At 50.5% G+C, this 115,000-nt stretch carries 112 protein-coding genes, 9 tRNA genes, 1 rRNA gene, 1 riboswitch and 1 other annotated feature (2 of these 124 running past the window's edge); of the genes, 21 read left to right on the top strand and 101 right to left on the bottom strand.

Going from position 1 to position 115,000, the window contains the following annotated elements:
• The 26 genes from PJDR2_RS05670 to PJDR2_RS05555 form a co-directional block, all read right to left on the bottom strand.
• A protein-coding gene (locus tag PJDR2_RS05670) for a glycosyl hydrolase family 18 protein (protein ID WP_265525163.1) crosses the window boundary here: on the bottom strand, window positions 1-1,241 show its 5' portion. The gene continues 469 nt to the left of window position 1, outside the view; the window shows 1,241 of its 1,710 coding nt (coding positions 1-1,241); it begins with the start codon at window positions 1,239-1,241; its stop codon lies off the left edge, out of view.
• A 167-nt stretch (window positions 1,242-1,408) separates the two neighbouring features.
• A complete protein-coding gene (gene perR, locus PJDR2_RS05665; RefSeq protein WP_015842720.1) occupies window positions 1,409-1,843 on the bottom strand; it encodes a peroxide-responsive transcriptional repressor PerR in 435 nt (144 codons plus the stop codon).
• A 75-nt stretch (window positions 1,844-1,918) separates the two neighbouring features.
• A complete protein-coding gene (locus PJDR2_RS05660; RefSeq protein WP_015842719.1) occupies window positions 1,919-3,775 on the bottom strand; it encodes a DUF6677 family protein in 1,857 nt (618 codons plus the stop codon).
• Window positions 3,757-4,398, bottom strand: coding sequence for an MgtC/SapB family protein (locus PJDR2_RS05655; protein WP_049790118.1), 642 nt, complete (start codon window positions 4,396-4,398; stop codon window positions 3,757-3,759). Before PJDR2_RS05655 ends, PJDR2_RS05660 begins: the two co-directional genes overlap by 19 nt.
• Before the next feature lie 185 nt (window positions 4,399-4,583).
• The gene (gatB, locus tag PJDR2_RS05650) at window positions 4,584-6,026 is read right to left on the bottom strand and encodes an Asp-tRNA(Asn)/Glu-tRNA(Gln) amidotransferase subunit GatB (RefSeq protein ID WP_015842717.1); all 1,443 of its coding nucleotides are present in this window, start codon (window positions 6,024-6,026) and stop codon (window positions 4,584-4,586) included.
• Between the two features lie 14 nt (window positions 6,027-6,040).
• A complete protein-coding gene (gene gatA, locus PJDR2_RS05645) occupies window positions 6,041-7,501 on the bottom strand; it encodes an Asp-tRNA(Asn)/Glu-tRNA(Gln) amidotransferase subunit GatA (RefSeq protein WP_015842716.1) in 1,461 nt (486 codons plus the stop codon).
• Between the two features lie 32 nt (window positions 7,502-7,533).
• Window positions 7,534-7,821 (bottom strand): Asp-tRNA(Asn)/Glu-tRNA(Gln) amidotransferase subunit GatC, encoded by a 288-nt coding sequence (gatC, locus tag PJDR2_RS05640; protein WP_015842715.1) that lies wholly within the window; start codon window positions 7,819-7,821, stop codon window positions 7,534-7,536.
• A gap of 141 nt (window positions 7,822-7,962) precedes the next feature.
• Complete coding sequence (locus PJDR2_RS05635; protein WP_015842714.1) at window positions 7,963-8,343, bottom strand: hypothetical protein; 381 nt, start codon at window positions 8,341-8,343, stop codon at window positions 7,963-7,965.
• A 98-nt stretch (window positions 8,344-8,441) separates the two neighbouring features.
• Window positions 8,442-9,878 (bottom strand): PH domain-containing protein, encoded by a 1,437-nt coding sequence (locus PJDR2_RS05630; RefSeq protein ID WP_015842713.1) that lies wholly within the window; start codon window positions 9,876-9,878, stop codon window positions 8,442-8,444.
• Complete coding sequence (locus PJDR2_RS05625) at window positions 9,871-10,350, bottom strand: PH domain-containing protein (protein ID WP_015842712.1); 480 nt, start codon at window positions 10,348-10,350, stop codon at window positions 9,871-9,873. The genes PJDR2_RS05630 and PJDR2_RS05625 overlap by 8 nt, the downstream gene beginning before the upstream one ends.
• Window positions 10,351-10,378: 28 nt before the next feature.
• Entirely contained in the window at window positions 10,379-11,605 is a 1,227-nt protein-coding gene (locus PJDR2_RS05620) for a M24 family metallopeptidase (RefSeq protein ID WP_015842711.1), read from the bottom strand.
• A gap of 135 nt (window positions 11,606-11,740) precedes the next feature.
• Window positions 11,741-12,226, bottom strand: a complete 486-nt coding sequence (locus tag PJDR2_RS05615; protein WP_015842710.1) for a hypothetical protein — start codon at window positions 12,224-12,226, stop codon at window positions 11,741-11,743.
• A 20-nt stretch (window positions 12,227-12,246) separates the two neighbouring features.
• Complete coding sequence (locus tag PJDR2_RS05610; protein WP_015842709.1) at window positions 12,247-12,672, bottom strand: hypothetical protein; 426 nt, start codon at window positions 12,670-12,672, stop codon at window positions 12,247-12,249.
• The gene (locus tag PJDR2_RS33085; RefSeq protein ID WP_015842708.1) at window positions 12,669-12,815 is read right to left on the bottom strand and encodes a hypothetical protein; all 147 of its coding nucleotides are present in this window, start codon (window positions 12,813-12,815) and stop codon (window positions 12,669-12,671) included. Before PJDR2_RS33085 ends, PJDR2_RS05610 begins: the two co-directional genes overlap by 4 nt.
• A gap of 12 nt (window positions 12,816-12,827) precedes the next feature.
• Window positions 12,828-12,989, bottom strand: coding sequence for a hypothetical protein (locus tag PJDR2_RS33080; RefSeq protein WP_015842707.1), 162 nt, complete (start codon window positions 12,987-12,989; stop codon window positions 12,828-12,830).
• Between the two features lie 52 nt (window positions 12,990-13,041).
• Window positions 13,042-13,908, bottom strand: a complete 867-nt coding sequence (locus tag PJDR2_RS05605; protein WP_015842706.1) for a hypothetical protein — start codon at window positions 13,906-13,908, stop codon at window positions 13,042-13,044.
• A 19-nt stretch (window positions 13,909-13,927) separates the two neighbouring features.
• Window positions 13,928-14,863, bottom strand: a complete 936-nt coding sequence (locus PJDR2_RS05600) for a type II secretion system F family protein (RefSeq protein ID WP_015842705.1) — start codon at window positions 14,861-14,863, stop codon at window positions 13,928-13,930.
• A complete protein-coding gene (locus tag PJDR2_RS05595) occupies window positions 14,860-16,227 on the bottom strand; it encodes an ATPase, T2SS/T4P/T4SS family (RefSeq protein ID WP_015842704.1) in 1,368 nt (455 codons plus the stop codon). Before PJDR2_RS05595 ends, PJDR2_RS05600 begins: the two co-directional genes overlap by 4 nt.
• Window positions 16,224-17,072 carry a hypothetical protein gene (locus PJDR2_RS33415; protein ID WP_015842703.1) on the bottom strand — a complete coding sequence of 283 codons (849 nt, stop codon included), beginning with the start codon at window positions 17,070-17,072 and terminating at the stop codon, window positions 16,224-16,226. The genes PJDR2_RS05595 and PJDR2_RS33415 overlap by 4 nt, the downstream gene beginning before the upstream one ends.
• A complete protein-coding gene (locus PJDR2_RS05585) occupies window positions 17,069-17,782 on the bottom strand; it encodes an SAF domain-containing protein (RefSeq protein ID WP_015842702.1) in 714 nt (237 codons plus the stop codon). The genes PJDR2_RS33415 and PJDR2_RS05585 overlap by 4 nt, the downstream gene beginning before the upstream one ends.
• A 254-nt stretch (window positions 17,783-18,036) precedes the next feature.
• Window positions 18,037-18,387, bottom strand: a complete 351-nt coding sequence (locus tag PJDR2_RS05580; RefSeq protein ID WP_015842701.1) for a type II toxin-antitoxin system PemK/MazF family toxin — start codon at window positions 18,385-18,387, stop codon at window positions 18,037-18,039.
• Between the two features lie 3 nt (window positions 18,388-18,390).
• Entirely contained in the window at window positions 18,391-18,672 is a 282-nt protein-coding gene (locus tag PJDR2_RS05575) for a CopG family ribbon-helix-helix protein (RefSeq protein ID WP_041613299.1), read from the bottom strand.
• Window positions 18,673-18,889: 217 nt separating this feature from the next.
• Window positions 18,890-20,074, bottom strand: coding sequence for an alanine racemase (alr, locus tag PJDR2_RS05570; protein ID WP_015842699.1), 1,185 nt, complete (start codon window positions 20,072-20,074; stop codon window positions 18,890-18,892).
• Window positions 20,075-20,241: 167 nt separating this feature from the next.
• On the bottom strand, window positions 20,242-21,471 hold the full coding sequence (locus PJDR2_RS05565) for a LolA family protein (RefSeq protein WP_015842698.1): 1,230 nt from the start codon (window positions 21,469-21,471) through the stop codon (window positions 20,242-20,244).
• Between the two features lie 167 nt (window positions 21,472-21,638).
• Entirely contained in the window at window positions 21,639-24,089 is a 2,451-nt protein-coding gene (locus PJDR2_RS33720; RefSeq protein ID WP_015842697.1) for an asparaginase domain-containing protein, read from the bottom strand.
• 34 nt (window positions 24,090-24,123) lie between these two features.
• Complete coding sequence (locus PJDR2_RS05555; protein WP_015842696.1) at window positions 24,124-25,503, bottom strand: asparaginase; 1,380 nt, start codon at window positions 25,501-25,503, stop codon at window positions 24,124-24,126.
• A 366-nt stretch (window positions 25,504-25,869) separates the two neighbouring features.
• Between PJDR2_RS05555 and PJDR2_RS05550 the strand changes: the two genes are divergently transcribed.
• Window positions 25,870-26,610 carry a YqaA family protein gene (locus PJDR2_RS05550; RefSeq protein WP_015842695.1) on the top strand — a complete coding sequence of 247 codons (741 nt, stop codon included), beginning with the start codon at window positions 25,870-25,872 and terminating at the stop codon, window positions 26,608-26,610.
• Between the two features lie 120 nt (window positions 26,611-26,730).
• Here the strand turns inward: PJDR2_RS05550 and pyk are convergent, their stop codons facing one another.
• Window positions 26,731-28,152 (bottom strand): pyruvate kinase, encoded by a 1,422-nt coding sequence (gene pyk / locus PJDR2_RS05545; RefSeq protein WP_015842694.1) that lies wholly within the window; start codon window positions 28,150-28,152, stop codon window positions 26,731-26,733.
• 149 nt (window positions 28,153-28,301) lie between these two features.
• On the opposite strand from pyk, the gene PJDR2_RS05540 reads away from it, so the two are divergent.
• A complete protein-coding gene (locus PJDR2_RS05540) occupies window positions 28,302-29,081 on the top strand; it encodes an AraC family transcriptional regulator (RefSeq protein ID WP_015842693.1) in 780 nt (259 codons plus the stop codon).
• Between the two features lie 119 nt (window positions 29,082-29,200).
• The gene (locus tag PJDR2_RS05535) at window positions 29,201-29,881 is read left to right on the top strand and encodes a hypothetical protein (protein WP_015842692.1); all 681 of its coding nucleotides are present in this window, start codon (window positions 29,201-29,203) and stop codon (window positions 29,879-29,881) included.
• 56 nt (window positions 29,882-29,937) lie between these two features.
• On the opposite strand, the gene PJDR2_RS31770 is transcribed toward PJDR2_RS05535, so the two are convergent.
• The 5 genes from PJDR2_RS31770 to PJDR2_RS05515 all read right to left on the bottom strand — a co-directional run bounded on the left by PJDR2_RS31770 (window position 29,938) and on the right by PJDR2_RS05515 (window position 35,142).
• Window positions 29,938-32,364, bottom strand: a complete 2,427-nt coding sequence (locus tag PJDR2_RS31770; RefSeq protein WP_049790024.1) for an EAL domain-containing protein — start codon at window positions 32,362-32,364, stop codon at window positions 29,938-29,940.
• Between the two features lie 303 nt (window positions 32,365-32,667).
• Entirely contained in the window at window positions 32,668-33,147 is a 480-nt protein-coding gene (locus PJDR2_RS05525) for a hypothetical protein (RefSeq protein ID WP_015842690.1), read from the bottom strand.
• Between the two features lie 110 nt (window positions 33,148-33,257).
• Window positions 33,258-34,253: a CobW family GTP-binding protein gene (locus PJDR2_RS05520; protein WP_015842689.1), complete on the bottom strand. Its 996-nt coding sequence runs from the start codon at window positions 34,251-34,253 to the stop codon at window positions 33,258-33,260.
• 137 nt (window positions 34,254-34,390) lie between these two features.
• Window positions 34,391-34,513 (bottom strand): sporulation protein YjcZ, encoded by a 123-nt coding sequence (gene yjcZ / locus PJDR2_RS32335; protein ID WP_015842688.1) that lies wholly within the window; start codon window positions 34,511-34,513, stop codon window positions 34,391-34,393.
• Window positions 34,514-34,662: 149 nt separating this feature from the next.
• Window positions 34,663-35,142, bottom strand: a complete 480-nt coding sequence (locus PJDR2_RS05515; RefSeq protein ID WP_015842687.1) for a GAF domain-containing protein — start codon at window positions 35,140-35,142, stop codon at window positions 34,663-34,665.
• 108 nt (window positions 35,143-35,250) lie between these two features.
• On the opposite strand from PJDR2_RS05515, the gene PJDR2_RS05510 reads away from it, so the two are divergent.
• Window positions 35,251-35,745 carry a CAP domain-containing protein gene (locus tag PJDR2_RS05510; protein WP_015842686.1) on the top strand — a complete coding sequence of 165 codons (495 nt, stop codon included), beginning with the start codon at window positions 35,251-35,253 and terminating at the stop codon, window positions 35,743-35,745.
• 142 nt (window positions 35,746-35,887) lie between these two features.
• Window positions 35,888-37,150, top strand: a complete 1,263-nt coding sequence (locus PJDR2_RS05505) for an alkaline phosphatase (RefSeq protein WP_015842685.1) — start codon at window positions 35,888-35,890, stop codon at window positions 37,148-37,150.
• Window positions 37,151-37,241: 91 nt separating this feature from the next.
• Here PJDR2_RS05505 and PJDR2_RS05500 read toward each other — a convergent pair whose 3' ends face one another.
• The 3 genes from PJDR2_RS05500 to PJDR2_RS05490 form a co-directional block, all read right to left on the bottom strand.
• Entirely contained in the window at window positions 37,242-37,964 is a 723-nt protein-coding gene (locus PJDR2_RS05500; protein WP_015842684.1) for an amino acid ABC transporter ATP-binding protein, read from the bottom strand.
• Window positions 37,957-38,628 (bottom strand): amino acid ABC transporter permease, encoded by a 672-nt coding sequence (locus PJDR2_RS05495; protein WP_015842683.1) that lies wholly within the window; start codon window positions 38,626-38,628, stop codon window positions 37,957-37,959. The genes PJDR2_RS05500 and PJDR2_RS05495 overlap by 8 nt, the downstream gene beginning before the upstream one ends.
• Window positions 38,629-38,726: 98 nt before the next feature.
• Complete coding sequence (locus PJDR2_RS05490; RefSeq protein ID WP_015842682.1) at window positions 38,727-39,587, bottom strand: ABC transporter substrate-binding protein; 861 nt, start codon at window positions 39,585-39,587, stop codon at window positions 38,727-38,729.
• A 257-nt stretch (window positions 39,588-39,844) separates the two neighbouring features.
• On the opposite strand from PJDR2_RS05490, the gene PJDR2_RS05485 reads away from it, so the two are divergent.
• Entirely contained in the window at window positions 39,845-40,135 is a 291-nt protein-coding gene (locus PJDR2_RS05485; RefSeq protein ID WP_015842681.1) for a hypothetical protein, read from the top strand.
• A 72-nt stretch (window positions 40,136-40,207) separates the two neighbouring features.
• Here PJDR2_RS05485 and PJDR2_RS05480 read toward each other — a convergent pair whose 3' ends face one another.
• Window positions 40,208-41,482: a nucleobase:cation symporter-2 family protein gene (locus PJDR2_RS05480; protein WP_015842680.1), complete on the bottom strand. Its 1,275-nt coding sequence runs from the start codon at window positions 41,480-41,482 to the stop codon at window positions 40,208-40,210.
• Window positions 41,483-41,485: 3 nt separating this feature from the next.
• Complete coding sequence (locus PJDR2_RS05475) at window positions 41,486-42,088, bottom strand: xanthine phosphoribosyltransferase (protein WP_015842679.1); 603 nt, start codon at window positions 42,086-42,088, stop codon at window positions 41,486-41,488.
• Window positions 42,089-42,228: 140 nt separating this feature from the next.
• A riboswitch (purine riboswitch) is annotated at window positions 42,229-42,332 on the bottom strand.
• A gap of 94 nt (window positions 42,333-42,426) precedes the next feature.
• Between PJDR2_RS05475 and PJDR2_RS05470 the strand changes: the two genes are divergently transcribed.
• Window positions 42,427-42,954, top strand: coding sequence for a DinB family protein (locus PJDR2_RS05470; RefSeq protein ID WP_015842678.1), 528 nt, complete (start codon window positions 42,427-42,429; stop codon window positions 42,952-42,954).
• Window positions 42,955-43,108: 154 nt separating this feature from the next.
• Here PJDR2_RS05470 and groL read toward each other — a convergent pair whose 3' ends face one another.
• The 4 genes from groL to PJDR2_RS05450 form a co-directional block, all read right to left on the bottom strand.
• Entirely contained in the window at window positions 43,109-44,743 is a 1,635-nt protein-coding gene (gene groL, locus PJDR2_RS05465; RefSeq protein WP_015842677.1) for a chaperonin GroEL, read from the bottom strand.
• Window positions 44,744-44,810: 67 nt separating this feature from the next.
• Window positions 44,811-45,092 (bottom strand): co-chaperone GroES, encoded by a 282-nt coding sequence (groES, locus tag PJDR2_RS05460; protein ID WP_015842676.1) that lies wholly within the window; start codon window positions 45,090-45,092, stop codon window positions 44,811-44,813.
• A 220-nt stretch (window positions 45,093-45,312) separates the two neighbouring features.
• The gene (locus PJDR2_RS05455) at window positions 45,313-45,903 is read right to left on the bottom strand and encodes a TetR family transcriptional regulator (RefSeq protein WP_015842675.1); all 591 of its coding nucleotides are present in this window, start codon (window positions 45,901-45,903) and stop codon (window positions 45,313-45,315) included.
• A 33-nt stretch (window positions 45,904-45,936) separates the two neighbouring features.
• On the bottom strand, window positions 45,937-47,103 hold the full coding sequence (locus PJDR2_RS05450; protein ID WP_416202257.1) for a YhgE/Pip domain-containing protein: 1,167 nt from the start codon (window positions 47,101-47,103) through the stop codon (window positions 45,937-45,939).
• 507 nt (window positions 47,104-47,610) lie between these two features.
• Here PJDR2_RS05450 and PJDR2_RS05445 point away from each other — a divergent pair.
• A complete protein-coding gene (locus tag PJDR2_RS05445) occupies window positions 47,611-48,414 on the top strand; it encodes an SDR family oxidoreductase (RefSeq protein WP_015842672.1) in 804 nt (267 codons plus the stop codon).
• Between the two features lie 41 nt (window positions 48,415-48,455).
• The gene (locus tag PJDR2_RS05440) at window positions 48,456-50,204 is read left to right on the top strand and encodes an alpha-glycosidase (protein WP_015842671.1); all 1,749 of its coding nucleotides are present in this window, start codon (window positions 48,456-48,458) and stop codon (window positions 50,202-50,204) included.
• A 42-nt stretch (window positions 50,205-50,246) separates the two neighbouring features.
• On the opposite strand, the gene glgA is transcribed toward PJDR2_RS05440, so the two are convergent.
• On the bottom strand, window positions 50,247-51,680 hold the full coding sequence (glgA, locus tag PJDR2_RS05435) for a glycogen synthase GlgA (protein WP_015842670.1): 1,434 nt from the start codon (window positions 51,678-51,680) through the stop codon (window positions 50,247-50,249).
• A 27-nt stretch (window positions 51,681-51,707) separates the two neighbouring features.
• Window positions 51,708-53,735 carry a 1,4-alpha-glucan branching protein GlgB gene (gene glgB / locus PJDR2_RS05430; RefSeq protein ID WP_015842669.1) on the bottom strand — a complete coding sequence of 676 codons (2,028 nt, stop codon included), beginning with the start codon at window positions 53,733-53,735 and terminating at the stop codon, window positions 51,708-51,710.
• A 262-nt stretch (window positions 53,736-53,997) separates the two neighbouring features.
• Here glgB and PJDR2_RS05425 point away from each other — a divergent pair, with 262 nt between their 5' ends.
• On the top strand, window positions 53,998-55,233 hold the full coding sequence (locus PJDR2_RS05425; protein ID WP_015842668.1) for a sugar phosphate nucleotidyltransferase: 1,236 nt from the start codon (window positions 53,998-54,000) through the stop codon (window positions 55,231-55,233).
• A 70-nt stretch (window positions 55,234-55,303) separates the two neighbouring features.
• Here PJDR2_RS05425 and tatC read toward each other — a convergent pair whose 3' ends face one another.
• The 6 genes from tatC to PJDR2_RS05395 are packed head-to-tail and all read right to left on the bottom strand — an operon-like array spanning window position 55,304 to window position 59,042.
• Complete coding sequence (tatC, locus tag PJDR2_RS05420; protein ID WP_015842667.1) at window positions 55,304-56,116, bottom strand: twin-arginine translocase subunit TatC; 813 nt, start codon at window positions 56,114-56,116, stop codon at window positions 55,304-55,306.
• 36 nt (window positions 56,117-56,152) lie between these two features.
• Window positions 56,153-56,374: a twin-arginine translocase TatA/TatE family subunit gene (locus tag PJDR2_RS05415; protein ID WP_015842666.1), complete on the bottom strand. Its 222-nt coding sequence runs from the start codon at window positions 56,372-56,374 to the stop codon at window positions 56,153-56,155.
• 41 nt (window positions 56,375-56,415) lie between these two features.
• Window positions 56,416-57,435 carry a molybdopterin-binding protein gene (locus PJDR2_RS05410; protein ID WP_015842665.1) on the bottom strand — a complete coding sequence of 340 codons (1,020 nt, stop codon included), beginning with the start codon at window positions 57,433-57,435 and terminating at the stop codon, window positions 56,416-56,418.
• A complete protein-coding gene (locus PJDR2_RS05405) occupies window positions 57,432-57,923 on the bottom strand; it encodes a MogA/MoaB family molybdenum cofactor biosynthesis protein (protein WP_015842664.1) in 492 nt (163 codons plus the stop codon). The genes PJDR2_RS05410 and PJDR2_RS05405 overlap by 4 nt, the downstream gene beginning before the upstream one ends.
• 37 nt (window positions 57,924-57,960) lie before the next feature.
• Window positions 57,961-58,428, bottom strand: a complete 468-nt coding sequence (gene moaC, locus PJDR2_RS05400; RefSeq protein WP_015842663.1) for a cyclic pyranopterin monophosphate synthase MoaC — start codon at window positions 58,426-58,428, stop codon at window positions 57,961-57,963.
• Window positions 58,428-59,042: a 5-formyltetrahydrofolate cyclo-ligase gene (locus tag PJDR2_RS05395; RefSeq protein WP_041613982.1), complete on the bottom strand. Its 615-nt coding sequence runs from the start codon at window positions 59,040-59,042 to the stop codon at window positions 58,428-58,430. Before PJDR2_RS05395 ends, moaC begins: the two co-directional genes overlap by 1 nt.
• 137 nt (window positions 59,043-59,179) lie before the next feature.
• Between PJDR2_RS05395 and PJDR2_RS05390 the strand changes: the two genes are divergently transcribed.
• Window positions 59,180-61,108: an ABC-F family ATP-binding cassette domain-containing protein gene (locus PJDR2_RS05390; RefSeq protein ID WP_015842661.1), complete on the top strand. Its 1,929-nt coding sequence runs from the start codon at window positions 59,180-59,182 to the stop codon at window positions 61,106-61,108.
• Between the two features lie 48 nt (window positions 61,109-61,156).
• Here PJDR2_RS05390 and PJDR2_RS05385 read toward each other — a convergent pair whose 3' ends face one another.
• From PJDR2_RS05385 to yyaC, 23 genes are all read right to left on the bottom strand, one after another.
• Window positions 61,157-61,573 (bottom strand): hypothetical protein, encoded by a 417-nt coding sequence (locus PJDR2_RS05385; protein WP_015842660.1) that lies wholly within the window; start codon window positions 61,571-61,573, stop codon window positions 61,157-61,159.
• Window positions 61,574-61,821: 248 nt separating this feature from the next.
• Window positions 61,822-62,478: a response regulator gene (locus tag PJDR2_RS05380; protein ID WP_015842659.1), complete on the bottom strand. Its 657-nt coding sequence runs from the start codon at window positions 62,476-62,478 to the stop codon at window positions 61,822-61,824.
• Window positions 62,456-64,489: a sensor histidine kinase gene (locus tag PJDR2_RS05375; protein ID WP_015842658.1), complete on the bottom strand. Its 2,034-nt coding sequence runs from the start codon at window positions 64,487-64,489 to the stop codon at window positions 62,456-62,458. Before PJDR2_RS05375 ends, PJDR2_RS05380 begins: the two co-directional genes overlap by 23 nt.
• Window positions 64,453-64,848 carry a PDZ domain-containing protein gene (locus PJDR2_RS05370; protein WP_015842657.1) on the bottom strand — a complete coding sequence of 132 codons (396 nt, stop codon included), beginning with the start codon at window positions 64,846-64,848 and terminating at the stop codon, window positions 64,453-64,455. The genes PJDR2_RS05375 and PJDR2_RS05370 overlap by 37 nt, the downstream gene beginning before the upstream one ends.
• 46 nt (window positions 64,849-64,894) lie before the next feature.
• Window positions 64,895-65,068: a competence pheromone ComX gene (gene comX, locus PJDR2_RS33075; RefSeq protein ID WP_015842656.1), complete on the bottom strand. Its 174-nt coding sequence runs from the start codon at window positions 65,066-65,068 to the stop codon at window positions 64,895-64,897.
• A gap of 127 nt (window positions 65,069-65,195) precedes the next feature.
• Complete coding sequence (locus PJDR2_RS05365) at window positions 65,196-66,116, bottom strand: polyprenyl synthetase family protein (protein ID WP_015842655.1); 921 nt, start codon at window positions 66,114-66,116, stop codon at window positions 65,196-65,198.
• Window positions 66,117-66,146: 30 nt separating this feature from the next.
• Window positions 66,147-66,365: a hypothetical protein gene (locus PJDR2_RS05360; protein WP_015842654.1), complete on the bottom strand. Its 219-nt coding sequence runs from the start codon at window positions 66,363-66,365 to the stop codon at window positions 66,147-66,149.
• Between the two features lie 47 nt (window positions 66,366-66,412).
• Entirely contained in the window at window positions 66,413-67,141 is a 729-nt protein-coding gene (locus PJDR2_RS05355; protein WP_015842653.1) for an ABC transporter ATP-binding protein, read from the bottom strand.
• 470 nt (window positions 67,142-67,611) lie between these two features.
• The gene (locus PJDR2_RS05350) at window positions 67,612-69,153 is read right to left on the bottom strand and encodes a 2-isopropylmalate synthase (protein ID WP_015842652.1); all 1,542 of its coding nucleotides are present in this window, start codon (window positions 69,151-69,153) and stop codon (window positions 67,612-67,614) included.
• A 139-nt stretch (window positions 69,154-69,292) separates the two neighbouring features.
• Window positions 69,293-69,457 (bottom strand): hypothetical protein, encoded by a 165-nt coding sequence (locus PJDR2_RS33070; RefSeq protein WP_190276181.1) that lies wholly within the window; start codon window positions 69,455-69,457, stop codon window positions 69,293-69,295.
• A 202-nt stretch (window positions 69,458-69,659) separates the two neighbouring features.
• Window positions 69,660-69,956 (bottom strand) — a binding site (T-box leader).
• Between the two features lie 95 nt (window positions 69,957-70,051).
• Window positions 70,052-71,095, bottom strand: coding sequence for a tRNA (adenosine(37)-N6)-threonylcarbamoyltransferase complex transferase subunit TsaD (tsaD, locus tag PJDR2_RS05345; RefSeq protein WP_015842650.1), 1,044 nt, complete (start codon window positions 71,093-71,095; stop codon window positions 70,052-70,054).
• Window positions 71,089-71,574: a ribosomal protein S18-alanine N-acetyltransferase gene (rimI, locus tag PJDR2_RS05340; protein WP_015842649.1), complete on the bottom strand. Its 486-nt coding sequence runs from the start codon at window positions 71,572-71,574 to the stop codon at window positions 71,089-71,091. The genes tsaD and rimI overlap by 7 nt, the downstream gene beginning before the upstream one ends.
• Window positions 71,574-72,395 carry a tRNA (adenosine(37)-N6)-threonylcarbamoyltransferase complex dimerization subunit type 1 TsaB gene (tsaB, locus tag PJDR2_RS05335; RefSeq protein WP_015842648.1) on the bottom strand — a complete coding sequence of 274 codons (822 nt, stop codon included), beginning with the start codon at window positions 72,393-72,395 and terminating at the stop codon, window positions 71,574-71,576. Before tsaB ends, rimI begins: the two co-directional genes overlap by 1 nt.
• Window positions 72,388-72,885: a tRNA (adenosine(37)-N6)-threonylcarbamoyltransferase complex ATPase subunit type 1 TsaE gene (tsaE, locus tag PJDR2_RS05330; protein WP_015842647.1), complete on the bottom strand. Its 498-nt coding sequence runs from the start codon at window positions 72,883-72,885 to the stop codon at window positions 72,388-72,390. Before tsaE ends, tsaB begins: the two co-directional genes overlap by 8 nt.
• Before the next feature lie 15 nt (window positions 72,886-72,900).
• On the bottom strand, window positions 72,901-73,950 hold the full coding sequence (thiL, locus tag PJDR2_RS05325; RefSeq protein WP_015842646.1) for a thiamine-phosphate kinase: 1,050 nt from the start codon (window positions 73,948-73,950) through the stop codon (window positions 72,901-72,903).
• Window positions 73,951-73,974: 24 nt separating this feature from the next.
• Complete coding sequence (locus tag PJDR2_RS05320) at window positions 73,975-74,847, bottom strand: YitT family protein (protein ID WP_015842645.1); 873 nt, start codon at window positions 74,845-74,847, stop codon at window positions 73,975-73,977.
• A gap of 244 nt (window positions 74,848-75,091) precedes the next feature.
• Window positions 75,092-75,451 carry a hypothetical protein gene (locus PJDR2_RS05315; RefSeq protein WP_015842644.1) on the bottom strand — a complete coding sequence of 120 codons (360 nt, stop codon included), beginning with the start codon at window positions 75,449-75,451 and terminating at the stop codon, window positions 75,092-75,094.
• An 88-nt stretch (window positions 75,452-75,539) separates the two neighbouring features.
• The gene (locus tag PJDR2_RS05310; RefSeq protein WP_015842643.1) at window positions 75,540-76,625 is read right to left on the bottom strand and encodes an HD-GYP domain-containing protein; all 1,086 of its coding nucleotides are present in this window, start codon (window positions 76,623-76,625) and stop codon (window positions 75,540-75,542) included.
• A gap of 166 nt (window positions 76,626-76,791) precedes the next feature.
• Window positions 76,792-78,474 carry a diguanylate cyclase gene (locus PJDR2_RS05305; protein WP_265525161.1) on the bottom strand — a complete coding sequence of 561 codons (1,683 nt, stop codon included), beginning with the start codon at window positions 78,472-78,474 and terminating at the stop codon, window positions 76,792-76,794.
• Between the two features lie 101 nt (window positions 78,475-78,575).
• Complete coding sequence (locus tag PJDR2_RS05300; RefSeq protein ID WP_015842641.1) at window positions 78,576-79,763, bottom strand: class I SAM-dependent methyltransferase; 1,188 nt, start codon at window positions 79,761-79,763, stop codon at window positions 78,576-78,578.
• Window positions 79,764-79,794: 31 nt separating this feature from the next.
• Window positions 79,795-80,442, bottom strand: coding sequence for a DUF6483 family protein (locus PJDR2_RS05295; protein ID WP_015842640.1), 648 nt, complete (start codon window positions 80,440-80,442; stop codon window positions 79,795-79,797).
• Between the two features lie 21 nt (window positions 80,443-80,463).
• Window positions 80,464-81,291: an alpha/beta fold hydrolase gene (locus tag PJDR2_RS05290; RefSeq protein WP_015842639.1), complete on the bottom strand. Its 828-nt coding sequence runs from the start codon at window positions 81,289-81,291 to the stop codon at window positions 80,464-80,466.
• A 4-nt stretch (window positions 81,292-81,295) separates the two neighbouring features.
• Window positions 81,296-81,856 (bottom strand): spore protease YyaC, encoded by a 561-nt coding sequence (gene yyaC, locus PJDR2_RS05285; RefSeq protein WP_015842638.1) that lies wholly within the window; start codon window positions 81,854-81,856, stop codon window positions 81,296-81,298.
• Between the two features lie 151 nt (window positions 81,857-82,007).
• Here yyaC and PJDR2_RS05280 point away from each other — a divergent pair, with 151 nt between their 5' ends.
• Window positions 82,008-82,235: a DUF1128 domain-containing protein gene (locus PJDR2_RS05280; RefSeq protein ID WP_015842637.1), complete on the top strand. Its 228-nt coding sequence runs from the start codon at window positions 82,008-82,010 to the stop codon at window positions 82,233-82,235.
• Window positions 82,236-82,479: 244 nt separating this feature from the next.
• Here the strand turns inward: PJDR2_RS05280 and PJDR2_RS05275 are convergent, their stop codons facing one another.
• The 4 genes from PJDR2_RS05275 to PJDR2_RS05260 all read right to left on the bottom strand — a co-directional run bounded on the left by PJDR2_RS05275 (window position 82,480) and on the right by PJDR2_RS05260 (window position 87,020).
• Window positions 82,480-82,950 (bottom strand): hypothetical protein, encoded by a 471-nt coding sequence (locus PJDR2_RS05275; protein ID WP_015842636.1) that lies wholly within the window; start codon window positions 82,948-82,950, stop codon window positions 82,480-82,482.
• 253 nt (window positions 82,951-83,203) lie between these two features.
• Window positions 83,204-84,793 carry a UDP-glucose--hexose-1-phosphate uridylyltransferase gene (locus PJDR2_RS05270; protein ID WP_015842635.1) on the bottom strand — a complete coding sequence of 530 codons (1,590 nt, stop codon included), beginning with the start codon at window positions 84,791-84,793 and terminating at the stop codon, window positions 83,204-83,206.
• A 36-nt stretch (window positions 84,794-84,829) separates the two neighbouring features.
• Window positions 84,830-85,816 carry a UDP-glucose 4-epimerase GalE gene (gene galE / locus PJDR2_RS05265; protein WP_041613297.1) on the bottom strand — a complete coding sequence of 329 codons (987 nt, stop codon included), beginning with the start codon at window positions 85,814-85,816 and terminating at the stop codon, window positions 84,830-84,832.
• 31 nt (window positions 85,817-85,847) lie between these two features.
• Window positions 85,848-87,020, bottom strand: a complete 1,173-nt coding sequence (locus PJDR2_RS05260) for a galactokinase (protein ID WP_015842633.1) — start codon at window positions 87,018-87,020, stop codon at window positions 85,848-85,850.
• Between the two features lie 191 nt (window positions 87,021-87,211).
• On the opposite strand from PJDR2_RS05260, the gene PJDR2_RS05255 reads away from it, so the two are divergent.
• Together PJDR2_RS05255 and PJDR2_RS05250 are read left to right on the top strand one after the other, a co-directional pair.
• Complete coding sequence (locus PJDR2_RS05255) at window positions 87,212-88,075, top strand: AraC family transcriptional regulator (protein WP_015842632.1); 864 nt, start codon at window positions 87,212-87,214, stop codon at window positions 88,073-88,075.
• Between the two features lie 55 nt (window positions 88,076-88,130).
• Window positions 88,131-89,366 carry an NAD(P)/FAD-dependent oxidoreductase gene (locus tag PJDR2_RS05250; RefSeq protein WP_015842631.1) on the top strand — a complete coding sequence of 412 codons (1,236 nt, stop codon included), beginning with the start codon at window positions 88,131-88,133 and terminating at the stop codon, window positions 89,364-89,366.
• Between the two features lie 78 nt (window positions 89,367-89,444).
• Here PJDR2_RS05250 and PJDR2_RS05245 read toward each other — a convergent pair whose 3' ends face one another.
• Window positions 89,445-90,014, bottom strand: a complete 570-nt coding sequence (locus tag PJDR2_RS05245; protein WP_015842630.1) for a general stress protein — start codon at window positions 90,012-90,014, stop codon at window positions 89,445-89,447.
• A gap of 183 nt (window positions 90,015-90,197) precedes the next feature.
• Between PJDR2_RS05245 and PJDR2_RS31765 the strand changes: the two genes are divergently transcribed.
• Window positions 90,198-91,364, top strand: a complete 1,167-nt coding sequence (locus PJDR2_RS31765) for a magnesium transporter CorA family protein (RefSeq protein ID WP_015842629.1) — start codon at window positions 90,198-90,200, stop codon at window positions 91,362-91,364.
• 28 nt (window positions 91,365-91,392) lie between these two features.
• On the opposite strand, the gene thrS is transcribed toward PJDR2_RS31765, so the two are convergent.
• Window positions 91,393-93,306: a threonine--tRNA ligase gene (thrS, locus tag PJDR2_RS05235; protein ID WP_015842628.1), complete on the bottom strand. Its 1,914-nt coding sequence runs from the start codon at window positions 93,304-93,306 to the stop codon at window positions 91,393-91,395.
• 429 nt (window positions 93,307-93,735) lie between these two features.
• Between thrS and PJDR2_RS05230 the strand changes: the two genes are divergently transcribed.
• Window positions 93,736-94,587 (top strand): lipase family protein, encoded by an 852-nt coding sequence (locus tag PJDR2_RS05230; RefSeq protein ID WP_265525103.1) that lies wholly within the window; start codon window positions 93,736-93,738, stop codon window positions 94,585-94,587.
• 39 nt (window positions 94,588-94,626) lie between these two features.
• Here PJDR2_RS05230 and PJDR2_RS05225 read toward each other — a convergent pair whose 3' ends face one another.
• The 6 genes from PJDR2_RS05225 to efeO all read right to left on the bottom strand — a co-directional run bounded on the left by PJDR2_RS05225 (window position 94,627) and on the right by efeO (window position 101,234).
• Window positions 94,627-95,331 carry a hypothetical protein gene (locus PJDR2_RS05225; RefSeq protein ID WP_015842626.1) on the bottom strand — a complete coding sequence of 235 codons (705 nt, stop codon included), beginning with the start codon at window positions 95,329-95,331 and terminating at the stop codon, window positions 94,627-94,629.
• 69 nt (window positions 95,332-95,400) lie between these two features.
• The gene (locus tag PJDR2_RS05220; protein ID WP_015842625.1) at window positions 95,401-96,873 is read right to left on the bottom strand and encodes a glycoside hydrolase family 26 protein; all 1,473 of its coding nucleotides are present in this window, start codon (window positions 96,871-96,873) and stop codon (window positions 95,401-95,403) included.
• A 105-nt stretch (window positions 96,874-96,978) separates the two neighbouring features.
• On the bottom strand, window positions 96,979-97,191 hold the full coding sequence (locus tag PJDR2_RS05215) for a hypothetical protein (protein WP_015842624.1): 213 nt from the start codon (window positions 97,189-97,191) through the stop codon (window positions 96,979-96,981).
• A gap of 43 nt (window positions 97,192-97,234) precedes the next feature.
• Window positions 97,235-99,058 (bottom strand): FTR1 family iron permease, encoded by a 1,824-nt coding sequence (locus PJDR2_RS05210; protein ID WP_015842623.1) that lies wholly within the window; start codon window positions 99,056-99,058, stop codon window positions 97,235-97,237.
• Between the two features lie 18 nt (window positions 99,059-99,076).
• The gene (gene efeB / locus PJDR2_RS05205; RefSeq protein ID WP_015842622.1) at window positions 99,077-100,366 is read right to left on the bottom strand and encodes an iron uptake transporter deferrochelatase/peroxidase subunit; all 1,290 of its coding nucleotides are present in this window, start codon (window positions 100,364-100,366) and stop codon (window positions 99,077-99,079) included.
• A gap of 4 nt (window positions 100,367-100,370) precedes the next feature.
• Window positions 100,371-101,234: an iron uptake system protein EfeO gene (gene efeO / locus PJDR2_RS05200; RefSeq protein WP_015842621.1), complete on the bottom strand. Its 864-nt coding sequence runs from the start codon at window positions 101,232-101,234 to the stop codon at window positions 100,371-100,373.
• A gap of 241 nt (window positions 101,235-101,475) precedes the next feature.
• Here efeO and PJDR2_RS05195 point away from each other — a divergent pair, with 241 nt between their 5' ends.
• Window positions 101,476-102,348 carry an SDR family oxidoreductase gene (locus tag PJDR2_RS05195; RefSeq protein WP_015842620.1) on the top strand — a complete coding sequence of 291 codons (873 nt, stop codon included), beginning with the start codon at window positions 101,476-101,478 and terminating at the stop codon, window positions 102,346-102,348.
• Between the two features lie 25 nt (window positions 102,349-102,373).
• On the opposite strand, the gene PJDR2_RS05190 is transcribed toward PJDR2_RS05195, so the two are convergent.
• Window positions 102,374-102,940 (bottom strand): hypothetical protein, encoded by a 567-nt coding sequence (locus tag PJDR2_RS05190; RefSeq protein ID WP_015842619.1) that lies wholly within the window; start codon window positions 102,938-102,940, stop codon window positions 102,374-102,376.
• 330 nt (window positions 102,941-103,270) lie between these two features.
• On the opposite strand from PJDR2_RS05190, the gene PJDR2_RS05185 reads away from it, so the two are divergent.
• The 3 genes from PJDR2_RS05185 (at window position 103,271) to PJDR2_RS05175 (ending at window position 105,250) form a co-directional block, all read left to right on the top strand.
• Entirely contained in the window at window positions 103,271-103,981 is a 711-nt protein-coding gene (locus PJDR2_RS05185; protein WP_015842618.1) for a hypothetical protein, read from the top strand.
• 24 nt (window positions 103,982-104,005) lie between these two features.
• Window positions 104,006-104,938, top strand: a complete 933-nt coding sequence (locus PJDR2_RS05180; RefSeq protein ID WP_015842617.1) for a hypothetical protein — start codon at window positions 104,006-104,008, stop codon at window positions 104,936-104,938.
• Between the two features lie 75 nt (window positions 104,939-105,013).
• A complete protein-coding gene (locus PJDR2_RS05175) occupies window positions 105,014-105,250 on the top strand; it encodes an NHLP leader peptide family RiPP precursor (RefSeq protein ID WP_015842616.1) in 237 nt (78 codons plus the stop codon).
• Window positions 105,251-105,299: 49 nt separating this feature from the next.
• On the opposite strand, the gene PJDR2_RS05170 is transcribed toward PJDR2_RS05175, so the two are convergent.
• From PJDR2_RS05170 to PJDR2_RS05150, 5 genes are all read right to left on the bottom strand, one after another.
• Window positions 105,300-107,180, bottom strand: coding sequence for a sensor histidine kinase (locus tag PJDR2_RS05170; RefSeq protein ID WP_015842615.1), 1,881 nt, complete (start codon window positions 107,178-107,180; stop codon window positions 105,300-105,302).
• 140 nt (window positions 107,181-107,320) lie between these two features.
• Entirely contained in the window at window positions 107,321-108,055 is a 735-nt protein-coding gene (locus PJDR2_RS05165) for a metallophosphoesterase (protein ID WP_015842614.1), read from the bottom strand.
• 172 nt (window positions 108,056-108,227) lie between these two features.
• Window positions 108,228-108,818 carry a ribonuclease H-like YkuK family protein gene (locus tag PJDR2_RS05160; protein ID WP_041613967.1) on the bottom strand — a complete coding sequence of 197 codons (591 nt, stop codon included), beginning with the start codon at window positions 108,816-108,818 and terminating at the stop codon, window positions 108,228-108,230.
• A gap of 202 nt (window positions 108,819-109,020) precedes the next feature.
• Entirely contained in the window at window positions 109,021-109,296 is a 276-nt protein-coding gene (locus PJDR2_RS05155; protein ID WP_015842612.1) for a YqkE family protein, read from the bottom strand.
• Window positions 109,297-109,316: 20 nt separating this feature from the next.
• On the bottom strand, window positions 109,317-110,555 hold the full coding sequence (locus PJDR2_RS05150; protein ID WP_015842611.1) for an aminopeptidase: 1,239 nt from the start codon (window positions 110,553-110,555) through the stop codon (window positions 109,317-109,319).
• A gap of 187 nt (window positions 110,556-110,742) precedes the next feature.
• On the opposite strand from PJDR2_RS05150, the gene PJDR2_RS33400 reads away from it, so the two are divergent.
• Entirely contained in the window at window positions 110,743-111,240 is a 498-nt protein-coding gene (locus PJDR2_RS33400; protein ID WP_015842610.1) for an SEC-C metal-binding domain-containing protein, read from the top strand.
• A 61-nt stretch (window positions 111,241-111,301) separates the two neighbouring features.
• Here the strand turns inward: PJDR2_RS33400 and PJDR2_RS05140 are convergent, their stop codons facing one another.
• From PJDR2_RS05140 to PJDR2_RS05090, 11 genes are all read right to left on the bottom strand, one after another.
• Entirely contained in the window at window positions 111,302-112,291 is a 990-nt protein-coding gene (locus PJDR2_RS05140) for a Gfo/Idh/MocA family protein (protein ID WP_015842609.1), read from the bottom strand.
• A gap of 103 nt (window positions 112,292-112,394) precedes the next feature.
• Window positions 112,395-112,471: transfer RNA gene (locus PJDR2_RS05135), tRNA-Pro, on the bottom strand.
• Between the two features lie 17 nt (window positions 112,472-112,488).
• Window positions 112,489-112,565: transfer RNA gene (locus tag PJDR2_RS05130), tRNA-Arg, on the bottom strand.
• A gap of 10 nt (window positions 112,566-112,575) precedes the next feature.
• Window positions 112,576-112,650 (bottom strand) — tRNA-Gly (locus tag PJDR2_RS05125).
• A 3-nt stretch (window positions 112,651-112,653) separates the two neighbouring features.
• Window positions 112,654-112,740, bottom strand: a tRNA-Leu gene (locus tag PJDR2_RS05120).
• Window positions 112,741-112,761: 21 nt separating this feature from the next.
• A tRNA-Thr gene (locus tag PJDR2_RS05115) sits at window positions 112,762-112,837 on the bottom strand.
• A 17-nt stretch (window positions 112,838-112,854) separates the two neighbouring features.
• Window positions 112,855-112,931: transfer RNA gene (locus PJDR2_RS05110), tRNA-Asp, on the bottom strand.
• A gap of 33 nt (window positions 112,932-112,964) precedes the next feature.
• A tRNA-Met gene (locus PJDR2_RS05105) sits at window positions 112,965-113,041 on the bottom strand.
• 17 nt (window positions 113,042-113,058) lie between these two features.
• Window positions 113,059-113,134: transfer RNA gene (locus tag PJDR2_RS05100), tRNA-Val, on the bottom strand.
• A gap of 15 nt (window positions 113,135-113,149) precedes the next feature.
• Window positions 113,150-113,224: transfer RNA gene (locus PJDR2_RS05095), tRNA-Glu, on the bottom strand.
• 59 nt (window positions 113,225-113,283) lie between these two features.
• Window positions 113,284-115,000 (bottom strand): 23S ribosomal RNA (locus PJDR2_RS05090); it runs 1,215 nt beyond the window's last position.

The raw sequence follows: 115,000 nt of genomic DNA, 5'->3' as shown, positions 1-115,000 counted from the left end.
TGTCCAAGTGCCGAGCGGTCAAGGAATAAGGACCACAGCTCGCTGTTGGATTTCGGCGTTACGTCAATCGATACCACAAGCCCCTGTTCATGGAAAAGAGGAGTAAGCTCTCTTACGAATTGAACCAGATTGGCTTTATCGGACGTACGAACGTTCTCGAAATCGATATTAATGCCTTGCAGATGATACGTCTCTGCAAAAGCGAGCAGCTGACGGATCATTTTAAAGCGCGTATCGGCCTTAGCCAAAGCTTCCGTTGTTTGATCGGGCTCAAAGCCATTGCTGAATAACGCCCATACCTGCATCCCTTGATTATGCGCCCACCGCACATAAGCCGGATCAGCCTTGCCCTTAATCGTTCCCTTCCCATCCTGAAGCTCAAACCAGGTTGGACTTACAACATTAACTCCTTTTAGAGTACCTATCGAATCCGGAGCCGGATTTTTCTCATATACGGCTTCCCAGGTGAGATTAATTTTGCTTCCAAGCACTTTCCAAGGTATAAACGCCTCTTCCTTGGCTGCTTGAGGAACCTTTTCTATGCTGGCCAGCTCCACATTGGACTTCTGCATATATCCGAGCTGCCCCTGCGGACCCTGCACGAATAACCATCCATGTTCCTCGCCCCATATCCGGACCGTTTCGCCTTGAGGTACTTTTTCAGCGATTGGAGAATGGATGCTTGTCTTGGTCCGTATCGCGCTGCCTTTGGATTTTAACGCCTTTCCTTGCTGAATAGATTCCCCTGCCTGGAGTAAAATAACGATGCCGGAATCGGCCTTGTATTCTGTCTTGAGGCCGTAAAGTTCTTCAAGCGGCGTAATCGGTATATAAACGGCATCATCTTTGGTCTGTGCCGCGATATGCAATTCGTATGGCTTCTGATTGAGCTCTGCCGTCAAAGCATCCGTCTTCAGCCGCAATACTTTATTGGTCGTTGTCAAAATAATGGAGCCGGTCTCCGCTTCATAATATACAGGCTCGTCCGGCCCAAGCGCCTTTTGCAAAGCGGATATCGGAAGCATGACTTCATCATTTTGTATAAAGGCTCCTTGATCCATGATTTCGCCTTGATAGGTTATCGGATGTGCCATTCCGTAGTCAGGAACCGTAATATGCTGATTCGGGATAAACTTCATGTAAATAAACCAAACGCCCATCGCTGCTGCGATAAATAACAGGAACAGCATCGTATACCATGCTCCCCCGCCCTTTCGGCGGCGCGGCGCTCTGGTGTACATCGTCTCCAATTGCTCACTCTCCTAAAAAGAATTGTCACCCAAAATGGCCGAATTAGGGCCGTTTGTGATGATTCTTTCAGTCACCTTTAAAAAAAGGCGTGCAAATCAGCGAATTACCGCATCTATGCACGCCTTATTCCATCTTGACTTTATACAACTTAACCATTTTACGCTCTAGCCGTCTCACTGCAGCTGGAGCATACTCCGTAAATCTCCATACGATGCCCTTCAACCATAAAACCGGTCTTGTTGGATGCAACCCGCTCAACTTCAAGCAGCGGCGGGTATTCAAAATCTACGATCTGGCCGCAGCTTTTGCAAATCGCATGGTAATGGTCGGACAAATCCGCATCAAATCGGCTGGAATCGTCACCGTAGGTTAATTCGCGAACTAGACCCGCTTCGACAAATAACCTCAAGTTATTATATATCGTAGCCACGCTCATACTCGGAAAATTCGGAGACAGCGACTTATAGATTTCATCGGCTGTCGGATGTGACATTGAGCCCATCAAATAACTCAATATGGCGTGACGTTGCGGGGTCATACGGACGCCATTCATCTTCAATTGTTCAATTGCTTCGGTAACGCTGGCTCCCATTCCCCTCACGCCTTTCTTTTACTAGATAGAACTATTGTACGTTCATTCAAAATGGTTTGTCAATGAAAGCGCTCATCAACCCGCCTCATTCATCTGTATGTAAATACTGTTAGTCGCATTCACCTGAATTCGGTAAGTACCTGAACCTATGGTTCCACGAACGGTTTTCTTGTTCACCGTAAGCGGTAAATCGGTTGTAATGCTTCCAAACGTTACCGAACCAAATACGGAATAATCCCCTGCTGCCGGAACGCGGAGCTTAATCTCTCCAACCGTGCTGTCCAAATCCCAATCCCCGCCAACTGTCTCGCTAGCCAGCTCGATATTTCCGTTTAACGTAGAAGCTTTGACCTCTCCGGATACTTCCTTCATGGCAATCTTTCCGTTTTTCGTGTCCGCTCCCACGCTTCCGGTAATACCGCTTAGTGTCATGGCTCCATTCCAGGTTTCTGCAGTCAGATTGCCATTCAGCGCATCTGCAGTAATCGCACCATTCTTTGTCGACAATTCGGCATCGCCCGTTACGGTTTGGAGTTTAATCCCTCCATTCAGACCGTGGACCACCAGGGGCCCTTTAATCTGCTCGGCATCAATATCGCCATTATCGCTCTTTAGCTGGACTCCGCCGGGTGCATTCAATCCGCTCGCCGTAACAGGGCCGTTATTGACATCAACCGTTATGGCCATCTGGGGAACGGAGTTCCTTTCCGATTCGTTTAACGGAGTCTCCGTTGCGTTCAAATCCGACTCCGAGTTCGAGTTCTTATCCGAGCTTGGATCCGCAGAAGGTATGCCTGCGCTATCCTCAGGATCCTGAGCCGTAACGGTTGTCTGCGGAACCGTAACGACGATATTTATGCGCGGTTTACGGCTTCCGTTCGTACCGTACGGCTCGCCTTTCGCCGTTATCGTCATCGAATCGGCATCCGACACTCTTTCTACGGCCGACTTATCCGCAATTTGTTCGGCTGCCTGTTCATCTGTTACATCCACCCATATCTCGGTATCAATAACGAGCTGATCCGTGCCGCCGCCACGCACCGTAACTTTCCCGTTCGGATTGGAAATTTTGAGCTTGGATATGGCCGCAGCGTCAAAAGGCACCGTATCCGTCTCTTTTACAAATTTAAAGCCCTTCTCTTCGCCGTAGTCCGGTGTGCCGTTCAAATCAACATACTGGTCAAGCCAGCGAAACGGAAGCTCCGCGTATTGGGTCACCGTAAAAGCAACGACGGATATAACAATAGCGATAATGGCGCCTATAAAATCAAACCGCAGCTTTCTCGCCGCTTTCCGGTAAACGATGCTATAGATGATAATCTCGGCTCCAAGCAAAATAAATACGGCAGGCCACCACTTGCCTAATAAGGCAACATCATTCCGGCCCTTCACCTGATCCCATAAGAGCAGGCCGCCGACTGCAATAATAAAAACGGCGGCTGTGAACCGCCCCAATCGAAACATGGACCGATCTCCCTTCACTCGCGAAAACCATAAAACTAGCGCCACCGCCGTCAGAAACGGTCCTACCGCCATTTCCGCCAAATCATCCATCCACGGAATAAGCGCCGCGGGCGGGTCGGTCAGAATAAACAGCAGTGCACCGGCAGCCATAATTAACAGGCCGATTACCGGCGACAATTGATCCGTTGATCCATCTCTGGCATCAGCCCTGGTCTGCAAGGCATCAAACACGCTGACAAAATAATACACGGGCAGCGTAATCCCCAAATAAACAATAAAGAGCAGATGCCTTGCTGCATTCGCATCTGCCAGCCTGATAATAGCAGCTATATCAAGAACTAGACCGGCGGTCAGGAGCAGTCCCCTCTGATAACGCCCCGTATATAAATGCCCGGCTCCGGGGAGCACAAATGCGAGTAATAAGGTAAGAAGTCTGCTCTTTGGCCGATCTAATCCGAGCTCACGCAATGCACGCCCTCCATCTGCTTGATTTGTTCCAATAAAACTAATAACGATTCATTTTTCGGCAGCTGCACGGTCAAATGAAGCATAAACTGCTGCACGCCCTGCTCGTGCTTCGCGCTTTCCTCCAGCATGACCTTACGGATCATAATCTGCTTCTCGGTCAGCAAAGCGTTTAGCGTTAGGACAATGGTGGACTGTTCATCTGCCTGAACGATTAATTTGTGCTCCCGCTTCGTGCTGATGTATCTTTTCTCCAGCTTATTGAAAGCCCAAAGAATAAGAAGTACCAGCACGGTTGAGGTTACCGCGGCAAAATAAAATCCGGCGCCTACCGCAAGTCCGATTGCCGATACCACCCACAAGGAAGCCGCCGTTGTCAGCCCCGTAATGGACTTGCCCGTAAACATAATAGTACCCGCTCCGAGAAACCCGACACCCGTAATAACAGCTGCCGCCAGACGGGCGGGATCGACCCGGACATTCGTCTCATTAACAAAAGAAGAAAAACCATATATCGATAAGAGCATTAACAAACAAGAACCGATACATACCAAAATGTTCGTGCGCAACCCTGCCGCATGATTCGACTGTTCGCGCTCGAGGCCGATCAGTCCGCCGAGGAGCATGGCGAGAAGCAATCTTAGCCCGAGATGAAGCTCATTAATGTACCATGGATTCGCGAGATCATGACCCAAGTGGCAGCACAACCTTTCATCATGATAATTGTACCATATTAGTATGCATATGGACCTGCATTCCATGAAAAGACGCCGCCCATCACTTTGGATGAGCGGCGTCAAAAAATCGGCAATTAGGCTTTCAGACGTTCAAGCAGAAGCTTATTCACGAGAGCCGGATTCGCTTTGCCTTTTGTCTCTTTCATAATTTGGCCGACCAGGAATCCGATCGCTTTGTCTTTGCCTGCTTTAAAGTCTTCCACCGATTGCGGATTCGCTTGGATGATCTGATCCACTACGGCTACAAGCGCGCCTTCGTCGCTGATTTGGACGAGACCTTGCTCTTCAACGATCTGCTGCGGCAGCTTACCGGATTCCAGCATCGCCTTGAAGACCGTCTTCGCGATCTTGCTGCTGATGGTGCCCTTCTCGAGCAGTCCAATCATCTCTCCAAGACCTTGGCCGGTAATCTTCACTTCGGAAAGTTCCAGGCTGTTCGCGTTCAGATAACCAAGCAGATCACCCATAATCCAGTTGGACACCGCTTTAGCATCCTTTGTATAGTTCAGGCTTTCCTCAAAGAAATCTGCAAGCTTCTTCGAAGAAGTAATAACTTCCGCGTCATAGGAAGGCAAGCCGTAATCGCTTGTGTAACGGGCCTTGCGCGCATCCGGCAGCTCCGGAATCGAAGCGCGGACACGATCTTTCCATTCCTGGCTGATGTTGAGGCGAACCAGGTCAGGATCCGGGAAGTAACGGTAATCATGCGATTCTTCCTTGCCGCGCATCGAGAAGGTTTTGCCCAGCGTATCATCAAAGCGGCGTGTCTCCTGTACAACTAGGCCGCCTTCATTCAGAATCTCAGCCTGGCGGATTTGTTCATATTCAAGACCGCGCTGAACGCCGCGGAACGAGTTCATGTTCTTCAGCTCGGCGCGAGTGCCAAGCTTCTCCTGCCCGTAAGGACGAAGACTGATGTTAGCGTCGCAGCGGAGGCTGCCCTCCTCCATCTTCACGTCCGATACTTCGCAGTACAGCATAATCGCTTTCAGCTTCTCAAGGTAAGCCTTCGCTTCTTCCGGCGTACGGATGTCCGGCTCGGATACGATCTCGACAAGCGGCGTACCGACGCGGTTGAAGTCAACAAGCGAAGCATATCCCCCGTCAACGTGAGTCAACTTGCCGGCGTCTTCCTCCAAATGGAGGCGGGTAATCCCGATCCGTTTGGTCTCGCCGTTTACTTCGATATCGATCCAGCCGTTCTCGCCGATTGGCTGATCGAATTGCGAGATCTGATACGCTTTTGGCGAATCCGGGTAGAAATAGTTTTTACGGTCGAATTTGCTAATATCCGCAATTTCGCAGTTAAGCGCCATTGCCGCTTTCATCGCGTATTCGACAGCTTGCTTGTTCAAGACGGGCAGAACGCCCGGGTGCCCGAGACATACCGGGCATGTATGAGTATTGGCCGGAGCTCCAAAGGCTGTGGAGCAGCCACAGAAAATTTTACTGTTGGTATGCAGCTCCACGTGTACTTCTAGACCAACTACCGTTTCGTATTGAGTCGATTCAGACATCGTAATTTCTCCCTTCACCCTAGCTGCGGCCGTAATTTATGGAATTCGGTTTGCTGCTCAAACGCATGAGCCGCACGCAGCACGGTCGATTCATCAAAGGCCTTGCCGATGATTTGCAGGCCGATAGGCATGCCGTCCGCCGTTCCGCATGGAACGCTGATTGCCGGAATGCCCGCAAGGCTTACCGGAATCGTACAAATATCGTTTAGGTACATCGTCAGCGGATCGCCAACCTGCTCGCCAATCTTGAAGGCGGTTGTCGGAGCCGTAGGGCCGATGATGATATCGTATTGGTTGAAGACATTATCGAAGTCCTGCTTGATCAGCGTACGGACCTTCTGCGCTTTCAGGTAATAGGCATCGTAATAACCGGAGCTAAGCGCATACGTACCCAGCATGATCCGGCGTTTCACTTCCGGGCCAAAGCCTTGGCTGCGCGATTTGCGGTACAGGTCGATCAGGTTCTCCGGGTTGTCCGCGCGAACGCCGTAACGGACGCCGTCAAAACGCGCCAGGTTGGACGAAGCTTCCGAGGAAGCGAGCAGATAGTAAGTCGCAATCGCATATTCGGTATGCGGAAGCGATACTTCCTCCCAGGTTGCGCCCATGCTTTCGAAGGTTTTGAGAGCCTGCATAACGGCTTCCTTCACCTTAGGATCGATACCTTCGCCCAGATATTCTCTAGGCACGCCAATGCGAAGACCCTTCACATCGCCCGTAAGAGCACTGGTGTAGTCCGGAATATCAACGTTAGCGGATGTCGAATCCTTCTCGTCGTAACCCGCGATCGCTTGCAGCACGTAAGCGGAATCTTCAACATTTTTCGTGAGCGGACCGATCTGATCCAATGAAGAAGCAAACGCTACGAGACCAAAGCGGGATACCAGGCCGTATGTCGGCTTGAGGCCAACAATGCCGCAGTAGGCAGCCGGCTGACGAATTGAACCGCCTGTATCGGAGCCAAGGGAGAAGTAGACTTGTCCCGCAGCAACCGAAGCCGCAGAGCCGCCGCTCGAACCGCCCGGAACGTATTCCGGATTCCAAGGGTTGCGCGTCGGATAGTAGCTGGAGTTCTCGTTCGAGCCGCCCATCGCGAACTCGTCCATGTTCAGCTTGCCGATCGTAACCGACTGAGCGGATTTCAGCTTGGAAACCGTTGTTGCATCATAAATCGGATTATAGTTGCTCAGGAATTGGCTCGCGCATGTTGTAAGCAGCCCTTCCGTTACAATGTTATCCTTTACGCCGGACGGCAAGCCAAACAGAAGGCCGCGCTCGCCGCCCTCCAGAAGCTGCTTGTCCAGGCTATCCGCCTGGCGGCGGGCATTCTCTTCATTTAATGTAAGGAAAGCCTTAATCGTTTCGTCTGTCTCCGCAATCCGGCGGTAAGAAGCATCCACCAAATCGGAAACCGTCAATTCTTTGTTATTGAGCTTGCTATGTACATCCTGTAGGCGTAAATCAAACAGTGACAACAGCAGTTCCTCCCTTCAAATACCCGTAAGTTCTATTCCAGTACAGCCGGCACTTTGATCTGGCCGTCTTCTTCATCCGGTGCGTTAAGCAACACTTTCTCAATCGGAAGCGATTCGCGGGTAATATCTTCCCGCATCACGTTCGTGATCGGCAGCACATGGCTGGTCGGCTCTACATTGTCCGTATCCAGGCTGTCCAGCTTTTCCGCATATTTCAGGATCGCATTCAGCTGTCCCGTAAATTGTTCTTTTTCTTCATTCGAGAGCTCCAGCCGCGCCAAATTCGCAACATGCTCAACGTCTTTAATCGTAATGCTCATGGATGCTTCGTCCTCCCTTTCAAGCCTTCTACTCATTCCTCCTATTATAGCTTATAATCGCCATTTCACAAAGTGGTCAGGCAGGTAAAAAGAAACGGAGCCTCTCCCGGTAAGGGATAAGCTCCGCTTGGATGATTGCCGTTATATCCACGCCTTCAGATTAACCTGGCGAATAAAGTCTTCCGTTGTTTGGTTCTCGCCGCCGGTATTGTCCTTCTCCTCGGGCTTTTCTTCGCCCTTTACAATCCGGTTGAACAACTCTTCGTTAAATGTGGCCAGCGCGTAATCAATCAGCGCCTCCCGTTCGATCCGGTCAACTTCTTCCTGCAGCAGTACTTCCTCCAATTCAACATCCTCGTCCGGTACAAGGAAATTGCGGTTAGCCGCAGGCACTCTTACCACATAATCAAACACATTGTCCGGATTGCGGTCGTAAGCGATTATATAACCTGACTCCCCAAGAGGGAGATTTTGCTCGAATTGGTCAGCGATAATAACAACTTTTGCCCCTAAACTCAGCATTGTGTTCACTCCTGTCTATCAGCCGCTGTCTATCTCTATTATCCTACTAAAAAATAATAGCGGTGTCCAATTGCAAGGAGCAGACGACTGCCCCCTTCTTATTTTCCGGATGGATGCCGGCTGTACCAGCGCCATACCTTCTCAACATCCTCCCGCTCGAGACAATATACGCGGTAAGCCTGAAGGCTGCCCAGCACATGCGCCGAGACCGTCAGCAGCCGTCTTTTCTGCTGTCCTCTCGTCCGCCTTGTAGCCATAGATACAATTTGAGGCCTACGCATGTAATAAGTCATTCTCGTCAGGCTTCGCTTGCGGAGGGTTAACTGTCCGTCCTCCAAGTTCATGCCTGCCGCCGATAGGCAGCTCCAGCTCCACGCTGCGGCAAGGGGAAGCAGAATTAGAGACCATAGCCCAGGGATATGGAAAAAGTAGATGAAGACGGCACAGAGGAGAATCGTAACGAGCTGCCCTTTCCAAACGTAGTCGAAAAAAGCCCGTTTCGGCGCGGCTGTTCTAATCTCTGCAGCTGTAAACTGCGGCACAAAGCAGGCCAAAACGGATTGAAGCGATGCTACGGGAATAAACGGATGCAGCATCAACCGCTCCATTTTATCCGAGGAGATGACCTGCAGTTGAATTTGGGCAAATCCGATCCATTGATGGAGAAGCCCTTCCGCTACGATAACCGCCTGCACCTTGCGGGCATCAAAATGATGAACTTTTTTCTCCAGGAGGCCGTAAGAAATCGAGATTTGCTCATCCTGTTTATTTGCGGTAAACCCGGTAAACTTAATAACATACAAAACAAGAGACAAAAGCCAGGCGACGGCAAGCCCGCATACCGCGATAACCGCTATAACGGCATAGTTTGGATCTACGCTGGTTGATTCCTTATAGAGCGTGGAATAAAGATTCGGGGCCAGCTCGTTAATGAAATCATCCGCCAGGGAGATAATCCCCGCGATAAAAGCGACAACCAGACCAAAATTAAGGGAGGTCGCGGCAGCAAGCAGCAGCTGGCCCGGGGTTAACTGATAGTTAAGGAGAACCGGCTGCTCCTGTACGATTGCCTCCGCCGGTTGATCATGAGGAGCCAGCAGAAGCTTCTGCAGCTGTCTAGCATCCTTCTCGGTCAGAGCCGCGAGAATCCCGTCAGCCTTCTTGTTGCCTCCGGGAGTCTCGATCTTGACCTGCGTAACGCCAAACAGCCGCTGCAGAATAGGCTGCTCGAGGTTAACCGAATGAATCCGGCCAAAGTAGATTGTCTTCTCGTCTCTGAACAGGATTCCTTTGCGGATGACGATCCGGTCATCCTCCACGGTAAAGGAAAATTTCCGCCAGCCAAATAAGCCAAGAAACATAAGCAAGGTTACGGCAGCGAGAATTCCAAGATAGACATAGCCGTTTACTCCCGACCAATTCACGCCCTGCAGCAAGGTAATAATGATGAGCGGCAGCAGCCCTTTAACCGTGTTGAATAACGGGAACAGGATATAAATCGGATGCAGCCTGCGCGGCTTGTTTCTCTTAATCATCCTGATCATCTACTTTCGCAAGCTGGCCGATCCGCCTCTTCAGAAAATGCGCTTCGCTTTGCTTGAGGCCGCTGATTCTGTGCGTGGTTGCCGCGGTTACAACCGCAACGCTGGCAAGCTGGTATTTGCGCATGAGCGGTCCGCTCTCCAGCTCCACATGCTGGACGCGCACCATCGGAACAAGGACATTGCGAATCACGATAAGCCCGGATTTGATCTCCAGCTCCTCGTCAAACAGCTCATATTGAAAACGCCGGTATTTGACCTCGGGAAAAAACCATACAAACAACACAGCCGAGAGACTTACAACCGCCAGCCCGATTAAGCCCGGGATGTAAGTCCAATGCTTCCATGCCGCAAACGTCAGATAGGCGATAACAATCACGTAAAGCACAAGATGCGTAATAAGCGAGCTTAATCGATACACGGTGATGTAATCACGGTGAAGCCTCTTTGATAATAGACGGTCCATTCCCGCAAAGCCCCCTTGGCATACCTGTTTATGGCAGTTTGATTAGTCCTTCTCTGGTGAATGTCAAAGCCCGCGGGCGGCCGTCCGTAATCAAATAGCTGTTCTCAATACCGACTACACCTTCACCGGGAAACGTAAACTTCGGTTCAACGGCGATCACCATTCCCGCTTCCAGCGGAATATCAAACCCTTTGGCAAGAACCGGCCATTCATCGATCTCAAGCCCGATTCCATGCCCAAGGAATTTAGCCTGGTCAGCGCCATAGCCCATAAAATGCGGTGAAAGTCCCTCTTCATCCGCCTGCTCGAGAGCTCTAGCATACAGAGCCGAACAGATCGCCCCCTGCACCATTCCGTTCTCCGCTTTCCGGATAATGGCTTCGGATACGTTATACGCACGAGCCAGCTTCTCCGGCAATTCTCCGATAACAGCAGTACGGGTCTGATCAATCACATAACCATCGATACAGCAGCCGATATCCATCAAAATAGGCTCATTCCGTTCAATCGCTTTGCGGCTGACGCTTTGCGGCGATGTCGCTCCAAGGCCAAGCCCGCCGGCAGGACCATCGAAATACGTGGGAACAGCGGCTGCAGACCCCGCGATAAACATACCCGTCGCAATTTCCTGATTATACCCCCGCATCCTCATCAAGCCGATATGTCCTCTAATACGCAGCTCATATTCAACGCGTGCCATCCATTCCAATTCCGTTACGCCCGGCTTCAAGAAATTAAGCGCCTCGTTCAGCGCCTCGTCAACTACAGCGGCTGCCGATTCAAACCGGCTGATCTCAAGCGGTGATTTGATCATCCGTTGTCTTCTAATGATGGCCGAACCATCAACGACCGGGCCTGAACCGGCAGCCTGCAGCAATTCGGAAAGCTTCAGATAGGTTAGAGCCGGAAGCACGTCGAGATCTGCCGCAACAGCAGCCGGCTTCCCCGTACCGGCTTTAAAAACTTGAGAAAATTCCCGTGCCAACGTCTCGCCAAACAGACGGAATGCCCCAAGCTCCTTCACGGAAATACCGCTTTCCAGCTTAGCCCGCTCAAGGCTCCTTTTCACAAAGAAAACCGGTTCCCCATGCGACGGAATAAAGGCATATCCGTTCTGCATAGAGCCGGTATAATAATAAAGATCTATGTTTTGGGTCAGAAGAAACCCGTCCATCGCCGAGGCGCGCATCGCTTCCTGCAGCTTGGTAATCCTTTCTTGCACAACTTCCTCAGAAATATCTTTTTTAATCTCCATTCGAAGCCAACTCCTAACTTCCATATTCCCCCTTTATTAGATCAATTTTATGATGGATCGTCAACTGGAAGCGAAAGGAATCGCTTCGTTCTAGCCCCCTTAAAATAATTTTCACTCAAATTGGCTTTGTAATGGCTACCTCACCGTCAGCTCCGATACGCCTTTAATATCCCATTCGATTGGACCAAGCAGCGTAAACGCACGCGGGTAAACGACATGGATAATAAGGACGACACCCGGCCTTTCGAGAGTTGCCTCGTAATCATATTGATCGTTCCTGTATGCATAAGGAAAAAGGCGATCATTATTTATGACTTCGAATACAAGCACATTCACCCGTTCACGGACAGGGGAGTTCGGCAGCGGATTCCCCAACTCGTCAAGCTGCAGGTTTGCCTGCAGATAAGCAGCCGCTGCCGATTCGGCAGCTTCCGGATCGATCCGCAGATCACCCTCGGCCATTGCTGCGGGATCCAGCTGCTGCGATGCCGCATGGGCAGCGCGGTTAAGCGCATGCTTGCCCTGATAGAGCAGCTTCATCGCCATTTCCTCATCCGTTTGCAAAAAATGCGCCGATACCCATACCGTCATCATCAATACGATCAACAACAGCTTATACATGGCATCTCCTTGTCCACGCCTTACGGCATGTACTCGCTCATCTTCATTCCGAACGTCCGCATGCGGCTGCCCTCCGCGATAGGCTCCAGTCCAATCAACCGGTCGATTTCGAACAGATTCTCATACGGATAGCTCATCTTCAGCATTATTCCGGTGCCCCTCGGAAGCGGAGAGGCGGGATCTGTCGCCGCAAGGCCGTTATCTGCCGTCACTTCAAACTGGACAAGCTCAGGACTCATCCCGAATGCGGCGAGCCGCTCCCGCGACTGCTCCATCATGACGGCATCGATATAACCGTAGCTTCCGCTGGCGCCAACCTCCAGCAAATAATCGGTCTCCTGCTGCATGACCGCTTGCCTCGCAATCAGAACATGCTTATAGATAGGCGAGAACATCATCCAACATACCATAGCGGCAAATAAGACAAATACCAATATATTCCTCATGGGCTCATCTGCCGGATATAGGCGCCGATAGCCGCTCCGGACCGTTCCACCTGCCGCTTCGTGCCGCCTTCACCTCCGGTAATTCCCGTATACAGCAAAATGACGGTCACCAGAAGCAGCATCGCTATTAGCAGACCTCTCATCGCTGCTCCCCCTTAGTTCGAACCGGTTGATAACATAGAACCGATCTTAGTGTTAGCCGAGCTGCCTTGTGTCTGAATCTGCTTGCTTGTTCCGGTTGTATCGTTAGCAATGATGTTGTTGAACAGGATAATGACGACAACAAGCAACATGACGGTCATCAGAATATTTCGCATCTTGATTCACCTCCTTCACAGCATTTCCCCCCGAGTTCGAGCTGTTGAGCGCTCAGCCCAAGGAGTCAAACAGCTTGCGTCCCTCCTGCACCCAGGGGTAAATAAAGATCTGGAAGGTGTATAGAATCGGGATCCCCGCAATGATAAACAGAAAGTACGAGGTTGACTCCTTCCGGCTTTCCTTGGCAAGCTCCAGCTTCTCCTTGTAATCCTGAATGCGCTCGCGGAGAAGCCTGTAATATTCCGGACTCTCGTGAAGCCGCAAGGAGTCAATCGTTTCCACAAAGCTCATGCCGTCTTCCGTGCCAATCCGGTGTTTGAACCGGCGAAGCGCCTGTTCCGCATCGTGATACCATTCGGCAAGCAGCCGTTCCAGGTCCCCGCGCAGCGTCCGAGTAAACGGGATGCAGCGGGTCAGCTTGGTATGGATATGAAGAGCCGACTCGGACAGGTACAACAACTGATTGCTCATCAGATAAATTTCCTTCGTAATCCTTTGCGCGCGAATTCTTCTGAAGGAGCGCAACCAAGGCAGATCCCAATATAAGAGCACAAACCCAACAAGCACGACCGTGTAACACAGCCATACCCCCCGCGCGATAGACAAGCCGCCGAAAAGGGCGGCAATGACCGGGAGCAGAAAAAGCAAGATTCTTCTTGCCGCCGAGTACCAGGCCGGGTCCGCGGTAACCCCGCAGCCTGCGAGAAGGGTTGCCCTTTCGATAAAAGCATCCTCCTCACGCGATAAACGGAGCAGCTTCAACCACTTGCCTGGCACTTCTTCCGTCCGCCAATTCAAGGCGTCCAGATGGAACCATCTCGGCTTCCTTCGGGGCATGGATTGAAGAATCATATAAGCGCCCAGGAAACCAAACAGAAACTCCCCGGCAGCAATAAGCAGGCGGATAATAAAGTCCATAATGCCCCAATTCTCCCTTCTACATCTTTTTGCGCGACAGCCAAAGTCCCATGAGGAAAGAAGCAAAAATAAGAACAATGGCGTTAAGCAGCATGTCTCTGCCCTGCGGATCGATCAGGTAGTAGTAATAGGAGTTCTCCCGGTTATAACGGACATTGATGCCGATATAAAATGCCAGGAACAGAACCGGCGTGAAGTTGGCAATCCGAATCTCCAGCAATTTATTACGCTCCTGCTCGTTCGCCCGCCGCGCCTTGCGCATATCTCCCAGCAGCTCCTTTAGGCTTTCTGCAATTGGCGATCCCTCGGCTAAGGCCACCCGCATAATATTGACGAAATAGTCACCCCACACATGGCCAAGCGCAGCCGAGAAAATGCGCAGGCTTGCCTCGTCATCACCGCGAACCGACAGGTTCCGGTACAGCTGTTCGAACACCGACTGCATGGGGCCAAGCAATCTCCGCTCTTCAACCGTGCGCTGCAAAGCCGTTCGAACCTGGCGGCCTCCCGTTACCAAATAGCATTGGTAGAACAGCTCGATAGCCGGCAAAAAATCCATCTGCAGCTGCATCTGTCTCTGGACAAGCATTGCCCTCAGGATCGTATAGGGCAGACAACCGACAACAAGTCCAAATAACAATGTTCCTTTGATACTCTGAAAAAAGAAACCGCCAACGGCAACACCGGCCAGCAAGAGCAGTATGGATCCGATGATGAGACCGGATGGCTTCAGCTTAAGCTGAAGCGTCTCAAGCAGCTCGGACAAGTGGCGGTATATCCGCTCGAATCTTTTCAATTTTTCGGTCAAACGGTAGCCCAGACGGTTCCTCGCTTGATACGTCAGCCTTTCCCTTCGCTCCTGACGTTCCGTCCAGACCAGCAGCCAACTGGACAAGGATATAAACCACAAGCTGAAGAGCAGAAGAGCCGCCGCTGCGATAGACAGTCTGATCAAGTCTGCCAGCCCCTCTCGGAAAGACGCGTCCTCGCTTTAGGCGAAGGCTTCTCGGGATATATCCACTGTTCGCTTGTCTCATCAAATCGAGCCCAATCCCGGACATTCACTTCGTTGTTCGCCCAGCTCAGCTCACCGATTCGGGCTATGACCCGCCTGCCGCCCAAATAACGCATCTCAATGCCCACTTGGGTAACGTATTCCGCAATCCTCTTCGTCAAACGTTCCGGATTCATGCCGCGTCCGTCCAGCATGCACATATCGGTGATCGCTTCCGGCACATCCTCCAGCGTATTGGCATGCACAGTGGTCATGCTTCCGGAATGTCCCCTCGTACATGCGCGCACATAAATATTGGCATCCATATCGCGGATCTCGGCATGCACGATACGCTGAGGGGATTGGCGGAGCGCCAGCTTGAACGCCTGCTCGGCACGGTGCTGCGGATCATCCTCGTCCGCTTCGTATTCAACCGTATTTTTCATGGGAAAATCCCGCCCGAGCATCATCTCGAACCGCCCTTCGATCGTGACGATCCGTTCTTCATCCGGCAGCTCGGCGATTAAAGCCTTCATAAGATGCGTCTTGCCCGAGTTGGTCGGGCCGATAATGACCAGATTAAACCGCGCCTCAAGCACATCCAGCAGCATATTCCTCATCGCCAAACTCAACGTATGGTAAGGTGCGGAGCATAACGCTTCCAGACTAAAGCTGCGTACCGTAAAAAAACGAATCGTAAGGGTTGGCTTGGACGTAAAGCCAAAGCCGGTCATCGTAACGCGCGAGCCGTCCCTCAGCATAACTTCCGCCCACCGCTTCCGCGGATTGATCCGGTCATTGTTGTACAGCACCAGATTCTGCTGAATCCGCTCCACGTCCCGCTCATGATCGAAGCGATAGGAAGACAGCATCGTTTGACCGTCTCTTACTTCATAAATCTGCGAGCCGACAACCTGAATTTCCTCGAGACCGTCCTTCCTCGCCAGCACAAGCTCAAGCACGTTAAGTCCGATCACCTCCGCAAACAAGGCTTCGGCAAGCGTCGCGTAGGGATGCTTGTATCCGTCCAATTGGTGAATGCGGAGGCGGATCAGCCTATCGGCTATAATCGCGAGCACCTGCTCCCTCTCCGACGCAAAGCCAAGCACGGCCCTGTTCAAGGTCTCGCTGTACTGCCGGCGTTCTTCCTCCGTCAACCCTCTCGGGGCTGCCAGATAAGACCTGATCTCCTCGGCCAGCCTTCCAAAATCCGCTCCGCGTCCTGCCGCTTCTCCTCTATCCAAAGGATCCGTGACCGCAGATTGATCCAGCCTCAGCCGTGCAGAATAATCCGACGGTGAAAAATTGCTTGTCCCCGAGCTCAAGAGCCTACTCCGTTGCGGTGGGCAAGCAGCTTGCGATACCAAGGTTGTACGGCAAGTGTTGGCGCTACCCTGCGTATATGATGGCGGTCCATCAACTGATCCGCGCCCTCCTGCATCGCAAGCTTGCCTGAAGGGTCCTCCTTCAGCCACTGCCCGTAATGACCGCTGTCCAGCTGCGCGTAGAATTGATGCCCAAACCGTAATTCTCCGAGTTTCGATGTGCCCATTTCTTTGCAAATGTCCTTCATGCGATATCCTCCTGTGCTCCATGGCGAGTAAATGACAACCGTATCGTATTGTTCCGTTGATAATCCAAACAGCGGCGATACTTGCGAAATCCAGCGTTTTCCGTCTTCCTGGAAGTGGGACAAAGCATCGGTAGTGACGATAATACGCGTATCCGCCTCACGCAGAGCGCATATCGTAGCCGCGTTATCCCAGTAAGCTCCTACATCAATAATAACCATTGCGAAAGTCTGCCCGGCGATCTGCAGCAAATGCTTCATCTCCTCCGGCGAATAAAACTCTGCCTGATCCCTCAGCATATTGCCGAACAATACATGCAGATTCGGCATTCCTCTAACGGGCTGCACCGCACGCTGCAGCTTGCCTGGCGTCAATGAACCGGATTTCAACTCCGGCCTCAGCTTGTCCAGCGTCACTGCCGGTTCGGCAATGCCCAAATACCGGTGAAGCTTTGCGCTCTTTAGATGAAGACATAAATAACCAATCTGCCTGCCGCTTGCTTCCGCCATCCGAAATGCCGCGGCAAATGCGGCCGAGGTGGTGCCAATATTCGGGGTAGTCCCAACAAAGGTGATTAAAGGTGCCGCTATCACGTTCACGTAGGATCCTCCCCCAGCTGCATCGATTCCGGACTGTAGGCGATAACCAGCTTATGAAGACCGTCCTTGCAATAACCGTCGATCTGCAGCCACTCCGATTCTGTCAGATTCAAGTTAATGTATTCGATCATGCCATTTGCATCTCGCCGGGAAGCATACATTCGTTCCTTATCCCCTTCTGCCAGCGACAGCAGATTAGGATCCTTCATATTATCAATTTCCACGTTGCTTGAGGATTTCACCGACGCGACCGTCACAAGCGAATCAAATATCCGCCTGGAGGGCTCATTCTCGCCGGACAAATAGACAGTTACCTTATCGCCGGCGCGAATGCCGTTAGAGATGGAGCGGACATAGTCGCGCGGAATTTGAAAGGTCGACTCCAAGCCTGTCGGCAGCAGATGGTACTTATCGATTTTCCAGCCCAGAATCGGTTCGTTTGTCCCTAGCGGAATAACGGTCTCCATGCCTACTGCCTGCTTGGCGTCAACCAGCATCTCATGCTCGTAACCTTCTCGGGGAATACGTTTGTATGCGATATCCGCTTCCGTTAACCGCCTGCCTGCTTCAACAAACTGCTTGGCCACAATAACCTCCACCGTTTCCCCGCGGGTAACCTGCAGCTTCTGCAGCTGGAACAAGCCATACACCAGAACCCCCGACAGCAAAGCTGCGAGCAATCCAATGCCTGCATTTCTCCTTCTGTTCATCGACTCTCCCCTCTCTAGTCCGCCCGGCGACAAAAAAAAGAACGCAGCAGTAGCCTTAATAAGGCTGATCTGCTAGCGTTCTTCGCTAAGCCGTGCACGTATATGTAATTTAACAACCAATTGACCATATAATAGCAAAATTATTAAATAGTTGTCTATAGATTTTTTCAAATTATCCATAAATTCGCTATTATGCGACGATTCATGCAAAAAAACAAGGACAGCACATGGCTATCCTTGTTCAATCCCTGCTTTTAAAAATCGATTAATCCAACGCTGATCAGCAGAGCATCGTCCACTTTACGCATCGTTTCATCGTCCAGGTGGGTGATCTTGTCGGTTAAACGCTGCTTGTCAATCGTCCTAATCTGCTCAAGCAGCACGACGGAGTCTCTGTCGAAGCCGTGAGCCGCCGCTTCCATTTCAACGTGCGTAGGCAATTTGGCTTTCTGGATTTGCGCCGTAATGGCCGCGACGATAACCGTCGGACTGAAGCGGTTGCCGATATCATTCTGAATAACTAATACGGGTCTTACTCCGCCCTGTTCCGATCCGACGACTGGTGACAAATCCGCAAAAAACACATCTCCGCGTTTTACGATCAACCTCTACACCCCGCTTACGAGACGGCCTAACGTATGATCGGCTTCTTCCTCCGCTTGAAAAGCTTCGGAGGCCATGTTCAAGTTGATCTTCGCCATTTCCAGATACCCACGCTGCATGGACTCACGGATCTGCCGTTTTTTTCGTTCCACAAGATACAGCTTCATGGCCTGCCGAATAAACTCGCTGCGGTTGGAATTTTCCTTGGCGACGATGCCGTCGACCTCCTCCAGCAATTGATCCGGCAAGCTGATCATGATCCTCTTGGTGTTCTGCATATTGGCCACCGAACTAGCACCCCCAAAACTTTTCCAAAACCATTAATATTCATTATTACAATAATTCGCTGTCACTATACTTTAACATAGCTATGTTATGCGTATATCAAATATGCTGCATGATTTTACTGCATCTCCGAGCATATCCAAATTTGCTTTAACTAATTCGCGATCGACAACGGAAATCCTCTATTTTTCGCGAAAAGTTGCTATTAGCAAATAATTCCTAACCTAAAACGAGCGGATTCGATACCGCCGCCACCTGTCCGTCTCTTACATAGACGCGAGGTACGCGGGCTGCAAGCATGCAGGTTACTTCGTAGTTGATCGTTCCAAGCTGCAAAGCAAGCTCCTCCGCCGATATCTCTTCCCCGCCTTGCCTTCCGATCAGCACAACTTCTTCGCCCGGCTCTACAGCTGCATCCGCTGACGCGGGATCCAAAGCAATCATGCACTGATCCATGCAGATTGTTCCCCGCACAGGTACCTTAACTCCCCGTACAAGCACATGGGCTTTACCGCTCAGCATCCGGCTGAATCCGTCGGCATATCCGATAGGCAGCGTGCCAATGCATTCTTCCTGCTTGGTCACATACCGGGTACCGTAACTGATTCCCCAGCCTGGAGGCGTCTTCTTCACCATGACAACTTCCGACTTAAGCGAAAGCACCGGTTCAAGCTTGATTCTCTCGCGGCTTACTTCATCCGAAGGATAAAGACCGTACATGCTGATACCCAGGCGGACCATGTCGCCTCCATATTCCGGCGTATCAATGCCTGCCGCGCTGTTGGCTGCATGAAGGATGCGGATTGGCAGTTTATTGCTGCGCACATACTCCGCAACAGCATGAAAACGCTCATATTGCTGGCGGGTATAGCTTTTGTCCGTCTCGTCCGCTTTTGCGTAATGAGTGAACATGCCCTCGATCTCCAGCTGCGGAACATCAAGCGCTTTGCGGATAAAAGCGATCGCTTCATCTTTGCCGATAATCCCGAGACGTCCCATTCCGGAATCAATTTTAATATGAGCTTTAAGCTTCTTGCCATCGGCTTGAGCCGGAAGAGCTGCCGCCGCCTCCAAAATATCCTCGCGGAAAAGCGCGATGGTTATATCTTTGTCGCGTGCGATAGCGAGCGCATCCGCCGGAACAAATCCAAGCACGAGAATCGGGGTAGCAATCCCGGCATGACGAAGCTGGAGCGCTTCATCCAGAAAGGCTACGCCCAAATAATCAACGCCGAACCGCTCTGCTTCGCGGGCAATTTCCACTGCGCCATGCCCGTACGCGTTCGCTTTGACCGAAGCCATCAGCAATCGCCCTTCAGGCATAGCGCCGCGGAACGCATGCAGGTTACGGTTCAGCGCATCAAGCGAAATTTCTACCCTTGTCGGGCGGTAATACGATTCCAAGTCGGTTCACCTTCTCCTCATTCGGCAGCCCCGAGCAATCCCGAGCAACTGTAAACATCAATAGGATTAATGTTATACGTTGTCGCTTGGGCTGTCAATGAAATGGCGGCCTTAATCGGATAGCACGTCTTGGAAAAAATTTTCCTCGGCTTTGCTTTTGATGCGTTTTATTTAGTCGAATCCACTTGAACGGATTGGGCAATTCGGATCATTTCCGTCTCAGGAAGCGTACTGCTTGTCAAACGAAGCTCAGTGCCGTCCACGATCCATGTGAGCGTCTTCTGATCGTCTCCGCCGGTCAATTCGCCAATCGTAAATCCGAGATCAAGGAAGCTTCCGCCCGAATACGTAGCCGCCATGTCTTTAGGCTGAGTCTGGATCAGCGAGAAGTCGTAAGTACCCGTATAGCGGGATACAACGCCAGGCAAGCCGCCAAATACGATATCCATGCTATCCTTCATAACAACGCCTTCCGGAAGGTCTGTCGGCACCATAACTTGGAGATTGGTTGCCGCATCCGCCTGCGGATTGGCTGCCGTGTCGTCAGCATCCTCTTCATCTTCCGCCGCCGCGTTTTTGTCGTCATCTTTTGTTGCTTTATCATCCGTCTTGCCATCAGCCTTGCTGTCGTCTTTCGAGTCCGTGGATTTATCCGGCGTTACGGCATCCTTGCTGTCTTCGGAAGTGCCGTTTGCGCTGCCATTCATATCCGTTTGATCCGGATCCGCAAGTGTCGGCTGCTCGCTGGTGCCGCTGCTCGAAGGCGAAGACTTCATGTTTGCTTCGGTCTCAAACGTTGTTTTATCAAAGCTTGGACCAAATTCGAAGCTCGTAAAGTCTACTTGCACCATGACAGAAGCATTTGCATCGCTGACTTGAACCTGGACCGGCTTGTAATCCGATTTGTTCAGCCAAATTTTTTGTCTGGCGAGCGTGCCGTTATTATAGTTAGCCATGACATCAAAGACGTAGGATTTATCGTCAACCGCGAACTGGCGCGAGTTGTCTGTCAGAATGCTTTGAATAAGCGTCTGATAGAGATATACCTGCCCTTGATTTTGCGGCCAGTCGCTTTGGAAGCGGAACACTTTGTTCAGGCGCGGCGTAAGAACAAACACGCCGTCATCGTTGCGCAGAACAATTTGTGTAATATCCTTCTCTGCATTCGTTAATTTAATGCGGTAATAATGGGGCTTCTGGTAAGAAACTTCTACGTTGTAAGTCAGTTCCTGCTGGCCCGTATGAAGTTTCATTGTGCCTGTCCCTTGGTAGCTCTCCATGTTGTTCACAACCTTGTCGAGCTCCTTGACAACGGACTCGGCGTCCTTCTTCCCGCATGCGCTAAGTACGAGTGAAAACACTAACAAGATTGCCGCTGCCCATGTCATGCGACGCATTACAATCATCCCCTCTTCACAATGTTTTTCCCACTGGTAACATGTCTATGAGGGGACTTGGCCAATTATGCGGACTAGTTTGACAAGCTGGAGCTTGTATTAGTAATAATTTGAAAAAGCTGCTCCGCAAGGCCGTGTGAACCCTGCAGAGCAGCTTTTATCGCATCTTATTTGGTATCGAGCAGCTTCATGATAACCGTAATGGCTTCCGCTCTGGTTGCCGTTCCCGCAGGAACGAAACGATTGTTCAGACGGCCCTGGATAATGCCTTTGTCCGCCACCGCTTTCACCGCGCCTCTTGCCCATGCTGGGATATCAGCATTGTCGGAGAAGCTCGTCACGGCCTCTTCCGCTATTGTCAGCTTGAGAGCCTTCGCGATCATCACGACCATCTCGGCGCGGCTGATCTTATTTCCCGGCTTAAACGTTCCATCCGGATAACCGCCCGTAATTCCTGCGCTGACCGCTTGCGCAACGGCAGCCTTCGCCCATGCGCCGATTGAAGCATGATCCTTGAAGGTCAAGTCCGCTCCCGGCTCAGCAGGTTTAAGCGCGCGCATCAGCATCGCGATAAACTCTTCGCGGGTTACGGTAAGCTCCGGCTTGAAGGTACCGTCGTTGTAGCCGTTCACGATACCGGCTGATACCGCGCTCCGGATTGAAGCTGCCGCCCAGTGTCCGGCAATGTCGGAGAAGTCAGGTGCAGCAGGTCCGGCATCCACCGCAAATACGGCAAACTTCGTGAAATGGTCGGTTGCTACGGAGATCGTGCTGCCGTTAACCGTTCCGCCCATCTCAATCCATTGCTTCTTAGCCTCATCATAATAGAAGACTGACGGCTTTTTGCCTTCCTTGACCAGCGAGGCGTCAAATTTGAAGGTCAGCGTTACAGGGACAAGGAAGTTACCCGCTTTATTTTTGACTACTTCAAATATCGAAGACAGCAATACATCATCCGCATCGATAAGTCCGCCCGCCTGCGTCAGCTTTTGAATGGTGATGATAAGCTGTTCCTTGGCTGCCCCGCTTGGCACCTTCACCGTAAGGCTGTTGTCGAAGACACTCAGCTCGCCGGATCCGCCGGACGGAACAGTAAGTTCGTTGCTGCTTGGAGGAGTGACTGTCCCTCCACCGCCTGATCCGGAGCCAGTTGAGCCCGTCTTAAATGTAGCGGCCAGGCCAACGCTCTCATTTCCTTTATCGTCAAAGGCTTTGACCGTAAAGGAATAAGACGTATTGGAACCAAGACCCTTTGCGGTATACGTTCTTACGGAGGAAGCAACCTTGGCAAGAGGCGTCTCCTCTGTTCCTTTATAGATCGCATAACCCGCTACGCGGGTCAAATCCGTTGCTTGCGGCCAGCCTAAAGCAATGCTGTCCGTCGTCTGCGCATCCGAGGTAAGCGCCGCATTTGCCGGCCATACCGGCGGAGCCGCATCGTCCATCACGATATCCTGCGCCCCAACCGTCTCAAACCAATCTTTTATCGTATTAAAATCGTTTGAAAAGGCCAGCGACAGTAGAAGCATCATGCGAGCATGCTGCGGGTTCAGGTTATCCCCGGCAATAATTCCGTTGCTGCTGCCGCTCATCGTGCCCGAGCCTGTCCGGGTTGTCGTAACAAAGATAACGCCTTTCTGAATCGCCGCGCTGCGCGCCTGGCTCATCTTCGAGGAAATGCCTCCCGCTCCCGTTCCGGCAGTAACAATCCCTTTGGCGCCGTCTTCTACTAAGGCGCGAATCGCTCCGCCACCCGCTTCCTGATAGCTGTAGGCTATCTCGACAAGCGGCAGATCATCCTTCGAAATCGTCCGAAGATCAAACGGGGTAGACCATTCCGGCGTTCCCGCTTTCAAAGCCCGGGCATTCAGCCGGTACATCCGAACGGCAGGATCATCGACATATCCAAGCGCTCCAAACATCGGAGTATCAAAGGTATCGAGGCGATGGGCATTCGACTTGGTTACTTCGCGCGCTGCCTGAATGACATCGTTCAGCATAATAACCGTGCCGTACCATTTGGTCTTGTTGCTTGCCGCCACCTTAATTGCCTGATACAGGTTTGCCGGGCCGTCCGTTCCGATAACATCCCATGGCCGCATAGCTCCGGTCACTACAACCGGTTTCTCGCTGCGCACGGTCAAATCAAGGAAATAAGCGATCTCCTCCATCGTATCCGTACCCGTTGTAACCACAACGCCATCGTAAACTTCAAGAGCTTGGTCGACGGCCAGGGACAGATCGTAGAGATCCTTCATCGAATAGCCGCCCGAACCTTTATTGCCGAATTGGAAAGTCGAGACGTCGGCATTTTTATGCGTGGGAAGCTGAGCGACCATATCCGCCATTTTGTACGTGCCGGCCGCATAGTTCTGGAAGTTTGTTTTATCGCCGCGAGATGCCGCACCGGCAATTGTACCTCCGGTTGCAACGACCATAATATTGGGCAGCGATGAAGCTATCGACTCCGCCGATAAGGCGGGTATATCAAAAGTAGGAAGCTGTGGAGCTGCTTCTTCCGCCGCTCGCGCATACCCCATAAAGCCGGAAAGAAGCGCTAGGATCAGCAGGGGAGAGAGAAATCTCCGCAGCATTCGATTATTGCTGATGACAGTCATATCCGGTTACCCTCCCTTCGTGTACGGTTCCTGTTTATTTCACGCCAACAGGCTCTTCTACTGCAGGTACGGATTCTACCGGCTCCGTCTCTACCGGTTCGGCAGACGGTTCAGCCGAAGGTTCAACGGAAGGCTCTTCCGATGCCGGTACCTCTACAACCGGCTCTTCCACTAACGCTTCTTCTTCAATTGAAGTTTTCAAGACCGTATTCTCGTCTACCGAAATTTCAACATCTCCCGTACCAAACGATTGGAACCAGGAATGGATAGTCGGCAAGTCGCTTGTGAATGCCAACGAAAGCAGAAGCAGCATACGGGCATGCGCCGCATTCAGGTTATCCCCGCCAATCGTTGCGCTTGTTCCGCTGTCATACATCGTACCGGAGCCTGTCCGGGTTGTCGTAACAAATACTACGCCTTTTTGAATCGCTGCCGAACGCGCCTGACTCATCTTCGAAGAGATGCCGCCAGCGCCGGTTCCCGCCGTTACAATCCCTTTCGCGCCGTCTTCAACAAATCCGCGGATTGCGCCGCCGCCTGCCTCTTGATAGCTATAAGCAATTTCGACAACTGGAAGGCTGTCCTTGGAGATCGTTTTCAGATCAAACGGGGTTGCCCATCCGTCCGTGCCGGCTTTGATCGCTCTTGCAGGCGCACGGTAAATCCGCACAGCCGGATCATCTACATAGCCAAGTGCGCCAAACATCGGGGCATCAAACGTATCCAGACGATGCGCGTTTGTCTTCGTTACTTCACGCGCCGCATAGATCACGTCGTTAAGCATCAGTACCGTACCAAACCATTTTGTTTTATTGCTGCTTGCCACCTTGATGGCCTGGTACAGGTTAGCCGGAGCATCCGTTCCGATCACGTCCCAAGGTCTCATCGCTCCCGTAACGACTACGGGCTTTTCGCTGCGGACCGTCAGGTCAAGAAAATAAGCAATTTCCTCCATCGTATCGGTCCCCGTCGTTACAACTACGCTGTCGTAGTCCGCAAGCGCGGTATCCACCGCCAGGGAGAGATCATATAGATCTTTTATCGAATAACTGCCTGAGCCTTTATTGCCGAACTGGAAAGTAGATACGTCGGCGGTTTTATGTACCGGCAGCTGCGAGACCATGTCCGCCATCGTATAAGTACCTGCCGCATAGTTCTGGAAATTTGTTTTGTCGCCGTTTCTTGCCGCTCCCGCGATCGTACCCCCGGTAGCAATAACAAGAACATTCGGCTTTTCCGAAGCTTCGAATTCTGCCGAGACAGGCGGAATGTTGAACGTTGGAAGCTGCACAGGTTCGGCAGCGTTCGCCAAGTTTCTCGAAACAACGATCCCGACCGTCCCAGCCGCCATGGAAAGCAGCACAAGCAGTACAATAAACCTCTTACCCAACACACCTCTTACAACGTTTGTCATGATTTGTCTTCCTCCCTATTCTATCTATTTACTTCGAACATCTACAAGTCTATTTTATGTCACATATATTAACAAATATCATTTTGAGCCAGTTAAGCGTTAACATCAGTATTTATCTAAGTTTTTCTTCATTTTTCCTGTTTACTTGAGAAATTTTAGTAGATTATACTGTTATATAAACTAACATACAAGTAACATAATTGAACATGGAAGTATCGAGACAGAATAACGGGGTAGGAAAAGCCGTCGAAAAAAGGAACTTACTTATATTTCTTTCGTGACCAGAAAAAAAAGTGAAACCTAAGTCCTAAACTATCGTATAATTAACTACGGCTTTCCATGCGTAGAGAGGTGTGTGCCATTTTCATGCTCCAAGACATTGTAGACTTCCTAATGAAATTTGGCCCCTGGGGTTTGTTCGTTCATTCTATGATTGATGCAATCATCTTTCCAATACCGGCTTTATTCCTCCAGGTTCCATTAAGCCTAGTAAATCCGCATGACGCGTTTATGCTGGCTACCGTAGGATATATCGGTTGTTTGATAGGCACCCCTATCGGCTATTTCATCGGCAAATTATTAGGCAATTCCATCCTGTACAAAATCCTTAAGAAGGAATGGGTCGAATCTGCCACCAACATGTTCCAGAAAAATGGAGACACCGCTGTACTGATCGGTTCTTTCACTCCCATTCCATTCAAGGTTTTCACGATTTTATCAGGCGCTCTGAACTTTCCTTTATGGCGCCTTATTATGTACGCGGCTGTAGGCAGAGCGGCAAAGTTTTATCTAGTTGGCGGTCTTATTTACTTCTATGGCCAAGCGGCCGAAAAGATGGTTCATAACGCATCGTATTATTTGTTCGCTATTGCCGTCCCGTTGATTGTCTTGTTCCTGTTCTTCCGGAGAAGGCATCGCAAAAAGAAAGCTGCCCAAGCAGCGGCGGCTGCTGAAGCGGCTGCGGCTAGCGCCGGAGCAGAACCGGTTCAGGAGCATCCGGCAGTTGCATCAGCCTCAGCAGAGCAATCAGAAGAAATTTCAAGCGAGACCCGCGAGACTGCCAGCGAACCTCCCATTCCCTCCACAACTCCCGTAAGCAACACCTAAACGGACATACAATAAGCCCCTTCCCGGCTTGGGAAGGGGTTTATTTAGTCGCAAAAACGCCCCTCGGAATCATCTCGTTCAGATGATCCAAGGGGCGTTCTTCGCCATTTTTTATCGCTTTTATAGGCCGTATTGCGCGATCTTCACAAGATTGGTAGCGCCGGCTTTGCCTGTTGGCGTACCCGCTGTAATAACAACGTAGTCGCCTTTCTCCAGGAGACCCGTGCTGCCGCCGTTTGTTAATGCCGATTCAAAAATATCGTCCGTCGAGTTAGGTCGGCCACCTTTCACCGGGATAACTCCCCACATAACAGCCAGGCGAGGCAGAACCTTCTCATCCGAAGCAACCGCGATAATTGGCGATTTTGGACGGTATTTCGATACCATACGGGCTGTGAACCCACTCTCCGTTGGCGTTACGATAGCTTTTGCGTTCAGCTCCAAAGACGAGCTTACAACCGCTTGGCTAATTACTTCCGTAATCGTTGTTGGTTGAGCGCCTCTGCGCTGTTGGAACTCATCGAAGTAATCCATCATGGACTCCGCCTTCACCGCAATGGAAGCCATCATGCTGACCGATTCTACCGGATATTTGCCGGCAGCCGTCTCGCCCGAAAGCATAATCGCATCCGTGCCTTGAAGGACGGCGTTCGCAACGTCGCTTACTTCCGCGCGGGATGGGCGAGGGTTAACCTGCATCGAATCAAGCATTTGCGTCGCAACAATGACTACTTTACCCGCTGTGTTACATTTCGAGATCATTTCGCGCTGAATCATCGGTACGTCCCAAGCCGGTACTTCTACGCCAAGGTCGCCGCGGGCAACCATGATGCCGTCCGAAGCTTCGATGATCGAATCGAGGTTATTAACGCCTTCTTCATTCTCGATCTTCGAGATGATTTGGATATGCCCTGCGCCGCCGTCATGAAGAAGCTCGCGGATTTGCAAAATATCTTCCGCTCTTCTCACAAAGGAAGGAGCGATAATATCAATTTGCTGTTCGATGCCGAACTGGATATGGCGGATATCGCGTTCCGTTACGCCAGGAAGCGTTGTGCGGATACCCGGCAGGTTGACGCCTTTTCTCGCTTTAATTACGCCGCCATTCAGAATGACGCACTCGATTTCCGTTCCGTTAACCGATACAACTTCCATTTCGATAAGGCCATCGTCGAGCAAAATTTTATTGCCAGGGTTCACGACCAGAGGCAGCTCCGCATAGTTCACGTGAATGCGCTCGCCGTTACCGATAATCTCTTCCGTAGTCAGCGTCAGCTTCTCTCCAACCTTCAGCAGGTAAGAAGCTTCCTCCAGCTTGCCGATCCGCACTTCCGGACCTTTAATATCAAGCAAAATCGCAACAATACTGTTCGTAGCCGCAGCAGCTTCGCGAATACGCGCAATACGTGCCGCATGATCCTCCAGCTCTCCGTGTGCCATATTCAAACGGGCAACGTTCATCCCCGCATTAATCATGTCAATTAATACTTCCGTCGATTCGCATGCCGGTCCCATGGTGCAAACAATTTTTGTCTTGCGCATAATGTCGCTGATTCCTCCTGGTTGTACAAATCTGTATTTGTGGTAAACAAGAATAATCTTATTGTAGCTCGTTTCTTCCCAATCGACTATGAAATATAGTACTCTTATAGAAATATAGTACTCTCAAGAATTGGAGGGCATGGGTCAACATGCTTACGCTGCAGCAAGTCAGGCAAGACAGAGGTACCGACTGGTTCGACAACGGCAATCGCCCGGAGGGCGCATCCACGCTTGTATTGGCGAGTTACGGCAAGGCCCTGTATTGGGTCGGAAACGAGAAAATCATTTTAGAAAAGGGCGATCTATTATACATTCCGGCCTGCCAATCGTATTATGGCAAATGTGTGCCTACCGTGTTCCATGAGAAATATGTCATAGAATTTACCGCAGATACTCCGCCGCTCCCGCTCCTGCAGAATAATCATTGGGTGAAATCGAGAACCGGCGCGTATGAGCTGATCCTGGAGCGGATTAAAACCATGCATAACGAATGGACGGAGAAGCATTTGTATGCCGATGTGCTTGGCCTTGCCATCTTGTACGAATGCCTGGCCCTCTGGAATAGAGAGCTTGATGAAGGACCGGCTACATCCGCCGCCCACCAGCAGGTCGAAAGAATGAAGAGCTATATCATGAACTACTACCAACAGAAAGTTACGAAAGAAGAGCTTGGCGAGTATATCCGCAAAAGTCCGAATTACGCGGCGACGCTTTTCCGGCGGGTTACCGGACAAACTATCAGCGAATACGTCCATAAAGCGCGGGTGAAAAAAGCGATCTATCTGCTTGTGGATTCCACCCTTACGGTAGGGGAAATTTCGGAGTCCGTCGGCTACCGCGACCTGTCTTACTTCCAGCGAATCTTCAAGCGCGAGACCGGCAAAACGCCAACCGCGTACATGAAGGACCGCCCAAAGCCCATTTCCTAAAATATTGCCGTACAATAGCGGTTAACTAACATAGATGCAACATCCAGGTTGAATTCCCGTTTAATAGGTGAAGAAAACAGGTAAGATAAAATAAAATAAGCTGAAATGGAGTGAGGCTTATGTGGCGTCTATTATGCATTTTAGCCGTCATGCTAGTACTTGTAGGATGTTTTGGTCTTGGAGGGAACGATAATTCGCTATCTCCGGCGCCTTCAGCATCACCAACCGTCGAGCCTTCGGTCGAACCTACGCTTGCGCCTACATCTACACCCACGCCAACTCCATCTCCATCTTCGACGCCGGCAACAACTGCTGAAGAAGCGGCCAAAGCTATTATCAACGCCCTAAAGCAGCAGGATCTGGAAAACTTGTCCAGCTATATCCACCCCGGGAAAGGGCTATTGTTCTCTCCTTATGGTCATATCGAGAAAGATACCGCCTTAACCTTCACAGCCGGCGAGCTGCCTGATTGGGATGATCCAAAGCTGTATAAATGGGGACGTTACGACGGCTCGGGCGAACCGATCAGTCTTGCGTTCCGGGATTATTTCAAAAGGTTCGTATACGATCAAAACTTCGCGGAGGCCGAAAAGGTCGGCCATAACGAAATACTTAGCCAAGGCAATACGCTGGTCAATATCGGGGAGATTTACCCGGACAGCACCTACTTCGATTATTATTTCAGCGGGTTTGATCCGAAGCTTAGCGGCATGGATTGGGAAAGTCTGATCCTTGTCCTCGAGCAGCATAACGGCGCTTGGTACGTTTGCGCCATCGTACACTCTCAATGGACCATTTAATCATAAAGGGCGCTCCTCACGTCATCATGACGGGGGAGCGCCCTTTCCTTTGCACCTTATTCATCCGGGCATTTGTTAGACCGGAACAATTCAACGAAACGTTCCGGCGTTACCGGCGGGCTGAACAAATAACCCTGCATCAGATCGCAATTATGCTCTTTAATAATCTGCAGCTCTTCAGCCGTCTCCACGCCTTCCGTCACAACCTTCATATTGAGGTTATGAGCAATAACAATGATCGATCTAAAGATCATCTGTTTGCGGATATCCGTCACAATTCCCCGGATAAAGGATTTATCCAGCTTCAAATAATGAATCGGAATGTTCTGCAGGTAGCTTAAGGAGGAATATCCCGTACCGAAATCGTCAAGAGACAGCTTTAAGCCCAGCCCTTGCAGCTCATGCAAAATTCGCAGCGTATGCTCCGGATTTTCCATAAAGATCGATTCCGTCAGTTCCAGCTCGATCTGCTCCGGCCGAACGCCCGCCTCCGCAATAATCGATTTGATGCTAGATACAATGTCTTTCTGCTGGAACTGAAGCATGGACATATTTACGCTGACGAGTACCGAATCCAGCCCCATCTGCTCCCACTGCTTCACCTGCCGGCAAGCTGACCGGAGCACCCATTCCCCGAGTAAAATAATAAAACCCGTCTTCTCGGCAATCGGGATAAATTCGAGCGGAGACACCATGCCAAACTCTGGATGCTTCCAGCGCAGCAGCGCTTCAACCCCATAAATACGGCCCGTCCGAATTTCCAGCTTCGGCTGATAATGAAGCATGAATTGATTGGACTCCAGCGCTTCGAACATACTGTTCTCCAAAATAAGTTCTTTGCTCGGAACATCGTTCATCATCGGAGAATACAGCTTGTACGTGTTGCGCTGCTTCTTCGCTACATACAGGGCGATATCGGATTCCTTCACTAGACGGTCGCCAGACTCAGGCGTCCATTCCTGTTGGACGCTCATCCCGATGCTCGCCGTCAGATAGAAGAGCCTTCCCTTCATCTTGATGGGCTCTGCAATAACGCTCAAAATCCGTGCCGCAACTGCCGTTGCTTGTCCCAAGTAGCTGATCTCGTCCAAAAGCACGACAAACTCGTCACCGCCAAACCGGAATACCCGCCCGGACTGACCCGTTACTTCAACGATCCGGTTGCCCACCTGCTTCAGCAGCATATCTCCCATCGTATAATCCAGGGTCTCGTTAATAATCTTGAACCGGTCCAAATCGATGTACAGTAAGGCAAATTGCCCGCTACTGCCCGTTCTTGTCTCCACATGCCGCGAATAGCCGTAACGGTTAGGGAACCCGGTAACCAGATCATGGGTCGCCTGATGCTGGATCAGATGCTCGGCTTCCTTGCGGAAATCAACCATCCGGTTAAAATGATTAGCCATCGTCTCAAACTCGTCGTTCGACCGGATATCGAGCTTCAGCTTTTCGTTGCCGATCGCAACGGCCGAAGTAACTTGAATGACCTTTTTTATATTTTCCAGAACAATTTTCTTAAGCATCAGCAGTGCCAGCAGGGACATCAGCACAACCGTAGCGGCAGCTATCAGAATCGAGCTCCACAACGACGAATAATATTGCGTCAGCATATTGCCCTTGGGAATGACCATTTCGAAATGCCACGTAAAGTCCTGAATCCGAATCGGAATCAGCATCCGGAGCATTTGCCCGTTCGCATGCCGGTCCGGCGTGTACTGGATGGTGGAGAAGCTCTTCTTATAGTCGTTAATAGAGCCCCCGCCCTCCCACATCTCATATGGATTCATAACAAGGTCCGGATACGCGCCGTTAGCCAGATAGTAGTTATTGGACGTAATAATGCTTGCATGGCCGTCGAGCGGTCGGATGCTGCGGATCTTGTCCTGCACCGTCTGAAGCGAAATATCGCCGCCGACAATCCCAAGAAACTGACCATTCTCATCAAGAATCGGCAGAATAAACGAGGTGACGACAATATCCTTGCCGTTCAGATTGTAGGGATAAGGATCAAACAAAGTGAATTTCTTCGATTGCTTGACGACCTGATAAAAATCTCCGTCACCATTCAGCATGTTGTAATCAACGGTCGGAATCGCTTTAATACCGTCATTGGTACGCACGATATAAGGAACAAACCGCCCGGTCTCGTCATCATAGCCGCTCGCTAAACGGTTCTTCGAATCGTTCCGGTCAAAGGCATTCGGCTCCCACACCGTATAACAGCCAATCAGATCCGGATTGTTGCGAATAACGGTTTCGAGCATATGTACGGCATAAGAACGGTTCTGCACGCCATCCGAGCGCATTTGAAGCAAAGCATCTCTTATGGTGGTAAGAGATGCTAGACTTGTGTTAATAGATGTGGTGAATTGGTCGATATATTGTATAGATTGCTTTTGCGCGAGCAGCTCGCCCTTCTCCAGGCTGGTATGATAGAGCTTGGTGAGATAGAAAGAAACTAACAAAGAATAAGACGTCAGCATTAGAACTCCCAATGCAGTAATTAGTTTCTGTGCGATGCTGAGCCTTATTTTTCTCAAAATTCTACCCTCCGTATCTGTCCATAGACCTACTCATGCGTATTTTCCAGTTTATGATATGGTTCTAGTATACTTGACAAAATAAGATAAATTCAACGGAAAACTAGGAATTACTATGACAGAATAATCAATTTTTCGACAGAATACTGTCGAAAAATGTAACTTAAAGATATTACTGAGAAATGAAAGAGGCTGCTCGCTTGCGGAGCAGCCTCTTTACTTCTGATTCTATAGTCCCAGCTTCGTTCAGCCTTGTTTAACATCCCTCTGCGGCTCTTGCTTCGCATCGCTCTTGTGATGCATCCGGTGAAGCTTATGGAGCTCCTCGCGAAGCTGCTCGGCTGTCTTGCCTTCCGTTGCAATGCCGTTTTCCTTGGCCTTCTGACGCAGATGCTCCAACATTTTCGCTTTGTGCTCCGTCTTGAATGCTTCCCATTTCGCTTTATCCTTCTGCTTTGCCGCTTCCAGCTCCGTTCTAAGCTGCTCGGCTGTTTTGCCCTCCGTCTTAATACCGAAATAATCAGCCATATAGCGGAGTTTCTCCATCCGGTGTTCTTCCGAGTTTTTGCCGAATCTGCCATCATGATGATGATGACCATGCTTTGGGCCATCCTCCATCCGGTTATCCTGAGCTGCTGGAGCCTTCTCCTCCGGCTGCGCCGCATAGACTGGAGCCGATAGCAGCAGCATAGTCGCTGCGAATGCGCCGATGATTTTTCTTTTCATGCCTTGCCACACCTTCCTATCCAATTCGTGATGCCGGAGCGTTAATACCCCTCATGGATTATTTTTCCCAAGCATACGAGCAGATAGACATGGTCTTGTCGCATTGCCGATTATTCTGTCGAATCGCTGCCCTCGCGCTCGAGCTTATGCAGCTCCTCAAGCACGGCATCCTTCGAGAAATGCTCGCCGATAAAGACGGCCACGTCATTCACTTCGCCTTGCGGCGTGATCCGGATAAAATCCGTTTCCCGGTAGGCGTATTGGAACAAGAAGCGGCTGGCCGTATCCGATAACGATACAATGCCCTTGGCCCGGTATACATGATCCGGCAGCTGCTTCAGAAACGCCTCAAACGCTTCGCTGTCGACAGCCCCGTTCATATAATGCGTCATGACCATCACATGCTCATGGGTATGATGATGATGGGCGTCATGATGCCCATGTTTTCTTTCAGCCTCTTCTTGATGCCCGCCGGACAGCTGCGGGGCATCTTCCGCTTGCCGCTCAATGAAAGCCCAGTCTTCCATCTGGCAGCGGACCGTTGTCCTAACAGGAGCAACCGCATTTATCTCGCGGATGAGCTGCTGCGCCTCCACCAGCTCGTCCGGAGCCAGCTTATCCGTTTTGTTGAGGAGCAGCCTTGTCGCGCACCGAATCTGATCGCGCATCAGCCTATACGTCTTGCCTTTCCCGCTTCGGCTCCGCTGCAGCAGTTCCGGCCCGTCCACGACGGTAATGACGCTCTGCAGCTCAATCCGGCAATACATGGCCGCTTCCGTGATTCCGTCCATAATCTCCATCGGATTCGCCGCACCGGTCGATTCAATCACGATTACATCCGGCTGATGCGTGTCAATCAGGGTTTTTATCTCCAGGCTGAGATCGCTTCGGATCGTGCAGCAGATGCAGCCGCTCAGCATTTCCGACATCGGTACTTTATCCCCGATCATCTGGCCATCCAGATTAATATCGCCCAGCTCGTTCATAATTACGGCGGCTTTGAGCCCTTGCGCCTTCCATTGTTCCAGCAAACCGGTTAGAAGCGTAGTCTTGCCGCTGCCAAGAAACCCCGAAAGCAAATAAATCGGTATAATCTTTGTGTTCATCGCTGTTGTTCCCTTCCGTCAGTCATTTCCTTCATTATAACGCTACCTCAGCTGCCTGCAACCATGCCCCGCCGCAACAAAAAAAAGACTGCCCGCGCCATGGGATGGCGCGGGCAGCCCCTTTTATTTAATAGACATTAAAGCCATACGGATCTGATGATGATGACCAACAGAATAAAGAGGACAAGAATGAATCCAAAAGCACTGCCGCCACCATATCCGCAACCGGCACCTGCAACAGGACCAACTCCGTAGCTCATTTGTTCATCTCCTTTAACTAATGTACAGTATCCTATGTTTAAAAACCCAAACGGTATAGGCATTCACCAAAATTGTGCGTTTGCTGAATTTTAATGAATGATGCACATTGCCAAGAAAACTGAGCATGTACCCCCTTTTTAGCAGGATATTATAGATGTTCCCCTAACCGTTCGTTAAAAATGGTCAAATAACGAAGGTCCGTTTCGTCGAAACGGCTGAATGACGGACTATCGATATCCAGCACGCCAATGATCTGACCGCCGCTGTACAGCGGGATAACTAGCTCGGAATTGGAAGCACTGTCGCAGGCAATATGCCCGGGGAACTGATGTACGTCTTCAACCAGAACCGCTTCCTTGCGGGCTACGGCTGTTCCGCATACCCCTTTGCCAACCGTGATACGCGTGCAGGCCGGCTTCCCTTGGAACGGCCCAAGGACAAGCGTTTCCCCTTCCAGCAAGTAAAAGCCAACCCAATTAATATCATCCAGGAACTGCTGAAGAAGCGCCGAGGCATTCGCCAGATTGGCAATCCGGCTGCTCTCGTCCTCTACTAGTCCCGTTAATTGCTTGATAAGCAACGTGTAGTTCTCATCCCTTGTACCCGTGTATAAGCTTGCGTTAAACATTTTATATCACTCCTACTCTATCAACGTGACCAACCATCCAAACCAGACTTGATCGTATGAATAGAATATCATATTCCAGCAGCACGAGCGATTAGGGGGATAATTTGGGTGACGAAGAAGAAAACCGCAGCAAAGAAAAAATCTAGCGCTACGAAGAAAACGAATACGGAAAGCAAAAGCGCAAAAACGGATCTGCTCTATCCTTTGCAGGAAAACGTTGAAGATGAAGTGTTTGCCCTGGTAAACCAAGCGAGAGAAGCCGCCGGCCTGCAGCCCCTCAGCAGACTGGAAGTGCTTTTTGAGGCGGCAGAAGCTAAAGCGCAGGATATGAGAGACAATACTTATTTCGATCATCTCTCTCCCACATACGGCACTCCCGGGCAAATGCTGACGCAATTTGGCGTGGAATGGACGGCTTACGGGGAAAACATCGCTGCCGGACAACGCACACCGGCCGCCGTAATGGAAGCCTGGATGAACAGCCCAGGCCATCGGGCTAATATTTTGTCTCCTAAATTCACGCAAATGGGAGTCGGATATGCACCCGGGACAACTGACAGCCGTTATCGGACTTATTGGGTACAGGAGTTTGTAAGACTATAGATCTGATTTTTCGCAAACCTCCAACTTTAATCCTATTTTTGTAACTTATTTACAAAAGCTTTACTTCTTCTATACATTCTCCTAATAGAGGCTCTGTAAGATGCAGTTGAAATCGAGTTATCAAATAGGAGGAGATACAAGAATGAAAGGCAAAGTTTTGAAGACAGCACTGCTTGGAACTGCAGCAGCCGCACTTGTTGTTACCGGTTATACAGGCATTAAGAGCAGTAACCAGGTTAACGCTGCAACCCAAAAAGCAAAAAACGTTGTTCTCTTTGTTGGCGACGGCATGGGCACCGCGCAGCGTGATGCCATCCGGCTCGCTACAGTAGGCGAAAGCGGACAACTCGCCATGGACTCAATGCCTTACGTCGGCCTCATTCATACAAGCTCAACAACCGCAATTACGGATTCCGCCGCTTCCGCAACCGCTTATGCGAGTGGCGTAAAAACGTACAACGGCGCAATCGGCGTGGACGCAAATAAAAAAAGCGTAAAAACGATCATGGAATACGCGAAGGATAAAGGCATGTCTACCGGTCTTGTTACGACAAGCCAAATTACGGACGCAACGCCCGCGGCTTTTGCTTCCCATGTAGAGGACCGCTCCAAGCAAAGCGATATCGCTCTGCAATATTTGACGAAGTCGAAGGTTGACGTGCTGCTCGGCGGCGGCGAAGACTTCTGGTACCCAGCAGGCAACAAGGGTGCTTTCGATGATGAGACACCAGCCGATCCTTCCGAGAAAAGCAAAGGAACGCAAGGCGACCTGGTGAAAAAAGCGAAGTCGCTTGGTTATACGTACGTAACGAACAAAACGGACATGACAAAAGCAAAAGGCAAGCTGCTTGGCCTGTTCGCTAACGAAGAAATGTTCCAACAAAAGCCGGAGGGCCAAGGCGACGTCTACAACCCGATCGTCTCCCTGCCAGACATGACGAAAAAAGCGCTGGATACCCTCTCCGCAAACAAAAAAGGCTTCTTCCTTATGGTCGAAGAGGAAGCAACGGATGAAATGGCTCATAACAATAACGCGAAACTCACGATCAAAGCCGGTCAAGAGCTCGACAAATCCGTAAAAGTAGCGAAGGACTTCGCGAAGCAGCATCCGGATACGCTGGTGCTCGTTCTTGCCGACCATGAAACAGGCGGCTTCTCGGTTGAAGAGGTAGACGATTCCGACGAGTCTACGGATGGCAAGACAATCTCCGGCGAAGACGGTCCATTCGCGATCGCGGGCTCCAAAATGAATTTTGTCGTAGACTGGACAACTTCCGGCCATACGGGCGTTGACGTTCCGGTTACGGCAACAGGCGCAGGCTCGGAGCTGTTCACGGGCATTTTCGAGAATACCTCCATCTTCAACAAGCTGGCGCAAGCTTTGAATATTACGATCAAGAAATAAGCCCCCGCTTGAACAATCCCCGCTATGAAAAAAAGAGACTTCGTTTGGCATAACCGCCTTACGAAGTCTCTTTCTTTGTTTCCTATAATCCTTACAGTACTTTGCTAAGGAATTCTTTTGTTCTTGGATGCCGCGGATTCGCGAACACTTCCCGCGGCGGTCCTTGCTCGACAATCTGGCCGCCGTCAATAAATAACAACCGGTCTCCAACCTCGCGCGCAAAGCCCATCTCGTGGGTCACGATGACCATCGTCATGCCTTCCTTGGCCAGCGACTTCATCACATCAAGCACTTCTCCGACCATCTCGGGGTCGAGTGCCGATGTAGGCTCATCGAACAACATCACATGCGGGCGCATCGCAAGCGCTCGCGCAATCGCTACACGCTGCTTCTGGCCGCCGGACAAGCGGTTCGGGTACGTGTCCCGTTTTTCCTCCAGACCTACGCGGCGCAGGAGCTCAAGGCCGGTTTTGTCCGCTTCCGCTTTTGCCGCGTTCTGCACTTTCATTGGAGCAAGCGTAATGTTCTGCAGCACCGTCTTGTGCGGGAACAGGTTAAACTGCTGGAACACCATGCCCATGCTTTGACGAAGCTCGTTGATGTTTGTGTTGCGGTCCGTAAGACGTTTGCCTTCGTACTCGATCACGCCGTCCGTAGGCGTCTCGAGCAGGTTCAGGCATCTCAGGAAGGTACTCTTGCCGGAGCCGCTTGGTCCGATGACGACAACAACCTCGCCTTTTGCAATCTCCGCATCAATGCCGTTCAATATATTCGCTTTGCCGAATGATTTCTTAAGTCCGGTTACTTTAATCACTTGTTTTCAACCTCCGTTCGCCAATGCCAAGCAGCTTGGACAACGTAAAGATCAAGACGAAATAAATCAGCGCCGAAACAAGCATCGGCTCAATGGAAATAAAGGTTGCCCCTCTAATCGCATTTGCCTGGTAAGTCAATTCGGCGTATCCGACAACGGACAATACCGAAGATTCTTTCACTACAACGACAAACTCGTTGCCAAGCGCGGGCAACACGTTTTTGAATGCTTGAGGAAGAATAATTTGACGCATCGCCAAACCTTTCGACATCCCCAGAGAGCGGGCGGCTTCCATTTGCCCCTTATCCACCGCCTGGATACCCGCACGCATGATTTCGGCAATGTAAGCGCCGCTGTTCACGGTAAGAGTCAGATAAGCGGCCGTAAAGATTCCGATATCGAAGCCAAGGAAGATCGGAAGACCGTAATAGAACAAGAACAACTGAACGAGAAGCGGCGTACCGCGAACGATTTCAACGTATACCGTGCCGATGAAACGAAGCAGCCACAGTCCCGACAAACGGAGAAGGGACACGAGAGTACCCAGCACAAGACCGCTTAGAACGGCAAGCAGCGATACCTCTAACGTCTTTTTGATACCGGTCCAGTAATACGAACCATAGTCGTTTAGAAAAGAAAAATCCCAATGATACGCTAATTCCATGATGTCTACCCTGCCTTTTGTATTCGCGCAAGCGTAAACGGCTGCGGCTTCCCTCTAGGGGAAGCCGCATACGTTTCGCGGATGAAAAACCATTCGGTTTATTGTTCCGAGATTTGCGTCATTTCCGATACCCATTGATCAATCTTTTTGTCTGCAGTCAGATGATCAAGCGTTTTTTGAATTTCCGCCAGAAGGTCCTTTTCCCCTTTGTTAACCGCGACAGCGGAACCGCCGGACTCGTATTCAGGAGAAATGCTTGTCAATGCGAGGTCCGAGTTTACGTTGGCATAGCCTTGCGCAACCGGAAGCTCGACAATCAGAGCATCAACCTTTTTCGATTTCAGCTCAAGAACCAGATCCGTTGTTTTACCCAGGGATTTCAGCTTAGCGCCTTTAATGCCTTGAGCGATTTTCTCTTGCGTGGAACCCATTTGAACGCCAATGGCTTTACCTTCAAGATCAGCCATCGTTGTGAATTTATCTTTATCCTCTGCACGTACAAGAACGCCTTGCTTCGCTTCGTAATAGACCTTGGAGAAGTCTACCGCTTTGGCGCGTTCCTCATCCGGCGTCATGCCTGCGATAACGAAGTCGATCTTGCCAAGCTTCAGCTCGGCAAGCAGGTTGCCGAAGTCCATATCTTTAATCTCCAGATCAACACCCAGATCCTTGGCAACTTCCTTTGCGATCTCAATGTCGAAGCCTACGATTTGATCCTTACCGTCAACATTTTTGTGGAACTCGTACGGCGCGTATTCAGCGCTTGTGCCGAGGACGATTTTACCGGCTTTCTTAATATCGGCCAGCTTGCCCGTCGCTTCTGCGGCACCGTTATCCGCGGATGCAGCCGGGGTTTCGTTGGAGGAAGAATTATTCGCGTTGTTTTTACCGCCGCATGCTGCCAGCGTAACCACAACTACTAAAGTCAAAATAAAAACTAAGCTTTTTTTAAACGTCATGTCATTCAGCTCCTGATGTCTAATCATTAGAAAACCAGTTGATTATAATTCATTATCACGTATAAAGATACAGGTTTTTTCTCCCATAATTTTCAGTTTCACTACGTCGTTAGCCCTACTATGGAAGCATTCCCAAATCACCTCATCCTCACTCGAAGACGGCGAGTACATGAAGCCAATATACGCCATACTCCTTTTATAGTAGAATTTATAGCTGAATGAAACTTGCTTCCCAATTCGATTATGAGGTGCTTACCATGTCCATCAGTTTTACGTCATCGATCATTAGCCGGTTAAAACGAGATATAGCGGAATTAGAGCAGCAAATTGTTCATGATAAAAGTAAACTTGCCAAAATAAACGCTAAAATCAAGCAGCTGCAAAAAGACAAACTTGACGGCTCCTCGCCGGCAGACCAAAGTAAAATAACCCAAATCAAAAAGCTCAGCGCCCAAGCCGTTCAATTAACGGAATCGCAAACCGGTCTTGCCAAGCAATTGTCCGTGAAAAACGCGGAGCTTAGGCTGCAATCGGCTAAGGAAAAATGAATCTTAAGAATGAAGCAAAAAAAAGGATGTAACCCTTAGAGGTTACATCCCCATAAACAACCTGCTTGAAACTCAAGCTTCTTCCGGGCTGTTCTTGCCGGATAAAAGCAAATTCATCAAAATAGCCGTCACGGACCCGGTGACGATCCCGTTCTGCAGAAGCATCTTTGCGAAATCCGGCAGCTGGTCGAAGACCTGAGGTACCGCCGAGGACCCGAGACCAACGGCGATACTGCATGCAACGATAAGCAGATTCCGCTCCTCGCGCAGATTCACTTCGGACAAGATCGAGATACCGGATGCCGCAACGGAGCCGAACATCACAACCATCGCTCCGCCAAGCACCGCATTTGGGATTACCGTTGTTATCGCGGCAAGCTTCGGAATCAGTCCAAGCACAACCATAATGCCGCCTGCCGCAAAAATCACGTCGCGGGTCTTTACGCGAGTCAGCGTGATCAAACCGACATTTTGCGAGAAGGCCGTATAAGGAAACGCATTAAATAATCCTCCGAGCATAATGGCAGCGCCTTCCGAACGAAGACCGTTAATGATCTGCTTTTGCTCAACCTTCTGATCCGTCGCTCTTCCGACAGCCAGGTAAACCCCCGTAGATTCCACCATACTGACAATATTGACGATAATCATAGTGAACACGGCAGTCAGGCTGAATTGAGGCGTGCCGAAGTAGAACGGTTGAACCATGTTGAACCAAGAAGCATCGGATACAGGCGCGAAGCTGACGATTCCCATCGCGTATCCTGCAATGGTGCCAGCCGCAAGACCGATCAGAACGGAAATGGACCGCAAGAAGCCTTTAGCGAAACGGTTCACGAGCAAAATAACAGCAAGAGTGCCAAGTGCCAGCAATAAATTGCGCGGCAATCCGAAGTCAGCGCTGCCTTGCCCGCCGGCAACGTTATTCATGGCTACCGGGATCAGTGAAAGTCCAATGATTGTAACGACCGAGCCGGTAACGATTACCGGGAAGAACTTCAACAGCTTCCCGTATAGCGGTGCTGCCAATACAACGAATAAACCTGATAATATGATCGCTCCATAGGCCGTAGCCAGATTGGAGGCAGATGCAATCGCTATGATGGGACCAACTGCCGTGAACGTGCAGCCAAGGATAACCGGTAGTCTGCTTCCGAAATATTTGGTACCCAGCACCTGCAGAATCGTTGCAAGACCGCAAGTGAACAAATCCGCCGCGATCAGGTAGGCCATCTGCGTACCGTTCAAGTGGAGTGCGCCTCCGACGATTAACGGAACAACAACGGCGCCTGCGTACATCGCCAAGACATGCTGAAATCCTAATGTAAATGCTCTCTGTTTGCCCAGCATACCCTAAACCGTCTCCTTTACGAGCTCTCCGGCAGGTTCCTCGAAATCAATTTCCCCCGGCGCCATCCTGGAAATGGTTGCAAGCGACTCCACGCTGACATTCATTTGCTCCAGCAATCCCCGGCCTTCTTGAAACCCTTTTTCAATTACGCAGCTAACGCCGGCAAGTTCAGCGCCGGATTCTCTAACAATCTGAACCAAACCAACAAGGGCTGCGCCCGTCGCGAGAAAATCGTCTACGATAAGAACCTTGTCGCCCGGTCCCAAATAATGTTTAGAAACCGTCACCTGATACGTTTCTTGCTTGGTAAAAGAATGAACAGACGCCGAATAGACCTGCTCCGACTGCGTAACCGCCTTTTTCTTCTTGGCGTATACAAACGGAACCTTAAGAGCAATGCCCGCAGCCATCGCAAATTGAATGCCGCTTGCTTCGATCGTGAGCACCTTTGTAATGGTCTTGTCCGCAAACCGGGCCACCAATTCCTTGCCAATCTCCAAGGCAAGCTCCGTGTCTACCTGATGATTCAAGAAGGAATCCACCTTCAGCACCGTATCGGACAAAATTAATCCTTCTTCGCGTATTCGATCTTTCAGCCTTCTCATCTTTTTCGCTCCTCTAGTTGAGTAAAAAAAGGGACAAGCCATAATTGGCCTGTCCCCACGTTAAACTAATTCGTTCACGCTGAACTACATTCATTGACTTTCCTACTACTTCCAGTACAGCAAAGCACAGTAAAGAAAAAATGTAAAACGCGATCACTCATAGTCGGATAGTTGCAATGGTTATCCGGTAGAAACTTATGGGCCATATTCCCATGATTATATGAGTCATTTTAAAAAATGCATTTTTAATCATACTAGGAATGACGGCTAGATTACAAGTGGTATTTTTTTATGATAGGCTATTAGCGCAGAACTTTTTCTAGGAGAGGAGTAAGCAATTGAATTTTAATCTCACGGAAGCGATTGAAGTATTGGAACGCACACCGCAAACCTTACAGCTTTTTTTGTCCGGTTTGTCGGATGGCTGGCTGGCATGCAACGAAGGCGAAGGGACTTGGAATGTGCCGGAGGTCATTGAGCATCTGATTGAGGGGGAGAAAAACAATTGGATTCCGCGTCTGGAATTTATCCTCGCCGAAGGCGAACAAACGCCGTTCCCCTCCTTTGACCGTTACGCTCATTTGAAGCAAAGCTCTGCCCGGTCATTTGAACAGTCCTTAATTGAATTTATTGCGATCCGGACCCATAATATCGCGAGACTCGAGGAGCTCGTGAAGGATGAATCCAGTCTTGAGAAGACCGGTTCCCATCCTGCATTCGGCGTCGTAAAGGTACGGGAGTTAATCGCTACTTGGGCCGTACATGATCTGACGCACATTTCTCAAATCGTCAGGGTAATGGCAAACCGTTATGTCGCGGACGTGGGACCGTGGCATGAGTACTTGGGAATTCTTAATAAGAAATGATAAAGAGGCTGCAAACGAGCTGTATCAGCTCATTTGCAGCCTCTTTTGTTAGATGACTGGATTTCCGCATTGGACGTTCTCTGTCCAATCGGCGATTTAATTTACCGCTTAAGCGCGGTCGCTCATCATTGAATTGCTTCGATGAACAATTAAATCACATCATGCCGCCCATACCGCCCATGCCGCCCATATCTGGCATGCCAGCGCCTGCGCCCTTCGGCTCAGGTTTGTCGGCAACTACTGCTTCAGTTGTCAGGAACATAGCTGCTACGGAAGCTGCGTTTTGCAGAGCGGAACGAGTTACTTTAGCAGGGTCAACGATACCCGCCTCGAACATGTTCACCCATTCGCCAGTAGCGGCATTGTAACCAACGCCAACTTTTTCGTTTTTCAGACGCTCAACGATTACGGAGCCTTCTTGGCCAGCGTTCGCAGCGATTGTGCGAAGCGGCTCTTCGAGGGAGCGCAATACGATGTTAACGCCTGTTTGCTCGTCGCCCGTTGTTTGAACAGCTGCAACAGCTTTGTATACGTTGATCAGAGCTGTACCACCACCGGATACGATACCTTCTTCAACCGCTGCGCGAGTCGAGTTCAGGGCGTCTTCGATGCGAAGCTTACGCTCTTTCAGTTCGGTTTCAGTAGCCGCGCCGACTTTGATAACCGCTACGCCGCCAGCCAGTTTAGCCAGGCGCTCTTGCAGTTTCTCACGGTCGAACTCGGAAGTTGTTTCTTCCAGTTGCACGCGGATTTGGTTAACACGAGCTTGGATGTCGTCAGGGTTGCCGCTGCCGTCAACGATGATCGTGTTTTCTTTTGTAATGCGAATTTGGCGAGCGGAACCAAGTTGGTCCACGGATGCCGATTTCAGTTCAAGGCCGAGCTCTTCTGTTACTACTTGAGCGCCAGTCAGAGCAGCGATATCAGCCAGCATTGCTTTACGGCGGTCGCCGAAGCCTGGAGCTTTAACGCCTACGCAAGTGAATGTACCGCGCAGTTTGTTCAGTACGAGCGTAGCTTGAGCTTCGCCTTCGATATCTTCAGCGATGATCAGAAGCTGCTTGCCGGATTGAACAACTTTCTCGAGAACCGGAAGGATCTCTTGAATGTTGGAGATTTTTTTGTCAGTGATCAGAATGTATGGATTGTCGAGGACAGCTTCCATTTTATCTGTATCAGTGATCATGTATGGGGAAACGTAACCGCGGTCGAATTGCATGCCTTCAACCACTTCAAGCTCCGTTACGAAGCCTTTCGATTCTTCAACCGTGATAACGCCGTCGTTGCCCACTTTTTCCATCGCTTCAGCGATCAGTTGGCCAACTTCTTCGTCAGCAGAGGAGATCGATGCAACTTGCGCGATCGATTGCTTGCCTTCGATAGGCTTAGCGATTACTTTCAGCTCTTCAATAGCGGCTTTAACCGCTTTTTCGATACCTTTGCGGATAACCATAGGGTTAGCGCCTGCGGTAACGTTCTTCAGACCTTCGCGAATCATCGCTTGAGCCAGAACGGTTGCAGTAGTTGTACCGTCACCGGCAACGTCGTTAGTTTTTGTTGCTACTTCTTTAACCAGTTGAGCACCCATGTTCTCGAATGCGTCTTCCAGCTCGATTTCTTTCGCGATGGAAACACCGTCGTTAGTGATGAGCGGGCTGCCGAATTTCTTCTCCAGTACCACGTTGCGGCCTTTAGGACCAAGCGTTACTTTAACCGCATTTGCAAGTTGATCAACACCGCGCAGCATTGCGCGGCGAGCGTCTTCGCTAAATTTAATTTCCTTTGCCATTACCAGTTACCTCCCAAAAAAGTATAATAAGTATCCTGCTTCTTGCCCTCTATGTTAAGAAACGGGCTTATCCAAAGATCGCGTGAATGTCGCTTTCCTTCATAATCAAATACTCTTTGCCTTCGTATTTGATTTCTGTTCCCGCATATTTGGAGAAAAGGACGCGGTCGCCAACTTGAACTTCAAGCGCAACGCGAGCACCGTCTTTCAGCGTGCCGGCGCCAACTGCCACCACTTTGCCTTCTTGCGGTTTTTCTTTAGCTGTATCCGGCAAAACGATGCCGCTTGCAGTCGTTTCTTCTTTTGCGATCGGTTCGATCAATACGCGTTCACCCAAAGGTCTGATCATTGAAAATAGCCTCCTTAAAAAATTTGTCGCTTATTGTTTTAAATTAGCACTCGTAAGCTTGAAGTGCTAACAACCATTTTTATCATACTCATTTTCCAGTCCGATTTCAAGTGTCTTGGACCAATTTTGCAGTTAATTAACATCGGCTTACAAGGCACCTTCACCATTATAGCCCTAGCCAAAAGACGGCATACGCGAATACGCGCATGCCGTCTTTAAATTACAGCTTCACTTGCAAGCCGCCCAAAATAAAATGAGTCATCTCTTCAATCGTGTAATCCAGCGTATACGGCCCCTCGCTGCGAATAGCCTGCCAGTACTCGGAATTGCGGTTGAACAACAATACGCCCGCGATGGAGTAAACGGTAAGATCAACCGAGTTGAATTGGAACACGCCCTGCTCGCGCCCTGCCTCCAGCCACTTTCGCAGTGCCTGCCACAGCGGCATAACGTAATATCGGATCTTGTCGATACGGGAAGTGTTCAGCAGGATTTCATACTGGATAATTTGTACAAGCTCCGGATCGTTATACCGGAATTTGCTGACCTCCGAAATAACCAGCTTGACGCCGTCAAGCGGCGGAAGGTCTTTGTCCACGTTAGCAAACTGTTGACTAGGAAAATAAGCATCAAACAAAGCCGCGAACATATTCTCTTTCCCGCCAAAATGATACGAAATGAGAGCGACGTTAGCCCCGCCCGCTTCCTCGCATATTTGCCTTACCGTTGTTCCGTCAAAGCCCTGGCTGGCAAACAGCTTCCTTGCCGCAAGCAGGATGCGGGACTTCACATCGCTCTCATTCGTTGTCATTGTCTAATCCCCCAGCAAATCTATTTAATCGAATTATTTGGCTGCGACCGTTGCCCCATGCTTTTGGCCGGCGCTTCGTTTCAGCCCCGTTGCCGCGGCGCTCACCGCTACGGCCACCGCCGTAATCAGGAAGAGAACCGCTGCCTCATGGCCTACGCCGGGTCCGCCAAACAATAAGTTCATATTGCCTTCAACCGCGTACGTTGCGGGAAGAACGGAACCTAACCCGGTATAGAAGTCCGATAACAGCTCGCGCGGAACAATCGTACCCGAGGATACCAGTTGTGCCGACAAGAGCATAATATTGAACAGCATGCCTGCCATGCCAAACAGATAGAGAAACATTTGCGATACGAACATAAAGGTTAACAGGAACAGCATTTCAAACAACCATAGATGAATAAAGCCCTGCTCGATTTGCCCGCCAAGCGCATACAGCAACGTCGAGCCTACCAGGGATACAACAACCGCGGCAGCGATATTAATAATGCTTCTTGCCCCGAATCTTCTCCAGCGGCTCACCCCGGCAGAGACAGCCATGGCCGACTGCTCCAGGTTCATGCCCATAATCATGGCACCGACGTAAGAAGCAAGCACCATCATCATCGGCACCATCTGATTGTTCATGCCGTGAATGGCATTGGTCGACTGAATATCTGCCGTTACGCGTTCAGACAGACTTTGTGCTGCCGTAGCGGCTTGGTCTTCCGGCAGCTTGGCAGTCACTCCAAGCGTTGTCTTCACGCCGGCAGCTACCGCCTGCTTGTTCACTTCGGCCGTAACCTGCTGCGCTACCCCGTTCATCATACTTTTTATTAAAGCAGGATTCGACTCATTAATCCAATACTGAATGTTGGCCTGACCATCGGGAGACGCCGTCTTTTGCGTAAAATCCTCCGGCATGTAAATAATCATCTGAAGCTTCCGGTCATCGAGCTGCTGCTTGGCAGCGTCCAAATCATCCTGCCGGGACATCTGGAACGGCAGCTCCTTCAACAGATTAGCCGCTACCTGCTCTCCAAGCTGCTGGTCTTTATTAACAACCGCAATATGCAGCTGATTGGCACGATCGGTTACCCCGTCATAGCCCGTCATCCAAATCAAAGAGAATACAATTTGAAAGGTTAATGCCGTAATAATCCCGACCCACGTGGTCGGACGCTTCATAAATGCCCGCAATGCCTGTTTCAATCTCTCCACTCCCTATATCTATCTTTCTCTCGCCTTAAACAAATGATTAAAACAAGTGTTTAAAACAACTGTTTAATACATTATCAAGCATGCTTTCTCTTGTCAATAGCGAACAATTGACAGATTCAGTAGCAGCCCCCGGCGGCGGCGTAAAAAATAAATACGCAAAAAATAAAAATGGAGGACGGCTTTTTAAGGCCCCTCCATTTTTTGAACAAAAGTACTAGTCCTTTTTTCGAGTCAACTCAACGATCTTTAATAGAAGCGTGAGCAAGGCAAGAATCTCCAGGAAGCTCATGCTATCTCCTCCGATCCTGATAAGATGACTCTTCATCCGGACCTCCCTCTCCCATGAGGAGGATTCTGTTCCTTATAAAGTTATTCAAGCTTATCTAATATTAGAATAGCTCTTCCACCGTGATTGGCGCGGTAAGCATCTATATTGTGACCTTTACATGTTTAACGATGGCGGGATCCCGTGTACTAACTAGCAAAAGCCATAAAGGAGAGATGTACATGTCCCGTCATTCAACTGCCAGACGAATAGAAGGAAAAGTTGCCCTAATAACCGGTGCCGGTTCCGGTATCGGACGAGCTGCCGCGATCCGGTTCGCGGAGGAAGGAGCGAATCTTGTTCTGCTTGACCGCGACCGGCAGACACTCTCCGTCGTCTGCCGCGAGGCCGAAGCGTTTGGAGCCAAATCCATCGCCGTAGAAGCCGATATTTCGGACGAGCATTCTTTGGCGGAGGCCTACGACAAGGCCATCTCCGCTTTTGGGCAGCTGGATATTGTTTTTGCCAACGCAGGCATTAACGGTACCATATCCCCCATTGAGCATATGAGCAAGGAGGAATGGGAAGCTACGATCAACGTAAATCTGACCGGGACATTCTTGACCGTCAAGCATGCGATCCCGCTCCTGAAGGAAAAAGGCGGCAGCATTATCATAACGAGCTCCATTAACGGCAACCGCGTATTCTCGAATTTCGGCTTCAGCGCCTACAGCAGCTCGAAGGCCGGCGAGACTGCTTTTACCCGCATGGCAGCCCTCGAACTTGCGGAATACGGCATTCGCGTCAATGCGATTTGCCCCGGTGCCATCTCGACAAACATTGATCAATCCACAAAGCCCAAGCCTGAGCTCGAAGAGATTCGGATCCCCGTTGAGTTCCCGGAAGGCGGCCATCCGCTTGAGGATGGACCCGGACAGCCCGCGCAGGTTGCGAATCTCGTGCTGTTTCTCGCTTCGGACGAAGCAAGCCATATTACCGGGACCTCGGTCTATATCGACGGGGCGGAATCACTGCTTCGCGGTTAAATAGATTTGACTGGAGTTTAGAGAAAAGGAGATGACCCGTTTTGCAAAGAGAAAGCATCTATCATTCCCCCAGCCATAGATGGTCGTATGCCTATGATCCGGGAACGTTCCATCTTCGTCTTAAAACCAAACGCAGCGATGTCGAGCGGGTTGTTGCTATCGCAGGAGATAAATATGATTGGGATCATCATTACCAGGAAGTCGAAATGGAGCTCATCGCGGCCGATGGCATGCATGATTATTGGGAAGCCGTTATCCGGCCGGAATTCAAACGGTTTAGCTACGGCTTCCGGCTTCATAGCGGAGAGGAAACGGCTTGGCTGACGGAGGACGGCTTCTCGGAGGAGCAGCCAACGCCGGCAGGCGGTTATTTCGAAGCGCATTACATCCATCCCATTGATTTGTTCGAAGCTCCGGAATGGGCCAAGGAAGCGATATTTTATCAGATCTATCCGGAGCGATTCGAGAATGGGGACACCACTAACGATCCCGAAGGTACAAGCCCGTGGGGAGAACAGCCGGAGGGCGAATCCTTTTTCGGAGGGGATCTGCAAGGGATTATTAACCGCATCGGGCACTTGAACGAGCTTGGCGTCAACGCCGTTTATTTGACACCGGTCTTCCGCTCGCCTTCCAATCATAAATACGACACCACCGATTACCGGGAGGTAGATCCCCACTTTGGAGACAAGGACCTCCTGAAGATGCTGGTCGAGGTCTGCCATAAGCATGGTATTCGCGTTGTGCTTGACGCTGTGTTTAACCATGCTAGCGAACAATTCCCGCCTTTTCAGGATGTACTGGAGAAGGGAGATCAGTCGGAATTTAAAGACTGGTTTCATCTCAACGGCTTCCCCGTAGAGGTTCAGGACGGCATAGCGAATTACGATACCTTCGGCTTCTATGGCAACATGCCAAAGCTGAATACGGCGAATCCGGATGTGAAGAATTATTTAATCGAAACAGCGGTGAACTGGATGAAAGAAACGGGAATCGACGGCTGGCGGCTGGATGTGGCGAATGAAATCGACCATCACTTCTGGCGCGATTTCCGTGCGGCCATTAAGGATGCTAATAAGGAAGCCTTTATTATCGGGGAAGTATGGAGCGATTCGCTGCGCTGGCTTCTAGGCGATCAGTTTGATTCTGTCATGAACTATCCGTTTACGGAGCTGGTGCTTAGCTTCTTCGCCGACCGTGCCATCCCGCCAGCCCGATTCGCGGAAAAAATGAACCGGCTGCTCATGCGGTATCCGCAGCAGACGAACGAGACCTTGTTCAACCTGCTGTCGAGCCACGATATCCCTCGCGTTATGACCCGTTGCGGCGGCGATACCAAGCGGCTGAAGCAAGCCGTCGTTTACATGATGACCTCAATGGGCCTGCCCTGCGTCTATTACGGCGATGAATTTGGCATGGAAGGCGGAGAAGATCCGGATTGCCGCAGATGTATGGTGTGGAATGAGGAGGATCAGAACCGGGAGCTGTTTGATTTCTACAAGCTGCTCATCTCGCTTAGGAAGGAGCGTGCCGCCCTTCGCAGCGGCCGTTTCCGCGTCCTGTTGGCGGAAGAGGACAACGGCTCGCTTATTTACGAGCGGCTGGACGGCAAGGAGCATTTTACGATTTGGATGAACCGATCGGACGAGCCAGCCGAGCTGTCGCATCCGATGAACGAAGGGGGATGGAGTGATGCTTTAACCGGTGAGCGGATCGACAACCCTGACGGCAAGCTTGTTATCGGGCTCGAGCCTAACGGCTACCGGATTGTCTGGCGTAAAATCGAATAAATACAAATGAAGGGGTGCCGGATTCTTCCGGCACCCCATTTATTATGGCAGTAACTCCTCATATAACTCCTTGTATTGCTGCGCCGAACGGTTCCAGCTGTAATCTCCCTGCAAAGCGCGGGTTAACAGCATTTGGCGAACCTCCTGGTTCCTCCACAAGGCTAAAGCCCTGCGAACCGTATACAGCATGTCCCAACTGTTATAGGGAGCAAAGGAAAAGCCATTGCCCTCCCCCGTAAATTCATTGTAGCTATGCACCGTATCGCGCAAGCCTCCCGTCTCCCGGACAATCGGCAGACTTCCGTAGCGCAAAGCCAGCAGCTGACTGATTCCGCAAGGCTCGAATTGCGAAGGCATTAGAAACAAATCCGAACCGGCGTAAATCCGGCGGGCGAGTCCGTCGTCAAAGCCGATATAAGAGACGACTCTTCCTTTGTGACGATGCTCTGCTTCGCGGAACAAATGCTCCAGATGCGGATCGCCTGTTCCAAGCAAGGCAAGCTGGACATTTTCGGTATGCATTAACTCGTCCAGCTGCTCCAGCACAAGCGGAAGCCCCTTTTGATCCGTCAGCCGGCCAACCATGCCGATTAGCGGAACTTCAATATCCTCGCGCAGGCCAAGCTCCCACTGGAGAGCGGTTTTGCAAACAAGCTTGGCCTCCGGGGAATCACCGGAATACCGAGCCTGCAGCTGCGAATCGGATGCCGGATTGTATAAAACATCGTCAATTCCATTAACAATGCCAACCAGACTGTCCCCTCTGCCGCGCAGCGTGCCTTCCATTCCGCAGCCGTATTCCGGCGTCGCAATCTCCCGCGCGTATGACGGGCTTACGGTTGTGACCCGGTCAGACAGCTGAATGCCGGCCTTCATAAAGCTGACCGATCCGTAAAATTCCACATGATCAAATGTTAGATAATGCGGAGGCAGGCCCAACAAATCTCCCAATACATGCGGCGGGTAATTACCCTGATATTGCAGGTTGTGAATGGTGAATACGGTCTTAATGCCCGCATATTCCTGCCGCCAGCTGTAATGATGGCGCAGCAGCGCCGGAATCATGCCGGTATGCCAGTCATGGCCGTGAATAAGATCCGGCCAGTAGCCGATTGCGGAGAGAGCCTCCAGCGCGGCACGGCACAGGAAGGCAAATCGCTCCCCATCGTCGTCATGCCCGTAAGCGGAGCCTCTTTTGAAATAATGCTCGTTATCGAGAAAATAATAAATAATACCGTCCTGCTCCAGTTCTCTGATTCCGCAATACGCATAACGCCAGCCGACCGATACCCGAATCTCCGCAATGGTCTTCATACGCGAGCGGTAACGCTCCGGTATGGAGGTATAGAGCGGCAGCATGACGCGCGCTTCAACCCCTAACGGCTTAAGTGCCGCCGGCAGCGCGCCAAGCACATCCCCTAGCCCGCCAGTCTTCAGAAACGGGGCGCATTCCGCCCCCACGAACAATACCTTCAAGCTCCCTCTCCCCTTTGCCTTTGGCTCTTATACCTTTGCAATCCGTTCCCTCTGCCGGCTTCTGCGTTTGCTGCCCGGTACCGGGAGGGCCAACTCCTTATGCAGGGTTTGCGGCTCCTCCATGCGGACAGCAGCCCGCGATTCCTTCTCGCGCTTTAATATAACGACCGAGAGCGGCGGAAGCGGAAGCTCAATGCTATGCTTGCGGCCATGCCAGACAACCGGCTCCGACCGGACGACCGCCCCTTCCGAGGCAGCAAATTCCATAAATCCGGAACCTCCGTAAACAGGGCTGTCGCTGTTAAGCAATATTTTATAGCCGCCTTGGCTCGGAACTCCTACCCTGTACCGCGCATGGGCATGAGAATGAAAGTTGCAGAGGATGATTAGGGATTCCCCGTTTGCCCTGCCTTTTCGTCTGTATACGATGACGCTTTGCCCCTCATCCTGGAAGTCAATCCACTCAAAGCCCTTCGGCGAGGAATCCAGCTGCCACAATGAACGCTGCTCTATATACAAACGGTTCAGCGTGCGGACAAATTCCTGCAGCTTACGGTGCTGCTCATAGTCGAGGAGCAGCCAATCCAGCTCAGCTTCATCGCGCCATTCGATAAACTGGCCGAATTCGCCGCCCATAAACAGCAGCTTTTTGCCCGGGTGAGTCATCATATAACCAAGCAGCAGCCTCAGACCCGAGAACTTCTCCTCGTAGCTGCCCGGCATTTTATCCAGCAGGGACTTCTTCCCGTGAACCACCTCATCATGGGACAGAGGCAGCGTATATCTCTCGTCGAAGGCATACCAGATCGGGAACGTCAGCAAGCCATGATGGCTGCCTCTCTCCTCGGGCTGATGGGCAAAATACTTCAGCGTATCGTTCATCCAGCCCATATTCCATTTATGGGTGAAGCCCAGTCCTCCTTGCTCAGGCGAAACCGTAACGCCCGGAAAAGCATGCGATTCCTCTGCCATCATAAGAGCATGAGGGAAATGCGCCCTCACCACCGTATTCAGCTTACGCAAAAAGGCTGTTGCCTCCAAATCCTCCTTGCCGCCATGCCGATTCGGCCGCCATCGCCCATCCGGCCGGTCGAAGTTACGGAGCAGCATGCTTGTAATCGCGTCTACCCGAAAACCGTCAATATGGTACACGTCCAGCCAGAACAAAGCATTCGAGATCAGAAACCCGCATACCTCCGGCTTCTCGTAATCAAAGGCAAGGGTCCCCCACTGCTCTTTCTCGGCAATCAGCGGATCGGCATTCTCATACAGCGGACTTCCGTCAAAAAGGCGCAGGCCATGCGCATCCTTCGCAAAATGTCCGGGAACCCAATCCAAAATGACGCCTAAGCCTAGACTGTGGCAGCGGTCTACAAATGCCATCAGCTGATGCGGATCTCCATACCGGCTTGTCGCTGCGAAATAGCCTGTCCCCTGATAACCCCAGGAGCGGTCGTACGGATGCTCCGCTAAGGGCATCAGCTCGATATGGGTGTATCCCATTTCCGCCGCATAGGCAGGCAGTTCTTCCGCCAACTCTTCATACGTATACAGCCGTCCATCCTGATGTTGCCTCCATGTACCGGCATGCACCTCATAAATATTTAAAGGCTGGCCAAACAGCGGCTTGCGTCCGCGAAGCCAGCTCTTGTCCTGCCATTCGTAGCCATCTAATGAGCAGATGGCCGACGCCGTGCGAGGCCGCACTTCAGCCTTGAACGCATACGGATCCGCCTTCAGCTGTCTGTCTCCCGCCTTTGTCTCTATATCGTATTTATACAAGTCTCCATCGCCAAAGCCCTCGATAAATCCGCTCCATATACCGGACTCTCCGATCTTCTCTAGCTCGTAGCCGGCTTCCTTGAACCCGTTCCAGCTATTACGGTCCGAGGCTACAGCAAGACGTCTCGCGTTTGGTGCCCACACCGTGAAACGAACGCCGCCGCGTCCTTTTTCCACCGCTAGGTGAGCGCCCATCTTCCGATAGCTGTTCAGCCATGTTCCTTCGTGGAATTGATAAATATCGTCTGCGCTAAGCTTGATGCTTCGTTTCAATATTTCCAACCTCCTAAAAAGAATTGCTACATGCTCTTGGTAGCAATTCTTTACTTCGTAAGCATGTGCTTAGAATTGCTACATGCTCTTGGTAGCAATTCTTTACTTCGCAAGCCAAAAAACACATTCCAGAATGTTTAATACCCGCTAATAGCTTTATAGAAACAGCTGTTTCAAAGGCGAAAGATCCGGTGTAAGCAGATGTTACAAGGACACTATCGATTATACCATCCTAATACGAGAAAGCTTGGAGGAATATAGAATGACACAGATGAATTGTATGGCGATGCTACTGGCAGGCGGCGAAGGCAAACGGCTTGCACCACTTACAACGGCGCTGGCCAAGCCGGTTGTCCCTTTCGGAGAACAGTATCGGATGATTGATTTTCCGCTTAGCAACTGCATGAATTCGGGGATTCGCCGGATTGGCGTGCTGACCCAGTTTTGCGCGGACACCGTTCACCGTCATATCGGCGGCGGAGAAGCGTGGCTGAACGCCGTGCAGCCTAAGCATCTGGGCGAGATTGCGCTATTGCCCGCTTCCGTTGCTTCTCCAAACGGATGTTATACAGGGACAGCTGATGCCATCTATCGCAATCTAAGCTATATCGAGCAGCATAATCCGGAGCATGTTCTCATTCTCTCCGGCGACCATATCTATCAAATGGATTACCGGCCGATGCTGGAGGCCCATATCAAAAGCGGAGCAGCCGCTACGATTGCGGTAAAACGCGTCCCTTGGCATGAAGCGAGCCGCTTTGGCATTTTGAATACCAACGAGGATTACAGCGTGGTTGAATTCGAGGAGAAGCCCTCCCGCCCAAGAAGCAACCTGGCTTCCATGGGCATTTATATGTTCCGTACCGACATGCTGAGGGAGGTGCTGCTGAAGGACGCGGGCAACCCCGTTTCCAGCCATGACTTCGGCAAGGATATCATTCCGATGCTGCTGCAGGATGGAGCAAGCCTTACCGCTTATCCTTATGAAGGCTACTGGCGCGATGTCGGTACGGTTGACAGCTTGTGGGAAGCGCATATGGAGCTGATTGACGGTACGCTGAATCTGTCTGAGCCGCAGTGGCCCCTATATTGCAGCAGCCAAAAGCGCAAAAGCTCCTTGCGTCCTAATCTCCGAAACCTGTCTGCGGAACGGGACAGCATTGTTCATGACAATTGCCGGATGGAAGGTATTGCGCAGCGATCCGTTATCAGCGATGGTGCAGACGTTGGCAAAGGTAGTCTAATTCACGAGAGCATCATTATGCCTGGCGCACGGATCGGCCGGAATGTTCGTATTCATAAGGCGATTATCGGGGAAAACGCGGTTATCGAAGACGGCGCGATTATCGGCGCCCCTCAGAGCGAGCAAATCGCCGTTGTTGGCCCGGGCCAGAGAGTCGCTTCCGGACGCAAGACAGCCGTTTCCGCAAGCCGCGAGACTCTAGCCGCCCTGCTCGGCGGACGCGAGCTGTACAAAGATAATGCCATGAGTTATTAATCCGGCGGGCATCGATGCAGCAAAAAAAAAGACCTTGGGAGTCCCAAGGTCTTTTTGGCTTAACGCAGGCTTATTGCCCCGCTGCCCACTCTGCTTCGCGTTTCTCGGCAGCGGCAAGCTGTTTTTTGTATACCGTTCCGGACAGCAGCACGCTTATCTCATACAGAATGATAAGAGGAATCGCAACCAAGCTGTCGGATACGAAATCCGGCGGCGTCACAACGACACCAATAAAGATCATAAGGAAATAAGCAATCCGTCTCATCTTGCGGAGCCTTACCGGATTAAGAATCCGGATTGCCGTCAGGAACATAATGACTAGCGGCAGCTCGAACAAGAGTGAAATCGGTATCAAAATATTAAACATAAAGGAAAAGTACTGCGTAATCCCAATCGTTTCTTCCAGATTAAGATTCGCCGAAACTTTTCGCGTGAAATGAAAAGCCAGCGGGAAAACGACAAAATACGAAAAAGCCAGTCCAATCAGAAACATAATCAGAGCAAACGGTATGTATTTGATTGTTGCCCGTTGTTCATTCGGCTTAAGCGCAGGCTTCACAAAAGCCCAAAGCTGATAGGCCGTAAACGGAATAGCGAGCAAAAGAGCGATAACAAAGGCAAATTTCATATATATGCCAATGCCGTCCCATAAAGAGAAGGCATGCAGCTGCAAGCCTTTTGCCGGCTCCTGCTCCATCAGGAAGTTATAGGCCGGTTCAGCAATAACGAGTCCGATAATAAGGCCTGCAACGATGACAATCAGCATATAAATAATCCGCTTCCGCAGCTCGCCAAGATGCTCAAATAGCGGCATCAAGCCTTCTTCGCGAATTCGGGCCCGGTCGAAACTCTGTCCGGAAGCCTTGTCTTGTGATGTACTCATCTTTTTAGCCCCCTTTCAGCAAAAAAGCGGGCCCGGTTAGTCCGGAAGCCGCTTATTATCCACTTCGATATTTTCCGTACGGTTCACTTCAACCCGTTTGTTGTCCTTCTCATCATCCATCATATCTCTTGCGCCTGCTTTAAACTCCTTCAGCGTGCGCCCGAATGCGCGTCCCAGCTCAGGCAGCTTGTTTGGTCCAAACAGCAGCAAAGCGACAATTGCTAGCAAAATAAATCCTGTTGCGCCAATTCCCGACATACTCGATCTTCCTCCTCATCGTTATACGCTTATGTACTACACTAACCGTTGTTCAAACCGCCATATCCCATACGGACAATGTCTTCTCTCACGATAGTCTGACCAGCTAATATACGAGGCAGCAGTACATCGAAGGAAGTATACGGATCATGCATGACGCAGCCCGGCAATCCCATAATCGGCACGCCGTTCAAATAACCCATAAGCAGCATCGAGCCAGGCAGCATTGGCGTGCCGTAGCTGACAATATCCGCTCCGGACGCTTTAATCGCGCCTGGTGTCCGGTCATCAGGATCAACCGACATACCGCCGGTCACTAGTATCATATCATAACGTTGCTCTAGCAAATAGTGTATTTCCTTGACAATTATTTGTCGGTCATCCGGCGCGAAACGCTGCTCGGCTACTTCCGAGCCAAACGCTTCCAGCTTGGAACGGACAGCCGGACCAAACCTATCCTGAATACGTCCGGAAAACACTTCGCCCCCGGTTGTCAGAAGTCCCGCCCGCAGCTTGCGGAAAGGTACAACCCGAAGAGGGGCCTCCCCTTGATTGGCGGCTCTATATTCCGCTGCTAGTCTTTCGACCTCTTCAACCTTTGCTTTAGGCACGGTAAGAGGAATCGCTCTGGTAGCAGCGAGTGCACGGCCTTCCTGTACAACGCTATTCGTCTTCACCGTCGCCAAGGCAATCTCTCCAAGCTCATTAATCGCTTCCACAAGAGTCTGGTCTACCTCCGCAAGACCTTGTATTGAAGCTTTCAAGCTGACCTTGCCCTCATGCGGATCGGACAGCGCGATTCCTTCTCCGGCAAGCGCCTTAGCCATCCGGTTGGCTGCATCATCCTCATGAAGCTCGCTCTCGCCCAGCTCCATAATATAGATATGCTCCTTGCCGATATCCAGCAGGCTTGGAATATCAGCTTCCGTGATAACATGGCCTTTTTTGAACAAACGTCCTTTAAACTTTCCGGGTATGATCTGCGTAAGATCATGGGCAAGCCGTAGACCAACGGCTTCCTGAACCGGAACTTCCTTCAGTATCGTATCCGCTCCGCTCATTCGTGATCTCCATGCGTGCCGGTTACAATCTCCAAGGCATGAGGCAGCTGATCCATAATCGCCATCAGACTTTCATGAACACCCTTCGGGCTGCCCGGCAGATTAATGATCAGCGCTTGTCCGCGAATGCCGCATACTCCTCGGGAAAGCATCGCACGGCGGGTTTTCTGCAAAGCTCCCATCCGCATCGCTTCCGAAATTCCGGGTACAAGGCGGTCAACCACCTTAAGGGTTGCTTCCGGTGTTACATCCCTTTGCGCCAGACCGGTCCCGCCCGTCGTTAAGACCAGATCTGCCTGATAATATTCGGTCATCTCGATGATGGCCGCCATGATCTCGTCCTGTTCGTCAGGTACGATCCGGTAATCGACAATTTCTCCGCCTAGTTCTTCCTCTACCAGCTCGCGAATAACCTGTGCGCTAGTATCTTCACGTTCCCCGCGCGAGCCTTTGTCACTTGCCGTCAATATCGCTACTTTCCACCGCATCTATTATTCCTCCCATCCCTTATCCGTTCATGGGTTGTCAAATCCGATAGTCTCCGTTTTTGCCCCCGGTCTTCTCAATCAGGTACGTGGGACCGATGACCATATCCTTCTGCAGCGCCTTGCACATATCATACACGGTAAGCGCCGCGGCAGAGACAGCTGTCAAAGCTTCCATCTCAACGCCTGTCTTACCGGTTGTCTTGACCGTTGCTTCAATATACAGCTCATCTTGTCCGTTATCCCCGAAGGTAACATTAACGCCTGTAAGCGGAAGCGGATGGCACATCGGAATCCAATCCGATGTTTTCTTCGCGGCCATTATCGCAGCTACCTGCGACACGGCCAGCACATCCCCTTTACCTATGCTGCCTTCCTTAATTCGGGCTAGCGTACCCGGGTTCATCTTCACCTGCGTACGCGCGGTTGCCGTTCTCGCCGTTACTTCCTTATCGCTGACGTCAACCATCCGTGCCCGACCTTGTTCGTTAAAATGAGTCAGTTCCATTAGCCGTCACTCCAAACTCTTGCTGAAAGCTCAGTTACAATACCGTCCATTCGCCTGTCATGGGTCTGCATTGGAATATCGTCTACAAGCTGATCTTCGAACGCGATGCCAAGCCATGTCACATCCGCCCGCTCACGGCCCAGCCGCTCGGCAAAACGGTCATAATATCCGCCGCCGTAGCCGAGACGACCGCCTTTTTTGTCAAAAGCGATCCCTGGCGCAACGACGAGACCAGGAACATAAGAATCCGGCAGCGCCGGGCATCTATCCGGGTCAGGCTCCAGAATGCCGTAGGCTCCTGCCTTAAGACCGCTCCAGTTGTCCAGTTTATGCAAAGTCATTGACCGGTCCGCCGGATAACATTTCGGAACAACAACCTCCGCTCCCGTCTTCCAGCCCCACTCAATCAACGAACGGGTATTCAGTTCGGAACGAAATGGCACATAACACATAAAGCTTGCCACTCCATGTTCCATCATCCAATTCGTTAAATACCGGCATGCCGCCTCCGAACGGATGATACGCTCTTCAAGAGGGATCCCGTCACGCAGCTGCGTGATGGCTTTTCGCAGCGCTGCCTTATCCAGCGGCATCCCGTTTGATTGTTCATTCATCGCTTCCCGGATCAGCCTTCCCATACATGCTTTTTGTTTAAATGTAGTTTACCATTGTTATGCAACTTTCGCCAATGGCGACTGGTAATATATAATGGAACGGAAAAGCCTGTCATTATTTGTTGGAGGTATTATTCATGCTGCTTCAGTTATCCAATATCAGTAAAAATTATGGCATAGACGTCATCTTATCCGATATATCGATGCAAGTCCTGGAACGCGAACGGGTAGGACTTGTAGGCGTAAACGGCGCCGGCAAATCGACATTGCTCAAAATTATTGCGGGCGAGCTTTCTTATGACTCCGGTGCCATTCATAAAGCCAAGGAAACACGGATCGGCTATCTGGCCCAGAACAGCGGTCTCCAATCGAACCGCACGATCATAGAGGAGATGCGTGCCGTATTCTCCCATTTGATCGAAGCTGAACAAGAGCTTCGCGAGCTGGAGCGGCAAATCGCTGACCCGGCTCTTCATGACAATCCCAAACGATACGAGGATGTTCTCGACCGGTATTCCCGCAAGTCCGACTGGTTCCGCGAGCAAGGCGGCTTCGAGATTAATACCCGCATTAACAGCGTCCTTCACGGAATGGGCTTTGGCAGCTTCGCGGCTGACACGCTAATCAGCACGTTAAGCGGCGGTCAGAAGACCCGCCTTGCGCTTGCCCGCATTCTGCTGCAGGCACCGGATCTGCTCATGCTCGACGAGCCTACCAACTATCTGGACATTCCAACGCTGACTTGGCTCGAGGGTTATCTCCGCAGCTATTCCGGAGCCATTCTGGTTGTCTCCCATGACCGTTACTTCCTTGATGCGCTCGCTACAACCATTATAGAGATCGAACGCCATGCCGCCAGACGTTACACGGGCAACTATAGCCGGTACATAGAGCTCAAGGCTGCCGAATACGAGGCTGACATGAAGCAATTTGAGAAGCAGCAGGATGAAATCGCAAAGATGGAACAGTTCATTCAACGCAATATCGTCCGTGCTTCCACAACCAAGCGGGCTCAAAGCCGACGTAAAGCGCTCGAGAAAATGGATGTGCTCGACAGGCCGCTTGGCGACTTGAAGAAAGCCCGTTTCACCTTCGAGATCGAGCGCCAGACGGGCAAGGACGTGCTGGATGTTGCCGACCTGTCCGTCAAGTTTCCGAAGAAGGACCGCCAGCTCTTCCAGCACGTATCCTTCAAGCTGTCCCGCAGTGAAACGGTTGCCCTCATCGGACCAAACGGGATCGGCAAGTCAACTCTGTTAAAGGTATTGGTTGGGCAAAGACAACCGCAGACAGGCACCGTCCGTTGGGGTTCAAACGTCAAGCTTGGATACTATGACCAGGAGCAGACCGGGTTAACTCCTTCCAATACCGTACTCGAAGAAGTATGGGGGACTTACCCGCATATGGAGGAAGCCCGCATACGTACCGTGCTTGGCAACTTCCTGTTCAGCGGCGAGGATGTCCTAAAGCGTATTTCCTCCCTCAGCGGCGGGGAAAAAGCGCGCGTCTCGCTGGCCAAGCTGATGCTTGAGCAGGCAAACGTCCTCATTCTGGACGAACCTACCAACCATCTGGACCTGTTCAGCAAAGAGGTGCTTGAATCCGCTCTACTCGATTACGACGGAACCTTGCTTTTTATCTCCCATGACCGTTATTTCCTTAACAAAATGGCGGAACGTATTGTCGAACTAACTCCGGCAGGAACCGAGCATTTCCTAGGAAATTATGATGATATGATCGAGAAGAAAGCCGAGCTGGAGGAAGCCCGCCTTGAAGCAGCCGCAAAACTGGCTAGCAAATCCAACCAGCCTGTTGTAGAAGCTCCTACTTCCTACGAAATGGATAAGCAAGCCAAACGTGAAGAACGGAGCCGCCTTCGCAAGCTGGAACAGCTTGAGCAGGAGATCGCCACGCTGGAAGAACAGATTGCCGAGTTCGAGGTACAACTAACCGACCCGGCTATCTTTAACGACTATATGGCCATTCAAGAGATTCAAACCAAGATTGAAGAGAAACGCGCTTCGCTTAACGCCGCTTATGAGCAGTGGGAACAACTAAGCGAATAAGCGCCAACAGCCTCCCCTCGCATCCGTCGTGATTGCGCCGGGGAGGTTTTATTTCTTTTTATTTTCTAAAAACTTGTCCATGATTGAATAGAAGAAGCCTGCCAGCCCAAACAGAATTAAGGCGCTATTTACGTTAAGATTATATCCCTTCACGTAATAGTCATCGCCCAAATCATAAAATTGATCAAAAACCCATATTCCAATTATCCCTCCCGCAATGGAATATAAGACGATTCTTGCGGGTAATAGCTTTACGAACCTCGTAAGAAGCAATGTTAACGGGAAGAAAGTAACCACGTATATAACAATGCTGCAGAGCAAGCAAAACATAACGAAGATACTGCCCATGTTACGCAGCCCGTAATATTCCGTAGTCGTAATCTTGTTTCCTTCCAGTATTTCCAGACCAAGAGCAGCCATAGTAAAGAGAATAATAAAGACCACCCATAACCATATATATTTCATTGCTTTGCCTCCACCCCACACTCGTATGTATACTGCGAACATTATAGATACAATTATACTTTGTTTATTAAAAAAAAGATGCTTACGCCATATAGACGTAAGCATTGAGAGGGAAACCAAAAGTTAGGGTGGTCTTACATAGACAAAACACGGGGATACGATTCTGCGGCTTCCGCGGCAGCTATCCCATATAAGAAGACTTTCACGTTCACCGGTGGCGAATCGCGAGAAGTCGGGGTAAGCAACAATTAGGTTAAAAATTGCTCCATGCGAATAAGTCCAAGCCGTTTGGCCTCTACAATCGCTTCGGATCTTGAGCGCACGCTCAGCTTCTCGAAAATGCGGGTTAAATTGTACTCTACCGTCCGTTGGCTCATATGAAGCTTGGCAGCGATATCCTTATTGCTGCTGCCGCTCGCCACTTCCTGCAAAATATCCTGGTCCCGTTCATTAATCGAGACCTCTTCGATAGCTTTCTCCGCACGGGTAATCTTCACTTCATTACGCCGCAGCTGCTTCAGCAGGGTAATCGGAATAACCGCTTCCCCTCGCATCGCGCAGCGGATGTTGTTATGAAGCTGCTCCCGTGACACCGTCTTGGAAATAAATCCCGAAACTCCGCATTCAATCAGCAGGTTGTAATGGGTGCTGATCTCATAGCCGGTATAGATAAGCACCCGGCGGTCGGGATCTTGCTGAATAAGTCGTTTCGTGAGCTCAAGACCGCTTATTCCGGGCATATTCAGGTCACACAATATAATATCAAAGGGGTCATGATTGACGGCATCGAGCGCTTCCATTGCGGACAGCACCACCGTTACCTTCATTTCAGGATCCTGTTCGATCATGGTTTTGGTTCCTTCGCCAACGGAAGGATGATCATCAACTAATAAGATACGAATCACGCAATAATCCCCTTTCCGAACGACCGGTCGTCATTGTCTCCGGCAAGTTGATTACAACCTCCAGCCCGCTTCCGCGCCTCGACCGGAACGTAATTTCTCCTTCAAGACTCGCTACCCGCTCTTTAATGCCGGACAGCCCCATATGCTCAAAGGATGCTTTCATATAATCAACATCCATCCCGATACCGTCGTCCTTGTAGCGGAAGTAGATTCTTCCTTTACGCTGTTCAAGCTCCAGAGTGACCCGGTTCGCCTGCGCATGCTTGGCAGCGTTCCTGAGCAATTCCTGTACGATACGGTAAATGGCTGTAATCTGCTCTTCGTTAAGCGGATGGGCGAATGGCTTCGGTCTGAAATCAACGGCGAAATTATCGCGCATCTGCGAGTGCTCGACTATAGATTCAACGGCTTCGATTACGCCCATCTCTTTCAATAGAGGCGGCCGCAGCTCATTGCAGGTCTCCCGGATCTGGTGAATAACATCCAGCAGGCCCTCCTTGATCTCGTTCAGCTCATCGCTAAGATTGTCCGAGATAGGATAATCGTTCATTAATCCCTCCAGCTTGCGGTACCAGATTAACTGGTCCTGCAGCGCGGAGTCATGAAGATCGGCAGCCAGCTTTCTTCGTTCGTTCTCCGACAGACAGAACAACAACCGCAGAACCCAGGGAGCGGTAGTCTGCTCCTTGCGAACTTCCGATTCCAGGTCCTCAATCAGACCTTCGATCAGGTAGAGATTCTCAAAGACAATACTGGAATAATTCGCGAGCGTCTTCAACCAGCGAAGCTCGTCCGAGTTGAACCGGGTATGGTTCGTCTTCGAACCAATCCACACGACATGGTATTTGGAACGCTGGCGGCCGATTACAAGACCGATGCCATGCGGCAGTTCCACCATTTCGCCAACCTGCAGCGATTCCGCAACCTGAAGCAGGAACAAGGACGTTCCTTTCTCCTCGTCGGATTCACCCAGCTTGTGCACGGAGCCGTCTGCTTGATCCACTAGGACAAAATCAATCCGGTTAACCGGAAGCAGATCGCTGATCTCTTGCTTCAGCACAGCCTCCAAATCCGCTCTCTTCATCACGGTTGCAACCTTGCGCGAGAAACGGTCCAGACTGTCCTGATAGCTGTACATGGCTTTGAATAGCTTCGGACGGAACTTATGATCGATCTGCTCCTTCACATACAAGAAAAGAGTCATCACAACATAAGACGTCAGGAATATTTGAATGTAACCAATCCAGGATACGTCAGTCTTTCCTTTCTGCACTCCGATGATCGCAAGCGTCAGCAAGAGAGCCGGCAGGGCGGACAGAAGCGTATAATATTTAAACCTTGTCAGGATGAAGTCAATGTCAAAGAGCTGATTGGATGTTAGCAGATAGAAATAAACGATCGGCAGCACAAACAAAAACAAAGAAGTAAAGGCAGCCGGTAAAATCTGTCCTCCGCCGATAAAGAGCGGCAGCAGGTTCATTGCCGTAAATGGTGTAAACGCAACGATATGCGACACCAGCGTAATTTTGAAAAGCGAATTAAACTTCGTCTTGCGGTACTGCAAATACTTTCTGACGAGCTGATAGATGCAGATGAAATTTCCGATAATCAAGGTACCGTAATACAACATCCGTATGTATACAAACGCACCGTTCGACACAAGATCCGTCCAGACATACAGCAGCATGCCAAGCTCGACCGCGCCAAACGTGCTCAGCATTCCGATTAATCCGGCTTTGCTGATGAAGACGACATTATACCGCTTCATGTACTGATTCATAAACTGCAGGAAAATGATCGGTACAGACGGGAGTACGAAATATATAATCGAAAATCCGACGGGATCGCTCCGATAGGATGCCGCCGAGGAGTAATAGCATAGCCCGATCGTGGCAAAAAACAGCATAAGCATTAATGCTGCGCTGTCATTTTTCCTTTTCGAATACAGAAAAGAAGAAAACCCTGCGAACAGGATCAGCGAAATAAGCGGTATGTACAGCTGAATGAACAATTCCCAACTGGAATGATCCCATACCAGCCCCGGTTAAACTCTATTAACTGCTGATCCTTATTACTATGCTCGACCAGCACGGAATCTGATTTTTCAATGGAAAAGAACTTCTTCACATTACTATATTGACCTGCCGGCGCGTCGTTCACGGAAAGGATTTTATCGCCGACCAAGATGCCTTTGCTAATTGCTTGTCCGGCAGGCTCGAGAGCTTTCACGAAATAATCTCCCTTTGAACCTTCCACTAATTCGACGCCTATAAAAGGCTCCTTGATGATCGTAAGGGTCAAATAGAGCAAAATGACGAGAAACGTAATCAGGAAGAGAGGTGCTGAAATTCTAAGAGTTGGTCTAAACATCGTCTAATCTCCTCCTGCACTCGCATGAAGTCGTTTTATGACTATATTAGCCCCAAACAGCCAGCGTGTAATTGCCTTTTTTCTCGTCTTGATTCTTCAGCGCATCTTGGAGTGCTTTATGCTCAGCTGCGGATACGCCAGCCAATTGCAGCTGTCCACCCATCACCATAGACATTTTCTCTTTGCTTGCAGCCAGCGAACGAATAGCATCTTTCAACATTTAAAATTCCTCCTCTGCTATAGTAGAATCAAATTCTGATTCTACTATAGCAGGAAATCTTTCGACAGCAAACGCCAACATGTCCCGTATTTTCCGCAATCGTCATTGCGGTTTATGAAGAAAGGCTCTAGCTGGAGAAAATCTCTAGGAGCTTGTCCTTAGCCGAAGAGGTCTCCGGTACCTCGTCAAGCAGTTCCCGGAACCGGTTAAAATGCATCCTCATGCGCACAGAGCCATATAATGCCGCCCCCGTCCGCTCACATGCTTCTTCCAGCATTTGCTGCTTGTCTGCGACATCTTCCGACTGCAGCCTGCCTTCGAAATAGTCCAAAATCCATTGATCCTCTTCAGCCGATTCCTCCAAAAGGAACAAGGTAAGAAGGGTCTTTTTGCGCAAAATAAAATCGTTCTTGTCGTCCCAGCGAAGCAGGTCCTTAATATCATTTTTTATTTGGGCCGCCATTCCTACTTCTTCGGCATATTCCGCAACGACGGGATGCCATTCCCGGCCTGCAAGCATGACCCCTGTCATACAGGCGAATACGATGAGCGCCGCCGATTTATGCTGAACCATGGCGAGATAGGAATCCTCGTCCGTCACGGCGTTCATCAAATCCAGCATCTGCCCGTTTGCCGCCTTCAGCAATTGTCCGTTCATCATCCGGGCAACCCGAAGCAGCAAGACTTGATCGAACTCCAGCTCCAGCACAGCCTGCTGCGAAAGCACCATGAAGGAGGCCGCCGCCTGCATCGCAGCCGCCGGCGGTACCTGGGACCAAGCTTGATGCGGCGCGTCCCCGTCCTGCAAATCATCCAGAATATCCGATGCGAGAATAAACAGTTCCACAGCAGCAGCCGCTCGATAGATCTGCCCCGAATCTCCTCCGAACATCCGGTAATGAAGCACGGTCAAAAGACCGAATCTCATCGATTCGGCCTGCTTTTCCCGTATAAAAGCGCGGGCATGTCCGCGAAGCGGCTCCGTAATGAAATACTTATCGGAAATCCGCAGCATCTCCTGCCCGATTATAGGCACTAGTTCTTCCATCCTCTGACCTCCGTCACGGTAGTGTCATCCTTATCTTATACGATGGAAGAATATGCCGCCAACTATTTGCATCAGCTTGTCGTTATTTCGCCCCTTCCGCTTTTGAGGTTTCTGCTTGGTTTTGGATTGTTGGACGATCTCCTCCCCATTTAATTTATCGAGCAGCACGGCAATCATCTCCATGCGCTTCTCTATCACCTGGCTTCGATGAACGGACGGACTTTCGTTGGTGTCGTTTCTGGGCTCCATATGCGCAAAAGTCCTCCTTCAAACTAGGCCGGATCATCTAGGCAAGGCTACATTCCCGCGTAAGCGAAATGAACGTATACGCCTTCCATCGAAAAACAGCCTTCTGGAATTTGGGAGATGAGCTGCTGCGGAGAATCGCATCTGACGATATCCCCTTTGCGCAGCACCGCAATGCGATCGCAATTCCGCTGCATTTCTCCCATGTCATGGGATGCCATAACGATCGTTTTGCCTTGACTCTTCAACTTCATAAGCAGAGCCCAGTAATCCGCCCTCGCCTGCTTATCAAGCCCGGTTGTCGGCTCATCGAGGAATATGATTTCAGGATCGTTCACCAGCGCGAAAGCAAGCGCGATGCGCTGCTGCCAGCCGCCGGACAGCCGTTTCACCGGCTTGTTTACGTACGGCTCCAGCTCCAGATCCGCAATAATCCGATCGATGTCATTTTGTTTGATGTAAAACGATTGGAACAATTCCAGCGCTTCACGAACCGTTAGATTGTCTACGAGCGAGTTGCTGTACATATGCATTCCGATATATTCCTTCAGCTGCTTGGCTTCCATAATGGCATCCATGCCGAGTACTTCAATCGTTCCCTGATCAGGTCGGCGAAGTCCCATGAGCATCTCCAGCAGGGTTGTTTTGCCTGCCCCGCTTGTCCCGATAATGCCAAACAGCTCGCCTCTGTTCACTTCAAAGGAGACTTCATTTAAAGCGTTGTACGGACCATAACATTTGCGAATCGAGCTTACTTGAATGACCGTCTCTAAGTTCACTGCAGTTCTCCTCCATTCAGGCCGGAATACCTACTCGCCGGAACGTGATCTAGTAATTTAACCTTACCTGAATCTGAAAGTGTTTTCACCGAAAACCATGTTGCAGCTTCACGCAATTTTATTGCGGCATGGATTGCGGGGGCGCAACAGCAAAAAAAAGCCCCGATTGCACAAAAGTCGTGCTTTCGGGGAAATGTCCACCTTTTCCACAGGTTTATCCACAATAAAACGTGAATTGTTAGTTAATTCTGTCGATAACAAAGCGTGATTTGTAAAGGTTAATGTCACTAATTACTTACAAAAGCTTCCTTCTACGTAATACTATCCACGTTATACACATTATCCACAGGCAGGCTGTGTAAAAACTATCCACTACTTGCACGCAATTTTATACACAGGGAAAAGGTTGTATTTATCCGTTTTTTTCCTCTTATGCACAGCATCCTTGTTTTTGTGGATAACTATTCCAATTAACCGACATTTTCTTCAATGACCTGTTTTCTTCTAGTCATAACAGCCTGATTGCAGGCTGCGACATAAGCCTGGGCAGCCGCATAAATGATGTCCTTGTGAATGGACGTGCCGCGGAAGCGTTCGCCTTCGATAACAATGCTCACAACCGCTTCGCCATGGGCATCCTCTCCCGTCGATAACGAATGCAGCTCCAAGTCCTCGAATTGGGCGGCAACGGGAATCGCTTGCTGGATACAGTGGATAACCGCCTCTAACGGTCCTTCGCCCATTCCGGAATAGGAACGCTCCCCTCCGTCTTCTCCGTCTCGGATAGTAACCGAAGCGATACGGGACTTCTGGCTGCCGGCCAATACCTGCAGATCCATCAGCTTGTATGGATCCGGCTGCGTCTCGGTCGCCTCACCGGCGATGCGGATCAGCTCGTCATCGGTTACGATCTTTTTCTCGTCGGCAACTTGTTTGAATTTGTCATACACATCGTTCAATTCGTTGTCCGCTACCGCAATACCGTATTCCGACAAGCGATGCTTAATCGCATGACGGCCGGAATGGCGGCCCAGAATAATCATGCTGCGGGAAATCCCCATCGCTTCCGGATCCATAATCTCATAGGTGCTGCGGTCCTTCAGCAAGCCGTCCTGGTGAATGCCGGATTCATGCTGGAATGCGTTGCGGCCAACAATCGGTTTATTATAGGCGATCGGATAATGCATTGCGCGGCTGACCATGTGAGAAGTCGTATAAATCTCGCTTTGCTCGATATTCGTCTCGATTTCCAGAGCCGATTTGCGCGTCTCGATCAACATCGCCAGCTCCTCCAGCGAGCAGTTGCCAGCCCGTTCGCCAACGCCGTTTACGGTAACCTCAACCTGCGTTGCCCCCGCCTGCACGGCTGCCAGACTGTTCGCGACCGCCATGCCCAGATCGTTATGGTTATGCGTGCTGTAGCGAACCTTGTCTCCGCCTCGCGCTTGTTGGCGTACCGACGTGAACAGATCAACCATTTCATTTGGCAGCGCATAGCCCAAAGTGTCAGGCAGATTGATAATCGTAGCTCCCGATTCAATTGCCGCTTCTACCAGCTCAATGACGAAATCACGGTCCGAACGGGTGGAGTCCATTGCGGCAAATTGAATCTCGTCAACAAACTGCTTCGCATAAGAAATCATATCCCGCGCAATCTGAACGACTTCCGACCGTGTCTTGCGAATCTGATGGCTCAGATGAATATCCGAGGAAGAGATGAACAGGTGCAGACGCCGCTTGGCCGCATCCTGCGTCGCCTTAACGGCAGCATCGATATCGACCTTCACCGCGCGGGCAAAGCCGCAGATCTCAACGTTTTGCAGTTCACGGGAAATTTGCTGAATAGCCGCAAACTCGCCTGGGCTGGAGATCGCAAAGCCCGGCTCGATAATATCAACGCCCAGCTTCGCCAGCTGGCGGGCAATAATGATTTTGCGTTCAGGCTCAATCGATGCTCCTGGCGATTGCTCGCCGTCGCGTAAAGTTGTATCAAAGATTTGAATTTTTTTCATGGGAATACCCTCCGTTACATGTTTTTTGGGAACAAAAAAGGCCTGTCGTCTCTGTGTAAGAGACGACAGGCCCGTAAATGAGCTGCCGTGGTACCACTCTCATTGGCCGGAACCTTCGAGAAGCAGCTAGCCGTGCTGGCTAAGCCTTAAGCTTCATGCGGGTTCCGACCCGCTTGAACACCCGATGACGGAGGTTTACCGTAACGATGTACTCGCCATATGCTTTACTGCCGTTAAGCAGCCAGCCGGCCTCCATCATTCCGCTCCCAGGCGAGTTCAAGCTTAAGCTTCGACTGCGTCGCACCACCCCGCAGCTCTCTGCAGCAGCAATTGTTTTCTTTCAGGCTCTGCCTGTTCGTTCAATTGCGCTGTATACCCGCTCTATTGCTTTACTGATCCTGTTCCCAGCGTTTTGTATATGAAATAGCGTATGTTTATTCGTCTGCGTGAAACGAAACTTCCCAAACCTAGTTCAAAGACACCAAAAAGCCTGTCGCCTCTTGAAATCAAGAGACGACAGGCTATCATTAACCTGCGCGGTACCACCCTTGTTGACATTAACCGCTGTAGTTAAACAGCTTCGAATGTCCACCTTAGGCACATTGCCAACTCCGGATGTTGACGAATGCGCACCCCGTTACGGGGGTTAACCGTAGCAACGTACTTGCGGGCTTTCCATGGCCAGCCGCGCTTATCCGCTACTCCGCTCCCAGGCGAGTTTCAGGTATCCTTCGACTGCGTTGCACCTTCCCGCAGCTCTCTAAACCCGGATTAGCCTTACTACTCCTGTTCTTAGCGTTTGCACAGTATGAAGTTTGAACTATTGGTACCCATTATATTCTCCAACAAATATTCTGTCAATTCCAAGAATTAAAAATACAAACAAAATTATTTGTTATTAGACCGACGGCTTGGCCCAGCCCTCCAGCGAGAAATTAGGCTCCGCCTTCATATCCAGCGAAGTGAATTCGCCCTTCTGCCATTTCAAAAAGGCCGCGGCGCCAATCATGGCCGCATTGTCCGTGCACAGCTTGTGCGGCGGAACCAAGAGCGGCACTCCATCCTTGTCGCAGCGCGAAGCAAGTGCTGCGCGCAGGCCTTTATTCGCCGCTACGCCGCCGCATAAGAGCAGCTGCTTGGCGCCAAAAGCGCGGACGGCGCGAAGCGCTTTTTCGACGAGCACTTCGGTCACCGACTCCTGGAATCCGCGGGCAAGAGCACCGGCATCCAGCGTCTCGCCTTTCATGTTCGTCTGATTGATAACGGCAAGGACGGCAGACTTCAAGCCGCTGAAGCTGAAATCATAGGAATCCGGCTCCAGCCATGCGCGAGGCAGCTCAATGACAGCCTCCGCTTCCGAAGCAAGCCTATCGATATGAGGCCCGCCGGGATAAGGAAATTTCAAAGCTCTGGCTACTTTGTCGTATGCCTCGCCAACCGCATCGTCACGCGTGCGGCCAATCATGCGGAAGCTGCCTTCGCTCTCCAGCAGAACAAGCTCCGTATGACCGCCGGAAACAACAAGCGCCATACACGGGTATTCCAGCTCATGGACAAGCTGATTGGCATAAATATGCCCGGCAATATGATGCGTCCCGATAAAAGGCACGTCCAGCGCCATCGCGAGGCTTTTAGCCGCAACGATCCCAACCAGCAAAGCACCAACAAGCCCCGGGCCCTGCGTGACGGCTACCGCTGAGATATCCCGCAGCGTAAGACCGGACTCCTCTATAGCCTGCTCAATCATAAGAGTAATGACTTCGACATGCTTGCGCGATGCGATCTCGGGGACAACACCGCCGAATTGTTTATGAACCTCGATCTGGCTCGAGATGACATTGGATAATATATGTTTACCGCCGCGTACGACAGCGACCGAAGTTTCGTCACAGCTTGTTTCGATCGCCAGTATTACGGCATCCTGATTTGTTGTACTCACCATTCTTGCTCCTCTGTTGCAGGCTGATAGGAATAGAGATCCGCCCACATAATTAACGCGTCCTCGTTATTATCGGAATAATAAGCCGGACGGATGCCGGAAGGTTTAAAGCCCAGCTTCCGGTACAAGCTCTGCGCAATCTCGTTGGACACGCGTACTTCCAGCGTCATTTTGTTCGCGCCAAAAAAAGCAGCCGTCCGCTGCAGCTCGGTTAAAAGCCGTTCTCCAAGCCCTTGACCTCTATGATCGGCACGTACGGCAATGTTAGTGACATGCGCTTCATCCACTATTACCCACATCCCGCCGTAGCCGATAATTTGGCCGTTATGCTCCATCACCATATAACGCGCAAACATATTGCTCGTCAGCTCGTTTTTGAACGCTTCCGGTGTCCACGGAGTGGCAAACGCCTCATGCTCAATATCAACGATAAACGGGATATCCGCCATCGTCATGGAACGAAAAACAAGATCGGACAGCATCAGGACTTCGCCTCCCCCTGCTGCTTGGCGCGAAGATTTACTTCCGCCTCTGCCAGCTGGGTATAGTTAGGCGTCAATCCATGCGTGTCCGCAATCTCGCCTTTAAGCAGTCGCCCACGTCCAAGCCAAGCTAGCGCGCGGCCTTCCAGTTCATAGGACAGCAGCTGCACATCCGCTCCGGACTTATTTTCCCCGCATAAAGCCTGAAGCCGTTCCGCTTCTTCCCGGTGCAGGGCCAGATCGCCAATAACCCAAATACGTTTTACTTGTCCCTGCCGCAGTGCCGCTTCCCCCGCAATACGATCCACCCAGTCATGCATAAGTCTTACGCCGTCGGCCGCAAAGCCGCTCCACTCGCCGCCTGCGGACATCGCATAGCCGCCCGTATAGACTTGTCCGCGCCGGGCATCCATAATCGGAAGAATCCAGTCTTCGCCTGTGCCGGCTCCAGAAGCCGAAGCCGCTCCAAGCTGAACGCCAGCCGCATGATGCCAGCCTCCATAGGCAATCGCCTCAAGGCTGGATACGCTGACCAAAGGCTTGTCCCATACCCAAGCGAGCGTTTTTGCTGCCGCAACCGCGATCCTCATCCCCGTATAAGACCCCGGCCCGCTGCCAACCGCAATAGCGCCTACATCCTTTGACGCTACGCCGCATTGCTCCATCAACTGCTTAATATGGGTAATGACGTGCACGGAATGATTTCTTTCCGCCAGCGACTGCATGTCCCCCAGAATACGGCCTTTATCCAAGATCGCTGCGGCAAAAGCAGCGGTTGAAGTATCAAACGCTAATACCGGTCCAACATTACGTTCAGTCATCGTTATTCCCTGCTCCCATCTCTTTCGAAAAAGCCTCGCTCCAAGAGGCATACGGCTCGCCGATTCCGGAGATCCGGAACTGGCGCTCCTCGCCGCCTTCGTGCGCAATATACATTTCCAGACGCTCCGGCGGCAGCAGCTCTTCAATCAGGCTTGCCCATTCCACAATCGTAACCCCGTCGCCGAAGAAATAATCGTCCAGCCCCAGCTCGTCGGCCTCTTCCAGAGACAGACGGTACACATCCATATGATAAAAGGGCATGGAGGCCCCCTCGTATTCTTTAATAATCGTAAACGTCGGACTGTTTACAATATCCGTTACCCCAATCGCTTTTGCGAATTTTTGCGAAAAGGTTGTCTTTCCGGCCCCAAGGTCTCCGTCCAATGCAAGCACCGTGCCCGGTTTCACAAGGCCGGCAATCCGCTGTGCAAGCAAGGCCGTTTCCTGCTCGCTCCGAACGGTAAACACAACTTGTCCTTTGATCGTCATCTTCTCACCTGCTTATTACTCAAAATGATTGTATCCCCGTTTAGCCAGCGGCTGCCTAAGCTCGCCTCTGTCTGTCACGCGGATTATTTCGGCCGCCGGCGCTCCGGCCGAGGCCTCCCCAATGATATAAAAGGGCAGCCCTTCCGCATGGAAAGCCGCCTGTGCCGCTGCCGCATCACCCTGCTCCATAGTCCCGAGCAGCACGTAATCCTCGCCGCCGTACAGCATCCACTCCAAAGGATCGATGCCAGCTACACCTGCATAAGCGGCCATACTGCCGCTTCGAGGCAGGTGCTTCTCGAATAACGATACGACAAGGCCCGATGCTTCAGCGATCTCCCAGGCCTCGCTAGCAAGCCCGTCGCTTACGTCATTAAGCGAATGACAGGTTCCCCGCGCAAGCAGCAGGCGTCCCGCACGCACCGAAGGCGACGGGCGGCGGTGCGCCTGCACAAGCTGCGCCGCCGCCCTTTCCCCTGCGAGAGCATCCGCGCCGCGTTCCCGCTGCGCGAGCAGGAAATGCAGCCCGGCCGCCGATTTGCCGACCGGGCCGGTCAATACAACCGCGTCGCCGGGCTTCGCCCCCGACCGGCGCAGCGCCTTGCCCGCTTCGACGGCACCTGTCACCGTCACCGCGACAACAAGATGCTGCGGCGACGAAGTGGTGTCGCCGCCAATCACCGCTACGCCATATTGCTCGGCGCAAGCATACAACCCATCATAGAGCCGGTGCATCGGCTCCGGCCCAAGCTGCTTCGGCACGCTAACCGAAACAAGCGCCTGCAGCGGTACACCGCCCATGGCAGCTATGTCGCTCACATTGGAAGCGAGCGCTTTATAGCCGATATCCTCGTAGGACATCGTCACCTCGTTGAAGTGTACCGTCTCTACCATCGTATCCATCGCCATGATGTATTCATACGGCGAATCTACGCCATTTATCGGAGCGGCAGGGTCAACAAGCGCCGCATCGTCTCCAATGCCAAGCCGGACTCCGCGTTCCCGCTGCCAGCTTTCGCTTTGCCGCCCCGAAGTCCAATGGCGGATGCTTGCAAATTCGTCCACTGCCCTTTTCTCCTAACTATCCTTTTAGTGAATATCCCGCTTCTTGAATCTGCCGCCCTTCACATCGTGGATGTTGCCAACGGCGAGAAAAGCTGACGGATCAATATCATTGACGATCGACTTCATCTTCGCTTCCTCCAGACGGGTAATAACGCAGAAAATAATCCGTTTCTGCCCGCCGGAAAAACCGCCTTCGCCATGCATATACGTCACGCCGCGCCCAAGCCGGTCCATAATGGCCGAGCCAATCTCTTTAGCCTCGTCGCTGATGATCCAGACCGCTTTGGATTCTTCGAAGCCTTCCATCGTAATATCAATCATCTTGTAGGCAATGTAGTATGCGACGAGCGAATACATCGCCCGGTCCCAGCCAAACACAAAGCCTGCGCTTCCGAGAATAAACAAATTAAAAAACATCACAATCTCGCCAACCGAAAAAGGCAGACGCTTGTTAAACAAAATAGCGATAATCTCCGTGCCATCCAAAGATCCGCCAAACCTGATCACGATACCGACACCAATCCCCAGAATCACGCCGCCAAATATCGAGGCTAGAAAATATTCCTCTGTCAATGGAGGAACCGGATGAAGCAGGAAAGTGCCAAGCGACATTACGCTTACCCCGTACAGGGTCGACATCGCGAACGTTTTGCCGATCTGCTTGTAGCCAAGCACCAGAAACGGCAGGTTAAGAAGGAATAGGAAAATACCGAGAGGCAGTCCTGTCAGATGGGATACGATAATCGATATCCCGACGATCCCGCCGTCAATAATGTGATTGGGGACCAAAAAAATCTCCAATCCTACTGAAACCAGAGCGGCTCCCAGCGTGATAAACAAAATCCTGCGAAGCAGCTCCAGCTTAGGCAGCTTTAAGTGCTGTGCATGTCCCGTCATATGTAGCTTGTTCCTCCCCCCGAACTCGCTAATTACGATTATTTTACCTTAATAAACAAGATATTCAAAGACCGGCCTGCGCAGAATATAGCAATCAGACACGAAACTTGTCCCATAGGATGTCAGGTTAATGAGCAAACTACGCATTTGAATGTTCTTCCGACCGTCATTAACCTAGTAAGAATAAAAAAAGTGGCTGTGCGCGTTTTAACTAGCACAGCCACTTTGAATCTAGTTTGTTGAATTAACCAATAACAGCAAATGTCTCTACGCCGGATGGAATCGTTCTTGTACGGAATAAGGCACCGTCTGCGCTTCGGAAGATCCTAAGCGTAAACGTTGCTGTCGTAAGAGTTGTAATATTATTGAAGCGAACTACGCCAAATCGGTCAAAATTCGCGGTGGAAACAACCGTGTTCCCTCTGGATAATCTAGCAAAAAAGCCGGTTGTGTTAAACGGGATACCTTCCTCGTTTACCCAAACGATTGTCAATCTGCTAAAAATCGGGCCTGATTGCTGAGGTGCTAATTGAGCCGTTCTTTTAATCACTTTCCCCTTGCCTTTGGAAGGACTTTTTAAAGTCGGTCTTATTCTGGCAGCCATTCTGTCACCCTCCCTCCTAATTCTTTATTAGGATATTCAGAGAGTGATAGCTTGGTATGGATGGAATCCTATGCCCGTTCGTCCAAAATTACAATTCTTTGATGATGGTCAGATGCAGCTCATCCTTCAGCTCCAAATCATACGGAGAAGCCGGTTCCTTGCCGTCCGCTTCCCGGATAATCCGAACTCTTGGCCGATGCAGAGCAAGCTCACTGTTAAGAGATACTACCCCGACCTGGCCGGAGCTGAGCAATACGGTCGTTGAAACCGGATATATCGAAATATGCTTGCAGAACAGCTTAATCAGGTCAAAATCAAAATAGGTATTGCCTGCGGCAAACAGAAACTCGATTGCCTCGGATGGCGAATACCGTTTGCGGTGCGGCCGTGGAGAGGTAAGGGCATCATAGACATCCGCAATCCCTACGATCTGGGCATACATATGAATCTCGTCCCGTTTCAGGCGGCGAGGATAACCAGAGCCGTCATAACGTTCATGATGCTGGAGCGCGCAATGCGCCGACACGATTGAGATATCATGATATTTGCGCAAAATATCAAAGCCTTCCTTGGTATGGCTCTCCATAACTACCCGTTCTTCGGCTGTCAGAGGTCCTACCTTCTCAATCAGCTTTTGCGGGATCTTGGTCATTCCGATATCAAACAAAAGCGCGCCGATGCCAAGCTCCTCCAGCTGGTTGCGGTTATAACCCTTCGCAATTCCCATTACCCCTGCAAGCATCGCGACATTCACCGAATGATGGAACAAGTAAGCGTCTGCAACATGAATATTCGTCAGATTGACCATCATATTTGGCCTGGTCGTCAAATCCGTCATAATCTGGCCAAACACATTACGAAAGGTCCGCCCCAGATCCGGAGCAATCGCCCGGCCCTTCATAACCACCGACTGGTCCTTAAAGGAATTCATCGTCTTGTAGATCGCTTCTACCGCCTGCCGGCGAGTCTCGTCTCTAAGCGTATCCTCGGGAATAAGGTCCTCTGTCATGCCGTCCTCGATATAAACAATATCAACGCCTAAATTTTGAAGCCGATTTATATAACGATCATTCAGCTCTACGCCTTCGCCAAGCAGAACCCGTCCATTATCTTGAAATATCGGTTTTGCAAGCTTGTCCCCAGGTTTGACCGATCCAATTTGCACTTTTCTCATCGCTCATACCTCTTTCGATCCATACTCAATCAACAGTACGAAGCTATTTTATCAAATATATGAGGGGCTGACTATCAAGGAAGGATATCTATCATTTATTCATAAAATCTTAACAAAAAAACTCGGCATACCAGGTCTGTTATCCCTTAGTTTGCCGAGTCTGTCATCAAGCCAGCTTACGCTTGACGATACGGTTGCGACCGTTGTATTTCGCTTCGTATAATGCCGCGTCAGCCTGGGCGAGCAATTCTCTCAGAAAAGCCTTCGGATCGTCCAGAGCCCGCTCGTCGAACTGCTCTACCGAAACAACTCCCATGCTGATCGTTACTCTAACCGACTGACTGCCAATGCCGGTTCTGACGACATTCTGCTCTACCGATTCCTTGACCATATCGGCAATAATATCCGCTTGGTCCCGGGTTGTATGAGGCAGATAGACCGTAAATTCTTCACCGCCGTACCTAGCGAGTATATCTGCCGAACGCAGCGTGTTTTTTACGGCCTCGACCGTCGAACAGATCACTTCGTCTCCTACAAGATGACCATATTGATCGTTAATTGCCTTGAATAAATCGATATCAAAGAGGAAGATCGAAAAAGGAATGCCGAATTGCACGTTTACCGCTATCTCATGCTCCAGCTGCTGCAGCAAATACCTCCGGTTATAGCAGCCGGTTAATCCATCCGTAATCGCCATATGCTCCAGCTTCTTGTTGGCTTGGAACAGCTCGTCCTGCATGACCAACAGCTCGCGGTTCCTGTCCTGAAGCAGCTCGTTTTGCGTATTTGTCTCATCCACCAGCAGACGCAGCTCCGTTACATCGTGGAAGGTCAAAAGCCGTCCGAGCAGCTCCTTCTTCTTCTGGCTCAGAATAGGGGCGGACTGCACAACGATGTGACGGTAATGGCCGTTGTTGTTATGCAGCGAAATCTCAAGCTCCTGACGATCCATCGGCCGCAGTTTCTGTTCGTCCAGGAACTGATTAAATTCCTTCCGGATCGGCTTAGGAAGATGAACCTCTAGCGCTTCCGGAGAAAACCGCTCGCCAATCTTCAGCTTCAGGATCGGCTTCATCGCCTTGTTGAATTCAAGAACAACCCCGCTTTCATCCAGCACGATAATACCAGTCGAGATCGTGTTCATCACATCGCGCTGTACGATTTGAATGATGTCGAATACCCGGTGTCTGGTGATCGCGTGCACTAGATACACGGCGGATAAAGTAATCCCTACCGAGAAGATAGAGAAGTAGGAGGAAATATATTTGATAAAGATAATATTGACGAGAAAATCGCCTAATCCAAACAGGACTAGCACAAATACTCCGTTCATGGCTGTCCGGACAAGCATTTGCTGCCGGACGGACACGCCGCGGCGGATCGTATACCCCATAACCACGAGCGAAACGAGAATATACGAGAACAGCTGAACGATCATATACCAGTATAAGGGTCCGCTTTGAAGCTGCTTGGTTGCCAACTGTTCGTTAATAGAGAGAAACAGCTCATTCGGATTTACGATGACACACGCGACGGAGATCAGCGCCGGGATCGACAGCAGAATAAGCCGCCTTGTACGTATCAATTGGGCTTGTCCCGTCATAAAGACAACAAAGATAAACCACCCTACGCCAACCAATGACAATCCGACGTAGGAACCCGAAAGATAAAAAAGCCTGTATGGAGAACCAGGCATCGATTGAGCTATAAATTGAGTAAGCGGCCAAACCATCAACACAAGATGCAGCGCGAAATAAATTTTGTGCAGCACGGTAATGGTACCAACAGCAAACACGTAGAAAAACAAACCGAGCAGTACGAGGAACATGCTAAAATCCAGCCACATCATCGATTCCAATACGGTTCACCCATCCATTTATCTATCCATCTATTTCCATTGTAACAAATGTTATTTCAGTCGACAATTCCTCCCATAGGACTTCCTGCGTATTATTTTTCGGAAGAGGTAGGCCAAAGGTCCGACAGCATATGTTCCAATGACGGAGAAATATTCAGGAAGCTGCGGAATTGCTCGTACTGCCCCCACTTCTCCATCGACCCTTTTTGCCCGCTGCGGACAGCGCGAATCAACAGGTTTTTAGGGGTATGCTCCGGATCGACAAACTCCAGCATCTGTACTTTGTAACCAAGCACCTCGAGCAAAGTGCCCCTGGCTGCGTCCGTTGCAAGAGCGGAGAAGCGCTCCTTCAGAAGTCCCTGCGACAGAATCGGCGATAATACGTCGCTCTCAACCTGCCGGAACAATTCATGCTGGCAGCAAGGCACGGACATAATGACCGAAGCTCCCCATTTGACTGCTTTGGCAAGCGCCGCATCCGTCGCCGTATCGCAGGCATGCAGGGTAACGACCATATCGGCTTCGTTTAGCTCTTCGTAATCAGCGATGTCCCCCACCAGGAACTTCAGCTTGTCATAATGAAGCCGGTCCGCAAGCTCTTGGCAAAAAGCGATGACATCCGCCTTCAAGTCCAGGCCGATAATCGAAATCTCCCGCTTCTGCTCAATAGCAAGCAGGTGGTACAAGGCAAAGGTCAAATACGATTTGCCGCAGCCAAAATCAACGATCGTAAGCGGCTTGTCCGCAGGCAGGCTGGGCAGCACATCCGTCACCATCTCTAGGAAACGGTTAATCTGTCTATACTTGTCCTGTTTCTTTGCGTGTACGGCTCCATCCTTCGACATAATGCCCAGCTCCACCAGAAAAGGCGCAGCGGTCCCTTCGGCCAATATCCGGTTTTTCTGACGGTTATGCTGAAGCTCTGCCGAAGCCTTCACCGCTGCGGTCGGCGGCTTGCTGAGAATCGTTGCCTTTCCCTTCTTGCTGAACAGCAACTGAAGATCCTCCGTTGCCGTCTTGAACAGCGCCTGCTTGTAATCGCCTTCGAGCAGCTCGACGATTCTGGCACCGGCCAGCTCGGGCTTTACGTTATCGTGGGTTACTTTATTGCTGTAATGGTATTCGAACTGCAGATGAAGCCCGTTCTTCAGTTGAACCGGCCGCACCACTGTTTTGGGGGCAGCCGCCCCATCCTTGCGGCGCAGCTGGCTTAACGTTCCCTGCAGCAGTTCTCCTGCATCTACGATTTTTTGTATGGACTGCTGCCATTCTTGTGTCATATTGAAAAGTCACTCCCATAGATCTTTGCTTTTATTTATTTGTTGCTAAAGAATCCAGCCCGTATTGGACTTCCTCACGCGGCAATCCGCCGGCTTCCAGCTTCTCGTCGTCATAATATAACAAGCGGCGGTAGAAGGCTTCGACCTCTTCGCCAGTTACCGCTTCATCTTCCATAAGCTCATATAGGACATCCTCCGCTCCTGCGAACTGTCCTTCCCCCTCCAGCCATTCGGCTTGCAGCTGCTTGGTATGGTTAGGCAGCTCATAAGCTTTTAACTGCTCCAGCAGCTGACCGGCTTCCTTCGAAGGGTTCACAAGCGTAGGCTCGGCGTCAACTAACGACAGCCTCATAAAGAGCTGCAGCGCCTTTAAACCGGAAGCAAAGCTGGCGTCTTCGTTGCCAAGCTCGGCATGCAGATCCGACTCTTGCTTCAGGGTTACGGCTATAGCCTGTATTTTGTCCGTCTCCATAACGCCGTTTGTAGTCAGCACCGCCATCAGATCCTTATCGGACAAGGAACGGATCAGCTTACCGCTAAGTCCAAACCTTTTATCCAGCAGCTCATCGATTACGAGCAGGGCATCCTGATGTTTAAGCTCCCGCTTTAACTGCAATATTTGCCCGACGGCTTCCGTCATCTGTTCGATCATGTTCATTAAGTAGTCTCGACGAAACAACCTGTTCCCCTCCCCTATTGGCTAATTAAGCTTATTTATGAAACGCAGGACTGCTTCCGCAAAAGCTTCAGGACGCTCCACCATGCCCATATGGCCGGCTTCCGCAAGCTTCTCGCGGGTAACGTTTGCTCCGTCGATAACAAAGGTGCGTTCCACGGGAATAATTTGATCCTGCTCGCCCGCCAGGAGCAGTACCGGCAGCGAGGTCTGCTTCAGCACCTCCGTACGGTCGGGACGCTCCTTCATCCCTTTGGCTGCGCCAATCGCACCAGACGCGCTTGTCCCTCTGCCAATGGCAATGGAACGTTCTACCTGATCCGGCATCGCTGATTTATTGTCCGGGGAATAAAGCTTCGGAACAAGGCCCTCTACAAACGCGCCTACGCCGTCCTTCTTGATCGCGGCTACGGCATTGTCCCTGTTTTCCTTCGCCGCATCGCTGTCGGGCAATGGCGTTGAATGAACTAGCCCAAACGCAGACAGCTTCTCTTCAAAGCGCTCGGCAAACGCAAGCGTAATATATCCTCCAAGCGAATGGCCGAGAACGCAGGCCTTGTTTATTTTCAATTGATCCAGCATGGCAGACAGATCGTCTGCATACAATTCCATAGCATTCGTCTCTTCCGGTCCAGTCTCCCCGGAAGAGCGGCCATGTCCGCGCAGATCGAGCGCAATAATGCGGGCATGTCGGGCAAGAGGCTCTACAACCTGCTCCCAATAGGCGGAGCTCCCGCAATAGCCGTGAAGAAGCACTACAACCGGCTGTTGAACCGTCTTGGAATCATAATAAGCTAACGAGATACCGCTTGGCAGCGTGATCGTGTGATTGGCGATTGTAAGTTGCGTCATTGTTTTACCCCTTTGAAAAAGTTATTTGTCCAGCCAAGCCGGAAGCTTGCTTCCATGCCTGATCCACCAGCTCTGCAACCGTCTCAGCCATCTGCATGACGGTGTACAGCGAGGTCGTCTGAAGCGTCATGTAAGGCTTATGACTGCTGGCATTAACGACACCGGCAATGCTGTAATCTCCAACAGCGGGCAGCCGAGCCCCCGTTGCCTGACCTGGCGTAAGCGGCCCTTCCGCAGTAATATACTTTCCAACGGACAGCGGTTTGCCGAGACAGGCATCAACCGCGATAATTACGGCATGCTCCCGCTCCGCCGATTGTTCCAGCGCTTCTGCGAACCGCTTTGCGTCACAGGGCTGCTTTAATGTTCCGAAGACATAAGGCCAACCCCGTTCTTCCAGCTTGGTGCCCACCAAAGGGCCAAAGCTGTCTCCCGTAGAGCGGTCCGTACCGATACATAGGAATACGACCCTGCTCCGGTCAGGATGTCTCCCGGCAACATGAGCCAAAAATGCCTGAAGGCCCTCCACTCCGTTATCCGCTTGATCGATTGCCTTTCCTGACATGAATACACCTGCTTTATGTTCGTACAAATGGTAGTTTCTTTCATTGTACCCGAATTACACAGTATGGTTCAATTTACGGGCATGGGATGCGTGAAATATGTTACAATGGCGAGAATAATGACAAGTAGTAAGTATGGAGAGGGGACTAATCATGGTGAATCTGGAAGAACAAACCCAGCAAAACGTGGAGTATATGATCGAGACCATCAAAACAAAGCTAAGAATGGCGACAGCGGCAGCGATGCAGGCTTCCCACTTCAACATTGATCAATACGAGGATATCCGCGATTTGTACGAAGTTGTAGCTTCAAAGGATAAATTCAGCATCAGCGAGGTTGAAGCCCTTGTATCGGAGCTTGGCAGGCTGCGCGGTAAATAGAGTCAAACAAGAAAGCACCGGCAGGCGTCAAACCTGCCGGTGCTTTCTTGTACGCCCATCGGACTTCAGCACGAAGCCTTCAGTCCTAGCTTTATGTTAGCCGTACTCTGAAAGTAACAATAATTATTACAATCTTTACCACTAACAGGCATTAACTAGCATTTTTTAGACATATGTTCAATAACCGAGCATGAAGAAAAAAAAGAGGAGCTCCTATCCCAATCAGAGCTCCTCTTTTGCTGCCTTATTCGTTTGTTTCCTCGGCTTCCATAGAAGCCCCGGCTTCAGCCGATTCGATGGTCAAGCTGATTTGCACCGGCTTCTGCTCCCCCTTCAGGAAGAACGCCAGACGCTCAAGCTTTTCCGCCAGTTCCGAGCCTGTAAGCGTTGTATTCAACTGATAGTTGAAATGGTCTGCCGGCTGTTCATCCTGCTGGGTATAAGTGCTGCGGCCTCTCCAGGTGCGTTCCTTGGCTCCGCCCTGTTGAACCAGCAGCTGGTCCTGCATCGGGTAAAACTTATCTGATTTATTCACCACGCGCTCGTAAATCCGCAGCTTCTTGAGCAGCATATAATATTGCGCCGAATGCTTGAAATTCCAAGCTTCCCGAATATCCTTAAGCGTATAGTCCATCTTCCAGCGCTTTAGCTTTTCGATCTGCTCCTCGGCATTCAGCTGCAAGAAATCATCTAAAGGCATAATTGCTTCCGGCATCTTGACCCCTCCGTTAACCTGAAATAAATGCTCCAGATAAGCGTTGACTTTCCCCTTTATCAAAAAAAGAACACGTATCTTTCATTAAAAATATAACAATGCGAATAGTTTATATTTTCATATAAAAAATACCATAATTTTTTTCGATTTACAAATTAATTTCTTTACAGATTTGTATTATTGCACATTCCTCATATAAAAAAAGCCGTCGTACATGTCCCTAGGGCAATACGACGGCTTTAGACCTACAATATTAGGCTTGCTTCAGGCCAAATGCAGCCAGGAAACGCTGGAATGCGGCATAGCCTTCTTCGGTTTGCTTGAACACGCCTGCGTCCTTCAATACCTCGGAGAACTTGGCGCCGGTCTCGCCTTCCACGATAGCTTGTGCCTGTTCATCCGTATTGGAAGCGCCATAGCGGGCTACCAGCGATTCAATCCATTCCGCATGGAGATAAAGCGGATGATCCGTGCCGTGCAGCTCGTTATGGAGCGCTTCGGTCTTGCCGGTCAGATAACCGGCAATCTGCTCAAGCTCCGCCTTCAAGCGGCCAGGGAGCACGGCCAGCCCCATAACCTCAATCAGGCCGATATTTTCTTTCTTGATATGATGCAAGTGCTGATGGGGGTGGAAAATCCCCATCGGATGCTCTTCGCTGGTCCGGTTGTTGCGGAGCACGAGATCAATCTCGTAAGCACCGTCATCAAGCAGTCTTGCAATCGGGGTGATTGTATTATGCGGTGTCAGCGAACCGTCGCCATTGGCCGTAAAAGCAAGCACGTCAACCGCTTCGTCGCTGTAGCCGCGCCATGTATCGAGCATCCGGCATGCTGCCTGCAGGACATCGTCCTTGGAAGCGCCGTTTACGCGAACAACCGACATCGGCCAGTTGACGATGCTGAAGCGTACGCCCGGCAAGGAAGGATCCGTAAACGAAGCTACCGGTTTTGCCTTCTCCATCGGGAAGGTATGGCGTCCAGCCTGGAAGTGGTCATGGCTCAGAATCGAGCCGCCAACGATCGGCAAATCGGCATTGGAGCCGATGAAATAATGAGAGAACTGCTCCACGAAGTCCAGCAGGCGCTTGAAGGTGCCATGAGAGATCACCATAGGTTCATGGGCGCCTTTGAACACGATGCTGTGCTCGTTATAGTAAACATACGGCGAATATTGGAAGTACCATTGCTGATTATCCAGCGTCAGCGGCAATACGCGAAGATTCTGACGAGCCGGGTGATCCGCGCGGCCGGCGTAGCCGACGTTCTGCTCGCAGAGCAGACATTTCGGGTAATGCGCCTGCGGCAAGGTTTTGAGCAGCGCAATTTCCTTTGGATCCTTCTCTGGCTTCGACAGATTGATCGTAATTTCCAGCTCGCCGTACTCGGTTTCGTGCAGCCAGTATTTATTTTTCTGAATGCGGTCCATCCGGATGTAGTTGGAATCGATGCTCAGCTTGTAAAAAGCGTCCGTTGCCGCTTTGATCCCGGCTTCGGCCGTTGTCTTGCGGAACGCAGCCGCAGCTTCGGAGGGACGCGGCATAAGCAGCCCCATGATGCGGGCATCCAGCAAATCGCGGTAAGTCAGAATGTTGTCTTCGATTAGACCAATCGAATATCCGTAATCGAGCAATGGTTCAAGCAGCGATACGGGGCTGTCCAGCTCTTCATCCGGAATCTCGCCTTCATGCGGCTCCGTGAACTTGAACAGATCCAGCAGCGCATTACGCGAATAGTTCGCGTCAAGCGGTTCAATCATCCCTTGACGAAGGGCAAATTGGACAAGCCTGTCGATTAGGACAAGCGCATCCGCTGCGGTAACGGCCGTATTTTCTTTGACTGTCATGATGTAAAAAGCTCCTTTCCGTTCCTAAGCGGCTGCTTAGTTGCTGTAACCGTTAGGGTGATTGACGTGCCAGTTCCAGGCGCTGCGGATAATATCCTCAAGGTTCGCGCGGGACGGGTTCCAGCCGAGCTCCTTGCGGGCACGTGCCGAAGATGCAACAAGCGTAGCCGGGTCGCCTGCGCGGCGAGGCTCGATAACCGCTTTGATCTCGCGCTCCGTTACCTTGCGGGCAATCTCAATCACTTCTTTAACGGAGAAGCCTTGGCCGTTGCCGAGGTTATAAATCGCGCTCTCCGAGCCTTGACGAAGCTTATCTACGGCAAGGACATGGGCGTCGGCGAGGTCGCTGACATGGATATAATCGCGGATGCAAGTGCCGTCCGGCGTTGCGTAATCATCGCCGAATACCGAGATATGCGGACGTTGGCCAAGCGCTGCCTGGAGCACGATCGGAATCAGATGGGTTTCAGGGCTATGGTCTTCACCGATTTTGCCGCTGGCGTGAGCGCCTGCCGCATTGAAGTAACGAAGCGATACGTATTTGAGGCCATGAGCGACATCGAACCACTTCATCATTTTTTCCATTGCCAGCTTTGTTTCGCCGTAAGTGTTTGTCGGAAGCGTGCGGTCGAATTCGTCGATCGGCACGTTCTCGGGCTCGCCGTAAGTTGCCGCCGTCGATGAGAAGACGATCTTCTTTACGTCATGCTCAATCATTTTTTCCAGCAGGCAGAGCGTACCGTACACATTGTTATGATAATATTTCGCAGGGTTTGTCATGCTCTCGCCAACCAGCGAGTTTGCAGCGAAGTGAATAACTGCGTCAATCTTGTTTTCTTTAAACACCGTATCCATAAATTCTGCGTCGCGAAGGTCGCCTACGTACAGCTTGCCTCCAACAACCGCCTCGCGGTGACCTTGCTGCAGATTATCGACTACTACGATTTCTTCTCCGCGTTCTGCAAGAGCAGCCACGGCGTGCGAACCGATATAGCCCGCTCCTCCGGTTACTAATACTGCCATACTCCTCATCCCACTTTCTCTATGTTTTATATTATTGAAGCTGTTCTACACCATTGCCGATGCTGCAAACGTAGAAGTCGGGAGTAAGTCCCGTTGCTTCCGTATATTTGCGTCCTACTTCTTCCTTGAAGCGTTCGATGCTGTCTTCGTGAACAAGCGATACGGTACAGCCGCCGAAGCCTGCGCCAGTCATACGGGAGCCAAGCACACCCGGAACCTGGCGTGCGGCAGCAACCATCGCATCAAGCTCAGAACCCGTTACTTCGTACAAATCGCGGAGCGAGTCGTGCGAGCCGTTCATGTATTGGCCAAACGCTTCGAGATCGTTTGCTTTCAGGGCATCCATTGAACGAAGAACGCGGTCGATCTCTTCGACTACGTGCTGTGCACGGTTGCGGACAACTTCATCCTTGATCAGATGTTTGTTGGCGTTGAACTGCTCCAGATTGATTTGGCCCAGAAGCTTAAGTTCAGGGAATGCCGCCTGCAGGTCAACAACGGCCTGCTCGCATTGAGAGCGGCGCTCGTTGTACGCGGAGTCTACCAGACCGCGGCGTTTGTTCGTGTTGCCGATGACCAGCTTGTAAGCGCCGGATTGGAACGGAACGAGCTCGTATTCAAGCGTATCGCACATCAGCAGAATCGCGTGGTCCTTCTTGCCGTTAGCCACCGCGAACTGGTCCATGATGCCGCATTGCACGCCGTTGAATTCGTTCTCCGATTTCTGGGACAGAAGCGCAATTTGAACCGTGTCCGTAGGCTTTCCTTCCATCGTAAGCAAAGCGTAAGCTGTTACTACTTCAATCGATGCTGAAGAGGACAAGCCCGCGCCGTTCGGAATTTCGCCGTGGAAGAGCAGATCGTAACCGCTGCTGAATTGGATACCCTTTTGCCCCAGTTCGTAAACGATTCCCTTTGGATAGTTCATCCAGTCATCCGCTTCGTCGAATGCGATTTTGTCGATATCAAGCGATTTGGAGGAAGGGAAATTTGTTGTCGCGAGGCCAAGCTGGCGGTCATCGCGCTTGCGGATAAGCAAAGTCGTGCCGAACGTAAGTGCTGCCGGGAATACGTAACCGCCGTTATAGTCGGTATGCTCGCCGATCAGATTGACGCGTCCTGGTGCGTGAAAAGCTTTGATCTCAGCGGCTTCTCCGCCGAATTGCTGTATAAATTGTTGTGTAAGCTGCTCGATAGAGGCCATATGCTTGCAACAGTCCTTTTTTTGTATAATTTTTGAAGCCTTTGTTCTATTTCAGTATAACGCAAGCCATAACGCGAGCAAAATGGCGCAAAGTGCTTTTCACATGGATTTATGTGACTTTCAGCAACCCTCTTGGCATGATAATATGGGATTATTGTAAACCCCACACCAGAAGGCAGGTGCCGTCAAATATGAGGCAAGATACTTATAAGGTAGCTTCCAATCCCGTCATTACGTACAACGAGCATATGAATGTATTGTTTGCAGGCGAGAGCCAAACCAAACCGTCCCATCAGCGGGGACCTAAAGTATATGATTTTTACCTCATGCATACGGTGCTTGAAGGGAAGGGGGAATTCACCTGCGGGGGAAAAAGCTATCCTCTTCAGGCAGGGGATACCTTCCTAATCGAACCGGAAGCGCTAGTCAGCTATATCTCCAACGCGGACGAGCCCTGGCTGTACCGCTGGGTCGCCTTTAACGGCCCGCAGGCGGCCGAGCTTGCGCAGGCGGCTGGCTTCTCCGTGGCCAATCCCGTAGCCGAGACGGCTGCGATAAGGCGCGTAGGCGTCCTGTACAACCACATTTTCAGCATTTTTCGCAAAAACGATCCTGCAGCCCATCTGAAGGCCGCCGGTTATTTGCAGCTGCTGCTGGCTGAATTTTGCACGGTCCATAAGCTTTCGGAAGATAATGCCGCTATGACCAATATGGATGACACCGATAAGCTGATCCAGCAAATGATTCATTACTTATCAACCCAATACGCCCAGCCTGTTTCTATCGAGCAGATGGCCGAATCCTTCGGCTACAATCGTGCTTATCTTTCTCGCGTATTCAAACGTTATACAGGCGAATCGCCCATTACGTTCTTGCTCAAGCTCCGGATCGATAAGGCCCGGCAAATGATCAGGGAACGAGAAGGGCTGACTATCGAACAGATAGCGGCGTCTGTCGGGCTCCAGGACTCCTTGTATTTCTCCAAGCAATTCCGCCGTTTCTACGGCTTATCCCCTTCCGCCTACCGCGAATCCATGCGTCAAATGAAGACATAACGGGTAATCAAAAGTTAGTCCGAATTGGGGCATATTAACGGATGAGGTGATCTTCATGAAGGAGCTGCACAGCGGTCATTTATTCTGGCCGACTACTTGGAAGCAGCATAAATCTTACCCTGTAATCTCCGGAAATCTGCAAGTGCGGGTTGCCATAATCGGAGGCGGAATGTCCGGATCCATGTGCGCTTATATACTGGCGAAGAGCGGAATAGCTAACGCCGTCTTCGAAAGAGGCACTATCGCGGGCGGCAGCACTTCCGCCAACACGGGCTTATTGCAATTCTCTAATGATGTTATGCTATGCGATCTGATTGATCAGATCGGCCAGCAGGCGGCTGTGCAATTCTATGCGGCCTGCAAGGAAGCGGTCAAACAAATCGGCCTGATCGCGGGCGGGCTCGCCATCGATCCTCATTTTGTCCCTCGGAGCAGCCTTTATTATGCCAGCTCGGAGCAAGAGCTGCCTAAGCTTCGGAAAGAGTACCAGGCGCTTAAGCAAAACGGCTTCGACATCGACTTTTGGGAAGCGGATGCGATCTCCCGTCACTTTCCGTTCCGGCGCTCCGGAGCGATAATAACGAAAGGAGATGCCGAGGTGAATCCGTTCCGGTTCGTGCACGGGATTGCCGATGCCGCCGCCGTTAGCGGAGCAAGGCTCTACGAGCATACGGACATCGTATCCCATGAACGTTCGAAGAATGGAAAGCATCGGTTATCAACGGCTGAAGGTCATATTATCGAAGCGGACCGTGTCATCTATGCCATTGGGTACGAACCGGAAGAGCTTCGCGGCAAGCTGGTCAAGCCGATTCTTAACCGGTCTTTTGCGGCGGTAACAGCCGTTCAGGATCAATCGAAGCTTGAACAGAGCTGGCATAAGCGAATGATGGTCTGGGAAACGGCAAGGCCATATTTGTATATGCGAACAACCGTTGATAACCGGATCGTAATTGGCGGTCTCGATGAGCCAACCGAGCACCCCATTGACGGCGAGCAGGAGCGCAGCAAACGTATAGATAAGCTTTATGACAAGCTTACCGCACACTTCCCGATGCTGGATGTCCCATTCGAATACGAATGGAGCGCGACCTTCGGAGAATCCGTCGATAATCTGCCTTTTATAGGAGAAGATCCCGCTTTGCCCGGCGTTTATTACTGTCTGGGATACGGCGGCAACGGCACGGTTTACAGCATGCTGGCCTCCCTTCTCCTGCGTGATCTGATAAATGGCGATCAGCATCCATTGACGGATATCGTTGGGTTGAAGCGGCCATCCCTTCAAGCATGAGTTTGGTTGCGTTACAGCAGCATACAAAAAGGGATTCAGCCGAGAGCCGAATCCCTTCTTCTAATTATTAAACAAAAATCAGGAGCCGTGGAAGATCCGCTTCGCTCCGTGCTGCCTGAAGATACCCTCTGCGATGCCAAGACGCGACAGGTCCGGACCGCCATCCTTATCCAGCAAGGATTTGCTCTCTTCAGACTCGATAATCACTAAGGTTGCGCCTTCCCGGATGGAATCACGACAGGAGGCCGCTTCCTGCTCCTCAAGTCCAAGCGCCATCATAGCTCCTTCAATATGATCTTCATCGCCGAAAATATAATCTCCAGTCAACGTGTTTCCCATTGCCGTCAGCCCTGCAGCCGCAAATCCCGGGTTCCATGAGCCGCCTCCCGTCAGACCGATGGCCGGAATAAAAGCTGCCCCGGTCCAAGCCCTTCCGCGGCTTTCGTCTCTCTCCGCTTCGTTTGCTGTCTGCGCCAGCTCCGTCAATTCGTCGACGTGGACGTCGCTTTCGGCTTCAATACGCCGGGAATGCTCGCTATCCTTCGCGAGGATCTTCATTTCCCCTTGGACGAAACCGGCTTGCTCAAGGGAATGAATGGTATCGATAACCTGCTGCTGTGTAGCAAATGATCCAATTATTTTAGCCATTGTCTCATCATCCTCCTCTTCTTCCTTCAAGGTAGTTATACCCTGTTTCGCCCGCAATCAATCTCGGTTAATCTGGGTTATAGGAAGTTATAGGAAGGTTGTGCAAGAAAGCCGTTCAGGTTATGATGAAGAGTAAGCGACATGGAATTCGGAATTTAGACAGGAACGAACAGGAGGTAAACAATGATTCACCGGATGCTTCGCTATCCCGCGGACTGGGAATGGCATGTTCTTCAGCTGGAACGGCCTCCAATGGAGACAACCGAGGAATTGCCAAAGCGCAAAGACAATCGAAAAAAAGCTGACCCGTCTAAGGCATCTATGACATTTACCTCACCTCCTGTAACAGACGATGAATTTGAAGAACAAATGACCTGCAAGCGCATCCTTCCCGAATGCTCCAGCTGGCTGGACGAGTGCTGGGGCAGACAGGTCAATAAGGTTACCGTGATGCATTTCGCCAATCAGGGTACAATCGTATCCGGTACCTTGATGCTTCAGGCCTCAGAGGAAATGACCGATGTACAGCCTTTTCACTTCTGGCTTACCGTTGATAAACTTGTTACCCTTCACACAGACCTGCGTCTCATGATTCGCTTGCAGGAGGATTCCGTTACTTCCCGGCTCAAGGACTGCGCATCCGCTCCCGAAGCGTTCTTTGTTATGCTGGGGCAGCTGCTTGGACCTTTCCATACCGGACTCGACGGCTTCGAAAAAAGGCTTGGCGAGCTCGAGCAGGCGATGCGGATATCGAACAGAACGGGGCTTCTCGACGTCATCTTTGAACGCCGCTATGATTTATTGCATTGGAGCCATCTGTTTATCCCCATTAGGGAGCTGTACGGTGCTGCTCAAGAGGCTTTTATGGACACGCTGACCGAAACGGAAGTATTCAAACGAACCACCTACAAGCTGGACCGGATTGAATCCCTGCTGAAGCATTACGCGCTCGAGATTGATACGCTGATTTCGATGGATGATGCACTCTCCAGCTTCCGCGGCAATGATATTATGAAGACACTGACAATCTTCACCGTAATCTTCACGCCTGCAACCGTTATAGGCGCCCTATGGGGAACAAACTTCAAACCGCTTCCTTGGGATACTCATCAGTTGGGCTTTACGGGCATGTGCATCGTTATCCTTTTTATTACGATTCTTATTTACGCCTGGCTGTGGCAAAAAGGCTGGACCGGCGATTTGCTCACGGGACGGGACTCCAATAAGAATAAGAAAAGTCAAAAGCAGATTGTGATGCTCGAAGAACAGTTAACCGAGAGAAGCGAAAGCATGGAGACAGAGCCGGATCTGTCCAAGCTGTCACGCAAAAGGCGCTCCAAGACGATCTAACATCGTCGGGGAGCGCCTTTTTGCATTTCTATCTTCGTTTGCGGAATTCCTCTACGATTGCTCCGGCGATCTCTTCCAGCTGCTGTACGGAGCCTTCCGCCTCGCCGCGTTTGCGGACCGACACGCTGCCGCTTAAACGCTCGTTTTTACCGACGACAAGCATATAAGGAACCTTCTCTAGCTGGGACTTCCGTATTTTATTGCCGAGTTTTTCGCTGCGGGCATCAACTTCTACCCGAATTCCTGCTTGAATAAGCTGCGATTTGACCTGAAGCGCGTAATCCAGCTCATGCTCCGATACCGGAATAACCTTAGCTTGCACCGGCGCCAGCCAGATCGGGAAAGCTCCGCTGTAATGCTCGATCAGAATTCCAAGGAAACGGTCAAGTGAGCCATAAATCGCGCGGTGGATGACAACCGGCCGCTGCTTCTTGTTATCCTCGCCGATATAAGACAGATCAAATTTCTCCGGCATTTGGAAATCGAGCTGGATGGTTCCGCACTGCCAGCTTCTCTTCAGGGCATCGACGATATGAAAATCGATTTTCGGCCCGTAAAAGGCACCGTCGCCTTCATTAATGCGATAGTTCACTCCCTGTGCGTCCAGCACATTCTTCAGAGACTGCTCGGCTTCATCCCACAGCTCATCCGAGCCCATATAATCGGCAGGCCGGGTCGACAGTTCGACGGTATAAGCAAATCCGAATACCTTGTATACCTCACCGATCAAACTCATCACTTTGCCGATTTCCTCTTCAATCTGATCCGGTCGGACAAAGAGATGGGCATCATCCTGGCAGAAGGTACGTACCCTCATCATGCCGCCTAATGCCCCAGACAACTCATGCCGGTGTACCTGGCCAAACTCCGCCAGACGTACCGGAAGCTCCCGGTAGGAGCGCAGGCTGTTCTTGAAAATCAGCATATGACCCGGGCAGTTCATCGGCTTTAATGCAAATTCGGATTCGTCAACTTTAGTGAAATACATATTGTCCTTGTAATGCTCCCAATGTCCCGACTGCTCCCACATCCGCTTGTTCATCATAAACGGCGTACGGACCTCTTCATAATCGTTCCGGTTAAGCAGTTCCCGGGAGAAGTTTTCCAGCGCGGTCCTTATCGCCATTCCTTTAGGCAAATAAAACGGCATCCCCGGCGCTTCCTCCGAGAACATAAACAGCTCCAGCTCTTTGCCCAGCTTGCGGTGGTCCCGCTTCTTCGCTTCCTCCAGCTGGTACAAATAGTCAGCAAGCTCAGTCTTGTTGAGGAAAGCTGTACCATAGATGCGCTGAAGCATCTTATTATCGGAATCGCCTCTCCAATAAGCACCTGCCACATGAAGCAGCTTGAAGGCTTTGATACGGCCGGTTGAAGGCAAGTGAGGTCCCCGGCATAGGTCCGCAAACTCCCCTTGCTCGTAAATACGTATAACTTCTCCATCGGGTAAATTCAGGATCAGCTCCAGCTTGAGCGGCTCTCCTCTTTCCCCGAAAAGAACTAGCGCCTCCTCCCGCGAAACAATCCTTCGTTTAATCGGCAGGTTCTCCTTGACGATGCTCCGCATTTCCTGCTCTATGGCTTCCAGGTCCTTGGTCGAAAGCGAATGGTCCAGGTCTACATCGTAATAAAAGCCGTCTTCGATTACCGGTCCGATGCCCAGCTTTACCGCCTCGCTGCCATACAAACGTTTGATCGCCTGCGCAAGCACATGAGCGGTACTATGCCGGGAAATATAAAGCCCTTCCGGGCTGTCCAGAGCAATCATGTCGATTCGGCTGCCATCGCCAAACGTCTCATCAAGATCGGCCATCGTGCCGTTGATTGCCCCCGCTATTATCGTTTTCTTCCAATTGGCATCCATTGATTCCGCTACCTGCGCAATGGTCGTGCCTTGCAACACCCTCCTTATGCTTTCGTCTGGCCAAACAGCTTGAATCTCCATTTTTGCTCCTCCAATTCTTCCTTATTTTTTTGAACGCAAAAAAACGCAGCTCTCCCTGCAAGGGACGAGTGCGTTCTGCTCGTGGTTCCACCCTAATTCCATCACGCGCGTTACCGGCGCGATGATGCTCATTGGAATCCGGTAACGGGGATCAGTCGGTTACGTGTACTACCGCAAATCGTTTGCGGGTTCCAGGTGACGGCTGCAAAGCGGTAATCCCGATCTTTTACCGAAGAAGCTTTCAGCCGGGGCTTCTCTCTCTGGGCGGATCTAGGGAAGGAGATCATGTCTTTGGTCATTGCCTTCGTATGAAATTGTTATCATGTTACAATGTTTTATTTCAAAAAGTCAAGAGGAATCAGTTCCCCATACAAGCGCCCAGACATAGTATACATAACCAGCCCAAGATAAGAGCGGAGGGATCCGTATATGGCAAGAACAACGAGAAGGTCCAATGCAAATACGACAACGGCGTTGCCAAGGCCTATGAGACAAGGTCAACCTCAGCAATTCGATCTCCGTATCGCCCTATTTCTTGCCGGTATTGCTGGACAGACTTACTCACAATTCGAGAATAAGGACGGCCTTTTCCTTGTCCCCCGAGGGTATGAATTAGTGGGGGATTTCTCAGCCAAAGCTTATGATGATACCGAAGAACGCTTTGGCTTTGTTCTGCAATCGGACCGTTCTTCCGTTCTGGCCTTCCGGGGCTCCGGTTCAGCCGTGGACTGGGTATCGGATTTTATCGCTCAACAGACGACTTACCGTCCTGTTAAAAATGCCGGCCAAACCCATAAAGGCTTTACCGACATTTATACATCAACCCGCTCGCAGGTGCTCGACTTGATCGCGCAGCTGCCGGTCGAAAAACCGTTATTTATTACCGGCCATAGTCTAGGCGGAGCGCTTGCCACCCTGGCTGCTCTCGATATCGCCGTCAATACGCCGTTTACGGCGCCAATCATATATACCTTTGGCGCTCCAAGGGTCGGGGATACGCGCTTCGTCAAGCTATATAACAATACGGTAGAGACGCATTGGCGTCTCCAGAACGAATACGATATCGTTCCCCATTTGCCGCCGCTTGTGTACCAGTCTCCGGATACGAAGAAGACGTATTTCTATATGCATGTCAAAGGCGAGGTCAAACGCGGATTCCGGATGGGCTCGGTTTCCGGCAATCATATCCTAAGCAGCTATTTTGCCGACCTATGCGGCGAGGAGCCGCAGTTCGCCGAAGCGATTTGCTCCGAGCCGCCCGGCTGGTGCCCGCTGACTTAAACAAAAAACTCCGCGAAGCTGCGGAGTTTTTTAGCGTTTTCAGGTCCAGGATTGAAGGAGCCAGTCCCGTACCCGATTAATGGTTTTATCCAGATTACATACCGAATTCTGATCCACATAAGGTGTCTGATGACAGAAATAATGAGCATGTCCGCCGATTAACGGAATTCCTTCCACAATAGACGGAGAATATTTGAACCGGTTCCAGCGAGGCACGGATGCCCCTTCTGCCGACCATCCTCCCCAAGTGCCAATCCTGCTGATCGGATCGCTGAGTTTTCCTTCCGTATCAACGGAATGAAGAAAGCATACTTTATCCCGCAGCTCCGGATGAATCGGAATACGAGGCGAACCCACCTGAACAATCCGGAAGTTCCGGTTCAGACGCTGCTGATGCAGCATTTTCCCCGCCTGGTAAGCTGCCGCCCCTCCTCCGCTATGACCGATAAAAAGGATTGGCTCCTCCTCGTTTTTCATCGTTTCCTTCACTTGCCGGAATGCCGCTCGCCCGCCAATCCGGCCAATGGACAAGCGGTTGGTAAGATCCGTGCCGACTTCAACAATTTGCCGGTACAGATTACGGCTGACATCTCCATACGGGTGCAAAATATGAATGATTGGCTCGCGGCCATCCGCCCGAAATATCCGGTCAAGCTGATTCCTGCATTCATCGAAATAGCCTTTGGTAGTAGCAACGCCAGCCAGCAGGTAAATCCGTATTGGTGAGCCGCTGATCGCTGTCATGATTCATCCCTCCGTTCATGCTGTGTTAATGGAATTGTGTACTTTCATTATGCGGGGGGATAAGCGGTTTCATTCCTCCATGTAGATGTGAATTCCATTCCAGCTGATCTGGTAGCCAAGCTCCTTGGCTGCCATAACAAGGGGCAGAGCTTTAATATCCCTCCATAACGGGGTGATACCGTTCAATTTGTATCCGCTCCATATTTTATGCGGAATGAACGAAACCCGCGCCACTCTTGGTATTCCGCTGTCCCATCGGATCAATTGGACCTTCCCGTCCTCCATCGTCTCCGCATCCGTTTGAAGGATCCGGCTGAAGAAATCCTCGTCCACATACAGCTCTCCGTCAAGCTCGAATATATGACCGCGGTAAGTGAACGGCTGATTTACGGTTGCAGATCCTCCGTTATCGGCTAAACGGCTCAAATAATAAGAACCAGCCGTCGCCTGTCTATAAGCTTCAATGATCTTAGGCTCATTCGTGATGGAATAATCATTAATACGCCGTACCTCATTATATTCTGCAAGATTGTTAACATCGAAATAAAATACAGCCTTAACCCTTGGATAAAGCCCGGGAAGGCTGGAATACAGACGATTGATTTTCGCAATGGCAAATGCGTTATCCTTTACCCCGTCTGTCACCGTATAGTGAGTCGCACCGTATTCGGACAACTGAATCGGCTTTGTCCTGCTGAACCGGTTATACACATAATCAATCATCTGAAGCGGATCTTCGAAATCCGACGGCTGCTTGATATCTCCGTTGTGATATCTTACGTTATAGACGTTGATTCCCACCCAATCTACATAATTATCACCCGGGTAATAGGCATCAATCGGACGCTCCGGCACATTCAGAACGGTCCAGACCATGGCAATTTTCGGAGCGGTTTTCTCGAATATATCATGAACCATTCTCCACGTCTTTATATATAGCTCCGGGTCTCCGCTGTAATTCGTCCAGGTTCCGTTCATTTCGGATGCAAAACGCAGAAAGATTGGCACATCGGCCTTGCGAGCCGCTTCGGCAAATCTCCGCAGGTAAGCATCGTCCTTCACCATGGCCAGTCCGTCATTAGGCTCCCAGGCAATATGAGGAAAAGCTCCCGCTTCTTTTACTTCGGACACCCACTCGGCCGGGAATGGCTCTCCATAACCGACATATTTAAAAAAACTGGCATGCTGCTTCCCTGCTAAGTTATTGAACTCCGTCATGCTGTTATGGATGGTTGAGTTCTGAAGCACATACGCGCCCAGATAGGCTCCGGACACCGGTTCGGCTTTACCCAGCCGATAATTCGGATGCGAGGATGAGACATGAATGGTCCACTCCGAATAACGCGCCTCTTCCACCTGAAAGGCAGCCGCGTACGCGCTTGAATTAGCAAGCGGATTCTGTTTTCTAGCAGCGCTTTCTGCTCCTTCCAGCATGACAATGAGAGCGCAAACGAGCATCAGGCCGGGCAGCTTGCGGCGATGCGTTAACCAATAACTCAGCAGGGGAACCTCCTCCTCTTCTCTATTCCAAGGATGAGGCAAAGAGGCGGCATTTATACGTATTTCGGCGGGGATATCGCAATGAAAAAAGGCTGCCTTTAACTAGTCCCGAATAGACTAGTTAAAGACAGCCCCTGCATGTTTTTATTAAACACCCATTTTTTTGCGCTGGTTGTTTACTTTCTTCGTATTCTGGCTCTTCATAGCCTGCGTAGAAGTCGATTGATGCTTCTGACCGGCTGCTCCGTTTTGCCCTTGCTTCTTCTGAGCAAGAAGCTGCTTCGCGCGTTCAGCTTGTGTAAGCGGCTTGGCTTGCGCTGGCGCCTCAGCTTGAACCTCATTATGTTCATTGGCGGACATATGATCACCTCACTTTAATGTACTCAGCATATCAAGTGAAACGTCAATCGGCAAGCCCCCTGGCCGGGACTTTGCGAAGTTGCACAATTCCGATTCTTGTTAATATAACCGCCAGCACGAACAGCTGAGGTATCGTCGTCTCCCACGTCGGGTATACGCCCAGGAAACCAATGGTGGCAAGCGATTCCGAGGAATGCGCCGGAAGCCATGAAGCTACCTGAAGCGAATGAATGCTTTCCCCGAGGAAACGGACTACCAGGTAATAGATTAGAGCCGAAGCCGTAAGGAAAAACGGCCGGATCGGCAGCTTCGCGCTAAATCGGATGATCGCAAAGCCGATAATCAGGAGCAGGAGGAATGTGACTCCAATTCCGAGGATCATCTGAACAGGATCGATAGAGCCTGCCATTCCGATATAAAAGATTGTCGTCTCTGCGCCTTCCCGCAAAATAGCGAGACCCGAGACGATAAATAGGGACCACAAGCTTCCCTTGGCGAGCGCATTACCCATCCGGTCATCGATAAATTTGTTCCAGGCCTGCAGATTCGATTTCTTATGCAGCCAGTTGCCTACCGAAAGCATCAGAAGCACGGATACAAGTCCCGTAATCCCCTCCATCGCTTCCCGTGCGCTGCCCGCGGTTGCTTCCGCAATGACTGTTGTTAACAGAACAGCCAACGCGATGCTTAATAGCAATCCCGTCCAAACGCCCGACCATACCCAAACATTTTTGGACTGATTGTCCGTGCGTTTCAAATAAGCAAGCAATGCCGCCAGAACAAGAATCGCTTCAAGTCCTTCCCTGAGCAAAATCATTCCGGCATCCCATGCCGTATATTTAGCATCCGACGTCATCGGCTCGAGTTGACTGCGGATCTCTTCAATAACCGCTTCCGCCTTATCCGGCGCCGGGGTTCTGGCCAGCAGGTATTTGGACACATCGGTCATCTTGATCTCGATGTTCTGATAAGCGGCGGCGGACCGGATAGATACCTGGCCCTCAACAGCAGGCCAGCTGCCGATGAAGGATTGCATCTGACCGTTTGCTTCAGCATAATGGTTCGCTGCAATATCCTTCGAAGCCTGATTTAATATCGCGATTAAGTCCGCAATGGTCATTTCTTCGGTATCCGTGCTTGCCGCTGCGATCTTCCCGTCTTTATAGTCATTGATAAGAGCAATCAGGTTTGTTGTATAAGTCTTGGCATCTTCGGCACGAGGCGGTTCAGCCTGCAGCGCAATCCGGATCATGCTCATGCTCGTCTCAAGCTTGCCATACACGGTAAAATTCTCGCTGCGGATCGATTGCTCAATCGGCGGCCAACCGTCATTGATTTGCTTGTAAGCGGCATTCGCTTGCTCCCATTGCCCAGCCTCAATGCCGCTGAGCAGCTTCTCCGCCAGAGGCAGCAGGCTTGCTGCAGCGTCTTTCCCGGATAGCGCCGGCACCTCGGCTGCTTTCTCGCTCTTCACAAACGCATTAACGGCTTTCGCCAGTGCCGATAGAGCGGCCTTCGCCTCATCCGGCTTATCTGCCGCCTGATCCAGCGCTTCCGTGGCGTGAGCAATGGCGGAGGATACATCGGCAGAGTCTGCCTTCGCCCCGGTCTTTAGCTGCTCCCAGCTTTCACCCGCCTGCCGGATATGATCCTTGGCATCCTGCCAATCTCCTTCGCCCGCCGCGGCAAGAGCGCCGCCAACAAGAGGCAGCAGCTTGCCCAGCTGTTCGGACGACGACGCTTCGGCAGCATAAGCGGTGTTGTTGAAGCTAATCGTTGAAACTGCGGCAGACGTCCCGATCCATACCGCAATTAGTAGCAGCAATACCCGGGAGATTAAAGCTTTTGGTTGTTGTTGTCCAGCCATATCAAGTCATTCTCCCTTCTACAATAACGTATCGCCGATATAGCCGCCTTCGCGTACGCCAGGGAAGCAGGCAAATACGGCGCTGCCGTTGTGAACGATATATTCATTCAAGGCATCCATCTGTCCAAGCTTCTGCTGCATCGGTATAAACTGCTTTCTTGTATCGCGGTTATAACAAATAAATAAGAGTCCGGCATCAAACTGTCCGGTGCGGTTATCCATGCCGCTTGAATAGGAATAAGAACGGCGCAGGATTTTGACCGACCCATTCCCCCGTGCAAGCGCAACGTGGGAATTTACAGGGATAAGCGGCTTCCCTTTCTCATCCTTCTTGGCGAGGTCCACGGAATCAAATTCGTTCTTGGAACCGATAGGCGCACCGCTGTCGCGATGACGGCCAAATGTCGCTTCCTGATCGCCAAGGGTTGAACGGTCCCATACTTCTACCCGAATCCGGATGCGGCGGACAACCATATAGCTGCCGCCTGCCATCCACGGCGTGCCATCTCCGCTCTGCGCCCATACGACGTCGTTCATCAACGCTTCGTCCTTCGTATCCGGATTGCCGGTACCGTCCTTAAAGCCCATCAGGTTGCGGGGAGTTGCTCCCTTAGGATCGGCGCCGCCCGTACGCTGGAAGCCTTCCTGCGTCCAGCGCAGCACCGCCTTGCCTCTTGCAATGCGGGCCAGATTGCGGATCGCATGGAAGGCAGTCTGCATGTCATTGGCATTCACCTGAACGCCAATGTCGCCCCCGCACCATTCCTCACGCAGCTCATCGCCGCCAAAGGCCGGCAAATCCACAAGCGCAGCCGGCCGTTTGGAGGCAAGACCAAATCTAGCGTCAAAGAAGGACGGTCCCACGCCGAACGTAATCGTTGTTTTTGAAGGATTCAGCCCGGCAGCTTCACCCGTGTCCGCAGGAGGAAGATTCAGATTATCGTTTACCTCTCCGATCATTTCGCCTCTTGCCATGGATGCGGAAGCTTCCGTCCATGCCTTGAACAGCTTTCGAACGTCATCAACCGATTTGGTAGTCAGATCAAAGGCAGCGAACATCAGAAAGTCCTGCGCCGGAGTCGTTATTCCGGCCTGATGCTTGCCGTAAAAGTCTATCCTGTCCTCGCTGCTCGGCTTGGCCGCGCCCGAGACTGTGCTGCCTTTTGCTCCGAATATCGCTCCAACGCCTGAAGCGCCAAGCAATAGCCCGGCGCCTCCAACCCCGGCCAGCCGCAAAATATCCCGGCGGCTGATCCGTTTCTCCAATATGCTGTCTCCAGCTTGGTTATTCTTGTTGTCTGTTGTCATCTCATTACGCTCCCAGAATCGTTCCCATTTGGGACAACGGTTCAGCTAATGCATCAAGCAGTTGGCTCAGCTTCTTGGTATCTTCTTCTTTCAGATCGGTATAAGAAACGTATCCGTCCCCGCTCTTATACGCTGCGAGTGCCTGCTCCAGGTTGTCAAAGCTTGTGCCGATTTGCGCTTCCAATTCAGCATCCTGTTTGTTCAGCTCAGCTTTCAGCAGCTCGTAGATTTTGTTCGCGCCTTCCACGTTAGCCGCAAAATCATACAGATCCGTATGCGAGTAACGTTCTTCCTCGCCGGTTACCTTCGAAGAGGATACTTCGTTCAGCAGCTCCACCGCTCCTGTTACGAGCAGGCTTGGTTCTACGTCTACCGTTTCGATCAAGGCACGGAGCGTCTTTGTATCGTCAAGTAGCTGGGAAGCATAATCTTCCGCACCGGCAGTTGAGTTGTTCACCCAAAGCGCCTGCTCAATGCGGTGGAAACCGCGCCAGTCTTTCTCCTCTACATCATTCTCGCGGGCATCGATGTTAGGATCCAGATCGCCAAGCGCTTCCGCGATAGGCTCGATTCTCTCGTAATACATCCGGGTTGGCGCATACAGCGACTTCGCCGTTTCTACATCGCCGGATTTCACCGCTTGAACAAATTTATCCGTTTCGGCAACCAGCTTATCGGTTTGATCGAGAGCATACTCGCGGTATTGGCCGGTAATCTCATCCCAGTTCTCAACCTTCGGAGCCGATTGCTCCGTGTTTGTTGTATTCGCGGCAGCCTCTTTAGCCTTATCCGCATCATTATTGTTCGAGCCGCAACCCGCAAATACGACTGCGCTTGCCAGCATTACCGCAGCTAACTTGATTTTCATGAATTATTAACCCCTCATCCAATTAATATATAATTCCGCAATGAACTACCAATGAGTATATTCACAATGATAATCATTGTCAATTAGCATTTTTAGTACTAAACATTTATTAGACACTTGTCGCATATAGACAGGCTTTCGCCTATTCCTCCGCCTCCGCTCATGCATAGTGTATAGCAGACCTTCCAACATCCCACACTAATAGACAAGAACGGATATCCAGAAAAGGAGGCTTTACCCTGTGTCACAGTCATCAAGCAATAAAACCGCGGTTTTCCCGCCTCAGCATCAGAATCAGCAGCCAGGTATAGAATCCGAAATGAACCCGCTTCCGGTCTATAAAACCGATCAATATAAAGCGGCAAACAAGCTTGAGAATAAAGCTGCCATTATTACCGGAGGAGACAGCGGCATCGGCCGTGCGGTAGCGGTTGCGTTCGCCCTCGAAGGCTGCGACGTAAGCATCGTGTACTACAATGAGCATGAAGACGCCAAGCTTGTTCAACAGGAGATCGAGCAAGCCGGAAGACGCTGCCTGTTAATTCCCGGAGATATCGGGGATGAAGCATTTTGCCGTAATGCCGTTGAGCAGACGGTGATGACCTTTGGCAAGCTGGATATTCTTGTTAATAACGCAGCCGAGCAGCATGTGCAGCAGCGGCTTGAAGATATTACGGCGAAGCAGCTTGAAAAGACGTTCCGGACTAACGTATTTGGCATGTTCTTTCTGACCAGAGCCGCCCTACCTCATATGAAGCAAGGCGCTTCCGTTATTAATACGGCATCGATCACCGCCTATAAAGGCAATCCGACCTTAATTGACTATTCCGCTACCAAAGGCGCCATCGTCTCTTTTACAAGAGCGCTTGCAACCAACCTGGCCGGACGCGGCATAAGGATCAACGGTATTGCTCCCGGTCCAATCTGGACTCCGCTTATCCCGTCGACCTTCGATGAGCAATCCGTATCCACCTTTGGATCCGATACGCCAATGAAACGGGCCGGACAGCCATATGAGCTTGCCCCGGCATATGTATATCTGGCTTCCCAGGATTCCAGCTATGTGACAGGCCAATTCATCCACATTAACGGCGGCGAGGTTGTAAACGGTTAAGTAAAGCAAAAACGCCTTGCGGCTATTACGCAAGGCGTTTTCCAATTTCCTCGTTTATGCATTTATCTAATAAGTCCTGCAGCCTGCCCTCGTACACAAGCTCCAGCTTTGGCGTATTTTCAAGATCCCCCGGCGTCACAAGGAACGAAGATTTATTAACAAGATCGACACCACTCTTCTCGAATACCGATGCCACAAATTCCGAGCAGAAGTAAGCATAATCTCTCTTAATGAGCCTTGTGTTAAACAGCAGGCCAATAACTCCGATCAGATTATATCGGTACAGCTCCCTATTCCGTTCCATCTCCGCAATAACGCCGCGCATCTTGGCGTATGCAGCCGGTTGTATCCGGCAGCGGTACAAGGCACAACTAGCTTCGGCAAATAACTGTCCGCGCATATTCTCCCTTACAAAGCCGGCGAAGAACGGATTCTGCGGGTTTTTCCGACCAAAGCTGTACACCTCATTCAACCCGCTGTCAAACGCGATCGAGGCATGATTAAGCGGATCCTTCGTAAACCATTTAATCGTTCTCGTAAATAAAGTTCCCGTGTCCGTTAAGACAACATAAACCTCCAACTCTCTTGTCATGCCCGACAACCTCCACATTAAAGAAGTAACGCTTCTCATTTAACTTTAATGCAGGAGCCATGGCTTCATTAACCTGCTGAGGTACAGTCCTATCCACGACCTTGGTCCTGTTCTGGAAAATTTACCTAGCCTTTCCCCTATCTTAATGGAATTATTAGTATTTCTCAATCAAAACTTAACAAATTGGCAGGAAAGTGTAAATTAGTTCACTGCTAGTCCTTTCGAATGATCAGGTGAGGAATTGGTACTAGATCCGTTTCTAGTAATCTCTTTTTATATGGTATAATAAGCCACATTACAGCTGGGATACAAAAGGAGATTTTGATACAAATGGAATTCAAAAAAGTGAATACGCCCCTCCGTCTCGTAGGTATTCAAAAGTACAAAAGCAAGGACGGCAGAACCTGGATCAAGTATCCTGGCGGCTCCAGAAAACCCTTAAAGAAAAGCGCGGTTATTTGGACAAGACTGCTGACCGTCATCGTCATCGTTGGTGTCATCGGATTTGCCGGTTACAAGATCGGGCTCCACTACTTATCCAATAAAATGATGAATGAGATGGCCGATCAAATCCTGACTACCGACGAAATCGATGCGTTTAAGAAGGATCCTGCCGTTCAGCAGATCATTGCCGATAACTCCAAATATTTTGATAAAAAGGCTGTCGAAACCCTCCAAGGCTCCATCACTACTGATGCAGGGACCGGCGGCAAAGCCGAAGGTACAAATACCGCAAAACCGGATAATTCAAGCTCGAACTCTGGCAGCAAGGCAAGCGGCGGCAAGGAAGATACAAAGCCGGCGGACAAGCCGTCCACAGGCGGCCAGCTTGTTGTGAAGAATAAGGATGAAGCGGCCCAGCTGCTGCTGAGCAAGTTCTCCATGAAGGAATTGACCGGACTCGCCGATAAAGCAAAGGACGGCCTGACGCCGGAAGAGAAGCAATCTATTAAAGATACTCTTCTCTCTAGGCTTTCTTCCGAGGAGTTCAACTCCGTCAAGATTGTTGCGTTGATGGAGATTATGAAGCGTGATGAATAGAGCTCGAAAATGGGGAGCCTGCAGATGAACTATTTTGATCCGTATCGTCAAGAGCTGCAGCTTGTGTTCTCGGAAGCCAAGCAGCGAATCGCTAATTTCCCCGAGCCGTTTAACGAAGCCGGGTTAGCATACCTCCGCAAGTTTGATGTCTTTGAGAGGGAGAGCTCCAAGAACTATATTTGTTATCTGCTCCCCTATTGGATTAATGAGTCTGCTTCGATTCCAATTGTTCAATGCCGGATGCTCTCATTATCCAATGTATTCAGCATGCTCTATTACTTCCTGCAGGACGACGTAATGGACGAGACTCCCGCTGCCTGGAAGGAACAGCTTGCTCTCGCCCATTTATGCCATTTCGAGATGGAAGCCATACTTCGGGAGCTGTTTGCTGCTAACTCTCCTTTCTGGGGCTATCGTCAGCACTATATGAACGAGTGGGCTTCAGCCGTTGTGCATGAAGACAAACATGATTACTTTATGACAGACATTGTGCAGGTCGCGAAAAAAGCTTCGCCCCTCAAGCTTGCAAGTACCGGTGTTCTGCTGCTAGCCGATCAGCCGGAGAAGATTGCTGATGTAGAAGAACTCGTTGACTATAGCCTTGTTCTTCTTCAAATGGCGGATGATCTGACGGACTGGGAGGATGACCTGAGCGAAGGGAATTATAATTGCCTGCTATCCATGATTCATGCCAAGCGCCAGTCAGATCACCCGCTTCAAGCGGAAGAGGCAGAATCTTATATCTATGACCGTAGTCTCATGACGGAGTACTGTGACCGCAGCAAGGAGGTTCTCGACATCCTAAACAACAGCCAGATTGGCATTTCAACGCTACTTTCATTCAGCCATTTCACCTATGAAGGTATAGCAGGCTTTACGAATCGGGTAGAGAACAAAAGAAGGACTTTACTATCAGGCGGATTTGATTATATTTTGTCGAATTTTCAGAAAAAATAGTATAATATAACCAATAATTATGCTATAATTCTATTACTCGAGTAGTATTTTATTAGCATAATTGGAGGGGTTAGTTTGTCGAATCAGATTACTAGGGATCAAATTATTCAAAAGGCTTGGGAAGACGATGCATTCAAGCAACAATTATTGAATGACCCTAAAGCGGCTATCAAAGATGCGTTTGGCGTAGAAATTCCAGATCAGATCGAAGTAACAGCCGTAGAAGAAACGCCAGATCACGCCTACCTGGTGATCCCGCCGAAACCCTCCGCATTAAAATCTGCATCTTCAGTAGAATTTCCATCTTGGTAATCGAAATCGCATAAAAAAACCACTCCTAATTGGGAGTGGTTTTACTATTTTACGCCGTCGGAAAGGTAACCGTAACTTCTGTCCCTATCCCTTTAATGCTCTTAAATACGATATCACCCTGCATCACTTCGATTATGCTGAAGGTAACCATAAGTCCGAGTCCAGTACCTTTAGACTTATTAGAGTAATAAGGCTCTCCCAGCTTAACAAGTTCCGCTTCCGTCATACCTTCCCCATTATCCTTTATACAAATGACAACCCTGTTTCCTTCCATATAACCGCTTATATCAATTCGGCCCTCGTTTTTCAAAGCCTCGATACTATTCTTGATCATATTAATAAAGGCTTGCTTGAATTTAGATGAGTTTCCATTAATCTGTAAATGATCGGGTATGTTTAATCTGATTTGCCCGCCTTGCATATTAGCCAGCGGAATTAGAATGGTACCTATATGCTTGAACTCATTGGCTATATTTAATACCGATACATGTTCAAGCTGAGGCTTGGCAAATGTCAGGAAGTCGGTAATAATTTCGGAAGCCCGGTCCAACTCATTGATTGCAAGTAGCATATAGTTTTTTTCTTTATTGCTGCCGCTTTTCTCTTCAAGAAGCTGCAAGAATCCCCGTGTAACCTGCAACGGATTTCGCACCTCATGTGCAACTGAAGCCGCAAGTTGACTAATCATATCCATCTTCTCTGAGCGCTGGAGTTCATTATTAAAAATCTCAAGCTGACGAGAGTACGTTACAACCTTTTCGAAGCCGATTACTATCTGCCTGCCAAGCATGACCACTAAAGTGAACACGAAGCATACAGTTCCCCATTTCCAATATACAAACTCATAGTTTTTTGACAGAGAATAATATTGAATAATATCGGCTACTGCAAACAATATAAAAAAGCTTAAACCTGCAGATAGAATAATTGCATCTCTATTCTTCTTAATGCTATGAACAACTAGAACACCAATGACTATGCTGCATCCGCCCAAAACTCCCAACACAAATAGTACTGTTGCAACCGAATAGTAAAGAGAGTAGAAGGCATTGTTGGTCATAATATTCAAGATTAAACCGATGGTAGATAAGATCATTGAACCTAAGGCATATATCTTGAAGATACGAATAATTGCAAACTTCCCTCTACCAAAGAATGTCTCCAAGAAGAAAAATAGAGCAGGTAGAAAGAGGTTAGACGATAGATCAAAACCTGTAGCATAAAGCCATCCATATTTTTCATTTACCATGTACAAAAATGGAGAGTAGAAAATTAACATGCAACCTATTGAAAAAATAATTAAACTAAGTGACTTCCAACCGGATACATGGATTCTTTTCAGAAAGATCATACAAATAAACATTAAAGCAGCTATGAAGATAAACGCTGTTCCAAGAATAATATTATCAACATCACTCATTAGCATCGTTCTATAGAGTTTAGAATATTCTCCAATAGCAAGGCCCGTAATTCCTATATTACCCGTATGATTTACCAAATGGATGTAAAGGGTTTCATTTGTAGAAGTACGTTCTATAGGGATTACAAACCGATTCACATCATAAGAATGGTTTCTTTTCGTCTCATAAACATTTTCCTCATTCAAATATGCAAATACATTTTGCGCGTAAGCTTTGGACACCAGAAGCCCTGCATGTGACTGAGTAATAACGGGCAAATCGACTTTTAGCCATAACGAACTTGTCCCTTTCGGCAACACCGGCTCCTTCTCGTTTTCCCTTACGGTAATCCAGCCATCGGCAGGCGGTATCTTGCTATCCTCATCATTCCCAGGATGGAGCTGCCACTCTGTAATTCGTATTTTCAACGCTGATTCATCTGTATTCGCAAAGGTGATTGTGGGGCTTATTGAAGTGATGACTATTATAGAAAATAGAATGAAAATCGTATACTTCAGAATGGCCTTCATCTTTACACCTCAAATATTGGAAAATAGTTCTTATTACTCATAAGTTCGACATTTTTCGATTATATCCTTCACCTTTCTCTTATATATTAAAAATCTTAAAAATAAAAGGAGCGGAATATCCTCTCCGCTCCAGGTTTTTACTATGATATCGCCGCTCTTCTTGCCGGTACCGAAAACGACCGTACCTCTTCGCCGATTATTTCAAGCGCGTTTAGCTGCAGGCCGCTTGCACAGCCGCCGTCGATTCCAATCTTGCCTTTACCGTACCAGACATCCGCTCTGCCATGCAGATCAACAGTCTTTGTATGGCCAAACACGACAACTTTGTTAACGACCGTATCCGATTTATGAAACGAATCCTTAATATATAAGAAATCCCTCTTCGGCTGTTCCTTCCAGTTCGGGTATTTCGGATTCAACCCCGCATGTACATAAATGAAATGCTTATCTTCGTAATAATAAGGAAGCTGTTCCAGGAAATCGGCGTGATAAGGATACCTCTCGAGAACCGTCTCTCTGAGCCTGTTCAGCAGATCCTCCTCGCTTCCCGTCATATCGCTGCCCTTCAGATAGCTGTACACGGTCTGACGGCCGCCATGGCGGAAGAATTTCTCCCTTGCCTCTTTGGTTTTGTTACGGACAATATCCACGAAGCGCTCGTCGTGATTGCCTTGAACCGCAATGGCACCATGCTCCCGGACCAGGCTTGCCGATTGTTCGACAACCAGCTTGCTGTCCGGTCCCTTGCTGACGAAATCTCCAAGCAAAATCAACTGATCTTTAACCGGCTCGTAGTTTACCCGCTCGAGCAGCCGGTTAAAAGCATCATAACAACCATGAATATCGCTAATGACTAGCGTCCTTTCCTTTCCCATGACATCCCATCCTTCCCCTATACGTATTTCATTCTACAGCTATCGAAAAAAAACCTTCCGAAACGGAAAAAAGCCGCAGGCCATAAGGCCTGCGGCTGATTAAGAACTTGTCCTGCTTTGGGTTAACCTAAACCGTATTCATTATCATATATAAAAAAAGAAACGCCGTCTATTACACAAGACCCTGGCGCTTTTTGAATCGGACAGGCTTCTTCGTATGGCGGTTGGCATAAGCCGATGCCGCGTATGAATCCGGCTTCACCCTTGCCAGATACGTTCCCATCCCTTTTACCCGGTCGATCATCTCTTCTACATAAAGCGATGTCTTATTAATTGTTGGTTCCGTACCTGCGTCGATATCGATAAACAAATCAAGCGAAGCTCCCTGGTATACAAATGGCAGCAGAACCTCTTCCATCCGCTGGATTGCGCCGTCCACGAAATAATAGGCAACCTCCTGGGACAATGCCGTCTCCATCGTAAGCTTCTCCTTCAGGGAGGTCAGCTCGCGCGGGACAACAACCTGCCTGTAACAAGCCCAAGCGCCTTTCCCCATCCGCCGGATAATGATGCCTGTTACGAACTTTGTATATCCGTTAAACCCCTGGCTGTCTGTCCCAATGACAAAATGATACGCCGCTCTTGGATCACTTGCCATAAAATTCAATATACGGTCATACACCTCATGAATCGTAAGCCTGCTCTCCGTCACGTTCTGGAACCTCAGCTCTTCCGGTAGCCTACCCAATTGATTTTTTCTCATCGTCGTCACCTGTACAATGTACATTTCAGCCCTTTCTTTCAGAGATCGCCTAAATCCCGCTCTTCTATACCATGCCTATGCGAAAGGAGTTGTATATTATTATTAATAGTTATATGATGACAAGCGCGATTCTGCCTTACCCAAAAAAAGAAAAGGCCCCTAAACCGCGATGTCTCGCGGCTTAGAGGCCCTTCTCTTGCCCTTATTTATATTTTCGCCAATCCTGCTTGCTGTTCTCCAGCAGATAGCCCATATCGCTCTCCAGACGCTTCTGTTCCTTCTTGCGAGCCTCTTCAGCCTCCGTCCGCGCTTTCTGCTTCCGCTGCTCCTCAGCCGCCTTCATCTCGTCAGATTGGGCTTTAAGCTTCTGCAGGACATCCGCGCTAAGCATATCCTTTAACGTTGTCCCCTGCTCCTGCTGAGGGCTTGTGTTCGCCCTATGGTTCGCGGCAGGTGCCGTTCTTTTCTTCTTCGCCATTTCATCCTCACCTACCGTTCTTAAAATGCCCAGTTCCCTTTGCGGAAGATCGGCACAATGGTTCCATCGGCTTTGATGCCGTCAATATCCATCTCAGCAGATCCAATCATAAAGTCAACATGCGTGATGCTTGCATTTACGCCATTCTCGGCCAGTTCTTCCGGGGACATTTGTTTGCCGCCGTCGATATTAAACGCATAACCGCTGCCAATCGCCAAGTGGTTCGATGCATTCTCGTCAAACAAAGTATTATAGAACAAAATATTCGATTGCGAAATCGGCGATTCATGCGGCACAAGCGCAACCTCGCCCAAGTAATGAGAGCCTTCGTCTGTATCAACAAGCCTTTGAAGAGTTTCCTGGCCTTGCTCTGCTTCTACCTTCACGATTCGGCCGGCTTCAAACGTAATTTTGAAGTTATCGATAATATTGCCGCCGTAGCTAAGTGGTTTTGTGCTCGAGACATAGCCGTTAACTTCCGTCTTTTGCGGCACCGTAAATACTTCCTCAGTTGGCATGTTTGCCATAAAGGAAACATGGTTCTGGTTCTCGCTGCCGGCCGCAACCCAAATATGCTTATCTGCCAGTCCAATTGTCATATCGGTCCCTGGAGCCGTATAATGCAGCTTTACAAAATGACTTTCATTCAGCGCCTGCGCTTTGGAATGAAGAGTCGTGTTATGCTCTTCCCATGCTTTCACCGGGTCTACGGAATGCAAACGAACCGCCTTGAAGATCGCTTCCCAAAGCTGGTTGACGGCTTCTTCCTCATTAACGTTCGGGAATACTTTAGAAGCCCAGGCTTTACCGGCCGCGGCTACAACGGTCCAGCTCACTTTATCGGATTGAACCGCTCTGCGGAATGCTTGCAGACCTTGGCCCGCAGCTTTTTGGAAGTTGGCAATTCGCTGCGAGTCAATGCCCGACAGCAGATCCGGGCTGGAAGAAACGATAGAGATAAATACGGCATTACGCTCAACGAAGGAATTCCGTTTGGCGGTCTCCCATTCCGGGAAACGGGTAAATACCTCATCGGCAGCTTTCTCGTATTTCAGGCGGGACAAACTGTCATCCGTCCAATCGACGTGCACATTGCTTGCCCCAGCCAAATAGGCCTGCTCCGCAACAAGTCGTACGAGGTCCGCTTGATCGACAGCCCCCGTAATGAATACCTCCTGGTTCTCTTGAACATTAACGCCTACCTTAACGATCAGTTCAGCGTATTTGGTCAGATTGCTTTCGAATGCAACGTTTGTCATCGCTCATTCACACCTTTCTAAATATGTATAATGACTATTCTTTGCTTCTTGTCCCGGGCCTATGAAAATAATTACCCGAGGGCGAAAAGAATGGAAAATGAAGGTTTTTCGTTTTTCCATACCTCTTTTTATGTTATTATATAGGAATGTACTCTTGCATAAAAGATTTTCGCACGAAGGAGCTCTTATGTCTAAACTAGGTAGAAATGAACAATGTCACTGCGGCAGCGGCTTGAAATATAAAAAGTGCTGCATGTCGAAGGACGAACAATCGGCTAGAACAAGCAAAGCCTCCAATGCAATTCGTCATTTTACAGAAGCTGAACTGGTTCACTTGGTTGACCACGAATCCACGTGGGCTAATCCGCAATATGCAGAACTGGCACATGAACTTATTGCTTCCATGAAACAGGATTACAAGCCTAATCATATCGCAATGGCGGTTATGATCTGGCATGATTTCACGAATATGACGAAACCATCGTATCGCAAATCCGGCGCATTCTGTGCCGCGTTGGAATATATGGTCTGCGAGGTTACCGAGTCCGGTAAGAGCAAGAACGAGCTTGCCGAGAAATATGAAGTATCCGCTGCTACGATTACTAAGCGTTATCAGGAGCTTTCCGGCTTCCTTATGCAGCAGCTGGAGCAAAACGAGCAAACCCCAGAAGCGGTTGCTCAATAATCGAACAGGCTGTTCTGGAGTTAATCATCCGGAACAGCCTGCTTTTTTATGAGCCCTGAGCCTAATTCTTGTCTGCAGGGTATACAAGCCCGATCTGGCGGCGTGTCTCATCCATAATCTCCATTACGGCCAGAGAGTTGGCATAGGAGTTAACCGGCGATTCAAGCTCGCCACGCTCAATTAGCTCGGCAAAAGCTTGAATCTCATATAGCATGGAATTGTCCGCTTGCGGTCTGCTGATGTTTTCTTCAGGACGCCCATCGCGGTATTGAATCCGAACGCTGGCCGGCTGACTGATTCTCTCGATAATCATATTGCCTTCTTCGCCTTGAATTTCAGCAGGCATATTCGAATTCGAGATCTTCGAATGCAGCAGGATCGCTTCCATGTCCCCGTAATTCAGGACCAAGCTGCCCTTGCCGTCCACACCGGAGTCCAACATAACCGCACTTGCTTTGACGCTGTCCGGCTTGCCAAACAGCACGACAAGCGGATATATGCAGTATGTACCGATATCCATTAGCGATCCGTTCGACAATTCCGGCTGAAAAGCATTCAATACTTCTCCTGCTTTGTATTTGTCATATCGAGAAGAATACTGACAGAACGAAGCAAAGAAAGTACGGACCTTGCCAATCTTGTGCAGGTTCTCGCGGATCGCGTCAAAGTTCGGCATTACGGTCGACTTCATGGCTTCCATCAGCAGTACCTTATTCTCCCGCGCTGCTTCAAACATCGCTTGCACTTCAGCAGCATTGGAAGCTAGCGGCTTCTCGCAAAGCACATGCTTCCCATTCTTCATAAAAGTAATCGCATACTCGGCATGCAGCGAATTCGGGCTTGCTATGTAAATCGCATCAATCAGATCGCTTTGCGCCATCGCTTCAAGATCCGTGAAGGTATGAGGAATGCCCTGTGCATCCGCATATGCCTTTGCACGCTCCTCCGTACGCGAGTACAACGCCGTCACTTCAACCTTATCTACCTGACGTGCAGCATTCAAAAACGTTTCCGTAATAAAGTTAGAGCCAATAATACCAATACGCAGCATAAGAACTCACCTCTTCATCCTTAAGTTATCCCAAACTGTCCATAAACTAAAAAAAGCCCGCCCCACGTACCAAGTACGTCTGCTGACTTCCAATGAATTGAAATGGTCGGGATGACACGATTTGAACATGCGACCCCCTGGTCCCAAACCAGGTGCTCTACCAAGCTGAGCTACATCCCGTTATTCAATTTAAAAAATGGCGCGGCCTAAGAGATTCGAACTCCTGACCTTTTGATTCGTAGTCAAACGCTCTATCCAGCTGAGCTAAGGCCGCAAAAAAAATATGGAGCGGAAGACGGGAATCGAACCCGCGACCCTCGCCTTGGCAAGGCGATGCTCTACCGCTGAGCCACTTCCGCATATGGTGCGGTCGAGAGGACTCGAACCTCCACGGCTGTTACACCACTAGAACCTGAATCTAGCGCGTCTGCCAATTCCGCCACGACCGCATGCATATTGTGTTGTAAAGATGGTGCCGGCGATAGGAGTCGAACCCACGACCTACTGATTACAAGTCAGTTGCTCTACCAACTGAGCTACACCGGCATAAAACTTTTTAAAAATGGCGGAGCTGACGGGATTCGAACCCGCGGTCTCCTGCGTGACAGGCAGGCATGTTAGGCCTCTACACCACAGCTCCACATTGTGTTTTCGGTTATTACCGAATTTTTTTTGGTTGCGGGGGCAGGATTTGAACCTGCGGCCTTCGGGTTATGAGCCCGACGAGCTACCGGGCTGCTCCACCCCGCGTCATTAAAAAACATATATGGTGGAGGCTGAGGGGATCGAACCCCCGACCCTCTGCTTGTAAGGCAGATGCTCTCCCAGCTGAGCTAAGCCTCCATACTTGGATTAAAATGGTGACCCGTAGGGGATTCGAACCCCTGTTACCTCCGTGAAAGGGAGGTGTCTTAACCCCTTGACCAACGGGCCTTGCATTCAAGATTTGTGCCTTGAAAACTGGATGCGAAAGTTTGAATTCCTTAAGTCTTTAGGATAAGCCCTCGACCGATTAGTATTCGTCAGCTCCACACATTGCTGTGCTTCCACCCCGAACCTATCAACCTCGTCGTCTTCAAGGGGTCTTACTAGTTGGGAAATCTCATCTTGAGGGGGGCTTCACGCTTAGATGCTTTCAGCGCTTATCCCGTCCGTACTTGGCTACCCAGCGGTGCTCCTGGCGGAACAACTGGTACACCAGCGGTACGTCCATCCCGGTCCTCTCGTACTAAGGACAGCTCCTCTCAAATTTCCTGCGCCCGCGACAGATAGGGACCGAACTGTCTCACGACGTTCTGAACCCAGCTCGCGTACCGCTTTAATGGGCGAACAGCCCAACCCTTGGGACCTACTTCAGCCCCAGGATGCGATGAGCCGACATCGAGGTGCCAAACCTCCCCGTCGATGTGGACTCTTGGGGGAGATAAGCCTGTTATCCCCAGGGTAGCTTTTATCCGTTGAGCGATGGCCCTTCCATTCGGTACCACCGGATCACTAAGCCCGACTTTCGTCCCTGCTCGACTTGTTGGTCTCGCAGTCAAGCTCCCTTATGCCTTTGCACTCTCCGAATGATTTCCAACCATTCTGAGGGAACCTTTGGGCGCCTCCGTTACATTTTAGGAGGCGACCGCCCCAGTCAAACTGCCCACCTGACACGGTCCCCGAACCAGTTTCATGGTTCCAGGTTAGAACTCCGATACGATCAGGGTGGTATCCCAACGTCGCCTCCACACAAGCTGGCGCTCATGCTTCTCAGGCTCCCACCTATCCTGTACAGATCGTACCAAAGTCCAATATCAAGCTGCAGTAAAGCTCCATGGGGTCTTTCCGTCTTGTCGCGGGTAACCTGCATCTTCACAGGTATTAAAATTTCACCGGATCTCTCGTTGAGACAGCGCCCAAGTCGTTACGCCATTCGTGCGGGTCAGAATTTACCTGACAAGGAATTTCGCTACCTTAGGACCGTTATAGTTACGGCCGCCGTTTACTGGGGCTTCGGTTCACAGCTTCGGGTTACCCCTAACCGCTCCCCTTAACCTTCCAGCACCGGGCAGGCGTCAGCCCGTATACTTCGCCTTACGGCTTCGCACAGACCTGTGTTTTTGCTAAACAGTCGCTTGGGCCTTTTCACTGCGGCCCCCTCGGGCTATTCACCCTACCGAGGCACCCCTTCTCCCGAAGTTACGGGGTCATTTTGCCGAGTTCCTTAACGAGAGTTCTTCCGCGCGCCTTAGCATGCTCTGCTCGCCTACCTGTGTCGGTTTGCGGTACGGGCACCTAGATCTAACTAGAGGCTTTTCTTGACAGCCGGAGTACATGACCTTCGCTACTGCAATTTTCGCTCCCCATCACAGCCTAGCTTACGCGAGTTGCGGATTTGCCTACAACTCTGCCTCACTGCTTGGACGGACTATTCCATCAGTCCGCGTCACTGCCCTTCTGTGTCACCCCATTGCTCAAACAATCTTCGGTGGTACAGGAATTTCAACCTGTTGTCCTTCCACTACGCCTTTCGGCCTCGCGTTAGGTCCCGACTTACCCTGAGTGGACGAGCCTTCCTCAGGAACCCTTAGGCTTTCGGCGGACAAGATTCTCACTTGTCTTTTCGTTACTCATACCGGCATTCTCACTTGTATGCTGTCCACCAGTCCTTACGGTCTGACTTCAACCTACATACAACGCTCCCCTACCCAAGACACAAACGTGTCA

Source organism: Paenibacillus sp. JDR-2 (genome assembly GCF_000023585.1).
In the GTDB taxonomy this organism is placed as follows: domain Bacteria; phylum Bacillota; class Bacilli; order Paenibacillales; family Paenibacillaceae; genus Pristimantibacillus.
This window is presented reverse-complemented; position numbering and strand designations above follow the sequence as displayed.

What these genes read in the sequence shown, in the direction of transcription:
- perR (WP_015842720.1), bottom strand. Translation starts at nt 1,843, where the DNA reads ATGGGAGCCAGCGTTACCGAAGCAATTGAACAATTGAAGATGAATGGC.
- PJDR2_RS05655 (WP_049790118.1), bottom strand. Translation starts at nt 4,398, where the DNA reads ATGCTCCTCGGCGGACTGATCGGCCTCGAGCGCGAACAGTCGAATCAT.
- gatB (WP_015842717.1), bottom strand. Translation starts at nt 6,026, where the DNA reads ATGTCTGAATCGACTCAATACGAAACGGTAGTTGGTCTAGAAGTACAC.
- gatC (WP_015842715.1), bottom strand. Translation starts at nt 7,821, where the DNA reads ATGAGCATTACGATTAAAGACGTTGAGCATGTTGCGAATTTGGCGCGG.
- PJDR2_RS05635 (WP_015842714.1), bottom strand. Translation starts at nt 8,343, where the DNA reads ATGCTGAGTTTAGGGGCAAAAGTTGTTATTATCGCTGACCAATTCGAG.
- PJDR2_RS05630 (WP_015842713.1), bottom strand. Translation starts at nt 9,878, where the DNA reads ATGATTAAGAGAAACAAGCCGCGCAGGCTGCATCCGATTTATATCCTG.
- PJDR2_RS05625 (WP_015842712.1), bottom strand. Translation starts at nt 10,350, where the DNA reads ATGGACCGTCTATTATCAAAGAGGCTTCACCGTGATTACATCACCGTG.
- PJDR2_RS05620 (WP_015842711.1), bottom strand. Translation starts at nt 11,605, where the DNA reads ATGGAGATTAAAAAAGATATTTCTGAGGAAGTTGTGCAAGAAAGGATT.
- PJDR2_RS05615 (WP_015842710.1), bottom strand. Translation starts at nt 12,226, where the DNA reads ATGTATAAGCTGTTGTTGATCGTATTGATGATGACGGTATGGGTATCG.
- PJDR2_RS05610 (WP_015842709.1), bottom strand. Translation starts at nt 12,672, where the DNA reads ATGAGGAATATATTGGTATTTGTCTTATTTGCCGCTATGGTATGTTGG.
- PJDR2_RS33085 (WP_015842708.1), bottom strand. Translation starts at nt 12,815, where the DNA reads ATGAGAGGTCTGCTAATAGCGATGCTGCTTCTGGTGACCGTCATTTTG.
- PJDR2_RS33080 (WP_015842707.1), bottom strand. Translation starts at nt 12,989, where the DNA reads ATGCGAAATATTCTGATGACCGTCATGTTGCTTGTTGTCGTCATTATC.
- PJDR2_RS05605 (WP_015842706.1), bottom strand. Translation starts at nt 13,908, where the DNA reads ATGGACTTTATTATCCGCCTGCTTATTGCTGCCGGGGAGTTTCTGTTT.
- PJDR2_RS05585 (WP_015842702.1), bottom strand. Translation starts at nt 17,782, where the DNA reads ATGAACAGAAGGAGAAATGCAGGCATTGGATTGCTCGCAGCTTTGCTG.
- PJDR2_RS05565 (WP_015842698.1), bottom strand. Translation starts at nt 21,471, where the DNA reads ATGCGTCGCATGACATGGGCAGCGGCAATCTTGTTAGTGTTTTCACTC.
- PJDR2_RS33720 (WP_015842697.1), bottom strand. Translation starts at nt 24,089, where the DNA reads ATGACTGTCATCAGCAATAATCGAATGCTGCGGAGATTTCTCTCTCCC.
- PJDR2_RS05555 (WP_015842696.1), bottom strand. Translation starts at nt 25,503, where the DNA reads ATGACAAACGTTGTAAGAGGTGTGTTGGGTAAGAGGTTTATTGTACTG.
- PJDR2_RS05550 (WP_015842695.1), top strand. Translation starts at nt 25,870, where the DNA reads ATGCTCCAAGACATTGTAGACTTCCTAATGAAATTTGGCCCCTGGGGT.
- pyk (WP_015842694.1), bottom strand. Translation starts at nt 28,152, where the DNA reads ATGCGCAAGACAAAAATTGTTTGCACCATGGGACCGGCATGCGAATCG.
- PJDR2_RS05540 (WP_015842693.1), top strand. Translation starts at nt 28,302, where the DNA reads ATGCTTACGCTGCAGCAAGTCAGGCAAGACAGAGGTACCGACTGGTTC.
- PJDR2_RS05535 (WP_015842692.1), top strand. Translation starts at nt 29,201, where the DNA reads ATGTGGCGTCTATTATGCATTTTAGCCGTCATGCTAGTACTTGTAGGA.
- PJDR2_RS31770 (WP_049790024.1), bottom strand. Translation starts at nt 32,364, where the DNA reads ATGCTGACGTCTTATTCTTTGTTAGTTTCTTTCTATCTCACCAAGCTC.
- PJDR2_RS05525 (WP_015842690.1), bottom strand. Translation starts at nt 33,147, where the DNA reads ATGAAAAGAAAAATCATCGGCGCATTCGCAGCGACTATGCTGCTGCTA.
- PJDR2_RS05520 (WP_015842689.1), bottom strand. Translation starts at nt 34,253, where the DNA reads ATGAACACAAAGATTATACCGATTTATTTGCTTTCGGGGTTTCTTGGC.
- yjcZ (WP_015842688.1), bottom strand. Translation starts at nt 34,513, where the DNA reads ATGAGCTACGGAGTTGGTCCTGTTGCAGGTGCCGGTTGCGGATATGGT.
- PJDR2_RS05515 (WP_015842687.1), bottom strand. Translation starts at nt 35,142, where the DNA reads ATGTTTAACGCAAGCTTATACACGGGTACAAGGGATGAGAACTACACG.
- PJDR2_RS05505 (WP_015842685.1), top strand. Translation starts at nt 35,888, where the DNA reads ATGAAAGGCAAAGTTTTGAAGACAGCACTGCTTGGAACTGCAGCAGCC.
- PJDR2_RS05495 (WP_015842683.1), bottom strand. Translation starts at nt 38,628, where the DNA reads ATGGAATTAGCGTATCATTGGGATTTTTCTTTTCTAAACGACTATGGT.
- PJDR2_RS05490 (WP_015842682.1), bottom strand. Translation starts at nt 39,587, where the DNA reads ATGACGTTTAAAAAAAGCTTAGTTTTTATTTTGACTTTAGTAGTTGTG.
- PJDR2_RS05485 (WP_015842681.1), top strand. Translation starts at nt 39,845, where the DNA reads ATGTCCATCAGTTTTACGTCATCGATCATTAGCCGGTTAAAACGAGAT.
- PJDR2_RS05480 (WP_015842680.1), bottom strand. Translation starts at nt 41,482, where the DNA reads ATGCTGGGCAAACAGAGAGCATTTACATTAGGATTTCAGCATGTCTTG.
- PJDR2_RS05475 (WP_015842679.1), bottom strand. Translation starts at nt 42,088, where the DNA reads ATGAGAAGGCTGAAAGATCGAATACGCGAAGAAGGATTAATTTTGTCC.
- groL (WP_015842677.1), bottom strand. Translation starts at nt 44,743, where the DNA reads ATGGCAAAGGAAATTAAATTTAGCGAAGACGCTCGCCGCGCAATGCTG.
- groES (WP_015842676.1), bottom strand. Translation starts at nt 45,092, where the DNA reads ATGATCAGACCTTTGGGTGAACGCGTATTGATCGAACCGATCGCAAAA.
- PJDR2_RS05455 (WP_015842675.1), bottom strand. Translation starts at nt 45,903, where the DNA reads ATGACAACGAATGAGAGCGATGTGAAGTCCCGCATCCTGCTTGCGGCA.
- PJDR2_RS05445 (WP_015842672.1), top strand. Translation starts at nt 47,611, where the DNA reads ATGTCCCGTCATTCAACTGCCAGACGAATAGAAGGAAAAGTTGCCCTA.
- PJDR2_RS05425 (WP_015842668.1), top strand. Translation starts at nt 53,998, where the DNA reads ATGACACAGATGAATTGTATGGCGATGCTACTGGCAGGCGGCGAAGGC.
- tatC (WP_015842667.1), bottom strand. Translation starts at nt 56,116, where the DNA reads ATGAGTACATCACAAGACAAGGCTTCCGGACAGAGTTTCGACCGGGCC.
- PJDR2_RS05415 (WP_015842666.1), bottom strand. Translation starts at nt 56,374, where the DNA reads ATGTCGGGAATTGGCGCAACAGGATTTATTTTGCTAGCAATTGTCGCT.
- PJDR2_RS05410 (WP_015842665.1), bottom strand. Translation starts at nt 57,435, where the DNA reads ATGAGCGGAGCGGATACGATACTGAAGGAAGTTCCGGTTCAGGAAGCC.
- PJDR2_RS05405 (WP_015842664.1), bottom strand. Translation starts at nt 57,923, where the DNA reads ATGCGGTGGAAAGTAGCGATATTGACGGCAAGTGACAAAGGCTCGCGC.
- moaC (WP_015842663.1), bottom strand. Translation starts at nt 58,428, where the DNA reads ATGGAACTGACTCATTTTAACGAACAAGGTCGGGCACGGATGGTTGAC.
- PJDR2_RS05395 (WP_041613982.1), bottom strand. Translation starts at nt 59,042, where the DNA reads ATGAATGAACAATCAAACGGGATGCCGCTGGATAAGGCAGCGCTGCGA.
- PJDR2_RS05390 (WP_015842661.1), top strand. Translation starts at nt 59,180, where the DNA reads ATGCTGCTTCAGTTATCCAATATCAGTAAAAATTATGGCATAGACGTC.
- PJDR2_RS05385 (WP_015842660.1), bottom strand. Translation starts at nt 61,573, where the DNA reads ATGAAATATATATGGTTATGGGTGGTCTTTATTATTCTCTTTACTATG.
- PJDR2_RS05370 (WP_015842657.1), bottom strand. Translation starts at nt 64,848, where the DNA reads ATGTTTAGACCAACTCTTAGAATTTCAGCACCTCTCTTCCTGATTACG.
- comX (WP_015842656.1), bottom strand. Translation starts at nt 65,068, where the DNA reads ATGTTGAAAGATGCTATTCGTTCGCTGGCTGCAAGCAAAGAGAAAATG.
- PJDR2_RS05365 (WP_015842655.1), bottom strand. Translation starts at nt 66,116, where the DNA reads ATGGAAGAACTAGTGCCTATAATCGGGCAGGAGATGCTGCGGATTTCC.
- PJDR2_RS05360 (WP_015842654.1), bottom strand. Translation starts at nt 66,365, where the DNA reads ATGGAGCCCAGAAACGACACCAACGAAAGTCCGTCCGTTCATCGAAGC.
- PJDR2_RS05350 (WP_015842652.1), bottom strand. Translation starts at nt 69,153, where the DNA reads ATGAAAAAAATTCAAATCTTTGATACAACTTTACGCGACGGCGAGCAA.
- tsaD (WP_015842650.1), bottom strand. Translation starts at nt 71,095, where the DNA reads ATGGTGAGTACAACAAATCAGGATGCCGTAATACTGGCGATCGAAACA.
- rimI (WP_015842649.1), bottom strand. Translation starts at nt 71,574, where the DNA reads ATGCTGTCCGATCTTGTTTTTCGTTCCATGACGATGGCGGATATCCCG.
- tsaB (WP_015842648.1), bottom strand. Translation starts at nt 72,395, where the DNA reads ATGACTGAACGTAATGTTGGACCGGTATTAGCGTTTGATACTTCAACC.
- tsaE (WP_015842647.1), bottom strand. Translation starts at nt 72,885, where the DNA reads ATGACGATCAAAGGACAAGTTGTGTTTACCGTTCGGAGCGAGCAGGAA.
- PJDR2_RS05320 (WP_015842645.1), bottom strand. Translation starts at nt 74,847, where the DNA reads ATGACGGGACATGCACAGCACTTAAAGCTGCCTAAGCTGGAGCTGCTT.
- PJDR2_RS05315 (WP_015842644.1), bottom strand. Translation starts at nt 75,451, where the DNA reads ATGGCTGCCAGAATAAGACCGACTTTAAAAAGTCCTTCCAAAGGCAAG.
- PJDR2_RS05310 (WP_015842643.1), bottom strand. Translation starts at nt 76,625, where the DNA reads ATGAGAAAAGTGCAAATTGGATCGGTCAAACCTGGGGACAAGCTTGCA.
- PJDR2_RS05305 (WP_265525161.1), bottom strand. Translation starts at nt 78,474, where the DNA reads ATGATGTGGCTGGATTTTAGCATGTTCCTCGTACTGCTCGGTTTGTTT.
- PJDR2_RS05300 (WP_015842641.1), bottom strand. Translation starts at nt 79,763, where the DNA reads ATGACACAAGAATGGCAGCAGTCCATACAAAAAATCGTAGATGCAGGA.
- PJDR2_RS05290 (WP_015842639.1), bottom strand. Translation starts at nt 81,291, where the DNA reads ATGACGCAACTTACAATCGCCAATCACACGATCACGCTGCCAAGCGGT.
- yyaC (WP_015842638.1), bottom strand. Translation starts at nt 81,856, where the DNA reads ATGTCAGGAAAGGCAATCGATCAAGCGGATAACGGAGTGGAGGGCCTT.
- PJDR2_RS05280 (WP_015842637.1), top strand. Translation starts at nt 82,008, where the DNA reads ATGGTGAATCTGGAAGAACAAACCCAGCAAAACGTGGAGTATATGATC.
- PJDR2_RS05275 (WP_015842636.1), bottom strand. Translation starts at nt 82,950, where the DNA reads ATGCCGGAAGCAATTATGCCTTTAGATGATTTCTTGCAGCTGAATGCC.
- PJDR2_RS05270 (WP_015842635.1), bottom strand. Translation starts at nt 84,793, where the DNA reads ATGACAGTCAAAGAAAATACGGCCGTTACCGCAGCGGATGCGCTTGTC.
- galE (WP_041613297.1), bottom strand. Translation starts at nt 85,816, where the DNA reads ATGGCAGTATTAGTAACCGGAGGAGCGGGCTATATCGGTTCGCACGCC.
- PJDR2_RS05260 (WP_015842633.1), bottom strand. Translation starts at nt 87,020, where the DNA reads ATGGCCTCTATCGAGCAGCTTACACAACAATTTATACAGCAATTCGGC.
- PJDR2_RS05255 (WP_015842632.1), top strand. Translation starts at nt 87,212, where the DNA reads ATGAGGCAAGATACTTATAAGGTAGCTTCCAATCCCGTCATTACGTAC.
- PJDR2_RS05250 (WP_015842631.1), top strand. Translation starts at nt 88,131, where the DNA reads ATGAAGGAGCTGCACAGCGGTCATTTATTCTGGCCGACTACTTGGAAG.
- PJDR2_RS05245 (WP_015842630.1), bottom strand. Translation starts at nt 90,014, where the DNA reads ATGGCTAAAATAATTGGATCATTTGCTACACAGCAGCAGGTTATCGAT.
- PJDR2_RS31765 (WP_015842629.1), top strand. Translation starts at nt 90,198, where the DNA reads ATGATTCACCGGATGCTTCGCTATCCCGCGGACTGGGAATGGCATGTT.
- thrS (WP_015842628.1), bottom strand. Translation starts at nt 93,306, where the DNA reads ATGGAGATTCAAGCTGTTTGGCCAGACGAAAGCATAAGGAGGGTGTTG.
- PJDR2_RS05230 (WP_265525103.1), top strand. Translation starts at nt 93,736, where the DNA reads ATGGCAAGAACAACGAGAAGGTCCAATGCAAATACGACAACGGCGTTG.
- PJDR2_RS05225 (WP_015842626.1), bottom strand. Translation starts at nt 95,331, where the DNA reads ATGACAGCGATCAGCGGCTCACCAATACGGATTTACCTGCTGGCTGGC.
- PJDR2_RS05215 (WP_015842624.1), bottom strand. Translation starts at nt 97,191, where the DNA reads ATGTCCGCCAATGAACATAATGAGGTTCAAGCTGAGGCGCCAGCGCAA.
- PJDR2_RS05210 (WP_015842623.1), bottom strand. Translation starts at nt 99,058, where the DNA reads ATGGCTGGACAACAACAACCAAAAGCTTTAATCTCCCGGGTATTGCTG.
- efeB (WP_015842622.1), bottom strand. Translation starts at nt 100,366, where the DNA reads ATGACAACAGACAACAAGAATAACCAAGCTGGAGACAGCATATTGGAG.
- efeO (WP_015842621.1), bottom strand. Translation starts at nt 101,234, where the DNA reads ATGAAAATCAAGTTAGCTGCGGTAATGCTGGCAAGCGCAGTCGTATTT.
- PJDR2_RS05190 (WP_015842619.1), bottom strand. Translation starts at nt 102,940, where the DNA reads ATGACAAGAGAGTTGGAGGTTTATGTTGTCTTAACGGACACGGGAACT.
- PJDR2_RS05185 (WP_015842618.1), top strand. Translation starts at nt 103,271, where the DNA reads ATGGAATTCAAAAAAGTGAATACGCCCCTCCGTCTCGTAGGTATTCAA.
- PJDR2_RS05180 (WP_015842617.1), top strand. Translation starts at nt 104,006, where the DNA reads ATGAACTATTTTGATCCGTATCGTCAAGAGCTGCAGCTTGTGTTCTCG.
- PJDR2_RS05170 (WP_015842615.1), bottom strand. Translation starts at nt 107,180, where the DNA reads ATGAAGGCCATTCTGAAGTATACGATTTTCATTCTATTTTCTATAATA.
- PJDR2_RS05165 (WP_015842614.1), bottom strand. Translation starts at nt 108,055, where the DNA reads ATGGGAAAGGAAAGGACGCTAGTCATTAGCGATATTCATGGTTGTTAT.
- PJDR2_RS05160 (WP_041613967.1), bottom strand. Translation starts at nt 108,818, where the DNA reads ATGAGAAAAAATCAATTGGGTAGGCTACCGGAAGAGCTGAGGTTCCAG.
- PJDR2_RS05155 (WP_015842612.1), bottom strand. Translation starts at nt 109,296, where the DNA reads ATGGCGAAGAAGAAAAGAACGGCACCTGCCGCGAACCATAGGGCGAAC.
- PJDR2_RS05150 (WP_015842611.1), bottom strand. Translation starts at nt 110,555, where the DNA reads ATGACAAACGTTGCATTCGAAAGCAATCTGACCAAATACGCTGAACTG.
- PJDR2_RS33400 (WP_015842610.1), top strand. Translation starts at nt 110,743, where the DNA reads ATGTCTAAACTAGGTAGAAATGAACAATGTCACTGCGGCAGCGGCTTG.
- PJDR2_RS05140 (WP_015842609.1), bottom strand. Translation starts at nt 112,291, where the DNA reads ATGCTGCGTATTGGTATTATTGGCTCTAACTTTATTACGGAAACGTTT.